The organism is [Flexibacter] sp. ATCC 35208, from assembly GCF_001975825.1.
GTDB lineage: Bacteria > Bacteroidota > Bacteroidia > Chitinophagales > Chitinophagaceae > Chitinophaga.
In genome coordinates, this window is the sequence record NZ_MTKN01000007.1 from 69,602 (window position 1) to 183,922 (window position 114,321).

The window sequence follows — 114,321 nt, forward strand, 5'->3', positions numbered from 1 at the left end:
GAATATTGCCATCATCGGGTACCTTGGATTCATCATTTGTCTCATCATGGGGGTGCGTACTGTGAACAAACGTATCCACCGCTTACAACATGCGGTGACATTAGAAAAGGAGCTGACTGAATACAAACTCAATTTCTTTACAGATATCTCACATGAGTTCAGAACACCGTTATCACTCATCGTGAGTGCGATGGAACAATTGCTTCCGGGCAAGCCATCAGGCAAGCACCTGCATATCATGCAGAGACAGGTAGCACACCTCATGCGCCTTGCAGATCAGTTACTGGATTTCAGGAAAATACAGCATAATAAATTACAGCTGCAGGTACAGGAAACAGAAGTGATCCGGTTTATACAGGACATCTGTAATGGATTTACGGACCTCGCTGCGCAAAAGCAAATTACCTTAAACTTTCAGGCCAATGTAGATGCCTGTATGGCCTGGGTGGACCAGGGTAAGCTGGATAAAATGCTGTATAACTTACTCTCCAATGCACATAAGTTCACACCTACAGGCGGGAGGATCAATCTGGACGTAACGGTCAGCAATGACCTATCCATCAAAGTGATCGACAACGGCATTGCTATTTCCGAAGAGAAACAACATCTTGTATTCCAGCGGTTCACACAATTGACCTTCTCTCCCACTGGCACCGGCTTAGGTTTGTCACTGACCAAAGAACTGGTCACCCTGCACAAAGGAGAGATTAGTTTTGAGAATAATGCAGATGCGGGTGTGACATTCAAAATAAACCTTCCCATTCACAAACAGGCGTACCAGGCAGATGAAATTGCCCTACAGGTAGTATCTAAAGAACCTGTGATTCCTTTTATGGATGATACAGACACCTCAGCAATACCACAACCCTGTTCCAGGTACAATGTATTGATCATTGAAGACAATGCCGATATTGCTGCGTACCTGGCAACGACATTAGGTCGTTATTTCCATATTGATACAGCGGCAAATGGCAGGGAAGGATTAGAACAAGCCATTGCACAATCTCCGGACCTCATTGTTTGCGATGTAATGCTCCCTGAGATGAGTGGATTAGATATCACACATAAGATAAGAAGTGAATTCCAGACCTGTCATATACCAGTAGTATTACTCACAGCATTGTCCAGTGGGGAGCACCAGTTACAGGGTATTAATGCAGGTGCGGATGCTTATATCACCAAGCCTTTCAGCACACGGTTCTTACTGACGACTATTATCAGGATTATAGAACAACGGGAAAAGATCAGGAAGCGCTTTGCGAATGATCCGGGTTTCTTTGCCGTACATATTTCAGAAAATGAAGCAGATCAGCAATTCTTAGATAAGATCAATGTGATCATTGAAAAGAACCTGGATAATGCGCAGTTCTCTGTAGATGATTTTGCACTCTCCATGAAAATGGGCAGGACCTTATTTTACAAAAAAGTAAAAGGACTGACAGGGTATTCGCCAAATGAATACATCAGGTTAGTGAGAGTGAAAAAGGCGGCAGAGTTGTTGAATACAGGAGAATATACGGTGGCGGAGGTGGCCTATAAAGTGGGGATGAATGATCCGTTTTATTTCAGTAAGTGTTTTAAGACCCAGTTTGGGGTGCCGCCAAGCGTACATTTAAAAAAAGTGAAAGCAGCGGGATAAGATGAAAGAGGCTGGTTTATGCAACCAGCCTCTTTTTATTTTACATCGATAGTTTCCGTAATATCATCACCGTTTACTCCTCTGAATGTCAGGAAGGAGGTGCCGGATTTGGTAGGTTTGAATTTGTAGCTGGCAGAACGCTCCGGAATATCCATGGTACAGAAGCAGCCTTTGTAGACAGCCTGTACGGTTACGATATGGGCACCGGCAGAGTCCTTTTCTATAAATTTGTTAAACTGCCCACAGCCGTTATTGACATTGAAATATACTTTGATGCTGTCGTTGACGTGTTCGATACGAGATATGAATACGATGGCATATTTGGTACATTCTCCTTCTTTTTCAGGAGTGATTTTCTTGCTACAGCTACTGAGCAGCGCTACGGTCAGAAGTAAGTAAATGGTTCGCATTTTATTTAAACGCATAAAGAGGCCATTTAGTTACGCAAGCGTATGAAATTTGCTTCGCAAATTTCATACGCTTGCGACGTAGGCTGCTGACACGGGGCCTTCAATTGATCTTTTGGATGAGCGGTTCAAGACTAATTACCGGATCCTGATTATTTTTGCACTGCCAATTAAGCCAGCTTTTCCATTCACTTTCAGGACCCATATACCCGCAGGCACTGTACTGATATCCAGCTGTACCGCACCACTTGTAATCAATTTCTGCAATACAGGATTACCTGATTGTACATCTAATAAGGATACTTCCAACTGCTCATTAGTAGCAATATTAATATTCAATGTTAAAGTATTACCACTAACAGGATTTGGATAAACCGTCAATGCCGTTGTAGTTACAAGTGTGTTACCGGAAGCTACTACAACAGGTTTATCAGTTGCTGAAGCAACGCCTGCCTTTGCAGACCCAGATGCAGACCCAGACCCTGACACTGACACCGCTGAAGCACTACACACTCCCACATACGTCCATGGCAAACCATCTCCTACATTCAAATCAGGCTGATTACCCTGTGTCCACCACTTCGCCTGGTATATCTTTCCTCCATACGCCACCTGATTACCGGCTACATATATACCTCCCTGTGTCCAACCCGGAATACTACCACAACTTTGTCCATTTCCACCACCATTCCCGCCATTACCAGAACATGTTCCTACCACAGCCCACGTATCATTACCACCCGGAACGTCTGCACTACCTGCCCACCACTGATTTCTATACACGATAGAATTATACAGCACGATATTTCCTGCTGTCGTATAATTCTTCGTCGCATCCCAGGCCGGCAAATATGCACAACCTGCAAATGTCTGGCTATTCCATACCGCAAATGTCGTAGTCGTCACCACAGAATCCTTGCCATTCCGCAACGCCACCGCTGTAGCGGTATAAGACTTATATGCAGAGGGTGTCCAGGATACACTCGTTCCACTCAACCGCTGACCATCTATCTTAATATATACTGCCGTCACCTCATTATTAGGATCATTCTTAGCCACTGATAATGTAACCGGAGAAAGACTGGTCACATCCAGTATACCATTTGCAGGAGCAGTAAATGTAAGCGATACGATCTGGCTGCACTCCATATTATCAATCACAAACTGGCTCATATTCGCACAACCACAATTACTGGCATTATTGCCACCATCCAGCTCCAGGCTCACGCCTTTCAAACCGGTATAGCGGGTATAATGACCAATGCGGCCTACTACCTGCGCTTTCTCCGTACCACCGCCACATTCTACACCGCCATTAATAATATTCACCGTCGCGCCAAAACCTGCCTTGATCCCTGCAGCAGTCTGCGTAGCTGTCGGTACCCACTTGCCGGGAATCATCACATCATGACAACAAGGCTTTGGATATTGTTCCGCCATCCAGAACCAGATCGCGGTTTCAAATGCAATCGCCCCATCTTCAATCACCTTCTCCGGATTGGCCAGCAATACATTCTTATCACCGAAGATAAACTCACTCGCCTGACCATAGTTATAATTATAACTCAGCTGGATCGGGCCACGACCATGATAAGACTTGCCTGCAGCAGGCGGATATTCTGTATTGGTTTCATCTCTGTAACCAATATTCGTGGTACCCTCATACCCTACTTCCTCCCTGAAATACAATCCCCAGGCATATTGACCACCCGGTGCTGTCGCCCAGCCACCAGTGGTTTCCTGCGAAATGTTCGCCAGGAACGCCATCAGCTCCCGCCTCCGCACCGTCAGGTCACCTTCATTCGCAAAGGTGCCATAATCCACTGTGGTGGTGATGATATTGTTAGTAGAGCTATTAAACCCATCTACCGTACGGATCACAATAGAAGATCCGGTAGTTTTGTCCACGCGGGTCAGGCGATACAGATTAGTAGCACAACGCCGCTCTACAATAATCTTTATATTGCTCATCCATGTCACAGCTTTGGCAAAATTAGCGTAGGAATAAAAATCCTTAGCAGCAGTCGTGGGCAATGTACCAGCGCCGGTGCGATCGTCAGGATTGAAGCGGTGAGGGAAAAACGTGTTCCACTCTGTGCTGTCAATAACGGATGATAAGGATTGAGAATGAATGGGTAGCAAATAGCAGGTGAATAGGATCACCCCTACCATGCGGGACAACAATGTTTTCATAGATACAGTATTTTGGTTATTTTGAGTCTGACGAAGATAAGTTTTTTATTATTTTGAAATCCGGTACAAGATCAAAGTATGACCTAAAACATTTTTTTTCTATCTCAGAATACTTACTTTTATTCCATACTTTTCCACTTATGAAAACTATCAGACTACTCGTCATAGTATTAGCTATTAGTATGCATGCAATTGCCCAGGATAAAGACATTATTCATATATGGCCAGGCGATGTTCCCGGAGAAACTGCTCCGAAACACCCCGCTAAAGCCACTCCCGACACATCCAACAATGTAGTCCGTCTCACCGACGTGACCGACCCTACCCTCCAGGTATTCCGCCCTGCCAAACCCAATGGTGCAGCAGTTATCGTGTGTCCCGGTGGTGGTTATAAAATACTCGCTATCAACCACGAGGGTTATGAAATCGCCAAATGGCTCAATACCCTTGGTTTCACTGCCTTCGTACTCCAATACCGTGTACCTGACAAAGAACAAGGCGCCTTACAGGATGCACAACGTGCCATCCGCCTCGTAAAAAGCAGGGCAGCGGAATATAAGATCAACGCTGACAAAGTAGGTATACTGGGCTTCTCCGCCGGCGGTAGCCTAAGTGCCCGTATCAGTACCCTTTATGATGCAGACAGTTACAAAAAAGCAGATGCGGCAGACAATCAATCTGCCAAACCGGCCTTCAGTGTCCTGATCTACCCTGCTTACCTTGACAAGGGAGAAAACCGTTCCCTTACCCCTGAGCTGAAAGTAAACGCCAACACCCCTCCTATGTTCCTCTTCGCCACTGCAGATGATCCTTATGGCAACAGTGCCCTGGTCATGGCAGGCGCTCTCCGGGATGCAAAAGTGCCGGTAGAACTGCACTTTCTCGCAAAAGGCGGTCATGGATACGGCCTTCGCAAAGGCAACGTGGCAGGCGAAACCTGGCCATCGCTGGCGGCCAAATGGCTTGCCCCCTATGGCCGATGATGATAATCACCGGAACTACTGACACTGATCATATGCATTCACCCCACCGTAGCGGAATTTTACAGCTGTTAGGCTGATCTTGTAACTATGCTCTACGGTAACAACCTGTATAAAAAGGAATACGATAAAGAACTACAGCGCTTTGAAGCCCTGTTCAATTTTGCCAGCATTGGCATACTGGTCACCAACCGGAAGGGCGAGATCGTGCTAATAAACGACTTCGCACTGGAACAATTTGGTTATCAAAGAGAAGAGCTCATTGGCGAGACCATCGAGCGCCTACTGCCTATGCGCTTCCGGTCCAAACACGAAGAATTTCGCGACGGTTTCAGTAGCCAGCCCCAAAGCCGCCCTATGGGTATCGGCATGGATCTTTTTGCACTCAAAAAAGATGGCTCTGAATTCTCCGTTGAGGTCAGCCTCAGTCAATACCAACATGCAGAAGGCTCTTTCGTCATCTCCTATATCAATAATATCACTGAAAGGAAAAAGGCGGAAGAAAAGCTTGAAAAAATGCATAACGAGCTGGAACAGAAGATCGCTGAGCGTACCCAGCAACTCACACAGGCCCTGGAACAACTGGAACTTTCCAAACAGGAAGTGATGATAGCGCTGAACAAGGAAAAAGAACTGAGTGAACTGAAAAGCCGCTTCGTTTCCATGGCCTCCCATGAGTTCAGGACGCCGCTGAGCACCATTCTTTCCTCTGCTTTCCTCGTAAACCAATATATAAATACAGAAGACCAACCTAAAAGAAGTAAACATATACAACGAATCATCTCTTCCGTGACCCTGCTCACCGAAGTATTGAATGATTTCCTGTCTGTCGGAAAAATTGAAGAAGGAGGTGTAACAGTCAGAAGCAACACCTTCGATATGCAGCTACACACCACTGCCATTATCCAGGAAATGCAGGATCTTGTGCAGGAAGGCCAGAAAATCGAATATGAACACAAAGGCCCTTCCAAAGTAAAACTGGATCCTTCGCTGATTAAACATATCCTGCTCAATTTACTGGGCAACGCGATCAAATTCTCCGGAAAATATGGGGTGATCCGCGTCAGCACACTTCAGAAAGGACATATTATCAAACTCGAAGTAAGCGATTCCGGTATAGGTATCTCCGAAGAGGACCAACAGCATTTGTTTGAGCGGTTTTTCAGGGGCACCAATGTCAGCAATATACAGGGGACGGGATTAGGGCTGCACATTGTAAGTAAATACGCAGAATTGATGAACGGAAAGATCACATGTAAGAGTGAGTTAAATAAAGGTACTACCTTTACAGTGACCTTTCTGCAATCTTAACTAAAACGCTCAAATGATGAAAACTATCTTACTCATAGAAGACAACGACGATATTCGCGAGAACACCGCCGAGATCCTTGAGCTTGCCAACTACAAAGTAATTACCGCCGAAAACGGCAAAACCGGCGTAGAACTGGCTCTGGAACACCAACCGGACCTGGTGGTATGTGATATCATGATGCCCGTATTAGACGGATATGGGGTACTGCACCTGCTGCAAAAGAACCCCGACGTACAGGATACCCCCTTTATTTTTCTTACCGCCAAAAGTGAACGTGGAGATTTCCGTAAAGGCATGGAAATGGGTGCGGACGATTATATCACAAAGCCATTCAGTGGCACCGACCTGCTGAATGCCGTGGAGAGAAGGCTCAAAAAAGCCGCTGTTAAGAAACTGGAACTTACGTCAGATATGGAAGGATTACAACAACTATTGACGAGTGCAACCGGTACGAACACACTGCAGACCCTCATGGAAGAAGGTAACACCGACCGGTTCAAAAAGAAACAACTCATTTACCAGGAAGGCAACCGCCCTACCAGCCTGTATTACATACAGAAAGGAAGAGTAAAAACCTACAAGGTGAATAATGACGGTAAAGAACTGGCAGCTAACCTTTATAGCGCTGGCGACTTCCTGGGCTATGTAGCCCTCCTGGAAGGCAGTAACTATCACGAAAATGCAGAAGCACTGGACGATTGTGAACTGACCGCCATCCCCAGAGAAGACTTTGAGACACTCATTAACAATAACAGGGAAGTAGCCCAGCAATTTATACGCCTGCTGGCCAAAAACATCACAGAAAAGGAACAACAACTGCTCCACATCGCTTACAGCTCCCTGCGTAAGAAAGTGGCCGAAGCTCTCCTTTTCCTGAAAAAGAAATACCATGTAACCAAGGATCAGCCATTCTCGATAGACATCTCCAGAGAAAATCTGGCGACTATCGCAGGTACAGCTACCGAATCCATGATCAGGACACTGGGTGACTTCAGAGATGAAAAGTTACTGGAGATTAAACAAGGGGTTATCACGATCCTGAATGAACAAAAGCTGGCGAACCTCGTAAACTAAGCATGATAAAAATCAGTTTTCCTACTGACCCGTATCCTGTTTGGCCAAACAGACGCTAAGTATCTTTGAACTGATAAGATTTTTAGCGATGGAAGACTTGCGCAATGCCCTTGACAGGTGCAAAAAACAACTGGCCGTACTGGAAAACCGGAATATCAACCTTAAAACCCAGTTAGCCAATATTTTACAGTATCACTTTGATCGTTCCCTCTTGGAAAAGCTGGAATATTTTCATACTGCTTTTCTTCAGATGGACACACGATTCGAAGCCCTGCGCAACGAGGTGGCCTTACAGCAAGCCTGGTTAACCCCACACGGAAGCGATTTTTCTAATGAGGAACATATCAGGCGTCACCAGCAGCACATGCTGGAAAAACTGGAAAATATGGAAAGAGACGCGAGAAGATTGGGAATAGGATTTGATGAATATGTGATAGAACATTTTCCGGTGAATCTGGTCACGCAGGCGCAGGAATTGAGGAAACGAGATATAAGGTGAAGATTTTAATAAGGACCGTTACTACGGTCCTTATTTTTTTACAAACAAATTAAAAATAAGCCCTATATTAGTCCCCATCTCTAGCCCTATGCCTAAAAAAAGATGGATTGAACTAATATCAGCATTGCTGGTTTTCCTGTTTGTATATACCAGTATCAGCAAATTGCTGGATTATTCCGTATTCAGCAGACAACTCAGCCAATCTCCCTTCATTACCCAATATTCGAATATGATCGCATGGGCACTGCCCCTGGGAGAACTCGTCATTGCCGGTCTGCTATTGGTCAATAAAACCCGTTTACAGGGCCTATATTGCTCCTTTTTTCTACTCTGCCTGTTCACTATTTACCTGGTCGCTATGCTCAGGTACAGCCCTTATATACCCTGTTCCTGCGGAGGCGTGCTCCAACACCTCTCCTGGCAGGCTCATATCATATTTAATTCAGCGTTCATAATCATAACTACCATCGGCATCCTATTGCATGTAAAGAAGCATCTATGAAGAACATTGTCAGGAACCGCCGAAAACCTGTAGAAAAGAGTAGGCATTTATCAACTACATTAATCTTTAAGACCATGAAAAAGACCCTTAGTATCACCCTGCTCGCCGCTGTTCTGGCGGCCGGTTCCGCGTTTGCCAACCAAAAACGTGTAATCACCTGGATACTGTGGGAGGGTACCTTAGTAACGGGCCTCGCCAGCGATATTAAAATCCAGTATTGCCTTGGCGGGAACAGGATCGTATGTGCCATGGATATCGACAATGGCTATAATGTGATCTATCGCCCATAAGCCAACATTCCTAAAATTTTCAGGGGCTGATCCTATCAGCATCAGCCCCCATTTCATATAACAAATAACCATGCGCAAAGCTATTTTAACTCTCTCTTTCCTCCTCCTCAGCGCCATCGCTATCGTCACTTTTCTGGTAATGTCTGCGCCACTGCCCAATAAAGTAAGCAATGGATTTGACAGATCCATCCGGCCAGCTCACTTCCTCACCCCACTGGGCAATATGCCTACCGGCGACAGCATCCAGCTCGTAAGCGGCGCTACCGCCACCCAACTCTTTTTCACCACCACAGACCCTACCGTCATTCTCTGTACGGACTACCATTTTCAACACCCCAAGCGGATCAGGATCACCCTCTCGCAGGGACTCCTCGATTCCCTGCAAACGTATTTCTACACTACCATCGATTCTCCCTTCGTACACATCTATGGCTATAACATGCCGGCTATCATTACCCTACCCCTCTCCGGTGGCAACGCACAGATCTTCCGACTTCCTCCCGGCGGCTTTTCAAAGGCCATTGCCATCGCTCCCGATCAGTTCATTCTCCGCAAACTGGACAGGAAAATATCCGATCAGCAATTCCTGAAAATCAATACCTCCACCAATACTATTACTACCGAAAAGAACCTCTCTATCCTGCACCAGGACGGAGGCGTGAGTACTGACGGCAGCCTTATTTACGACACCGCTACCAAACAACTCATCTATACCTATTATTACGTCAATCAGTTCTTCAGCTTCGATACCTCCCTGCAAAAATTACAGGCAGGCCATACCATCGATACCTCCAGCCACTTCCGCTACCAGCTGGCCGAAGCCACTGCCCGCAAGGAACATGTGTTCACCAGCCAGGGACCTGACCCGATGATCAACAATGCGAGTTTTGTATATAAAGGAAAGTTGTTCGTACACTCCCTCCTGAAAGGAGACCACGAAGCAGAAGGGAAATTCAGCAACAATACTGCGATTGACAAATATGACATTCATACAAATCAATACCTGGGTAGTTTCTACCTGCCACTGAAACCGGAAAAAGTACTCCGCATCAATATCTTCCATGATAAACTGGTGGTACAATGCAGAGACTACATCTATAGCTTTGCTATTGATACCCGGGATTCTGTGTTAAATTAGGATCCTTGTCCCGCTCCTGCTGCGGAATGGGGTAATATGCCGCCCAGTCTTTCCAGAAACCGGGTTTCAAAGCACCCAGCACCTGACTCATAGTACCCATGCGTTGCAAGGTGAACCAGCGGTCTCCCCATTCACAAAATAATTCTGCCCGTCGCTCCTGCGCTAAGGCTGCCATACAATGTGCACGGTCATTGACAATATCCAGCGCAGTTAATCCTGCCCCTGCCCTGATCACATCCAGGTCGGCAATCGCACCCGTGTAATTATCCTGTTGTGCCCTCGCCTCTGCCCGTATCAGGTATTGCTCTGCAAACCGCAGCACCATCAGGTATTCTTTGTCTTCTCCGGTTGTAGCCCCGCGCTTTTTATATTTATAAGGATAATAGTAAGTACCGCCGCCATATACAAAAGACCGTATCCACGATGCCCTGCGCTGATCTCCATTTTCAAACGCCGCTACCATATCCGCTGATAATGGATAGTAAGATGCATCATCATCCAGCGGGATAAACATTTGCCCGGGTAAGGTATAACCTTCACTGGTCCAGATCTGTAAAATTGCCTGTGGACTATTGTATAGAAATGCACTATCAGGTACACATAACCGATACATGCCGGCATCAATCACCTGCGATGCATAGTATTCAGCTTTGGCAGCATCTCCACCCTGCAATGCCACCCTCGCCAGCAATGCCATGGCCGCCCATTTATTGGCTCTTACATGCTCCGCTCCCGGATATTTTTCAGATAATAAGTTGATCGCACTGAGTAGATCCTGTTGCATCCATGCATAGATACTATCTGTTCGCATACGATACGCCAGCGCAGTTTGATCCACATCTGTCGTGGTTATATATGGCACATCCCCCCAGCAGTTTACGAGATAATAATAACACAATGCCCGCATAAACTTTGCCTCTCCCGTCCATTGCTGCACCCTTTCTGGAGATAGCTTTGTTGATTGCGACAATCCTTCCATTACTGAATTACAACGATAAATCGCTTTATAATAAGCTTTCCAGATCAGGTTGATCTGTGCATCATCCGAAGGAATACTATTGTTCACATAACGCTGATAGTACGCATTCAATGTTCCCCCTTCATCCCCTGTCATCCCATTGATCACAGACAGTAAGTTACCATTGTAATACATACCCATGGTATAATAAATATCTGCCACAGCGGCATCCGCACTGGCATCTTCACTAAATACGTCATCAGCACTCTGCTCACTGTCCGGCGTGGACACTGTGAGCAGTTTCCTGCACGAGACCAGGCTAAGCGCCAGTAATATGATTCTTACATACCTCATTTACTATAGTGTTAACTGCACACCACCCGTGATGATCTTCATCGGTGGCAGTGCCAGCTGTGTTTCAGGGTTTGCACCACTGTATGGTGTAATGGTGAACAGGTCCTGCCCTTCTGCATATACCCTGCACTTGCGCAGGTGCGCCCGCTTTGTCCAGGTCACAGGCAGTTCATAAGAGACACTGATATTCCGGAGCCGCAGGTAAGAAGCATCCATATAGGCAGCATTGGACAGTGTCAGGTTTGCACTCAGATCATACGCCTCATTACCCGGCGTGGCACTGGCCCGCTGCACATTGGTCTGATCGCCATAGTGCTGCCAGCGGCTAAGTGCTGCAATGGTTTCATTGCCCTGACCACCCGGCGCATTGACAAATGTTTTGCCCTGCTGCCGTACATATTGCAGAAAGCAACTGAGCGAAAATTGTCTGTAAGTAAGATCGTTTGTAATCCCGGCATAATAACGGGGATCTTTGTTAGATATCGTTACAAAATCATTGGCGCTGGAAAGCATGCCATCCTTATTCACATCTTCAAACTTAGCGACACCCGTCTCCGGATTCACCCCCTGAAAATGATAGCCCCTCGCAATGTTCAACGATTGCCCGATCACCAATGTATTTGCATAGGAAGATGCCGCTAACCCCTGGAATGACTGTAATTTATTGCCAAAGAATGTGGCATTCAGAGTACTCTTCCAGCCGAATTGCTTATTTCGTATGATGGTGGCTGTCAACTCTATCTCCCAACCTCTGTTGCGTACTATGGCCGGCAGGTTCGCCTGGTAACTGGAAAAACCGGAGATGCCCGGTAACTGATACCCTACCAGCTGATTACTACTCCAATTGTCATACCTTGCAATGGCAAAAAATAACCGGTCATGCAGAAACCCCAGTTCCAATGCTGCTTCCAGCTTTCGGTTCTCCTCCCAGCTATAATCGTCATTGGCAATGCGCAAAGGAGATAATGTACTACTGTTCTGGTAATTTCCATTCACCCCATAGTTGCTCTTATATTGGTAATCCGGTATCTGGTCATTGCCCGTGATCCCGCCACTCAAACGGAGTTTACCAAAACTCAGCCAGGTCAGGCCCTGCATCCACTGTTCTTCTGAAAAGATCCAGGCTGCACCGATAGCACCAAAGTCGCCAAACTGTCTGCCAGGTCCAAAACGGGAAGAACCATCTCTTCTATAACTCACATTCAGCAGGTACTTGTCCTGCCAGTTGTAATTCCAGCGGGTAAAGAAAGAAATGTACCTGTATTCCCCATGCGTATCCGCCTTACGGATAATGGTATCCGCACCCTTCAGTGAGCCTAGCTGATTTTCATCTGCATAGCCCCTGCCTTCGGCAAACTGCCCATTGCTCAGAGTACGCTGAAAGGTGCCGCCTATCAAAGCATGCAAACTCCCCTTGGCAATACGTAAGGTGTAATCGGCCTGTGGTTCTATAATATATCCCGCCCTTCTGTTATCCGCCACTCTTGTAAAACTGGTCACTGCATTTTCCGGATGCTGTGAAGATTGCGGGAAGGAAAAGGTCTGTTGCATATCAATACGGGCATACCCGCCACTGGCCTTCAGGTACAACCCTGGCAATAACCGATAGCGCAATACGGCATTGCTCAGTAAATTGCTTGTCTGACTATTCGCATGTTGTATTAAATACGCTGCCGGATTATCGAGATAGGAACCCCAGAAGAACTTTCCATTGCGGTCATACATAGGATAATCAGGAGGCAGGTTCACCAGCGAAAAGAGATCGTTGGAAATACTCTGGTTATTATCTGTTGTAAATAAAGTCGTACTGTTGATTTCAAAGCGCTCACTGACATCGTGGTGCTGTATACTGAAATGCCCGCCCCCCCTGGCATACGTCAATGCAGCAGGCAATACGGAACCCTGTCTATAATAGTTACCTGCCAGTCTGAAAGTAGTGCGTTCACTCCCCCCGGAATAACTCAGTTGTACATTGGTAACAGGGGCGGTGCCACCAGTCAGGTATTTCGGCCAGTTCATATTACGGGTAGTATCCCAGAGCAGTAAGTCGGGGGCTTCTGCCACAGTAGGTGTAACGCCGTCATTACGATAAGCTTCTCTGCGCAGGGACAGGTATTGGGTGGTATTCAGCATGCTGAGAGATCCTGCAGTACGGCCGGCGCCCTGGGATATATTCAGGTCAAAGAGGGGCTTTCCCGTTTTCCCTTTCTTCGTGGTCACGAGTACGACCCCATTGGCCCCACGGGAGCCATAGATGGCCGTAGCATCCGCATCTTTGAGAATGTCGACACTTTCTATATCTGCCGGATTGATGCTGTTAAACGGGCTGATATACTTAATAGCACCCTGTAGTTCATCCAGGTCATTGAGCGGGGTGATATCAAAAGGCACCCCATCTATAATAAACAAAGGGTTATTGCCTGCAGCAATGGAATTACGACCTCTTATATACACTTTGATTTCAGCACCGGGCAGTCCATTGGCATTCATGACGAGTAAACCGGGGATCTGTCCCTGCAGGGCCGTGAGTGGATTCACCACCGGCTGGGTAGCGATCTGCTGCGCGGAAACGCGGTTCACATTGCCCGTGAGCAGGCGGCGGCTACTGGCACCATAACCAATTATCACAGCGGCATCCAGGCTATTAACAGCTTCTGACAGGTGGATCACATGTGTACGAAAAGGTGTCAACACCGTATCCAGCGGTGCAAACCCCAGTGATGAAATATGTAATACCGCATTGCGGGGCAGGTGGCTCAGTTCAAATGTACCATCGTTTCCCGTAGTAATGCCACGGGAGGTACCTTTGAGTAGCACGGTTACACCGGGCACGGGTTGTTCACCTTCTGTTCTGATGTATCCCTTTACCACATACGGCAGGGAATCCTTTGCAGGAACCGGTATGGGAACAATGCTGACATCCGCCGTTTTTTGTAAAAAGATCCTGTTATTCAGCAATGTCCAGCTAACGTTTCTACTTTGTAAAACGACTTGTAATACCTGCTCCCAGGGTACTTTTCGAAAGTGTACAGTTACTTTTTCTGACTCATCCAGGATAGCATTATCATAAACAAAATAGTAACCAGTCTGCTTTGAAATACTTTTAAAAATAGCAGATAATGGAAAGTGTTTACCCACCACCGTTACTTTCACGCTGTGGTCAGCAGGTTGGGCCAGGACAGCAGACGGTAGTAAAAATAGGTATAAAACACAAAGGGTTCCAATAGCGCTACAAACATGCTTCGCCATCCTTGAGTTTTAATGTTGGCTTACTTTTGACAAGTATCGAATTGGTTGAGTTTATATCACAACGTAAATGCTTTCATACGGAGGAAGGCTTGTATTCCGGGATAAAACAGCAATACCCGCAGTGCGGAGTAACCGTTTACCGGCAATGAAAGACACCCTCTTAATTATTGCTACTAAGATATATCTTCTCTGCTGTAATTTGGTATGCTATACCAGAAGTTTTTTTCAGACCGTCGAGGAATTCGGTGATAGGATGGTCTCTCTCTATCACACCTGTGAGCATTTTAGTAGTCAGTGTAGTATCTTCAAAAACCAATGTTTTACCATACCAGTGGCGGATCACTGCATCGATGGAACTCAATGGTTGATTATAATAAGTATATTCTCCTTTGCGCCATCCCAGCGTTATATTTTCATCAAATGCACGCACAATTTGTGAGTGTCCTGAAGCATACACAGTCTCCATACCGGGCTTTAACAACACAGCAGCTTCCTGACTACGGGTTGTACTCACACTTCCCTGTACCAGGGAGGTAACGACCATACTATCTGTATAGGCATTCACATTAAATGCCGTACCCAGTACTTTGGTAGTGATTGTACCCGTATGCACTATAAAAGGATGCAGGGGATCAGGGGCGATATTGAAATAAGCTTCTCCTTCCAGGTAGACTTCCCGGGTACTGCCATTAAAAGCAAAGGGGAAGCGGAGTCGGGAAAATGCGTTGAGATGTACCTGTGAACCATCGGCAAGGACTACCCGGTAGTCTCTGCCCGTAGGAACCAGCAAGGTGTTCCGGCCATTGGCATTGCCGGTAGGCGTAAAAGTGAGCTGACCGGGTACGGGATGCAGTTTTACCTGCTGAGCAGCAATATCCGCACTGTTGTTTTCAGGCAGACCAATGGTATCCCCGTTTTCAAGAAGGAGTTTGATCATCCCCTCATTCAGGGAATTACTGGCCAATGAAGCAGGCGATCCATTTTTCTGCGCCGAAAGGAGGAAAAACAATCCTACCGGGACAAGCACAAGCAAACTGGCCGCTGCCAGCCATATTTTTGAAGGTGATTTTTTAACAATCCTGACCTGTTCTACTGGTTCTTCAGGTATGACAGCAGGTGCAGGAATTTCTGAAGAAGAAGGTGCTCCGGCCTTCAGTTCTCCATGCAAATGTTCTTCCTGCACATGTTCTCCATGCAAATGTTCTTCCTGAAAATGTCCTTCCTCCTTGTGTCTTCCCTGCTGCTGTCCATCCATCTGATCTGCATCCAGCAAGGACAACACCTTTCCCCACGCCATTTCATTGTATACATCCGTCATAAAGCCGGGGCCTGCGGCATTCAGCGCGTCTTCCATTTCATCCAGACAGCGTTGCACACTCGGATCCTCCCCGGCCACCTTATTCAGGTAGTCGAGATTTTCCTGGCTTATTTCACCGCTCAACTTTTCTAGTATCAGTTGAAAGATATGTTCTTCGTTATGAATCATTGGGCTAAAAAGGAAAATTGCCACCTACTGGGGGCGACAGGTTTTTCGTTGGCATTATTATTTATTACTTACGAAGCCTGAGTGTTCTGAGTACTTCTCTGCATAACTGTTTAGCATAAAGGACACCGTTTTCCATTATTCTTCTAAACTGCTCTACCCGGTCTTTTTCCGGGCCGGATAAACTAAGCACACTATAGGGTGTCGGTAAAGGGAACTCAATGTGGCGGACCATCAATAAGCCGGGATCAGCGGAAAAGCGGTCGTCGGAATCGCTCTTCTTTACCAGATTAACACAACTGTTATGAACCATTTTATATAAATATCCACCCATAGAGTGGTCTATTTCAAGATAAAGCTGTTCCTCCCATACCTGTACAAATACATGCTGTACCAGCTGCTCTGCCTCCTCCATCACCGTTAGCATGGTTCTGGCTTTCAGGCACAATGGCTTATAATATTTCATAAAGAAATACTGATAAGCTTTCAAATCTCCGCCTTTCAGGGCAGCCAGCATTACCGAATCATCCATGTACTGCATACAGCGTAATTTTGGGAAATCGTTAACAGTTGTTACCGTAAATATCATATTTCCCTGATCTCCACGACGTTAATACCATGTTAACAGGTATATTTTACGTTTTTTAAGCCGCCCATGGCTGATTCCGGCATGTAAATTAATGTAGATTTTACCATTAAAACGGGCATAAACCTACAATTTATTAACTGAACAAAGATCGCTTTATTGCTTAAACGATTTAGTTTTTTTTAGGAGGGGTTCAAATTATCCAGGTATAAAAAAGCCCCCTGCGAGGTCTCGCAGAGGGCTATCAAATAAAGTCATTATTGTTGCGCCAATAATTCTAAAAGTATATCCACATCGATCGGTTTACTCACATATCCATTCGCGCCTGCCGCCAGACACTTTTCTCTATCCCCGACCATCGCCTGTGCCGTTACCGCTATCACAGGAACCTCCGCCAGTTCCGGGTCATTCCTCAAAATGGACAGCGCTTCATACCCATCCATCTCCGGCATCATCATATCCATCAATACCACATTAATTCCTCCACCTTCTTTTAGGATCTGAATCCCCGCCGGGGCATCCACTGCCGTTAATACCTCAAAACCTCTTGCCTTCAATACCAGTCTCAATGCGTAAATGTTACGCGCATCGTCGTCTATGATCAGGATCTTTTTCATGTGTCTTTTAAGCGTTACGGGAATTATCGTACAACCATACTCTTAATAAGGATACCAGCTGGTCTATATCTACCGGCTTTGAAATATAATCGGAAGCTCCCGCACGGATACATTTCTCTCTGTCACCGACCATCGTCTTGGCTGTTACCGCCAGTATAGGTAAGTGGCGATACCTGGCTACCTGTCGGATCTGGCGGATCGTTTCATATCCATCCATTTCCGGCATCATCATATCCATCAGCACAATGTCTACCTCCCCGTTATTTTCCAGCTGCTGCATCGCATCTTTACCATCCAGCGCCGATACGATCTTCATTTTATGTTGTTCCAGTGCCTTGGTCAGGGAGAAAATATTACGTACATCATCATCTGCTATCAACACCGTCTTACCATTCAGTACTTCCTTCAAACTACCCAGTTGCTTACGGCTGGGTTTCTGTCCGCCTTTTTCCTCTACCAGGTGAAGGAACAGTGCTACCTCGTCCAGCATACGCTGGTAAGAATGCGCCGTCTTGATCACAATACTGTCCGCATACTGGCGAATGCGTTGCTCTTCTGCACGGGACAGGTTCTTACCTGTGAAGATGATGATGGGCAGATTCTCAAGCCCCGGGTTATTCTTCACTGTTTCCAGCGTTTCGTACGCATGCTGGTCTGGTACCCCCATATCCAGGATCACACAGTTCACATCCTGCTTTTGCAGGGCGGTGATACTGCTGCTGATATTGCCCGTGATTGCTGTACTTACACTGAAGTTTTCCAGGAAGTATGCCAGCGCCTGCGCATGTTTCGGATTCTCTTCCACTATCAGTACCTTCTTGGGGCCTTTGCTCAGGGCTTCTTCCAGTTGCTGGAAGATGCGTGGCATCTGCTCCAGTGCCAGTGGCTTATTGATAAAGTCTACCGCCCCTTTCTGTAAGCTTTCACGCTTCGCATCCATACTCGATACGATGTGTACCGGAATATGACGGGTAGCCGGATTAGATTTCAGGGCATCCATCACCTGCCAGCCACTCTGAATAGGCAAAACAATGTCCAGCAGGATCGCTACCGGTTTGTATTTCAACGCCCATTCCAACCCCTGATCACCTCTTACTGCCACGATCCCTTTATACCCACGCTTACGGGTAAAGTCGAGCAATATGCGGGCATAACTCGTATCATCTTCTACAATGAGGATGATCTTATCATTCGCGGTAATATCGTTTCTGTCATCTGGTATTTCTTCCGGAATATCAGTCGCGATAAAGTCAGCGTATTTATTAACAGGTTGCTGCGCTTCCTGCCATACTTTTTCTGCTTCTTCCTGTGTAGGTTCTGGTATCACATTCTTCTCCACTTCCTGTGGACGTATGGGGATGATCACCATGAATTCACTGCCATGTTCAGGTTCTGAATCCAGCTTCAGTTCACCATGTAGTAACTTCGTCAGTTCACGGCTGATGGAAAGACCCAATCCCGTACCACCGTACTTGCGGCGGGTAGAACCATCTGCCTGCTGGAAGGCCTCGAAGATCACCACCTGTTTATCTTTTGGAATACCGATACCGGTATCTCTCACTGCAAAACGTACATAGCCCGGCTGGTCAGGCATCAGGCCCACCTGCAGGGTCACACCTCCTTTGGCGGTAAACTTCAGCGCATTGGAAAGCAGATTTTTCAGGATCTGTTCCAGTCGCATTTTATCTGTTTCGATCAGTGCCGGGGCATCTGCCAGAATGTTTACATTGAATATGAGGTTCTTTTCTCTGGCAATCGGCGCAAACAGGGATTCCATGTCTGTACAGATCTCGTGTACCGGTACATTGGCCATTTCAAGGTCCATCTTACCAGCTTCGATCTTGGAGAGATCCAGGATCTCATCGATCAGGTTCAGCAAGCCCTTGCCGGAGCTCTGGATCACACGGGCAGATTCTATCTGATCGTCTACCAGGTTGCCTTCGTTGTTTTCAGCCATGAGACGGCTCAGGAGCAGGATGGAGTTCAGCGGGGTACGGAGCTCGTGGCTCATATTGGCAAGGAACTCTGATTTGTACTTCGTGCTCACTTCCAGTTCCTCTGCCTTTCTCTGGATTTCCAGGTTACGCTCTACGATCACCTGATTTCTATCTTCCAGCATGCGGGAGCGCTCTTCCAGTTCCTGGTTCGCCTGTTGCAGTTCCTCCTGCTGTACGCGGAGTTCTTCTTCAGAGGCTTGCAGTTTCTGGGCCTGAGCTTCCAGCTCTGTATTGATATTTTCGAGTTCGGAGTGTTGGGTTTGCAGTTCTTCTGACTGTGCCTGTGTTTCTTCCAGCAGTTCCTGCATACGACGGCGGTTTTCGGCCGTGATGATGGCGAGACCAATGTTGTGGCCTACTTCTTCCAGGAACGAGATATCATTTTTCGTATACGGAGTCAGGCTGGCCAGTTCGATCACACCTTTAATTCTGCCTTCGAAATTGATAGGCACTACGATGATGCCGGCAGGTTTTATTTCGCCGGAAGCATAGCTAATGCTGATGTTTTCAGGCGCCACATCGGAGAGTAAAATCGTTTTGGCACTGGCGGCACATTGACCTACCAGCCCCTGCCCCAATTTGATCTCTGCTCTATCTGGCGTTGGTACGAAAGCATAGCTACCGGTGAGCCACATTCTCCTGTTAGAGTCGTTTATATATAGAGCGCCTACCTGGCTATGGGTATATTCAGCGAGGAATTCGATGATGTGTGCAGTGAGCAATTCTACCGTCTTGTCTCCCACCATTTTATCATTCAGTCCTGCTACCCCCGTCTGGTGCCACTCTTTATCGTTCAGCAGGTTGAAAGATGTTTCAAGGGAAGCCGCCATTTTATTAAGCGAGAAAGACAGACTACCCAGCCCATCCTTTTCTTCATCATTCACACGGGTAGCATAGTCGCCTGCCGAAATCTTCTCAGCAATATTTTGTATGATATCGATACGACGTGTGATTTCCCTGTCTTTTGCTTCTAAAGCATGCTGTAATGCTGTACGGAGTTCGAAATCCCGTTTTACCCTTACATAAAATACGGAAGTGATCAGCAAGGCCAGAATGGCTGCGATCACAATTAGGATCGGTGTATAGCCGGATACCCGGTTCAAACGATCAGTACGTGTCTGTAAGAGGGATTTTTCCCTGGCTTCCATCACCTTCACGATATTACGTGCATCTTCCATGATCATACGACCACTTTGCAGGGTATCATAGCTGATATTCCTACCCATTTTTTTTGCCTCTACTGATCTTTGAAGGAGTGCCTGTCTCCTCATAATGAGGAGTCGTAACTGTTCTATTGAGGTTTGTTGTGGAGGATTATCCACAGTTAGTAGCCTTACCTGTTGCACACCTGCTATTGCACTGTCGTATGCTCCCCTGTAAGGATCGAGAAATTCATCATTGCCTGTAAGCAGGTAGCCTCTTTGTCCTGTTTCCCCGTCCTTCATGTAGGAGATAGTGTTTTCAAGGCCCTGGATCACCTGATTGGTGTGGTCCACCCAGGCAGCACTTTCCATCAGGTTTTTAATACTGAAAAATGATGCGACGGAGCTGATGATCAGCAGGAATAAGGATAAGCCGAATCCAATTAGCAAATTTCTCCTGAAAGTAGAACTAGTTTTCATCCATTCGTTGTTGTGCGGTGTATAAGGCCGTAAATATAGTGCCACATTATACACAAGTTGCAAAAAAAACGAGGGTATATCAAAAGTCAGATATACCCTCGTTTAATTCGGATACCTGGTGGAGCCAGATTCCATTTGATGCGTTTCTCAGGAGTTTCATTTAGTTATGATACCCCTCGTTTCTTTTGCAACTAGCGGCCGGCTTGAAATCTTTTCGATAGCGGCTTTAAATCTTTTCTAAATAAGCTGCCAGTTTGTTGATCGCACCTGCTACTATGATAATCTGTTCCTGTGCCTCTTTCCAATCTCTTTGCTCTATCGCCTCTCTCACACCCGGTACCGTTTTCACCCCATACCCGGTATAAAAACCCGGTGCATAAATAGCGTGCTTATACCAGTCTCTCCGTGGCAAACCATTCGCTACCAACAGCTGTTGCTCCGCCTGATACAATGCCTGGTTGATAGCTGCCTTATCCCCTGTTCCTGCTGCCTTTACATTTGCATGGTGCGCGGCTGTATCCAGTGCCACCAATGCATTCTGCAATGGAGAGAAATCCAGGTAAGGTACCTCCGCCTTTGTAGCCGGCGCCTTTACCTTTTCCTGCGGATCTGCTGCCAGGTCGTACTGGCGGTTCCGTATCAGTTCATTTTCGATAGCCGTATTTTCTCTCATGGTTGTCACCAGTGCATCCAGTTCCTTTACATATCCTGCAATGGTTTTTTGCAGATTGCTGAAGTTGAAAGGTAGTACTGGTGCATCGGCCAGCCGTAAGGTGGCTCTGCCCGCGGTTTGTGCCAGCGCTACGCCGTAGGCAAATTCAGGATCACCGAAACGACGATAGTGATCCCAGCTATCAAAGATAGAGTGGTAATCACCCCCTTCATCTTCCCCACCAAAACCGATATTCAGTGAAGGCACCCCAAGGTGCTGTAAGAAGGAGGAATAGTCAGAGCCGGAACCCAGTGCACTCAGGGTAAGCTGTTGCTGTTGCAGCAGGTCTTTCTTCGCTTTGGCATTACCGGCTTTTAACACATCTGCCGCTTTTTTGCGTTCATAGATACTCACTTTTGTCTGCGGATCGGCCACTGTCTGTGCTATATCCGCCACCAGTGGTTCCAGGGCATGCGAGCCACCTGCATACAAAAAGCCACGGCCGTTGCCATCACTGTTGATGTAAGCCACCGCTTTCTGTTGCAGCTCCTGCGCATGATCTTCTACCCACTCAGTAGATCCCAGCAAACCGGGTTCTTCGCCATCCCAGGCACAGTACACCAGTGTACGTGCAGGTTGATAACCATCTTTTACAAGTTGGCCGATGGCCTTCGCCTCATCCAGTTCTGCCGCCATACCACTGATTGGGTCAGACGCCCCGTTCACCCATGCATCGTGGTGGTTGCCCCTGATCACCCATTGGTCAGGGTATTTGGCGCCTTTTATTTTGGCGATCACATCATAGGCAGGTACTAATTTCCAGTCAAAAGCCAGTTCCAGGTGCACTTTGCCAACACTGGGCCCTATGTGGTAGGTAATGGGCAATGTACCTCTCCACGCCGCCGGTGCTACAGGGCCTTCCAGGCTTTTGAGCAAGGGCTGCGCATCGTGATAACTGATGGGTAATACTGGTATTTTCAGGATGGTTGGTGCCTGTGTTCTATCCAGCCTTTTTGCAGACGCCGTAGCCCCGGTACCCGGTGTGAGCGGGTCGCCGGGGTAAATTACCATGTCCATGACTGATCCCCTTTGCACCCCGTATTCATTTTTATAGGCACCCTTAGGATATACATCCCCCTGGGTATAACCGTCATCCGCCGGATCTGAATAGATGATACACCCGATCGCCCCATGTTCGTAAGCGACCTTAGGTTTGATACCTCTCCAGCTATGTCCGTATTTTGCAATGACGATCTTGCCTTTTACATCCACCCCCTGTCTTTCCAGCCACTCATAATCTTCAGGCAACCCGTAATTAACAAATACGAGTTCCCCGTTGACATTGCCGTCTGCGCTCCATGCATTGTAGGTAGGCAACTGTCCCTCCTGTGCAGAAGTGCCGTCCTCTTTCAATGCAGGTTCTTTTAGTACAGCTTTATAGGGAGTGGGACCGGTTAGTTCCAGCACTCTTGTTTTTGGCGTAGGAAACAGCACCTGGTAGGAGACGATGTTCGTTTCAAAGCCATAACTTTTAAATTTGGCAGCAATGTCTTCAGCCACGGCCTTTCCACGGGCAGAGCCTATATGATGTGGGTAAGCAGAAAGCGTCCTGATGTTATCTCCGATGGCCGCTGCGGAAAGCAGTTTGTCGAAGCGGGTCTCCAACTGTAGCTGTGCGGCAGATTCACTGCTGTTATAACCAGTGATTGGTTTTTGCTGTGCTGTCGACAGCGTGGCATAGCTCAGGAAAACAGACAATACACAAGTAATACTACGGGTTTGCATGTATGTTTTTTTTAGTTGATAAAAGGTAATAGCAAATATACTATATTAATTTAGTAGACTAATACTCTTTTTCAACATGGGCCAACGGCTACAAGGCCGGATTTGCGGCATATTCGCTCCACAACTCATCCACAGTCTTACCGGTCAGTTCCTTCCAGATTCCGTCTGTGTAGGTGTTGGTGCGCATCGCCTTGTCCAGTTTCAGGACCATGTCTTTGCGTTTGTTCTTTTCCAGCCAGATCAGGAAGCGGGCGGTGACACGATAAGCATTTTTGTAAGACTGCTTTTCGTTGTATTCCGGCAGGGTCCATTTAGCACCGGCATTGTCTACCCCCATGGTAGCGCGTACATAATCGGCAATGCCTTCCGTCAGCCAGCCTGGGTTATACTCCGGATAGGCCTGTACCACATGCATCCCTTCGTGTGTTACTACATCGATATCACCGGGGTGCTTACGGAACCATTCCGGGTTGAAAGTGATCACTGAACCACTGGTAGCGGCAACGCCGTCGTAGGCAGGGTCGATAACGAAATCTACTTTCTTTACCGTGTGCTTGTTGTACTTCTTCGCTTCGGCCGGATAGACGGTGAAGAAGGTGCTGATCAGCCGCGCTTTGACTGTGGAGTCGAGGTCAGGACTCTTATCTGTAAAGACAAGGGTGTAACCTTTACGGTTGATCGTTTCTGTTTTGTCCTGCGCCCGGGTTGATGCCGGCAGCAGGGAGGCGGATAGGCATAGCAAGCCCATAGTTCTTTTCAGACCTTTAGTTGAGTAGACCATTTTACGTGGGTGGTTTAGTAATTAAAATGCGTGCCGGTGCTTAAACACCGGCACGCCACAAAATAAATAATTTATATTCTAATTTTCGAGAGTTTCATTATCCATTCCTTCCTCACTCTCGCCTAATTGTTCCGGCAAATGTCTGACCGCCGTCTCTACCGCCTTCACCTCCGGCATAGTATTCTTCAGCGCAGGGCCTAAATTATACAGTTTCTTCGCCTGCGGTACAAACCTGCTTTCCAGGCTGGCGACTGCATTATTATAATGCCCGACTGCCGACGTCAGACTACCTCCTATTTTTGTAAAATGCTGCACCAGTACATTCGTTCTATTGTACAGCTCAATCCCCGCATTCCTGATCTCTTCGATATTCTCTGCCACATGCAACTGCTGCCATACAAATCCTACGGTACGCAGTAATGTGATCAGTGTGGTCGGTGTGGCAAATACTACCCTGTTCCGGATACCATCTTCAATCAAAGTAGGATCTGCCTGCAAAGCTGCACCAAAAGAAGATTCTATCTGCAAATACAAAATAACATAATCCGGTGAATGACTCCACTGGCTCCAATATGCTTTTGCACTTAATTTTTTCAGGTGATCCCGAACCGCCAATGCATGTTGTGCAAACAGCGCCTTCCTCTCATCTTCATTATCCGTCTCAAACGCTCTCATATAAGCACTCAATGGTACTTTTGAATCCACCACGATCGTCTTCCCCTCCGGCAAATGAATGATCATATCTGGTCTTAACTGCCCCTCATCGCTGTTTACAGACACCTGCTCATTAAAATCACAATGCTCTGTCATACCAGCGAACTCAACTACCCTACGCAAGGCAATCTCCCCATACTTACCACGTATATGAGAGGTCTTCAACGCACTCACCAGGCTATGTGTCTCCTTCTGTAACTTCTCCGTACTTTGCTGTACACCGAGTATGAACTGATTGATCTGTCCATACTGTTGCTGCCGCGAACTTTCCAGCTGGCGCATATTATCGTCAAATCGCTGCAGACTTTCACTCAGCGGTTTCACCATGCTATCAATCGCCTGTTGTCTCTTTTCAAGATCACCTTTGGCATCTGTGAGCTGTGTTTCAAGCGCCGCCTTGGCCAGTGTTACAAATGAATTGTTATTATGCTTCAATGCCTCTGTAGATAAAGCACTGAACGCATCCCTGAGTTGTAAATTAGATTGTTCAATAAAATGTTGTTGCTCCCGAAGCCGCGTTTCACGGGCCTCTGCGTCACTATGAAGACGGATATTTTCCTGTTGCAATATTTGCATACGGGCATTCAGCTCTTCTGCCAATGCCTTTTTTTCCTGTATGTCCAGTCTTAACAAATCGACCGCCTGATTACCTGAACCCATCTGACTCTCCATAACGGCAATGCGAGTCCTGTATTGATGTATTGTAAAAAGTAGCCAAACGATGATCGCCAAAGAAAGCACGACAATGATAATAATCTCCATATATATGTAAAAAGGGAATTTTGTGCAATAATAACGAAAAATTAGCGAGCGATATTTTTAGGCTATTCGGAGATTAAATTACAACTTTCATAGATAACTTTTACCCATTCATCCCATTATGTCTGATCTTTTTAAACTCAATTCGTGATAGGGTATCTAAAAATATCGACAAACTTTAATTTAATTATAATTAGGTATTATGATGAATTACGTAAGTTTGCCCGCGAATAAATTTTAGGTTATATTTTAAAGGGTGGAGCCTTTTTTCAACCCTGAAAAATTTATAAAATTGTCAAATAGCAAATATTATCTATGAAAAAAGGATTATTACTGGCAGGTGTTTTATCACTGTTTATTGGAACGGCTTCCAAAGCGCAGACATTTCATTACGGTTTAAAAGCCAGCCTGATGTTTTCCAGTATTCAAGGAGATGGCATGCAATCAGGGGTTAAGCCAGGTTTCCAGGGCGGTCTGTATGCCCAATGGGATCTGTCAAAAGACGGTAAATGGGGCTTCCAGCCTGAATTACTCTTTACTCAGGCGGCAGCAAAGAAAGCAAGTAGCTTTCCTACTTACTTCGTTTCAGACAGGAACACGTATGGCAACGATAAGTTAAGACTCAGCTATGTGACTGTACCTTTGTTACTGCGTTACAGTCCGGTTAAGAACTTCACCCTCCTCGCAGGTGGTCAGTACAGCTACCTCGTATATGCTGATGAAAACATATTCAAAGGCAACAGAGATGCACTGACCAAGAGCGATATCGGTGCGGTGGCAGGTGTACAGATAGCAGTATCTACCGTACATTTCTTTGGCCGTTATGTGTATGGCATCAACGATGTACTGAATGTACATCCGGCTGATCGTGGTGATGTACACTGGCATTCTCAGCAGATCACAGTTGGAATGGGGATCAACATTAAATAATGTCAATCCCTCATCATTCTGATCGTACCATATACCGGGCCCGTACTATTGTGCGGGCCTGCTTTCATTGTAACAGTTACCTGTTTTTTACCCTTCGTTAACTCCACCGGTATCGTATATACAATTTCGTAGAACTTACTCGCTTTGTACTGGTTCAGATCCTCTGTCGCGACCTTCACCCCATCTATCAGGATATCAAATTTGCGGTAACGGTTATCCATTCCCCAGTAATTGCATAGCAAACTATTGGTGGCTGCAGGATCTGTTTTCATAGTGAAAGCCAGGTAACCATCTTCCTCTGTCGCTCTCCATTTACGCCCATGCTCTTCACCATTCAGGGTCTTTTCGCCACCAAAGTTGTGGTCTCTTTCCGGCTGCATCTCCCCTACTCTCAGCATGTCTACCGTCTTTGCTTCTATCTGTTGCTGACGTTTCTTTTCACCCTCATATTTTTCCTGTTGCACTGCCCAGGTTTGCGGGGTAAAAGCATCCCAGTATACACTGTAATATTCTTTTGAAACGGTATTGAATGGCACCAGTGTCAGGTCTTTGGGCTGGCCGGTTTGCGTAGTGTGGAATACCAGCGGCTGATCGCTTTTCACCCAGTTATTTGGGTTGTTGTCAGCTGTAACGAGTACAGGAATACCCGTCACCGGATCGGGTTCTGTATTGCCCAATACACCTGCTAAAACAACAGGGCCGTAGAACAGGGCGATCCTGTCAGGATTGTCTGGCATACTTTCTTTGTACACGTTCATGGGCAATTGCAACGTGATCTTATCTCCGTTTTTCCAGCTACGTTTTACAATGATGTAACCATCTTTGCCCATTGTCACACCTTTATCCGTTTCTCCATTCACTGCAATCTGCCAGCCCGGTTGTACCCAGCGGGGTTTGCGGATGCGCACGGCAAAGGTGGATGGTTCTTTTGTATTGATCGTCAATTCTACCTTATCATCTGCAGGCAGTGAAGTTGATTGTTCTATAACTACATTCTTCTCTTTCCATTGCAGGCGTGAAGGGATGAAGAGGTTCACATACAGACTGCCATCGGCCCCCTGAAAGTAAATGCTCTCGCCATACTTCACATGGTTTTCCATTCCACTGCCTACACAGCAGGTAAAGGTGTTGAATGTATCACTGAATTCTTTGCGGGTACCCATCCGCAAAGGAACAAAGTAACACATCATACCATCTGCATGATTCTGTGAGGCAAGAATATGATTGTATAAAGCTCTTTCATAAAAGTCCATGAAATGTGCATCCGGTTGCAGGGAGAAGAGATGACGGGTTAGCTTCAGCATATTGTAGCTGTTGCAGGTTTCCATGGTATTGTCGGTGAGGTAGTCGTTCAGCTTATCCTCAGGGCCCAGGTATTCGTAGTTACTGTTACCACCAGGTGCATAGCTGTGATGTTGTGTCACCGTGTTCCAGAAGAAACCTGCGATCACACTGTCTTTCTTTTTACCCGTTACTTCATAGCGACGGATACAACCCAATACCTTTGGTATCTGTGTATTGGAATGCTTGCCGGGCAATACATCCAGTTGTGCTGCGAGTGAATCAAGAATGCGTACATCGTGGAACTTGTATGAAAGGTCCAGGTATTTCTTTTCTTTCGTGAGCGTGTACGTATTCACCAATACTTCATTCATACCACCATATTCGCAAAGCAGCATTTTCTGGATCAGGGAATCCGGCAGGTGATTGATTTCTTTTGAAGTCCAGTCAGCCATTTTCTTTTCTACAGTGAGTGCTGTATTGTTATTACAATACAGGTAGGCATCCAGCAGACCAGCCATGATCTTATGTACGGTGTACCAGGGAGACCAGCCACCATTCAGGTCAAAACCACGGCTTTTAATTTTGCCGGCAGCTACCTGTGCCCATACGGAGTCTTCCCCCGGTATGGCGCCCAGGTAGCCTGTTTTGCGGGCTTGTTGACATTCGTCCAGTTCCTGTACGATATAATTTACTTTGTCGAGAAAACGCTTGTCGCCAGTGGCTGCATATTCCATGGCACAGGCAGAAAGATAATGCCCTAAGGTATGTCCTGCCAGTCCGGAATTTTCCCAGCCACCATATCGTTCTCCTTTTGCTTTTAATCCTGCATGTACCCGAAAGTCGGACAACAGCCGGTCAGGCTCTATTACCAGCAGAAAGCGCTCATCTGCTTCCATGGCCTGTTTAAATGGGCCTGCGGCAATGCTCACATCTTCCAGCGGAAACGTATATGCCTGTAATTTTACAACAGGCTTTACCTTCATCTTACCGTTGTCTTTCATAGGAGAAAAAGACTGTGCGGAACAAAAAGCTACCGGTAGCAACAAGGAGAATATAGCGGGTATTTTCATGCGTCAAAGTCGTTTAATGGGTTAATAGAAGCACCAGTTTGTTGATTTTAAAATCTTGCGTCAATGCCATTTAACCGGTTAATAGAAGCGCCAGTTCGATTTAAAATCTTTAGTGATCGTTTTGTTTTCGAGGATCACCCTGATCATCTCTACTGGCAACATATTATTTTGCATAATCGCATCGTGGTATTGCTGGTAAGTCATCTTACCACTGTCTACCAGTTCTTTTTTCAGGGCCATGAATTGCAGGCCACCAATCATATACGCTACCTGGTACAGCGGACTGTAATCACCTTTGAAAGAACGGCGTACTTCGCCGGCGGCATTGGCTCTTTCATGCCCTACCCTGTCTACGAGGAAGTCGATACATTGTTGCGGCGTCCATTTACCAAGATGGTAATTGAGGGAAAATATAATCCTGGCACAGCGATGCATTCTCCAAAAGAGCATGCCTACGCGGTCTTCGGGTGACTGTGGAAATTTCAGGTCCCACAGCAGCATTTCCCAGTAGAGGGACCAGCCCTCTATCCAGAAAGGGGTTTCAAAGTGACGATACGTCTTATAACGGTTGGTCATAAATTCCTGTAAGGCATGCCCTGCAAACAGCTCATGGTGCACGGTAGCACGGGAGAAGTGTGGGTTGTTGCCACGCATACTCATGAGTTTATCTGCTTCTTCCATATCGTTCGTAGGATAGGAAATACTTAACTCCTCTCCTCCTGTAAAGAATGGATTCACCAGCTGACGCTCAGGCGTCATCATGATCATGCGCCAGGTTTCTTCTGCCAGTGGTGGAATGGTCACGAGGTGGTGGCCTTTGATGAAGTCTACAGATTCGTTGTAGAGTTTCATAATAGCTTCCGGTTGATCGCCGGCAGGTACATAAGTGTTCTTTACTTTTTCCAGTGCTTTGTGCCAGTCATCGCCAAAGCCCATTTCACGGCTGGCTTTCAGCATTTCTTTGTCACAGAAAGCGAACTCCTTGTTAGCGATATCGATCAGCTCTTCAGGAGAATAGGGGATCAGTTCAGTTTGTAACTGACGGATCAGTTCTTCTCTGCCAATAGGATGACCGGTAATGCCGCTGCCATCGTCTTTAGTACCCGGAGCTTGTTTCATTTTCGTTCTCCATGCATTGGCATAACTGGTCAATGCAGAGTCGAGTTGTGCATAGGGAGCAGGTATCCACCAGGTGAACAGGGGATCATAGGCATTGTAAAAGGTTTGAATGCTATGGATCGCTTCCTGCAGACCTTTGGTTACCTGCTCGCCTCTGCGCAGCAGGTAGATGTTGAGGTCTGTATTATTGGTTAACTGTTTTTCTTTTTCTTTGATGGCGAGGGCCATTTCTCTATAGGTGCCTGCCAATGCCTGCGCATCCTGCTTGCCACCTCTTCTTCTGATCTTTTCAGCAGCGTAAATTTTGTCAGCTATGGGAAACCAGGGTGCCAGTGTTTTTACCTGTGTACTGGCTTCGTCCAGGTGGTAAATGTTTTCTTTGAGTTTTGTGCGGAAGAGGATGTAGTCAACTTTGCCATCAGTGGTGAGTGCATCGAAGTTGACCGCTTCCAGTTGGGCCAGGTAGTCGTTGTTAAATGTTATAAAGCGGGAATTTTTTTCCGGTGATTCATCGATCTGGTAAAAGCGGTATAAGCTGCCCCTGTCTGCTTCGTAGTGAATGAGCAGATCGCTGATATCCTTCTGTTGTGCCCATACGGGCATGGTGGTCCCCAGCATCATCGAGAGAATGAGTCTTTTCATGTATAATGAGTTTGTATATGTTAGAATCGGTCTACCCTGAACGGTGTGATATCCATGGATAACTGATCGCCGTTGATAATTTCGCTCACGAGCTTACCAGTGGCGGCACCCAGGCTGATACCCAGCATGGAGTGACCGGTGGCCACTGTGACATTCGGATAGTTTTTCAATGTACCGATATGTGGCAGACCATCTGCGCTGCAAGGGCGATAGCCATACCATACTTTATCCTGCGTGGGTAATGGAATGTCGTAAGCAGGGAAATATCTTTTCACTGATTCGAGAATGCCCTGTACTCTTTCCATACGTGGAGGCGTGTTCACAGGGGTGATTTCCATGGTACCACCAAAACGGATCTTATTGCCATTCATCGGGGAAATAGCTACGCGGGCTTCGCTGAGGATCACAGATCTTCTTACTTTCCATGGTGCGTCTTCGTAGGTAACGGAGTAGCCACGACCTCCGACCATGGGTATATTCAGGTTTAAAAGCTTTGCTAATTCCCCACTCCATACACCGGCGGCGACGATGATATGGTCAGCTTCTATATTGCCTTTGCTGGTGATAACGCCGTTTTTAGTAAACCCTGTCACTTCCCTGTTACCTTCGAATATGACACCTTTACTTTTCAGGTAGGTGATCAGGCTGGACATCAGCTGGTTTGGATAGAGCTGAGCATCGCCGGGAAAATACACCGCACCGAGGGCGTTGATTTCCGTATCGGGTTCCATTTGTTGTAACGTTGCTTTGTCTATGAGTTGTGCATCGATGCCCAGTTCTTTAGCAGCTTTGATGGTGTGTTCAGCATGGTGCGCGTTGGCTTCGCGCTGGAAGAGTTCCAGCATACCGGTAGGGTCATAGCTGAATTCCAGGCCGGGTAGTTTCGTCCATTCTTCATAGAGATGTTTGCTGAGTAAAGCGATGTCTCTTAAAGGAACGGCGGATTTCTCTACATGAGATGTAGTGGCGCTTTTGTAAAACTGAAGTCCCCATTTTACAAGGCTGCTATTTAAAGACGGCTTGATGTAAAACGGGCTTTTTGAATTGAGCATCCATTTGAGGCCCTGCCATACGATACCGGGTGTAGCGAGGGGTACGAAGTGGCTGGGACAGATATAACCGGCATTGCCATAAGAGCAGCCGTTGAGCATGTCGGTACGATCTACGATAGTGATATTGTGTCCGGCGGATTGAAGATAAAGTGCACTGGATAATCCGATGATGCCGCCGCCTATGATGATGATCTTCATTTCGTTTAAATTTTTTATGTTTTTGTCGCCTTCCGGGCGACAAAAACATTCACGCTTTTAGGCATCGCCCAAAGGGCGATGCCTAAAAGCTAATTACAATACAGTAAACCCATATGCATACGGATCATCCTCCGGATCTATTGATATCGTATTATATCCATAAATCCTCGCCCATCCCTCAATACCCGGTCTGATCGCAGGCATACCACCTACCGTCGTTTCCTCTTCTATAGTACCAATAAACTTAGAACCGATGATACTCTCATGAACAAAAGCATCTCCTTTCTTCAGTTTCCCTTTTGCATACCACTGCGCCATGCGTGCCGAGGTACCGGTACCACAGGGGGAGCGGTCAATCGCCTTATCACCATAGAAAACAGCATTCCGTGCAGTAGAAGTTGGATCCAGCACACGACCCGTCCAGAGTACATGTGAGCAACCGTTGATGTGAGGATTATCAGGATGTACGAAAGTGTATTTCTCATTGATACGGGTTCTCAATTCACGCGCCCAGCTAATCAACTGAGAAGCTGTATAATGTTCCAGCCCCGGGAAGTTTTCCTGCACATCTACGATGGCATAGTAATTCCCTCCATAAGAAACATCTACTTTCAGTGGGCCCAGATCAGGGCATTCCACTACCAGATCGGTAGCCGCCAGATAAGAAGCAACATTGGTCAGTTTGACACTCTTTACTTTATTGCCTTCCTGTTTGTATTCGATGATGACCAGGCCGGCGGGCGCTTCCATGCGTACAATGCCTGGAATCTTAGGAGTAATGAGTCCTTCTTCAATCGCAATGGTGATGGTCCCGATCGTACCATGCCCGCACATAGGCAGACAACCACTGGTTTCGATAAATAAAACCGCCACGTCGTTCGACGGGTCATGTGGTGGATACAGGATACTGCCGCTCATCATGTCGTGTCCGCGCGGTTCGAACATCAGTCCTTTGCGGATCCAGTCGTATTCCTGTAAAAAATGGTTGCGCTTATCACTCATAGTGGCGCCATGGAGTACAGGTCCTCCACCGGCTACCAGTCGCACAGGATTCCCACAGGTGTGGGCATCGATACAAAAAAATGTTTTCTTCACGGGTGCTTGATTCTGGTTAATTTGTTTTCCTCATTGGTAAAAATACCGGGTGCATAGGAATGTGTACTCTCAGGTATTGATCAATGATGTGCAAAAATTAACATAAAATCAGTTAGGATGCAATAAAAAAAAGCCCTCCGGGGGCGGGGGGCGAAAGATAAAATAACTATTAGTTTTGGGAGAGGGCAATCCTGCCTATTTTGAGATCGTGATAGTCATCAGTTTTTGGAGAGGGCAATCCTACCTATTTTAAGATCTTAATAGTCATCAGTTTTTAGGGAGGGCAATCCTACCTATCCTAAGATCATAATAGTCATCAGTTTTTGGAGAGGGCAATCCTGCCTATCCTAAGATCATAATAGTCATCAGTTTTTAGGGAGGGCAATCCTGCCTATCTTAAGATCATGATAGTCATCAGAGGAATCGATCATGAATTCGATCTTTTCTATCTGATCGATATTTCCAAATACAACATCTACATACCACAGGTGGCGTAGCGCACTGTCCACATCCTGATCGTAACGAAGGGTCACACCGAGGGTATCGCTTACTTCCGTGACGATGAGCCGGAAAGACTCCATACTATCGGCATTCAGCCCGATAATGGCCTTTACGGAGAGAAGTTTCTTTTCTTCGGCGTCAGCGATGAATTCTGAGGAAATATAAGGAACGTCATTGCTGATGTGAATGATCTTTTCTGAAGTAGCAATCAGGTCAAAAGTGCTATGAATGATGACTGGTGCAGTCAGTGATTCTTCCATAAAAGGGTGATTTTTATAATGTAAGGTGTAAAAATCATGCCGGTAAAACGAGGGCTGACTAAAAAGGATACCCCTCTCGGGTAGGTGGCGGAGATGAAACTACTTTTACGCAATTCTCAGCACCTTCACGTTACTTTTTTGTCAGCCCCGCGCAATGGGTCAACTATTTCCTTATTTCTTCAGGGCGCCGGGATATACCAATCCCTCTGCCTCCTTTAAATCAATCCCTAACAACTTTGCCACCAGCGGCGCCACATCCTCTAACCCAATCTCCGGCAATACCACTCCACTCCCCAAACCAGCTCCACCTGCCACAAAACCGGTTCTGATCTCTTTAAAATCCGGGAAGTAACCATGTGCACCACCTTTCGCCGGCTTCAGCAAAGGCCCGTCTGCATTGTTATTGAAACTAATCCCCTGCTCCCCTGTCAATGCCAGTACCGCTTCCGGATCTGCCTCCATTCTATCGATCGTAGCTTTGTCGATCACCCTGAACAGTTTCTGCTGTGTAGGCGGCAAACCTGCCAGTATTGCTTTCACCTGTTCCAGTGTCTTTGTATCCTTTGGATCTTTCAGGTGTAAAAAAGCCGATCCGCCACTGGCATGGAAGGTGGCCTTCCAATTGCCACGATCAGCAGTAGTACCCTGCAGACCAGCCTGTGCCAGCCATACATTCGGCGCCAGACTGGAATGGGTATCTACAAAACCATGATCACCTGTAATGATCAGGGCCGCACTATCCTTAATACCTGCCTTTTGCAATGCCTCGATAATATCTCCAATAGCCCTGTCTGCTGCCGCAACCGCTTTGCGCACACCGGGGCCTTCACGACCTTCCATATGCTCAAATTCATCTGTATTTGGCAAATGGACGGCTATCAGGTTCGGCTTATATCTACGGATCAGGTAAGCCGTCATTCTCCCCAGGTTTTCATTCATACTCAGGTAGTGCAGGTCCATATCATTTGCTTCCAGCTGCCCGGTTGCATTTGCCTGGATCTCTTCGAACAATCCTTTTGGTGTTGCATCCTGACTCGTCGCCATTCTTCTGTCGCCCGGCGTTTTTTCTAACCAGGTTTCAGGAATATTATAATCGATATCTGCACCTACAGTTACCGGCCATGACACGGCTGCCGTCTTTAAACCTGCCTTGTGCGCCGCCTGCCAGAGGGTCTGTGCCTTGATCTGGTTCGCATACTTAAACCAGGTACCATTCAGTCCTTTCGGATCAAAAGGCGTATTGTATACAATACCATGTTTAGCAGGCATCACACCTGTGATCAATGTGGTATGCGAAGGATACGTGACGGTAGGAAAAATACCTCTCACTCCTTCTGCATACACACCGTTGTGCATCATCTGCTGCATATTAGGTGCCGGCCATGAAGCATCCATATAAAAATCAGGGCGAAAGCCATCCACACTCACCAGTACCACGTACTTTACCTGCTGCGCCATCAGCTGATGGCCGCATAGAAATATTGCAATGGATAATATAAACTTCTTCATATTAATTAATAAATGGGAAAATATAAGGAGATGTCTTGTTCTCAACCAGTACCTTGTTCATATCATACTTCATGGTCACAATGCCGGATGCAGTATCATTTGTAAAATCATCCATTCCTCTTGCCCGTGGAATGAAAGAAGGGATCTGCGCCACGATATCGGCATCACTCACATTCGTATTGTTCAGCTGCTCTGTTTGTGATACCGGGAATTTAATACCAAGGTCTGTCATACGGCGACCTTCTGCCATAAATATTTCCTGACGCATACGGTACAACAGGTACAACAGCTCATCCTGTGTAGTGGCAGCATCCAGGTCAGTAGCAATCACCTTTGTACCTGATACGGTATAAGCTGTGATATTCCCTGCCTGACGATTCAGGATATATCCACTGCGGGTATTATCAGCAGCATCAAACTTCACTAATTCAGCAGTTAGTGGATAGTCGGTCCTGTTACCACCGTTACGTGTTTCCTTATTATCGTTCAGCGATACGGTAGGACGGTTTGCGATAACAGATGAGAGCAGGTCTTTCAGCGTAGTCCGGGCAGTGCTCAGGTCATTGCCGGCAATCGCAGCTTCAGCTACAATCAGCCACGCTTCTTCTGCTTTCACGATAGTTACAGGTTTCTGATCAGCTGATGCTAAGCCCGTGTGGTAATATTTAGGATCCAGGAAATCCAGTCTTGGTGATGGTGCAAACTCATTGTAGGTAGAAGAGAATACATACGTCTGCATATCATTCGTCACACTGTTAGTACCATCATATTTCACCTGTTGCAATAAAGTAGGGATACTCATGGCTGACTTTGCAATCGCCACCGCACTGTCCGCATTGCCCAGTGAATAGAATGCACGTGCTTTCAGCAGTGTATATGCCATTTGTGCGGTACTACCAGCATCTGCCAGTGTAATCGCACTATTCAGACTCGCAATGGCCAGGTTCAGGTGTTCAGCAGGCGTCAGTACACGACCTTTCTCACTACCCGGCAAGCCTACAAACAGTTCCCCGCTCAGGATATGCGCATACCCTAAGCTATAATACATCTCCGCACTATCCGAAGCAGTAGAAGTAACGTCGCCCGGCAATACCTTGCTCAGTCCATACTCTGCCATGGTACGCAATATGGCGATCTGTGTCTGCATATTATTGACATCCGTATCATAATAGTCGATCTGCGGAATATCGAACACTTTACTACTCTGTGTGCGGTTGTTATAGTAATTGTCCGATACCAGTTCTGAGCTTACCACTACCTGATTCATCGTGAGTGCCAGCTGTCTGCTCACACCATTTACCCAGCTGCTGGCAGCACCGGCATTGTCTACATATACATCATCTGTAATATTCGGGTTCAGCACATTACAGGCACTGGCTCCGAGTAAAAGGAATATAAAGAGTTTTTTCATCGTTTCCGGAATTAGAAGTTTAACTTTAATGAACCCAGCCACTGACGTGGTGAAGAGTAAGTGGCATAAGAGATACCGCCGGTAGTGGCACCACCCTGTCCCTGTGCAGCACCACTGATGGTGGCTTCAGGATCAAAACTGGATGCACTGAAGTTCAGCGGATTCACAGCCATAAAGCCAATCACTACAGAACGTACCCTGTTGTTCAGCTTACTACCCTTCAGCGTATAGCTCATACCGATCGTCCTTACTTTGATAAAGTCCGTCTTTTCTACAAAGCGGTTTGTAAAGTTCAGCCAGTTAGTACGACCGTTCTTTGTAATCTCCGCCTGTGGAATACCTTCATTGGAAGCGCTGTAATAAAAGCGGAACTGACGGTCGAAAGAGTTGGCATAAGCCCCTTTCTGATAGTCAGCATTCGCAAATACTTCCAGGTCTTTAAAGCGGAAGTTCAGACCCATGCTACCAAACAGGTTAGGAATAGTCGTGCCCAGGTACTGCTGTGCGGTTGTAGAAGCGAGTGTACCATCGGCTGCAAATACACCTTTGTTCCCTCTCAGGTAACCAATAGCATATCCTTCCTGTACCACTGTCTGAATCGTTCTGGCACTAAAACCGTTGATGTTAAATGCAGCCACACCACCGCTGCTTTGCACCTTATTATACAGGGTATTCACAGATGCATTCAGGCGAAGGGAAGTATTCTTTGTCTCAATAGGTACTACCACAAAGTTGAATTCAAAACCACGGTTCAGGATCTTACCTACGTTGTAAAGCTGAGATTGTGTCTGTCCGCTCGAAGGCGTAGCAGGTACATAAAACAGGGCATTGTTCGTCAATGAATGATAATAACCTGCGGACAATAAGATCCGGTCATGCACAAAACCCAGGTCCAAAGCACCTTCTGTGGTCTGCGTCTTTTCAGGCTTCAGGTTATCATTACCCGGCTGACCAAAATACGCTGCCTGTTGATTTTGATAACCACTGAAAGCAATGGTACGCTGATTGGCAAAAGCAGTCGGCAGATTCCCGGCTACCCCAAAGCTTCCTCTCAGTTTCGCAGAAGAGATCACTTTGGAGACGGCGTCGAACCAGGGTTCTGCACCAGGTATATAGGACAATCCTACTTTAGGATAATATTGCACACCAATGTTTTTACCAAATGCAGGATTTCCATCACCTCTTACACCCATATCGAGAAAGAGTTTATTTTTAAAGCCCACATTCTCCTGCAGGTACATACCGTAGTTCACCACCTCTAAATAATATTCATCGCTGGTTTTGGTAGCGGCACCGGTTATGATCTGTGCACCATCACGGATATTACTACCTATATATTGGATCTGCTGATCTTCGTTGCGGAAGTACTGGCCACCGGCAGTGGTTACAAAGGAGAAGTCTCTCCACTTAGCCTGGTACTGGCCATTCAGTTCCAGGGTGATACCCATGTACTTTCTGTCCGTATTGCTCACGCTACCCTGATCTACCACATTTGCATTCGTGGTAACAGACAGGTATTGGTTTGTAGTGATCACCTGATTGCGCATCACACGATAATCAATACCACCCGTTGCTTTGAACACGAGGTTCTTAAGGGGAGAATATTTAAATACCTGTGAAGTCTGGAAACGGTTTACCTTAATACTGTTGTTCTGCAATTGTTCTGCTTCGTCTACATATGCTTTCATCTTCGCATAGGAAGCGGCAGACAATGTATCGATCACAGGACTGAACTTAGGACCGGTGATGGCGCTTGCACCACTCTCTGCAAACCATAATCCTGTATAGCCACCCTGGTTACCATTCCTGTTACGTTTGTAGTTATTATTGATATAGGTAAAGCTGCTTTCGTAAGTGACTTTCTTACCCAGTGCGGCACGGAAACCGCTGGAAAAGTCTACACGTTTGTTCCTGTTCTGGTCATAGATCTGTACACCCTGGCTATTCATATAGTTGCCGGAAAAACTGTACCCAAAGTTGTCCTTACCGCCATTGATCGCGAGGTGTTGTTTCTGATAAAAACCATTCTGGAACAGCAGATCTTTGGTACGTTTGAAGTGCAGGAAATCGGCGGTAGGTGTTTCAACCCCCATCTGTGTTTCGGCAGTCACGTCAGTTCTGTCAGAACCGCCTTTTTTTGTAAAGATCTGGATCACCCCATTTGCCGCATCAGAACCATACATTGTTGTAGCAGCACCACCGTTGATGTACTCGATCTTTTCAATATTGTCCATGGGAATGTCTGCGATAGAGCTCACAGCAGCACCGGTAGCAGACCCACCACCGAGTTTGGAAGCAGTATTCAGGTTATCCATTCTCACACCATCCACATAAATAATGGGTGTAGAGTTCACAAAGGCGGAATTTACACCTCTTGCACGGATGATGGAGGTAGCACCTGCCTGACCACCAGTAAGGCGGATCTGGGCATTTGGAAGACGTGACTGAAGGATCTGATCGATTCTACCGGAAGGTGCCTGATCCAGCTCCTTAGTACCAATAGACACGATGTTTGAGGAGAGTCTTCTCTTGGAGATATCCTGTCCCTGACCGGTCACCACGACTTCATCCAGCCCCATACGGTCGGCTTCCAGCTGGAAGTTAAGCGGGGCACCGGCTTTGTCGCGGGTCAGGTTGATTTCAATTTTCCTGTAGCCCAGGGAATAGATCACCAAAGTGATCTGCTCCTGATCCTGCGGAAAACGCAGGGAGAATTGACCATCCACACCGGTAGCGGTTCCTGAAGAAGTACCTTTTATGGCAATGCTCACGCCCGGCAGCATTTCGCCGGTGGTTTTATCACTTACTTTACCAGTGATGGTGATCTGTTGCATGAGCAGGTATTTCTCCGGGTAGGATACCTTGTTCAGCACGATATATTTCTCATTTACCTGACGGGCTACCACCGGGTAAATATTGAGGATGTCTTTGAGCACATCGCTCACTGACTTATTATTCGCGTGGTAGCTGATCCTGCTACTATCGGGAATATTGTCCTGGTTGTACCCGATCACAAAAGCAGATTGCTTTTCGATAAGGGCCAGCACTTCCTTAATAGGTCTGTTATCGACCTGGAGGCTGACTTTCACTTCGTGCATAGACTGGCCGGAGCCGGTGGCTGCAAAGGAAATGACCGAAGAAAAGAGTATCAGAAAGCTCGTTAGTCTCATTTTCAGGGTAAATAGCTTTTTAAACAGGTTGTAATAACCTGAGAAAATTTTTCGCATCTTTGATGTAGTTTTTAATGTGAGTTGAATCCGTTAAAAATGTGACGTACTGTTAGCAGTGCGTTATCCGCCGGGAGTGTTGCAACCACTTCCGGCTTTTTTCGTACTGCATACGCCTTTTTAATTTGTTTTTGGCACTTGAATGATCACCTGATCTGATTTAATTGTGTATGTAATACCGGTCAGGCCGGCGAGTACTTTCAGTACTTTAGTAAGCGGTTCCCGCGAGAAACTGATTTTGTAATGCCCACCGTTCTTACCTTCTCCATTCACGATGACAGGTATATTATATTGTCGTTGCAGCTCCTGCCCTATTTCTGCCATGCTGCTGTTATTGAAATGAAAGATGTTATTGCGCCATGCACCCGGCATACCGGCATCGGTGTCGGCAATGTCGGAGGTACCGGTTTCAATGTGATGGATGAGGGCTTTATTCGCCGTGAGACATTCGGCCATGACCTGATTGTTCACTTCATTGGAGATCCTCACCTTACCAGTACTTACACCAATAGCCCAGGTATCTTCTCCCGGCCAGGAGCGGATATTAAAGGAAGTACCCAATACAGTGGTCCGGATATGTCCGGCATGGATAATAAATGGATGTGTGGCATCGGTAGCAACGGTAAAAAACGCTTCACCGGTGAGGGTAATGGTACGGTCTTTCCTACCAAAATCACCGGGAATCACTAATGAGGTACCGGCATTCAACTGTACGACAGTACCATCGGGCAGGCGGATAGTTTTTCTGCTGCCAGCAGGTGTGCTTACCAATTGATCTGCATGAAGAAGGAGCGGTTTCTTTTTAGTGATAAAAAAAGAAAGCGTGGAACCCAGCAGAATGAATACTGCGGCAGCAGCGTACCAGTATAGTTTGCGCACACGTGCAGGTGGATTGATTTCCTGTAATACGTTGGAAATTATTTCATCCTTCAGGCGTGCTTTATCATTTGCAGATAAAGGTGTTTCATTAAAAGAGTCGTACCATGCTTCGACCTGTGCGGCTTCCGCAGGTGTAGCTTTGCCCTGCAGGTACCTGGATAAAAGGAATTTTAGCTGTTGATTGCTCATAACATACTATACATCTCTTCAGCAAAAAAGAAGTACCGGTGAAGTATGTTAAGGAATTATGAAGAGTATAATAAGGACGATACCGGCGATATCGTTTTGCTCTTTCAGGTAAGTGCGGAGGTAACGTAATGTGATGGAAATATTATTTTTCACGGTCTGTTCAGAGAGGGAAAGGCGCAGGGCAATTTCCCTGGTAGAGAGTTGCTGGTAGCGGCTCAGGCGATATGGCAGGCAAAGGCGGTCTGGCATGCGGTCCAGGGCTTCATTGACCTGTTGTTCCAGCTCTTTTGTTTCGAGTAGTTCGATGGCGGAAAAGGTGGTTTGCTGAGGGACGGTTTCTGCAAAAAATTCTTCATTATATATAGGAGTGTGCGGACGGCTGAAGTGATCAATAATGCAGTAACGGGCAGCGGTGAAGAGGTAGCTGCTAAGGCGACCGTTTTCGTCGGGGGTGATGGTGTCGCGTTTTTTCCAAATGGTGATGAAGATCTCCTGTAGGATGTCTTTTGTGTCGTCTTCCTGCTTCAGGCGGGCGTGAATATGGGCATACAGCTCTTCCCAATACCTGTTTACCAATGCAGCGAAGGCCTGCTGATCCCCAGTTTTAATGAATGCTAGTAGTTGGCTGTCCGGATACTTTTCCATATTAGGATACAAACATACTCACCGGATGTAAACTGAATATTAAGTTTAAAAAAGGCCCTCTGTAAAAACAGAGGGCCCCTTCATCTCAACATTCCATAGTATTTTTAAAAGGATTGATAGCGACTGCCTGCGATAGCGGTTCCGATTGGATTACCTGCGATAGCAGTTGTCAGTTCCGGATAGGATTACCTGCGATAGCAGCTGTCAGTTCCGATTGGATTACCTGCGATAGCAGTTGTCAGTTCCGGATAGGATTACCTGCGATAGCAGCTGTCAGTTCCGGATAGGATTACCGGCGATAGCGGTTCCGATTGGATTACCTGCGATAGCAGCTATCAGTTCCGGATAGAATTACCTGCGATAGCGGTTCCGATTGGATTACCGGCGATAGCAGCTGTCAGTTCCGGATAAGATTACCTGCGATAGCGGTTCCGATTGGATTACCGGCGATAGCAGTTGTCAGTTCCGGATAAGATTACCTGCGATAGCGGTTCCGATTGGATTACCGGCGATAGCGGTTGTCAGTTCCGGATAAGATTACCTGCGATAGCGGTTCCGATTGGATTCCCGACGAGAGTAGTCGTCAGTTACGACTACGTTTACCTGAGACAGCGGTTCGGATTGGATTACCAGCGATAGCGGTTGTCAGTTCCGGATAAGATTACCTGCGATAGCGGTTCCGATTGGATTACCTGCAGCAGGCTATTTAGTAATGACTAATTTTTTTGTATATGTCTGCACCCCACTCACCTTCAACACATACACACCGGGCGTCAATGCTTTGTTTATATTTATATTATTCTTTCCTTTCACTCCCTGGCGCAATACTTCTTTCCCCTGCGTATCATATATTGATATTATCAATGCTTCTTCACTATCAAAGTTGAGAAGACTTACATTAAACGAGGTAGCAGCAGGATTTGGATATATTATCACCTCTTTTGTAGCTATCTTTGTAGCAGCTGTGGCAGGGCATGCCACACTTCCTGTAAATGCCATCTGCGTATCTGTAAACCGGGTATAAGCACTGTTTACATCCGTATTAGAGGCATCACTGGCACCTTTGCCATCACAATCAGTACGGCCATTATTTGTATGTGGCACCTGCAAATACACACCCGCCGTACTACAACTTCCTATTTCCGCATCGCCACCAACGGTTACGCCTGTACCAAAGGTCACCCCCCATTCCATCGCATCGCCTTTTATAATCGCATTGTTGCTCACAGTACAATAACTTAACAACGCATTGTCCGTTACCTGCGCGGTACCGGAGTAAGTACCATACCATACATTTGCATTGCCATTGATCACCACACTACCAGATACTGCCGCACTTTCCACCCATGCAAAACCATCTATCCTGGCCGTACCGGAAATATTGCTGGTACCTAATACGATGGCATTAGGACCTACATAAGCCGTAGAAGCCACAGTTGCTGTATTCGCTACCCAGCCACCACCATTGGAGTGCGCATGTCCATTTGTTTTGTAAGCAGCGCGGAAGGTACTTTGATACCCTTCGGGTACTGCATTTGCAATACGCAGTTCATAAGGATAACGTTTGATCTTTGGCCATCCCGGCTCCCATACATAAGAAGTATGTGTAGTGGGTGCACCCATCACAACCAGGTACAATTTTGATTCATTGCTGTTGAGTTGAAAACTGATCTGGCTTTCATTGGCATTATTCAGGGTACCATAGCGGGAAATCGTGCCATCTGCCAATGCGGTGACAAATCCATACCGCCAGCCGGCAGTGCTGTTCACCTCAGTATGTCCTTTGAATTTTACGGTCACCAGTCCGGAACTACAGGTAGGATACAAAGGGATGATGTTATATCCATAATCCTGTGGTGCAAAAGCATCCGGTACCACATAACGACCGGTAGTGGCATTGATCTGAGTGAGAATAGTATTTAACCGCCATACATAATGCGGTTCACTGCTGATGAGTGCATCCCGCTGTGCACGGATAATACCGCCAAATCCATTCACCGTATAATCAGCCGTCGGTTCTCTTTTTACATATTCAAACATAAAGTCGTTCAGCTGTGATTGGGTCCATCCTTTTAAACGACGATAGGTGATTAAGGGATGTTCGTTGGCAACCGACTCTTTCCAGAGTCGATTGACCATGGAGATGCCATCGAGTTGCTGTATAGTAAATAATAAACGGAAGGCGTCATAGTGGTGACGGGTGGAGCTATAGTGAAACATGGCTGTTCCCATCCATCTGGGCATATCGTCTGATGCAAAGCGGGGATACATCTGGGTGCGCATAAAATTGGCATGTGTTTCCCAAAAGAACCCGGCAGGTTCATAATTGACATAACCACCACCGACGGTGTTTTCCTGGATGGAGATCATGCCCTGCAGGGAATGGGCGAGTTCATGGCTGATCACCCCTCCATCGCGGGTGGCATTGGGATGTACCCACATGGCCCCGATGGTGTTGTCGTAAGTACCGCCAAACGCCCAGCCGGTAGGACCATTGGTACCCCAGGTATCGTTCATCACGATAATGATCTTGTACTTCCCGAGGTTTTTAGTGGAGGTGTCAGTGCAGAACTTAATCTCGGAGATGTACTTCGTGTAAATCTTTTCCAGGGTGTCGCAAATGGACTGCGGGTTAAAGGCCAGGTTCGCATCGGAATAATTAGCAGGGTCAGTGCCTACTACACTACCCCAGAAGACAATGAAGTTCGTGGATTGATAAGACCGGGTGTACGACCAGGTATTCAGAGGGGCCGTTGAGAACTCGGTAGGTATAAATACCGACTTCTGGGCGGCAGCGATGCCTGTAATGAGCAGGCACCATACTAACAGTACATGTGTTTTCATGAATTGTGTTTTTTAATTGTAACTGGGTTTTAAGGAGTTATAGCATGAGGGTTTGCTATTGATAGGTTTTTCTAAAATTAGGAGAAATGAGGAGGGAGGGCGGTACGGATATTAACCCGTTCTGGTCCTATCATAACCATATCAAAGCTTCGATGCTCCTTCGATGCTCCTTCGATGCTTCTTCGATACTCCTTCGATATAACTTCGATACTAACGGTGCACTTACAGGGCACCAAAAGGGCACTTCATTATCCTCACGATATTATGGTGCCCTTATAATGTACTATTGGTAACGAAGCTGTAACGAAGCCACACTATAGCTTTAGCGGGGTTTGCCCGCTTTTCAACACACATTAAATAAAATTATATATACACATTTCCAAAAACAATCCTCCCATTTCATTATATTGTAAAAATCCAGCACCAAATTTTATCAATTACTTATGGGATTTTTGGACCAATATGACCTTCCACCCAACATTTGGGACGAGATGTACGATCACCAACAGATAAGGGAGCACTATCACAAAGTCTTTACTTCGCTGGAACAATTCGATGTCAGTGCTCTTCAGCAGAAAGACCGCCTTGCTGGTGAACTCTTTATGAATCAAGGCATTACATTCACAGTGTACAGTGACGATGCCGGTATTGAACGCATTTTCCCCTTCGATATCATTCCCCGCATCATAACCGGGAAGGAATGGGACCATATAGAATTGGGCATTCAACAGCGTTTAAAGGCCCTGAATCTCTTCTTAAAAGATATTTACAACGAACAACAGATTTTAAAAGACAAGGTCGTTCCTGCGTCTCTTATTGCCACCTGTCCACATTATACCAGAGAGGTATTTGGGATCAAAGTTCCCCATGACATCTATGTACATATTTCCGGAATAGACCTGATCAGGGGCGAGGATGGAAAGTTCTATGTACTGGAAGACAACCTCCGCACTCCTTCCGGGGTGAGCTATATGCTGGAAAACAGGGAGGTGACCAAAAGGATCTTCCCCGAAATGCTGGCATCCAGTCATGTGCGCAGGGTGAGTAACTACCCCCTCATGCTCCATGAGATCCTTTTACAAATGGGGCCGGCACAGATCTCTAACCCACGTGTGGTACTCCTCACACCCGGTATTTACAACTCTGCTTATTATGAACATGCTTTCCTGGCCCGAATGATGGGGATCACCCTCGTAGAAGGCAGGGACCTGGTCATCGATAATCATAAGGTATATATGAAAACCACGGAAGGCCTGGAACAGGTACATGTGATCTATCGCCGGATAGACGATGAATACCTGGACCCACTGGCGTTTAAGCCGGATAGTGCACTGGGAATTCCGGGGTTAATGAATGCTTACCGCATGGGCAATGTGGCGATTGTGAATGCCATCGGGAACGGTGTAGCCGATGACAAAGCAGTGTACGCCTATGTACCGGCCATGATCCGGTATTACCTGAATGAAGAACCCATTTTGCCCAATGTACCGACTTACGAATTGAGTGATCCGGAACAGCGCAAACATGTTTTTGAACATATAGGGCAAATGGTGATCAAGCGTACCAATCAGTCAGGTGGATATGGCATGGTGATGGGTAATAAAGTGACTCCTGAAGAATGGGTGAAGGCCAAAGCCACTATTGAAGCAGATCCTCGTAGCTTTATTGCACAACCGATTATCAAACTTTCTACAGTTCCTTGTTTTATTGACGGCACTTTTCAGGCCAGGCATGTAGACTTACGCCCTTATGCATTATGTGGACCCCAGGGGGTACAGATCGTACCCGGTGGACTCACAAGGGTGGCCTTACGCAAAGACTCCCTGATTGTGAACTCTTCACAGGGCGGGGGTAGTAAAGATACATGGGTTATTGATTAAAATTATTTTCATGCTAAGTAGGATTGCGGATTCACTATTCTGGCTGGCCCGTTATATGGAAAGGGCCGAAGGTTTACTAAGAGTTACCTCTACACATTATCTCCTTTCTCTCGACAAAGATGTAAATGGTGCGCTCACCTGGCAATCGGTACTTGAGACCTTCACCACCGCTACACCAGCAGAGATTGAAGCGACAAAAGATCAAACTGCGGATGCGTTGAAACTGTTGCTCACCAGCAACAGCAACTCCAATTCATTGAAAGTGATCATCAGCAAGGCAAGGGAGAATGCGAGAGGTATACAGGATTATATTACCAAAGAAGTATGGGAGGAAGTAAATTCCTTTTATCACCTCATCAATCAGCCTACGCTCGATAAACGGTTAGCCAGCTATGAAGCAGCAGATATGCTGGACATGTTCACAAGACATAGTGTCTTGTATACAGGCATTACTGATATCACCATGGCACGGGGCACGGGCTGGGCGTTTATGAATCTTGGAAAATACATTGAACGGTGTTTTGAGACGATCGTGCTGACAAATAAACACTACCAGATCAATCATTACAAGATCCATGAAAGCAAGGACATCATGCAATGGCGACAATTGCTCATGTCCCTTTCCGGATATGAACTACATTTGAAGACATACAGGTCTTCTGCGGATAATCACGATGTATTGCACCAGGTATTGTTCAACGAAGACTTCCCGCATTCGGTAGTGTATTCCTTAGGACGCATTGACCGGCATTTGCAGGATGTAACAAAGCGCAATTTCTCGGAAGAAAACGCTGCATTGATGCGTTGTTTCGGACGATTGTACAGTAAGGTAAAACATACTGACCTCGAAACACTGAACAATCATACCTTACATCCTTATATGGAAGACCTGCGGGGCGAAGTACAGCACTTTACCAGAATGCTGGGTCAACAATTTTTTTCTTACGCATAAGTGTTTGCTATATGCCTATTTTCAGAATTCATCATATTACAAGGTACGAATACGAAAGACCGGTCAAAGAAAGTGTGAACGAGATCAAGATCTTCCCTTCACAGTGTCCGGGACAGGAAGTTTTGCAGCATGATCTGTCTATTACCGGGCATCCGGATGTACAGACATTTACGGATTACTTTGGGAATAAGACCGGCGGGTTCAACATACTGGCTGCACACAAGTTGCTCAAGATAGAAAGCAAATTACTGGTAAGGACTACCGCTACTTCGCAATTGCAGTTGAATTTCCATTCAGGGTTTGAGCAATTGAAAGATGAGGTACTGGGAGATTTACAATTGCTAGAGATGGCAAGGACTGCGTCTATTGAGGCACAGGATGTGATCAACGATATCCAGAAATCGATCTTTGCCCAGGGAAAAAGTGTAGCGGCAGTAACAGAACATTGTAGTGAATATATCTTCAGACATTTCAAATACATCAAAGGGATTACAAATATCGAAACCACGGTTGATGAAATTTTGCACCACAAGGCAGGTGTGTGCCAGGATTTTGCACACCTGATGCTGCAGATATTGAGAAGTTGCCAGATCCCATGCAGGTATGTGAGCGGGTATATTTGTCCGAATAAGGATGGATTAAGAGGTGAAGGAGCTACGCATGCGTGGGTAGAGGTATATATACCCGGAACAGGATGGGCGGGGATTGATCCGACCAATAATGTATGGGTAACCAATAAGCATGTGAAATTAGCGGTGGGCAGGGATTTTAGAGATTGTACACCTGTAAAGGGAACTTTTAAAGGACCAGCTAAACAGCAGCTATCTGTATTTGTGGCTGTGGGGTATGAAGATGGGTATGTATTTGAGGAGTTGAATAATGTACATCTACAGGACCAACAGGAGCATACGCAGAAGGAAGAAAGCGAAGGCGCAGGCCAACAGTAGTTTTTCTTTGCATTACTCACGCTGCGAAATAAATTGCATTTACATTCGCCGGCCGCCAGCCAGCAATAAAAAAAATGGCGCTTGCTAAGCAAGCGCCATTTTTTTAGTTCCAAAAAGATAATACGCAGGAATCCCCAACAACACAATCAACAATCCCGGCCAGGTATTCTCCCACTTATACACCAGCAATGACAAACAAATAATCGTCGCTGCTATAATATACATCATAGGAATAAACGGATACCCAAACGCCTTATACGGCCTTTCCATTTCCGGCCTTGTACGCCTCAACCTGAATATCCCCGCTATCGTAAGAATATAAAAGATCAACACCACAAAGATCACATAATCCAGCAGCTGCCCATACCGCCCACTCAAACACAATAAGGAAGCCCATATACATTGACTCCACAACGCCTTCCCCGGCACCGCATTCTTATTCAACAACCCCATTTGCTTAAAAAACAACCCATCCTTTGCCATGGTAAAACACACCCTCGCTCCTGACAATATCAACCCATTCACACACCCAAACGTAGACACCATCAGCAACACAGCTATAATCACCGTACCATTATTTCCAAAGATGCGTACGGCCGCCGCCACCCCTACCCGATCATTCTCTGCAAATGCAATTTCGCGCAAAGGCAGTACTGCCAGGTAAATCAGGTTAGTGGCAATGTAAATCATCGTGACCAGCAATGTACCAAAGAACAAACTGCGCCCGATATTCTTCTCAGGTTTTTTAATCTCCCCAGCTATAAAGGTCACATTATTCCAGCTATCACTACTAAACAACCCGCCTACCATACTCGCCGCTATGGCTCCCAACACCGCAAATCCGGAATAAGACACCAGCTGCGCAGGCTCCAGCTTATTAAACCCAAACCCGCTCTGCCAGTTCGCATCCCACACCTGCTTATTCGCCGCAAAGCAGCCAAATACGATCAGTGCCAGCAATGCGACGATCTTTGTCAATGTAAAGATCGTTTGAATTAACTTCCCCTCTCTCACCCCCCGCGTATTCACAAAGGTGAGAAAGATGATCAGCAGAATAGACGTGACCTGTGCAGCCGAGATTTTTACAAACCCCAGATCTGCCAGTATATGCGTCTCACTCAATATGGGAAACCGAAAGGCTGTGAACCTTGCAAACGCTACACCTACTGCTGCAATCGTACCCGCCTGTATCACTGTAAAGAAACTCCATCCGAACAGGAACCCTGTCAGGTCATTGAAAGCTTCTTTCAGGTATACATACTGTCCGCCAGCATGAGGAAACATTGCACTGAGCTCACCATAACTCACAGCCGCCGTAATGGTGAGTACCGCTGTAATAACCCATATCAGTATCAGCCAGCCGGCCGAACCTACATTGCGGGTGATATCGGCACTCACGAGAAAGATCCCGGAGCCGATCATGGATCCTGCTACGATCATTGTAGCATCGAGCAGGCCAAATGAACGTTTAAATGATTTTGGTTGATCTGACATAGGTGTTTTTTATCTGGTAAATTCGTTATCGACCAGTCTCCATATTCCTAACGGGTTTGATTTTTTTAATGCATCGGGCAACATGCTATCTGAAAAGTTCTGAAAACATACAGGTCTTACCCAGCGGCGAATGGCACTGGTACCCACACTGGTAAAGCGACTATCTGTCGTAGCCGGATAAGGGCCCCCATGCACCATTGCAGCACATACTTCCACGCCGGTAGGGGCATTGTTCAATATTATCCTGCCTGCTAAAGTGGCCTGCAATGCAATCAGTGATTTGTAAATAGTCGTATCCTTATCTGTACCGACCACTGTAGTGGTGAGTTGTCCTTTCAGGCTTCTCAGTACTTTCCCCAGTTCTTCTTCATCGGCACAGGATACCAGTAATGAATACGGGCCAAAGAGTTCTTCTGCCAGGTGAGGGTTTTGTAAAAACTCAGCCCCCGTCGTGCGCGCTACGGCAGGCCAGGCTTCTGTTTCAGCAGGTTCGGCTGTTTGTCCGACCAGCGTAACCGCGTCCAGTGAGAGTACGCTGGCACGTCCTTTTACATAGGCCGCATGGATACCTGCGTGCAACATCTTTGCAGGTGAACTGGCAGCTATTGCACCGCCTAACATATGTGCGAAGTTGTCCAATGCATCGCTTTGTATACCGAGCAACAAACCGGGGTTGGTACAAAACTGTCCCATACCGAGGGTAATACTTGCAGCAAAGGTTTGTGCCAGTTGTGGTCCCTGTGTGAGCAATGCATCCTGGTAGAATACAACAGGGTTCACACTGCCCATTTCTGCAAAGACAGGGATGGGGGTTTCCCTTTGTGCAGCGTATTGTAATAACGCTTTACCTCCATTGAAAGAACCGGTGAATGCCACACCGGTGGTAGCAGGATCCATGACCAATGCCTTGCCTGTTTCATAGCCTTCGTCGGCTACATGCTGCACGGTATGCGCAGGGAGGTCTGTCTTTTCAATGGCACTGGCAATGGCCTGGTAGGCCAGTAAAGAAGTGCGTGGATGTGCAGGATGACCTTTCACAACCACGGTTGCACCGGCGGCGAGGGCACTGGCGGTATCACCACCGGCAGTAGAAAATGCAAAAGGGAAATTGCTGGCGCCGAATACGACTACAGGGCCTATAGGCAATAACATCCTGCGCAGATCGGGTCTGGCAGGGGTATTTTCTGGTCTGGCAGAATCGATGACAGCTTCTACCCAGCTACCTTCTTTGATCAGGTCAGCAAATAATTTTAACTGATTGGTGGTGCGGGTCAGTTCACCATTGAGACGGGCAGCAGGCAGATTGGTTTCTTCGCCGGCTGTCTCAACCATGATTGTTCTTTGCGCTTCCAGCTCAGTAGCGATGGTTTCCAGTAATGCAGCACGTACAGCAGGGGTCACCTGTCTGTACGTTTCAAAGGCCTGTGCGGACTGCTGCATGATCTTTTGTATCTGCATGCGATGTGATTATATTGAAATGTTAATATACGGGCAACTTCGGTTTGTTGGCCAGCGCGGTATTGATCACAGAGAGAATTTTTTCTCTTTCCGTTCCTTCCAATGGCAGGCGGGGTGCCCTGACTGTTTCGGAACCCAGACCTACCAGTTGCTCAGCCAGTTTAATATACTGCACTAATTTAGGGTGTAAATCCAATTCAAGCAAAGGCAGGAACCAGCGATAGATAGCGAGGGCTTCCTGTATCCTGCCAGCTTTGGTGAGGCGGTATATTGCCACCGTCTCTTCAGGGAAGGCACATACCAGTCCTCCTACCCAACCATCGGCACCCAGCATGATCTCTTCCATAGCTAACGTATCTACCCCACAGAGTATTTTGAAGCGATCGCCAAACCGATTGATCATACGGGTCACATTAGAGACGTCTCTGGTAGATTCTTTAACAGCCTGTACGTTCGGAAATGCGCTTAATTGTTCAAAAATATCAAGGGTTACTTCGATCTTATAATCAACGGGATTGTTATAGATCATGATCGGCAGGTCAGTGGATGCGGCTACGGTTTTGAAGTAAGTAGCGGTTTCTTTTTCATCGCTTTTATAACGCATGGGTGGCAGCAGCATCAGGCCTTTTGCACCCCATTTAGCAGCTGCTGCTGCCTGCTTTACGGCATCGGCGGTAGCGCCTTCTGCAATGTTGAGTACCACCGGGATCTTTCCCTGCACCTTTTCAACTGCATATTTTGTGAGGGTTTCTTTTTCAGCGATGCTGATGGTACTGGCCTCACCCAGTGAACCACCGAGGATCACGCCGTCAATTCCGGCTGCTACCTGTGCATCCAGATTTTTGCCAAACAGAGATAGGTCAAGTTCATCTGATGGTGTAAACTTGGTGGTAAATGCAGGAAATATTCCTTTCCATTCAATAGCCATAGACTGTTTATTTTTTTTTTCAAAAATATCTACTACAATGTAAGGGGGCCGCTCTGATAGTAATCAATTATTATTAAATTTTAACCTCTTTGACTGAGGGGTAGTTGCAATGCCTGTTATACGCACATCTCCGAATTATTGCGCGGGCGGCCGCCGGGCCTGCGGAGACGGAAACACGGTACTTTTAACGGGTGTAATTTAGGTTAATCCGGATTTTATCCATCATTGCCCGGATATTAACCTGTATAGGTTTAATATTATGAAATTTGGGTTAAAATCCGTAATATTGAGAGGACGAAATTTTAATTGTGTAATTAACACTCATTTCTACCCGATAGACGGGATCAACCAAAATATTTAGATTTTGCTACTGAAGAAGGGCCTTTTTACTTTTTACCTGTAAAACAATTTTTGCAAGTACCTGCTTGCGGTGACTTAAAATTACTTTACGATGAAAGTGTTACAGTTTACTATACCTGTTCCGCTGGACAAATCGATCATTGTTCAAAAAGACGTTTTGCCTTTTTTCTATCCACACTTACACAGACATCATGAGATCCAGATGAGCTGGATTCAACAGGGAGAAGGCACCCTGGTAGCGGATAATAATATGCATGCGTTCCGGCCGAATGATATATTCTGGCTGGGGGCAAATCAACCGCATATCTTTAAGAGTGAGGCGTCGTATTTTCAGCCTAAAAGCAGGAAGAAGATCGTGGCGCTGGCGATATTTTTTAATCCGAATGGAGATCTATCTTCGTTGTTTAATTTGCCGGAGACGAAGTTGCTGAAGAACTTTATTTCGCAGAGCCAGTCAGGGTTTAAGGTGCCAGATGCCCATAAGGCGGAGGTGAGTAGTAAGATGATGCAGATTACGAATAGTAGTGGCACGGATCAGTTGTTGCAGTTTGTAGATCTGTTAAAGCAATTATCCGGGTATGCGGATATGACGCCACTGGCTACGGCACAGAAGACGCAGCTGGTGAGTGAGCATGAGGGGATCAGGATCGGGAATATCTATAATTATATTATGCAGAATTATGATAAGCCGATCACGCTGGAAGATGCGGCGAAGCAGGCGCATATGACACCACAGGCTTTTTGCAGGTTCTTCAAGAAGCATACGCTGCATACGTTTGTTTCATTTTTGAATGAGGTGAGGATTAATGAGGCGTGTAAGAAGCTGACGGATGGAGCGTTTGATAATATTGCGACGGTGGCGTATACGTGTGGGTTCAATAGTATTACGAATTTCAACAGGGTGTTTAAGACGGTGACGACGCAGTCGCCGAGTGATTATATGACGAGTTATTTTCAGAGTGTATAAAAAACAAACCCGCCTAAAACGGCGGGTTTGTTTTTTATATTTCATTCTGCTCTCAGTTTAAAAAGAGTCATATTCCTCACACCTACATTTTTATATCCGGATTCACCCCCTGCTTCCTATGTGCCGCCCATTGCTCCAATGCCTTGTCAAAAAAAGACTGCACCGTCGCCCTACTCCCATCCACATACACCTTAATCAATTTATGATCATACGTCGTCACCAACAAGTGCGGCGTTCCTACCTGTGCCGAACGGTACAAAGTATCCATGGTCCGGATATTCTCATAGTATGCAAAAGCAATTTCATCTTTCGACTTGCTTCTATCATCTATATAGTAAGTAGCTACCCGCTTGCTGGAAACAAAATTGCCGGCTATTCGCTTTCTGTAGTTGGAGTAAAATTGGTAAATGGTCTCGTCCTCATCCAGTAAATGCAGATCCTTGAGGCGCTGTATCAACCGCTCGCTGATCATCTTGTCCCTTTGGCCGGGCTGACAGGCAAACAAACAACATAAAAAAATGCCCCAAACATAATATTTCATGGTAAAGGAAATTTACAGAAAAGCATGGAGGCCAGAACCGACCTCCATGCTTTTGCGCTACAATTTAATAAATTTCCTGTTTATCTTCTTTTCACCGTCTTTAAACTGTATGATATAAGTACCCGGCGTCAATCCGCTCACGTCGATCTTACCACCTTCAGAACGCAGGGAACTGGTTTGTCCGCTGGCTACGTTCACGATGGTAAAGAGACCGTCGCTGGTTATTCCACTGATATTAAGGTAATTATATGCTGGGTTGGGATAGATCTTAAACGACTTCTGAGGAGCAGCGTTGTAATTGGCTACCCTGGCAGCACTGTTGCCGTAGACTTCCAGTTCGAAAATTGAGTAACCATAGCCCGTAGTTCTGGCGGTACCGTAAATCTGCACGTAACGACCTGTAGCTGTCAAACCGGTGTGGTCATTTATGAGATCGTTATTGCCTGTAATGTTTTTTACGGTATGCCAGTTGCCAATGGTGTCCGCCACCTGTACGAGGTAGTCTTTGCCTTTGGCATTTTCCCAGGTGATCTTCACTTCGCTGATATTATACCTTGCTCCCAGGTCTACATAGATCGAGGAAGGATCTTCGAAGGCGCTGGACCAGCGGGTATTCAGGTCGCCATCCACTGCTGCGGAACCAGGCATGGTCACGGCGTTTTCATTGCCGGATACCACTACGTTTTTATTCAGTGCCAGGTTAGCGCTGCCACCATTGCTGACGGTGATACCCACCGGGATGGAAGTAGCCGTAAGACCCGCATTGTCAGTCGCTTTGGCGGTGAGAGAGTATGTACCGGCAGGCACACTGGTCCAGGTAAAGGTATAAGGCGCATCAGCATCCTCTCCTATTTTTGTACTACCCTGGTAGAATTCTACATTCATGACTGTGCCGGTAGAATCTGTGACTGCAGCTGCTATTTCAATGTTATCGCCTGCGGAGAAGGTGGTATTGTTTGCAGGCGCACTCAGGCTCACTACAGGACCTTCTACGCTACCTGCCAGTGCAAAGGTGAGGTAGTTCACATTGAAGTCTGTGGCATCCAGCGATACGCGCAGTACTTTCACACCTTTGGTCAGTACAGGTGTGGTGATGGATACCGTTTGCCATGCCTGAAAACCACCAGTAGCAGGTACGGTAATATTGCCGGAGATGTTCTGGCCATCCAGTTCTACGTGCATCGTCTTGGCAGCGCCGGGATTGGCTACGCGAACAGACAATGTGTATTGCGCAGCAGTCGTCACATCTATCGTATATTCCAACCACTCTCCAGCTGCCACATAGCCAATGTTATAACCACCTTCGGAGCAGTTTTCAAGATCTACATCTTCAGTTGTGCGGTATTGATTACCTGCATTGCCGGTAGAGTTGTCATGGTAAGCAATGCCTTCGCCACCGAGGTCGAAGTTTTCAATTTCGATCTTGCCGGGAATAGCCGTAGGAGTCGCGAAATAAGGATTTTGCAGATTTGCACCAAGGGCATAGTTTGCTGTAAAGGTGCTATCCTTTGCAGGCACACGGATCGTCTGAGCCGCAGCACCCCCATTGCTCCAGGATGCGAATTCATAGTACTTGCCGTTTAATACCTGTGGCGTAACCGCTTCCAGGGAGATCGGTGTATTGACGACGAGTGTCTTTGTAAATGGCGCAGTGTTCTGTGCACCGAGAATGAGTTGTAATCCTGCGATGTTAGCAGCTGCGGTGATGTTTACTTTATTTGGAATGATATCTATTGAATCTACACCGGTACGACCTTGTGAATCACTCACGGTGAGCATGATGCGTAACCATACATTCGGAGAAGTTTCCCCACCATTGTCGGCCACAAAAGTACCGGCAGTTACACCATTTGGTACGGCGGGACCCGGGTGATAGTGCTGATTGTTCGCACCATCCTGGTGATAGAAACGTACTTCCCACTGGTATTTGCTGGCAGGTATAGTGCCATCTTCTGCATCGGTGGCAGTAGCTGCAAAGTGAACGGTATCGCCTACATTCCAGGTGAGTGTAGAGAGTGGTGCAGTAATGTGTGGCACCGGGCGTGCATTGAATGGCAGTATAGTGAGTTTTGCGTTATCACTGGTATCCCTGCCTGCACTGTTGCTTACAATACAACGATAATTGGCTGAATCGGAAGCGGCTACTGCTGCAATCACAAAAGTATCTGCCGTAGCACCGGAGATGTTCACACCATTCTTTTGCCATTGATAAGTTAATGGCAATGCACCCGAAGAGGTAACGGAGAATTCAACAGGATCGCCCGTTACAATAGCCTGGCTTTGCGGCTGATTCACGATCACTGGTAATTGTGTCGTATCATATTCCAACCGGTACAATGATCCGTTCGTGCCGTAGTATACAAAATAAATATTACCATCCAGACCTACGCTCGTGCCCAATACACTTCTGAAATTGGTAGTAGAGAAGGTCGTTGCGCCGGCCCCGGGATTGGTCGCATCTACACTCCTGAACCAATCAGCACACCAGTCGGAGAAATAAAAACGATTCTTGTATTCGGCAGGGTACCTGGTGTTAGTTGGGTTGAAGAATACACCAGAGGTAATGGCACAACCCCATCCATCATGCGGATAAGCGAATACAGGTGCGATGGTAGAATCAGGTTGTTCAGGACCTGACTGGCCTTTGCCATCCCATCCATAGTTATAATGTTTGGTAGAATCCGGTGCAGTGACATCGTCAATTTCTTCATAGTTACCGCCTACATTGACAACGAATATCTTGCCGGATACCGGGTCCAGTGCCATTTTCCATGGGTTGCGCATACCGATGGCCCAGATGCTTCTTTGCTGGCGCGAAGCATTGGGTGTGTTGTAATAAGGATTGCCGGGAGCAGGCTGACCATCGGCGGTGAGACGCAGGATCTTTCCACGATAGGTATCCAGTTTGGTTGCTTCCGCAGGAGAATTACTTTCTCCGATGGCGACATACAAATAGTTGTCTTTGAACAGGATGGCGCCACCATTGTGAAAACCATTGATGATAGGATCGAATTCCATGATGCGGGTCGTGTCAGTGATCTGGTTGGCGGCGTTGATCGTCACACGGTCCAGGTAGTGCACGGTGCTGGCAGCATTGGTGTAGAAGATGTAGAACTGGCCGTTGGTGGCAAACTGCGGATGCAGTGTGATGCCTAACAGCCCCTGTTCATTGGCAGTAGTCGTCGATACAAAATGTACGATGGAGACAGTACCGTTTTGATAGACTTTTACATTACCGCCACGTTCGGCGATAAAGATACGGCCATCAGGCGCATGGGCCAAAGCAGTGGCTTCATTGATGTTGTTGCCCGAGAGCTGTTTGAGTACAAATGCCGATGGCAGTTGAGCAAAGGCAGCACTGGCATAGAGAAACACCAATATAAAAATGGTGAGTAGGTTTTTCTTCATGTATAGGATTGTTGATGAATATAGGACGATATGTTTAAGGCATGGTATGTCTTTGTTAATGGCGATTGTAAAATAATAAAGATATCGGATAGAATGCGTAAATGCCGGCAATTACCGGCATTTACGCAGAAAAATAATGTAGATATATACTATACAATGCCGGTGGCATAAGGTACCAAAGGACCCAAAGGACGCTCCTCTTCGACGGGTAGTAATTGAGGACTAAAGGTCATTGGGGGTTGTAAATTGCTGGTAGCTACAATCATTTCAAAATTACACCCGTACATGATGAAAGGGAGTAAAGATTTGCCGGGCAATGGTGATCTTAATTTGAGATATAAAGTCAGATAGAATTTTATACAGCGAATGTTAATTTCTATCAGGTGGTGTCACCCCCAATAAATTCTTAACAAAGAAATCCCGCTTTTTCAGTCTGCCATACGGCCCGCCATCACTATGGCCCATACCGGGCACCACAAGCAGATCGAAGTCTTTATTCGCTTTGATAAGGGCATCTACAACACGGTAGGTAGATTCAGGTGGTACGTTGTTGTCTGCTTCGCCAACGATGAGAAGGAGTTTGCCTTTCAGTTTGCTCGCATTAATCACATTGGATTGCGCGGCGTAGTGTGGACCCACCGGGTACCCCATCCATTGTTCATTCCACCATTGCTTATCGACACGGTTGTCGTGACAACCACAGGCTGATACGGCGGCTTTGTAAAATTCAGGATGGAAGAGCAACGCGCCGGCTGCATTCTGGCCACCAGCGCTGGTGCCGTAGAGGCCTACGCGGGTAGTATCGACGTAAGGATATTTTGCAGCGAGGGCTTTGATCCATAAAATACGATCCGGCAAACCTGCATCAGCAAGATTTTGCCAGCATACATCATGAAAAGCTTTGGAGCGGTTGGCGGTACCCATACCATCGATCTGAACGACAATAAAGCCCAATTCTGCGAGGCTTTGCATTTCGCTGAACGTCATGAAGGTCTTGGGTACAAAAGCATCCTGTGGGCCTGCGTAAATGTTTTCTATGACAGGGTACCTGCGTGTACTATCGAAGTTACGCGGACGGCAGACTACCCCCCAAATGTCGGTCTGGCCATCGCGGGCTTTGGCGGTGAATACTTCAGGCAGGCGGATGCCGGTGGCGAAGTAATCGTGCAGGTCTGCTGTTTCTACTTCCATTATTTGCCTGCCATCGGTAGTGCGATGCAGGGTGATGACAGGTGGTAGATCCGGACGGGAATAGGTGTCGAGGTAGTATGTTCTGTCAGGTGAAAAAGAAAGATTATGCTGGGCATTTTCTTTTGTGAGTGATACGAGTTGCGTACCATCGAAATTAATACGATAGTAGTGAATATTGTAAGGGTCTTCGCCGGGGTTCATGCCACTGGCTTTGAACCAGATCTCTCTTTTCTTTTCATCTACACTGTCGATGTCGCGTACCACGTATGGCCCTTTGGTGATCTCGTTTTTGATCGTGCCTTTGATGGCGTCAATTAAGTATAAGTGATACCAGCCGTCCTTTTCGGAGGACCAGATAATTTCGTTAGTTGCTTCGAGATAGTGTGTGAAGATGCGGGATTCATAGATGAAGGTCTTTGTTTTTTCATCGACCAGATCGCGGGTGTTGCCATTGGCAGCATCGACTTCTATAATGCGGAAACGCTGGTGACCACGGTCTGCTTTTTCGTACGTAAAATAGCGGGAATCATCTTTGCGCCAGCGCAGGTATGGCTTGCCAAGGAAGTCGTAGAGCGGTGTGTTGACTTTAGTCGCCTTTTTATCTGAAGGATTAAAAATGAACATTTCGAAGGAGGTGAAAGGATCCCCGGGTTGTGCATATTCTTCGGTATCCAGGCGGGCACGGGTCTGTTCCGGGAGAGAAGAAAGTAAGTGATGGATGGATCCTATTTTTTCAGGACGAATGCGGTAGCCAACGAAGTACCTGCTGTCAGGCGACCATTGCAATGCGCCGTAAGGCTGATCGATATTGCCATCGGTGGTGAGTGGTACGGAGTCAGTGGCGCCGGTGGCTTTGAGGAAAACATTGCCGTTGTGTATGGAAGTCACCCATTCTTTGTTGGGCGATGATGTATCGGAGGCAGTGTTGTCATCGTGAAAAGACCAGCGGGAGATATTACGAAAAGCTGTTTGTGCCGTGCTGACCAGCGGTGTTTTTATCTGTGTACATTGGCCATTTTTGTATTCATACCATTGCTCTTTGACAGCAAATTTCAATGAAGATTTCTCTATCAGCAGATCTGTGATCGGCAGATGTTTGCTATCGGATAGCTTTAAAGCAGCAGCTATTTTTTCGTGGTCGAATGCAGGTGATTTTGTGCCTTTGGCAGCATCCACTAATATATATTCGACAGTGCTGTCTTTTAAATAGTTTTTGTACCAGAAAGATTTATTGTTTGCCTGCCAATGAGGTTTGACAGTGGTTTTGTAAGCTTTGCCACGAATGATGGAATCGAGTTGTGATGCTTGCTGGTAAGCAGTTTTTTCTTCAGCAGCAGAAGGCTGATAAGGAGGTAAGGATTGCGCCCATGCGAATGCCGGGAATAAGATGATCAGCAGGAAAATATTTTTCATAATGATAAATTTAAGGGATGCACGGTCATATGGGTTTGCAGATTTTAGCTTTTTCTGAGCGAAAGTTGCGAAAAATTTTCTTTGCTTTTAATAAATGTTTACGGCCAGCTGAAAGGATAACCGGCTTGAGAGATTGATTAATTAGCACTATCTTGGGCATTCTAAATTTTCACGAATATGAATGCTTATGTACCTGCTGGTGACCGGTATGATTCCATGCAATATAACCGTTGCGGGAAAAGCGGCATCAAACTCCCGGCGGTTTCGCTGGGCCTGTGGCACAACTTTGGTTCCATCGATACTTTTGAAAACGGCAGAAAGATTGTACGCCGAGCCTTTGACAAAGGCATTACCCATTTTGATCTGGCGAACAACTATGGTCCTGTGCCTGGTTCTGCAGAAGAGAATTTTGGGCATATCCTGAAAAAAGATTTTACTGGTCATTTGAGGGATGAGCTGATCATTTCTTCCAAGGCGGGTTATCATATGTGGCAGGGTCCTTATGGAGAATGGGGTTCAAGAAAATATATGTTGTCCAGCCTGGATCAGAGTTTGAAAAGATTGCAGCTGGATTATGTAGATATATTTTATTCGCACCGTCCGGATCCTGATACCCCGATCGAAGAGACCATGGGTGCACTGGATACGGCAGTCAGACAAGGAAAGGCGCTGTATGTAGGATTGTCTAATTATACAGCGGAGCAGACAGCGGCGGCGCTGGCGGTGTTAAAGTCACTCGGTACGCCTTGTTTAATACATCAGCCAAGGTATTCTATGTTTGAGAGATGGGTGGAGAATGGTTTGCTGGATGTGCTGGAAAGCAATGGTGTGGGATGTATTCCGTTTTCACCACTGGCACAGGGGTTATTGACGGACAGATACCTGCATGGTATTCCGGAGGGATCAAGGGCGAGTAAGCCAAGCGGGTTCCTGAAAGCGGAGCAGATCACGCAGGAGAAGCTGGATAAGATCACAAAGCTGAATGCGATAGCGCAGCGGAGAGGTCAGTCGCTGGCACAGATGGCGCTGTCATGGCTGCTGAAGGATAGGCGGATAACGACGGTGTTGATTGGAGCGAGTTCTGTGGAGCAGTTGGATAATAATCTGGGGGCGTTGGGGAATTTGAGGTATACGGTGGAGGAATTGGAGGAGATAGAAGGGATTTTAAAATAAAAGGAAATTTGAGGTTGGAATAGAGATAGAAGGTATACTGAAATAATAGGAAATGGAGGTTGCTGAGTGAAAGCAATTTCGAAATTACATAATAAAGGCTCCCTTGGTAACCCGGGGAGCCTTTAATTATTTACAGATAAAATAAGTCTACAAATAAAAATGGAAACTATCCCCTCTCAGCCCCACTCTCATCGCTTCAAGAGAAATGACTTCACTTGATGATATATTGCCGAGATTGGCATTACAACCTACCAAACGCAGGAAATACAATTGCTGATCCTTACGTGGCGCTTCCCAAATGATTTTCTCCCCGGGGATCTTTGTGAGGATCTCCTGCACCAATCCTTCTCTCACCTCACCTGAGTCACGATACAGACCCACCGTACCCTGCTCTCTTGCTTCTGCAATTACATAAGTAGCACCGGCTTCCATCTCAGCTTTCATCAACTCAATCCATTTATAAGGAGGCGTGATGTGCTCACGGTCTTTATCTTTGGAACCTACTTCACTTAATACAGTACCCAGTTTTGCCAGTTTTTCTATATACCCGCATTTTTCAGCGTGTGGGATACTGAGTGATCCGTCGGATACTTCAAAATATTTGATACCATATTCTTTGGCTACGTTCAGGTAGTCATCGAACTGGTTGCGGATGATAAATGCTTCGAGCAGTAAGCCACCAAAATAGACGGGTACATTGAAGGAATGGAACAGGTCTATTTTCTCCTTCAGGTTTGGCGTTACGTAGGCCGTACCGAAGGCGAGCTTTACCATGTCTACATGTGGTGATGCAACGGATAAGAAATCTTTTGTGTCTTGCAGGCTCAGTCCCTTGTCGGTTACCATTGTGATGCCGTTAGAACGGGGCCGTTGCGTACGTTCGGGCATCTTATCCAGGTTGAAGTTCATTTTCCTAATTTTTTATCTTCCGGGGCAAAGGTATTTAAAAAATCAGGACATGTGAGGGAAAGTTTTGATGGATGGGTATTGACGTTGGATCGCACCTTGTGTCAGGCGTTGTCTGGCTATTTCAGGTGCTGGGTGGCACCTTGCGTCAGGCGTTGTCTGGCTGTGTCTTGCTTTTGAAAGAGCCTGCGGCTATTTTTGGGTTATAGTGATTGTAGCTGTTTCTTTAATAATTCTATCTGGCCGGTATGGTACATGTCATGGAGGGCTACGCCATTGATCAGGTATTTGATATCGTAATCCCTGCCGCCTACCGGTGTGTCCAGGTCTTCGGGACTAAGGTCATCAAGCGCGTCCAGCAGGTCTTCGTGTACGTTTTCCTGTGCTTCGAGAAGTTGTTGCCAGCCTGCGGCCGGGTCTGCTGCGAGATCAGTGACATTAAGCGAATCTTCCTGATCGACGTCGTAATTGATATTGCCCTGTAATTTTTGTATGACGAATTGTTTCCAGTGGGTCATGTGCTTTACAATAGCGGCGATTGAATTACGGTGGCCAGGGGGTTGTTGGAACGCCAGTTCGGGGGTTACACCATCAATGGCACTGCAAAAACTGACCCCTACCCAATTGTCTCCATCATAGATCTCGGCATATTGCTGATGGATGTCGAGGTTGAGTGATTTCATAATTTGAGGTTGATATTGTAAAATACGGAGTATGAAGGGATTTCCCTAATAATGGTGTAACATTTAATATAAAAAATACGCTTTGCCTGTGGCAAAGCGTATTTCAAAAAAAAGGGTGGGGCTCATTATGACCCTGCCACCACCGCAGGCGCCTCCAACGGCAAGGCATCCCCTACCATAGGTCCGTTAGCCGCCAGTTCGCTTCCTTCTTTCTTAGATTTGAATATAGGCCACAGAAACTGGGCATACCACTCTTCCTGTTTATAATGTTTAATGCCATACCCGGAAGGATATTGCCGGGTTATAATCCCCGTACCAAATATCAGATCCCAGACAAAGAACATATTCCCAAAATTCCCTTTATAATACCCGACCCCATCATCTGACGTATCTGCATGATGCGCATGGTGGGTAGCAGGCGTGGAAATCACCCTCTCCATCACCCAACCTATTGGCTTCAACCATTTGATGGTATAAAACGGTTTGTCCCATTTTATACTGGAATGCGCGCCTGTTGTAATCAGCGCTTTCACCCCTGTTACAAACAATACTGGATATCCTAATCCCAGGTACACCAGCGTTGTTGTCAAATAGATCTGTGAAAAGAAAATGGTATAGATCACATTCTGCCTGCTCGCCATGGCCATCCCCATATAAGGCGCGGAATGGTGTGTACGATGAAACCGCCATAACCAGGGCAACTGGTGATGCAACCGGTGATACCAGTACTGTGTAAGATCATCTGCTATTGCTATGATGGCAAATCCCCACCAGAAAGGTACCCATGCAAATGCATTCTTCGCATCCGGCAGAAAACGGGGGAATAATAACAGACCTAAGTAAGCCACGAAAGGTCTTACAATGATCTTAGGTATGATAAAGCAGACAATGTCCAGCACCTTTTCATTCTTCGTCCAGTGATTTTCATAGAGTCCATAAGCAAATTCGATCACTCCAATGAGCAGCATGATGACAGGTAGTCCCCAGCCATTGAGATTGCGAAAAATGGTTTCGATATGTACAAGCATGTGAATGAGTTTTTATTATTTGTGAATAGTTATCGCCGGTTTATCTTTCCATGGCCGCTGACCTGAAATCATAAAAGACAATAACATCAGCACGATCGGCAATGCATAAATGAAGACGCTGATAATGACATCTCTCAATATGCGTTGCTGCGTTACTACTGGCGTTTTCATACCTTTTGTTTTTTTAGTTAGACAATAAATACCTGACCAACCATAATAACAGACCGATCACCCCCAATGGAATGAGGAAAATGATGATCCCCACTATGATCTTCCTAATGAGTAATAGTATGTCCTGCACTACCATGACTTATCGTTTTACTTTTTTTGCATTAATTAATTTTCCTGTAAAGACATCTTCCCAGTCTATGAGTGGATAGATGTTGTATTTCTTAGCATCTTCTTCAAACTGTTTCTTCAACTCCGCCAGTTTTTCAGGATACTTTTTAGCCAGGTTATTTTGCTCGTTGAAGTCTTCATCCAGGTTATAGAGTTCCCATTCATCTTTGGCAAAATCCTTCTGTACATCATGCTTTGTATCCGCATACTCATTCAGATCAATGTAATCAGGATGATGTGCTGCTGCGGCTTTCCAGCCATCTTTGTACACGGCACGGTTACCAAAGATGTAATAGTATTGTTCTGTATGACGGGATGGGGCCTTTGCATTGTCAAAGGAGTAAGCCAGTGATGCACCCTGTAATGTGTCCTGTTTGATCCCTTTGATCGCTGTAGGAAATGGCACGCCTGTCACCTCGAGTGTAGTAGGCAGAATGTCCGTTACGTAACCGTATTGGGTACGCAGTGCTCCTTTGTCTGTGATCTTTTTTGGATAGAACACGATGAGCGGGTTGCGGGTACCACCTTCTGCAAATGCATCCTGTTTCCAGAATTTGAAAGGTGTATTGGTCGCCTGTGCCCAGCCTAAAGGATAGTTGGCGTCTGACTCAGGCGTGCCAATGAGTGCGATATTCTCTTCGTTGTATTTAGTGAGTGCTGCACGGGTGAGGTTCTTATTACCTCGCGGTGTTTGTTTGTTGGAAACGACACCTTCGTCCGTACCTTCTTTGCTGGCGCCGTTATCACCTATTACCACATAGATGAGGGTATTGTCGAGCTGATTGATACTCTTTAAATAGTTGATCACACGACCTACCTGGTAATCGGTATAGGTAAGGTATGCAGCATAGACTTCGAAGAACCGTGCATAGAGCTTTTGTTCATCGGGTCTCAGGCTGTTCCATGCCTTGATGCGTGCATTGCGGGCAGGCAGGGTGGCATTTGCAGGAATGATACCCAGCTTCTTCTGGTTGGCAAATACCTTCTGACGGTATACATCCCAGCCTTCGTCAAACTGACCTTTGTACTTATCACGCCAGTCTGCAGGTACCTGATGTGGGGCGTGTGTTGCCGCAGGTGCATAGTAAAGAAAGAAGGGTTTACCCGGCGCCGCCTTTTGCTGACGTGCGATGTAGCTGATGGCTTTATCAGTAAGCTGTTCACTGAAGTGACGGCCATCGGGTTGGATGTTCACATTGTCTTCTGCCAGTGCAGGTTTATATTGATCTGTTTGTGAGCCAAGGAAACCAAAGAAATGTTCAAACCCTTTGCCGGAAGGCCAGTAGTCGAAAGGACCGGCATTGGAAGTATCTTCATCAGGTGTGACCCCATACTTACCAACCGCAAAGGTATTGTAACCTGCATTCTTCAACACTTCGGCAATGGTACCGGAAGAGCTGGGGATACGACCATCCCAGCCGGGGAAACCTGCTGATGAAAAGTAGTGTGCAAAACCACCCATGTGTACAAAGTGCTGGTTTCTGCCCGTGAGCAATGCTGCACGGGTAGGTGCGCAAATGGCGGCTGTATGAAAATTTGTATAGCGCAAACCATTAGCCGCCAGACTATCAAAAACCGGCGTGCTGATTAAACCACCAAAAGCACTGCTGGCACCAAATCCCACATCATCTAACAATACGAGCAATACGTTGGGTGCACCTTGTGGCGGACGCACAGGTTCAGGCCACCACTCTTTGGATTCGGCGAGGGTGCGGCCGACAGTGCCCTGATAAGTTTGAGCCGTCGCAGCGAGCGAAGAGAGAATAACAGCAGCTGCTAAAAATTGTTTTTTCATTGATAGCGTTTTGTGAGTTTTACCAACCGGGATTTTGTGTCAGTTCGTTATTAATATCTATTTCTGATTGTGGGATCGGGTAAAGTGTATCTTTCAAAGCAGCGCCTGTCTTGGCAGGATACACCCTGAGTGCATCGTACAAATAGGTGCCTCCCCTTCTCGACAAGTCGAACCAGCGATTGCCTTCCTGTATGAATTCCTTTCTTCTTTCATGGAATACAGAATCACGAAAAGCTGCCTGACTCAGGCCTGCTGTGAGGTTGCTGATCTTTGCCCTTGCCCTTACCTGATTAATAGCAGCATAGGCATCGGCTCCGGGACCATTGATCTCGTTCAGTACTTCTGCCTGCATGAGCAGTACATCTGCATAGCGGATCACAGGATAGTTGATACCACTGATGGACTGATTCGTCAATGGAGAAATGGAATAGTCGATGAACTTGGCGAAGCGTGCAGCGCCGAATTGTACATACTTGCCAGTGGCAGCATTATACATTTGTGTAAAGAACGTCACGTCACGACGGGTATCAAAGCTGGCGAACAATTGATACAAAGTACTGTCTGCAGGCTGATCGCCGGGATATACAGCAGGATTGAAAGAGCTAAAGTTACTACTGCTCAGAGAGTTGGTACTGTTCTTTGCTCCAAGGTTGGTACCAAATTGTACAGAAAAGATATGTTCTTTGCCATTCTTGGTTGACTGCTGGAATACATCGAGGAAGTTATCAAATAAGGCGTAGCCATAACCACCATTGATCACTGTGTTGAGTTCTGTTGCTGCTTTTGCCCATTCTCTTCTGGTCAGGTAAACCTTAGCGAGCAATGCATGCGCCGCGCCACTGGTTACACGGCCTACATCAGCACCGGTGTATGTTTTAGGCAACAGGGTCGCCTCATTCAGATCTGAAATGATCTGTGCATAGACACTATCCTTGGGACTACGTTTTATCTTTTGTGCATTCACATCGATGCTGGTAGGATCATGCAGTACCAAAGGCGCATCGCCCCAGAAACGTACGATATTAAAATACAATAAGCCCCTGATGAATTTGGCCTCGCGCACCAGTCTTGCCCGAAGGGTGGTATCGAAATCTATATTCGGAATATTGTCTATTGCCACATTTGCACGGCTGATACCAAAATAGTGTTGCTGCCAGTTCTTTTTGATACGGTCATTGGCAGGTACATAAGTCGCAGTACCTAATGCACGTACATCTGTATTGGTATTGGATGGACTAAAGATCTGGTCATCGCTACCGTTGCCGGTTAAGAGGTTCAGGTCACGGCCATAGATCACGAAGTCGCCGGCAGCATCGGTATTGAGTGTACTGTACACCGCTGCTACGGCGGAAACGGCGTCTGACTGCGTTTTGTAGAATTGCGATGCCGTGACGATGGAGTTCGGATCTTCTTCCAGCTTGTTGCAGGCAGCAGCGAAAAGTAAAGAAAATATGATGAGCGATTTGTTCATGGTTGTTAATTTTAGAATGTCAGATTCAGACCAGCGAGAAAACCTTTTGTGCTGGGATAGGCGCCGTAGTCAATACCCTGCTTGGTATTGTCACTATCAAAGAAATTGACTTCGGGATCGAGGCCGGTGTATTTGGTCCATGTCCAGATGTTCTGGGCAGAGACATACACCCTGAGCTGACTGATATGTAACTGGCGGATCACATCGCGGGGTATGGAATAGCCTAAAGAAAGTGTTTTGAGTTTTACGTAAGATCCATCTTCTACATACCTGTCAGTCACCTGTGCTACAGGCGCGTTGGTGGCTTTCGCAACTTTGCCGTTGGGATTGGTCGCACTGTATCTATCCAGCAAAGTGGCAGAGGCATTCAGCGAGAGCGTAGGTATTTCCAGTTTTTGCTGGAGGAAGTTGAAGATCTTATTACCATAAGAACCCTGGAAGAACAAGGACAGGTCAAACCCTTTGTAAGCAAGGGTATTGGAGAAGCCAAAAGTAAATTTAGGCTGTGCACTGCCCAAGTAATGTTTATCTGCAGTGGTGATCGCACCATCACCATTTGTATCTACATATTTGGTATCGCCTACCTGTTGAGATACACCGGTAAGGTAAGGTACACCTTTCGCTACGTCTGCAGCGGTAAGCAACCCTGCGGTATTATATCCCCAGAAACTGCCGACAGGCAACCCAACTTTTACAATCACCGGCGATACATATCCTGTTGGCGCCAAAGGGTAGTAGTAATCGGTTCCCTGGCCCAGGCTAAGGATCTTGTTTTTGTTCACTGCAAATACAGCAGTGGTCTTCCAGGTGAAGGAACTGCTTTTGATATTATCAGATGAAAGACTCAGCTCTATCCCTTTGTTCTCTACGCTACCTACATTCTGCAATACACTGGAATATCCTGAATAGAGCGGGAATGGTACATTCAGCAGCAGGTCTGTCGTCTTCTTATAATAGGCATCGAAGGTAAAGGTGAGGCGGTTGTTGAAGAAGCCTGCATCCAGTCCTACGTTGTATTGGGTAGTAGTCTCCCATTTCAGATTGGGATTGGCAATCTGTGTAGGAGCAATACCTGTAACCAGCGAACCATTGAAGTAGTAATTGCTCGGTGACAATGCTGCCAGTGAACTATAAGGTGGTACTTCGGAGTTGCCGGTACGACCTACAGATGCACGTAATTTCAGGTCATTCACGACTTCGCTGGCAGGACGAAAGAAGTTTTCCTTACCTGCATTCCACGAGACGCCAAGAGAAGGGAAGTAACCCCAGCGGTTATTTTTACCCAGTTTGGAAGAACCATCTGCACGCAGGGAGATCGTTACATTGTATATATGGTTATAAGAATAACTGGCTCTTGCGAGGTATGAATTCAGTGATGACTCATGTGCATCCGAAGTAGAGAGTACCGCAGTACCTGCATAGTTCAGGTTATTGAATGTAGTCAGGTCATTGGGGAATTTCTGTGCACTGGCTACGGCAGACTGGTCTTCCTGGTGCTGGGTAGTATAACCAGCCAATACATTCAGGAAGTGCTTATTGCTGAAAGTATGATCCCAGGTGAGGGTATTTTCATTGATCCAGGTCGATGCGGCAATATTACCCACAGATGCATAGCCCTGTGCAGAATACCCGGTACTGTTGCCAGCTGGCGAACCCGCGTAACTGGGAGAGTAATAATTTTGCTTGGTATTAATGAGGTCTGTACCGCCTGTAACTTTGAGGGTGAGGTCTTTGAGGATCTTGTATTCTGCGGAGGCGTTGCCGAGAATACGACGGATGTAAGTACGGTTAATGGTGGACTTAAAATCCTGAATAGGGTTGGTAGGAATTGAGGAATAAGGGCTGGCTGTATAATAGGTGCCGTTTGCATTGTAGACAGGCACTACGGGTGATACCTGTAATAAATTTGCGAAAGCGGTGCTCTGGAAGTTGATGCTGTTATAGCTATTTCCATAGAGTTTATCCTCGATGGATTGGCTACCGAATATATTGGTGGAGACTTTCAGTTTGTCGCCAATATTTCTTTCGTAATTGATCCTGCCGGAGTACCGTTTGAAACCGGTGTTGACAACGATACCGTCCTGGTTGAAGTAGTTGCCGGAGATGAGGTACCTCGATTTATCGTCGCCACCAGATACAGAGAGCTCGTGGTTTTGAATGGGCGCTTTGCGAAGTGCGGCAGATTGCCAGTCAGTACCGGCACCGAGGGCAGCGATGGCAGAGTCGCTGTAGGTTTTGGTGCTGCCGGTGCTTGTATTCACATCATTGATGAGAGAGGCCCATTGGGAGGCATTGAGGAGGTGCAGTTTTTTACGCACCTGTTGCTGGCCAAAGTAGGTGCTGTAACTAATTTCGTCGCGGCCGCGTTTCCCTCTTTTGGTCGTGATCACCACTACCCCATTCGCGCCACGGGAGCCATAGATGGCGGTGGCAGAAGCGTCTTTGAGGATTTCGATACTTTCTATATCGCTGGGATTGATGGTAGAGAGGGCGTTCACCCCTACCCCGTTGGACGCGCTGGTGTTTACATTATCATTGTTATTATAGATGATAAAGCCATCGATCACATAGAGGGGTGCGTTGCCAAAGCTGATGGAGTTCCCACCTCTTACACGGATAGTGGCGGTGGCACCGGGTGCCCCGGAGCTCTGGGTGACATTGATACCTGGTACGGAGCCTTGCAATAAATTGTCGAAAGAGGCAGCGGGTTGTGACAGCAATCCTTTGTTCACGCTGGCTACAGCGCCGGTGAGGTCACTTTTGCGTTGGGTGCCATAACCTACTACTACGACTTCGTTGAGCTGGCTTTCGTTTTCGACCAGCGAGATGGTGAGTGGTGAGTTGGAGGCTTCGATCTCCTGTTTTTTATACCCTATATAAACCGCTTCGAGTACGTAGGGAAGTTTTTGTCCTGTTTTGAAAAAGAACTTCCCTTTATTGTCAGTGAGCACCTGGTTGGTGGTACCTTTGATCCTTACCAAAGCCCCTATGAGCGGGGTTTGGGATTTGCTGTCTACGACAATGCCGGTGAGTGTGGAGTTGATGACTGGTTCATTCACTGTTTGAGCATACGACGTTACAGGTGCTAATCCCAGGGTGAGTGAGATGAGCAAGAGAACTTTTTTCATTAAATTTGTAGTTAGCGATTAAAAAATAAGGTGCCTGCCCAGCGATGTGAATCGTTGAGTAGAGCGATAACGAGCCTTGTTAAAATCCGGCCGGTGACTGTTCCCGCAGTTACCGGCTTTCTTTTTTTAGCACACGGATGGCGTGCCTTTGTTATGTAGATGTTTGTGCATATTGCAGTTTTGAGGCATTCTTATGTCGTGTGATTGACATAGGAAAGCACGTGTCAGGATTATTATGATGGAAAGGTGATTGAATGGAAGAAATATAATTAGCGGCAACAACAGCGGTCGGCTGAGTTAGGACATCCTGGTTGATAATAAATGGTTTGTACTGTATTTGCCATTGTACAAAATAAATTACAGTGATATTGGGACAAAAATAGTAAAAAATATTAGTCCACCAAATTAGTGTACTATTATTTTTTTAAGAGATAAGCCATTTCAGGGGCAATCGCTATGCGATAGATATAAATGGGCTTTAACGCTGCGTTGGGTTAATCCTTTAAAAAATAAGAAAACCGCCCCGAAGGGCGGTTATTAATGATGTTTAAAGTATTGTATAGCCTGTTCATGTTTCTTCGCATCTTCCAACGAATCAAACGTTCCCAGGTTTTTCCGTTTTTGTGTCTTCGGATCTACTTTACGTGAGTAAATCCGATACTTCCCTGATTTCAGTTTTCGTATCATGACAGTTCGTTTTTCTCATCATAATACCTGAAAATATCATACCATATTAAAAGAAATCCGCTGTCCAGCTTCTCTCAAATACCTGTTCAGCCCCCAGTTTATTGATCCCTTCCTTTTCTGTAAGTTCACCAGTAGCATCCACATTATCCGCTACACCACACCACGGTTCGATACAAACAAAGTCAGCATCTATCGCCGCCCAGATACCCATGAATGGAAATCCATCAAATTGCAAAGTAAGACCATGTGGTTTCTTATCGCTTTTAATGGAGATCGCATTGGAAGCAAGATCTTTAAATACCAGTGCATCCTTATAAAAGAGTGATTTTTTCAGGTCTAAGCGCTGTGTATGCTCCAGGAAAGGAACAGGTGTCTTTTCCACAAATCCTCCATCAGACAGGAGATATAAACGGGTATCTTCTACTTTATTAAACGCAAGGTAGTAATCCTCGTAAGTAACTCCTTCTTCCAAAGGCACTTTGAATGCAGGATGTGCGCCCACAGAGAAATACATGTCTGCCACACCTTTATTTTCCACCTGGTAAGTAACAGTGAGCTTTGCATCTTCAATTGCATAAATGACAGCAAAACGGAAATGAAAGGGGTATACTTTCAGGGTTTCTTCATTACTATTCAGTTCGAACGTAACCTGGGTATCGCTCTGCGAAGTAACAGCAAATACATTGTCCCTTGCAAAACCATGCCTGCTGAGTGTGTAATTTTTTCCTTCAAACGTGTAAGTATTATTCTTTACAGTACCCACTATAGGAAATAGTACAGGGCTGGTTTTGGCCCAGAAAGCAGGGTCTGCATTCCAGAGATACTCCTGCTGCAGGTCTGTACGGGTTACTTTGCGGAGCTCCGCTCCTTTTTCAGCGATGACTACGTGCAACTGTCCGTTCTTCAATTCAGGCATATATTCCTATTTTTATGCCTGTAAATGTAAGGATTATTTTTTCCTGGCACCCAATACCAAAACTACGCCTACAACAGAGACAATCGCGCCCGCATAGGTAGGCCATCCAATCCATTTGTTTTCTTTCTTATTGATTTCAACGGGGCCAAGGTCAACTACTTTCTTTTGGGTGGTTACAGAGAAGCCTCTGATGACAATCATGGCAATACCAGCGATAATGAGGACGAGACCTAATGTTTTCATGCTTATCAGTTTTAGATAAGTAAAGACAATCGGCATGCCAGCAAAATGCAGCAAACCACTTCTAACAAAAATGGAAGCCAACCTGAAAGATCATCCTCCGGCAGAAGGGTATCTTCTTAGTCAGCTTCCTTGCAGGTTTATTTGTATAGTCTATGAAGAACGTCAAAGTTGGGTTTGGGGGCACACATATTCAGTCAACTGAAGTCTGTTTGCTTCACGGATTGCCTTGAGCCCACCTCTAACATCTACCAGGTGGCTGAAGCCTCTGGCTTTTAGTATGGAGATAAACATCATGGAGCGATAACCGGCTGCACAATGTATGTAGTACAATTTCTCTTTATCCAGCAGTTGCATGCTGTCATTGATATAATCCAGCGGCGCATGGATAGCGTCCATAACGTGTTCGCTTTCAAACTCACTTCTGCGGCGTACATCCACAATATGCTCCCCACCGGTGAGGGAACTGGCTTCTACCGTAATGACCCTATCTATAGGCTTGCCGGCCTCCATCCAGGAGAGCATACCACCTTTCAGAAAACCCATAGTAAAATCATATCCCACTCTGGCGAGACGGACGATCACTTCCTCTTCCCTGCCGGTAGGTGCTACGATAAGAATGGGTTGTTGTATATCCGGAATGAGGGTGCCTGCCCATGGAGCAAAGCTGCCATCAATACCGATATTAATAGCACCGGGTATAAAACCGGTGGCAAATTCTTCAGGATCGCGGGCATCGAGAATGAGTGCACCCGTTTCGTCTGCGATAGCTTCGAAATCTTCTGGCAATAACGCCTGGAGACCTCTTGACAAAACGGTACCCATTTCAGTAGCACCTTCTTTGTTCAACCGCACATTTTCAGGAAAGTAAGCAGGTGGTGTAGTCAGACCGGTAGTTACTTCAATGATAAACTCATCGCGGGTCATATTTTTGCGCAAAGCATAGTTTGTCGCAAGCTGGTTAGCCAGGGTATCGGTGGTTTCGCGGCTCATATTTTTGCCACAGGCACTACCTGCACCATGACCGGGATATACAGTGATATCACCAGGTAATGTCATGATCTTGTTGCGCAGGGAATCGAACAGCACACCGGCCAATTCTTCCCTGGTCATGTTTGCGGCCTTTTGGGCCAGATCAGGACGTCCTACATCGCCAATAAAGAGGGTATCTCCTGAGAACAGGGCCACCGGTTTATTAAACTCGTCGTATAATAGATAAGATGTAGACTCTGGTGTGTGCCCAGGTGTATGTAACACCTGAATAGTACATTTGCCTAAGAACAGAAATTCATTGTCATTTGCTACATAGGCGGGGAAACCTGGTTGTGCCGTAGGGCCATAGACGATAGTGGCGCCGGTAATATTGGACAACTCCAGGTGGCCTGAAACAAAGTCAGCGTGGAAGTGTGTTTCCAGAACATATTTTATACTGGCGTCGGCAGTGGCGGCCTTTTGGATATAGGGGGCCACTTCGCGCAGCGGATCGATGATAGCTGCTACTCCATCACTTTCGATGTAGTAGGCCCCATGTGCGAGACATCCTGTATAAATTTGTTCTATTTTCATGGTGACTAAGCTTGTATTGCAAAGATGCAATACGCCATTTTTTTAACAGATGACCAGGGTCATGCATGAGAATGATATAAATTTTACGGGTAAAATAGTGTGGATCACGGGAGCTTCTTCAGGAATTGGAGAGGCGCTGGCCGTATTGCTGGCAGGAAAAAAGGCGAGGTTGATATTGACAGCCAGACGGGCATCGGCTTTAGAGACTTTGTCAGCGCGATTGGATACTGCAGTGAAAGTATTACCAGCAGATCTGTATACCGCAGATTTTGCCGCATTGTCCGCAGCAGCATTGGCCGCCTTTGGCGGGATTGATATGGTGATACATGCAGCGGGAATCGGGCAAAGATCGCTGGCGGTGGAAACGCCGGTCAAAGTTTACAGACAGTTGATGGAGATTAATTTCTTTGCGCCAGTTGCGATCACGGGATGTTTATTGCCTGTTAGTAATGCGCATATGGTGGTGATAGGGAGTATGTCGGGGTTGATGGGATTTCCGGGCAGGACAGGGTATGCAGCGAGTAAACATGCATTGAAGGGATATTTTGAAACATTGCAGGTGGAGCAGGATGTGCCGGTGACGATTGTGAGCCCGGGTAGGGTGCAGACAAATTTATCACTGTCGGCGATTACGGCGAGTGGGGAGGCGCATGGGGTGATGGATGAAGCACAAATAAAAGGGATCCCGGTCATGGAATGCGCTGCACGAATATTAGAAGGGGTCGCAAAGCGGAAAAAACATGTGATTATTGCGCGGAAGGAGAAGTATCTATATTGGTTGCATAAGTGGTGGCCATCCATCTATTATAAGATTGCAAAAAAATACTCATTTACCACAGGCAAATGAGTATTTTTTTGAGGCTGGGCCTGCGGCCTGCAGAGAAAAAGGAACTTTTAGTTTCGGCTTCAGGCTGGTAATAATTCTGTTAATATTTCTTTGATAATATTCTTTCCAATTGGTTTAACAAGGTATCCTGCCAGAGAAGGAAACTCCTTCGCTTTCTGCAAATCACTTTCATGTGTAGAACTGGTCAGTACATACACCTTAATCTGCTTGCCTGCCGGCAGCTTTAACTTAACGTATTCCCGCAGAAACTGCCACCCATCCATATAGGGCATATTTACATCCAGCAGGATCAGGTCAGGGAGATGATCCGCCTCATTCAGATTTTGTTTAATGTAGTTCAATGCCTGCTCTCCATCTGTAAACTTATGGATCTTTTCTACCAGTTCCAGTCTTTCAAAATGCTGCCGCATGACAAATTGAAATAATTCATCATCATCAACAACGCAAACATTTTTAATCTTATTCATCTTCCTTCTTTATGAGTACCCGGTTATTAAAATAAACAAAGAAACTACTTCCTTTCCCTACTTCACTCTTTACATCCAACCTACCACCAAAAGTCTGGATTTGATTCCGGACCATAAAAAGGCCTACTCCGTTACTTTCGTAACCGCGATGAAACTTCTTCTTATACCTGAATAACTGCTCTCTGTGCTTTTGGAGGTCAATCCCTATGCCATTATCCCTTACCATCAATACGACCTGGTCCTCTTCCTGCCAGGTACTAATGGTAATTTCAGGCGGAGCTTCCGGGCGGGTATAAGTTAATGCATTGTTTATCAAATGAAATAAAATATTTTCTAGATACGGGCGCGAATATAATAATACTGGAATTTGAAAATGCATTTTTAATTGTGCATTTTTTTCCACAACCTGTAGATTGAGCGAACTCCACAACTTACTGGTTATATCTTCCAGGTCACATTGGGTAAAGGGCAGATCTGTATTGGCATGCTGGGCCAACACTTCTTTCAGGTCATTGAGGGTATTGATGATTGAATTAGCTGAATTCTTCATATGATTAAGCAGGGTGTGCTGTTCCTGCATGTTATGCAGTTCAGGCAGGAGTTCTACTGAACTGATAAGGGCGGTAGCTGGGCCCCGTAAGTTATGGGCAATGATCTGGTTGAGTTCGAAGAGTTGTTTGATTTTTTGCTGGAGGTCAATGGAGGTGGCATGGAGTATGATATTTTTCTTTCTGGCTTCCGAATCCAGGTGTTTTAGTTCCGTCACGTCGATCATCTGAACGATCAGGTAACGGACGGTTCCATCCGGGTTCAGCATCGCCGTGCAGGCCAGGCACATATAGATATAATGCCCCTCACGATGCCGGTATCGTCGTTCTGCTCTGTAGCTATTGATCTTCCGGTCACTGATCTGCTGGATCTGGGCGATGGCCGTATCCAGGTCTTCGGGATGAATGAGGTCGCAGGCACCTATACCGGAAATTTCCTCGTGGGTATACCCCAGGGTATCCAGCAGTGAAGCATTGACATCCAGCCATTGGCCATCCAGCGATAACAACGCAATGCCGGTAGGCGAATAGTCAAAGACGCTCTTGAACACCTGCTGACTATCTTCCAGCTGTTTACGGGCCTCTCTGAGTTCCTGGTTCGCCTTGTTTTCTGCTGTGACATCGTGTATGCTGAGGATAATAGTATTATTGGCAGTGCCGGGCCTGAGCAGGCGGATGCGGTACCATACCTGTTGATCTCTATCCAAAGGATCCAGCATTACCCTCACAACCTCCTTGCCGGAGATAACCACTTCATGGATCAATTGCTGTATTTCCTTTTTTAAACGATCAGGCATATAATGATAGGCAGATTTGCCCTGCATCTCCATCCAGGGCAGGGTCAGGCGGGCGCTCCGGTTCATCCATACATGCAGGATGATGCCATCAATTGTCATTTCGAGGATGATATCATCCAGGGAAGAAATGATGGTATTGAGCGAACGGTAGATTTCAAGGTAACCGGTCACATCTCTGAAAGTGAGCATATAACCAGTCTCAGTAGATGTATGCAAAGCCTTGCCGGTGACATGCAGCCAGCAGTCCTTTTTGTGAGGTACATCCTGTTGGATCTTATGACCAACGAATTCTTTCTGCTCCTGCAACAGGCGCCCTAAAGCACCGGCAGACGGGCTTTTCCACCAGCCAGGATCTTCCATCTGAGCCTCAGAGATCTGCAGGATCTCCAATGCGGAGGGATTAAAGGCCACGATCTGACCTGCCTGGTTAATAGCGATATAGCCATCCTCAAATGCGGCGGCGATTGCACCCCACCAATTATTCGCCGGGTTAATGGTTTTAGCTTGCACCATAGTTAATTTGGAACCCCCCTTTAAGATTGAGTGAATTTATTGCTGACGGTCGGATCTGGATATGATTATAACAAAATATTAACAGCAATATTAAGCGAAAACTACAAGTTTGCCGCCAAAAACGAGTAATTCATCTCTATTTTCTGTTGCAATCCAGTTATTTTCTGTTTTTTTGAAGTGTTTTAATGGACGAATTAAAGTAATGACTGTTACAGAAAATGATATAAAACCCGCCTGGTATACGAAAAAATGGGCTCAAAGTTTACTCCACGCGGTGGCCTGGGTTACCTTATTCACCCTCCCATATTTATTACGCCCTTCGCCAGACAAAAATCATGGACACAAGGAAGAAGATCCTCTATGGCATATTCACTTTATCATAAATTGTGTGTTCCTGACTTGCTGGTTTTACCTGAACTCAAATGTGCTGATACCTAAACTGGTATATAAGAAGAAATGGTGGCAATATGGTGTTATATTGCTGCTAATGCTTTTTGTGCAGGTATTAGTGAGATGGATATTTGTGAATATATTTATTTCGCCGGAGGAGTTTGATTTACGCCCTACGATATTCTTTAGCTTTTTCACCCTGCTCTTTATCCTTGCATGTAGTACTACCTGGAGGATCGTTAAAGACAAGGTAGAAGCGGATCAACTGGCCAGTGACAGGGAAAATGAGAATCTGAAAACAGAGCTGAGCCTGTTGCGCTCCCAGGTAAGTCCACACTTTATGTTCAATGTATTGAATAATATGGTGGCCCTGGCCCGGAAGCGGTCCGACCAGCTGGAACCTTCTCTCATCAAACTCTCTTCCCTGATGCGGTATATGCTGTACGAAGCGGATGAGGACAAAGTAGCCCTGGACAAGGAGGTAGATTATCTGCAAAGTTATATTGACCTGCAGCAACAGCGATTCGGGGCGAAAGTACAGGTGAATGTGAACCTGCAACTACCCGAGAATGGATATGAAATAGAGCCAATGCTGCTCATTCCTTTTGTGGAGAACGCCTTTAAGCATGGCACAGGTATGATACCGGATGCCAGGATTGATATAGAACTGAGAGCGAAGCAGGGTTTATTACAGTTCTCTGTGATGAACAAATACAATGAAGAATATGAAGAGGTAAAAGATAATTCGTCCGGGATAGGTTTAACGAATGTGAAACGCAGACTGAACCTGTTGTATAGAGATAATTACCAGTTACTGATCAATAAAAAAGAGGGATGGTTCGTTGTATCCCTGCAATTACACTTGCATTAATAAAATACGAATATGGTATTACGTTGCATAGCAGTAGATGATGAGCCACTGGCGCTGGATTTATTGGAAGACAATATCAAACAGGTACCTTATCTGGAGCTGGTAGCAAAGTGTGCAGATGCTTTTGAAGCAATTAAGGTGCTGGAAGAAAATACCGTGGACCTGATCTTCCTGGATATCCAGATGCCGGGATTGACGGGATTGCAGTTTATACAGAGTTTACAGCACAAGCCGATGATCATCCTGATCACGGCTTATGAAAAATACGCATTGCAGGGGTTTGACCTGGAGGTAACGGATTACCTGGTGAAGCCAGTCGCGCTGCCCCGCTTTATCAAAGCCTGTAACAAAGCGAAAGAACTGTTCCAGCTCAGACAACAGCCAGCTAACCCCACAACGGCGGCCCCTTCTCCGGAGTTCTTTTTTGTGAATGCGGATTATAGTCTGCTGAAGATCAATATCGGAGATATCATCTGGATTGAAGCCCTAAAGGACTATATCCGGATACATATGACAGGTACGGCCAAGCCGGTGGTGACCAGGATGCCGCTAAAACAGGTGGAAGAGCAGCTGAACCCGGCAAAGTTCATCCGGATCCACAAGAGTTATATCATTGCGGTAGCGCATATCACTGCAATCAGGAAGAACAGTGTGTTTATCGGCACCATGGAGCTGCCTGTGGGGGATAACTACAGGGAGTCTGTGGCGGCGCTGACGGGTACTAAATAAGCTTATTCAGCTATATCAGAAAAGAGGGTTTTGCCGGCTGGCAAAACCCTCTTTTTGTGTCTGGCAGGCCGAACATGAAAAGAAGCTACCTTTTGTCGCTATATTTTTTCCTATTGTCTCATTTGGCTATGCATAATTAAATTCTACAATTAGTTTTGCCTTATCAGAAAAGAATTTTATGCAAAGAATTTTTTGGCTAATCGCCCTGTTGACCTTTACAGTAGCAGCACATGCACAAATGCCTCCGGGGGGCACACCTCCTCCGGGAGCTTTTCCAGGTGGTAAACCTGTAGCAAATGGTCACCTCTACGGAAAGGTATTGGATAGTGATGGTAAACCTCTACCCTACACTTCCGTTATCGTATTTCAAAACAGATATGACACCACTACCGGCACTAAAAAAGATGTGCTTGTAAAAGGAGCCATGACACAAAATAACGGGGATTTCAGCCTGGAAGGTGTGCCTACTTTCGGCCCCCTGATCCTGAAAATCTCAGCCACCGGTTATAAACAATATGTACAGACCGTGTCTTTCAAAAAAGCAGGTAGTGGCCCCCCTTCTACTGACAAAGACCTGGGGAACCTCAAACTGACGGCCGACATCAGCCAGCTGAACGAGGTGACAGTGACCGCTGCCAAACCACTCATGAAAGTGGATATGGACAAGAAGGTATTCGATGTGACCCAGAACATTTCCAGCGTAGGTGGTACTGCACAGGATGTGATGAAGAACGTACCTTCTGTGAACGTAGATGTAGATGGTAACATGACCATGCGCAATGCCACACCACAGTTGTACCTGGATGGCCGTCCTACTACCCTGACCCTGGATCAGATTCCAGCAGATGCGATCGAAACGGTGGAAGTAATGACTGCTCCAAGTGCTAAATACGATGCATCAGGTGGTGGCGCAGGTATCGTGAACATTGTGCTGAAGAAGAACCGTAAAACGGGTTACAATGGTAACATCAGAGCGGGTATTGCCAGCCGTGGCGCCCTGAATGGCGGCCTGGACTTCAATGCACGCCAGGGTAAATTTAACCTGAGTGCAAATGCAATGTATAACCAGAACAAAGATCGTACAACAGGTTACACTGACCGTACTGATTACTCTACAGACCCTAACCTCCATACACTGCAGAACAACGTACAGACTGGTGGCGGTGGATTTATGTTTGGCAGGGTAGGTCTGGATTATTTCATGAATAACAGAACGACTTTATCCCTCACAGGTACAAAAGTGCATGGTGAAATGTCACCAAAAAGTACGCTTGACATCTTTACAGACAGCCTGTACAACAGCGGTACTACCAGCTCTTATGGTCATCGTATTACAGATGGAAAAAGAGTCTTTAACGGGAATGGCCTGGAACTGGCAATGAAACACCTGTTCCCCCACGAAGGAGATGAACTGAGTGTCACGGCAAACTATTTCGGTGGTACCAACACAAATAATTCACTGTATACCACCAATTACTATACAGCTAAAGGTGGTACTTATACTAATGATGTAATTCAGAAGATCGATGGCGATGGTAAGATGCACCACATCACCGGACAGGCGGATTATACAAAAGCACTGAGTGCAAAATCAAAACTGGAAGCAGGTGTACGCGGACAGTTCAACTACACGCTGAACAAGAACGCTACTTACTATTACAATGACGAAACCGGTGAGTACGATCTGTCATCCAGCTCTACCAGCAACTACGAGAATCATGAGAGGATCCTGGCGGCCTATGGTTCATTCAGCAGCAGCATTAAGAATTTCAGCTATAAAGTAGGTGTACGTGCAGAAAGTTCCAACTACGATGGTAAACTGCTTAACAACGGTGAGAAGTTTAGCAACAGTTACCCGGTAAGCCTTTTCCCAACTATCTTCCTTAGCCAGAAAGTGGGCCACAACCAGGAATTGCAGCTGAGTGTAACAAGAAGGATCAACCGTCCGAGCTTTTTCCAGCTGATACCATTTGCGGATAGTACAGATAAGCTGAATATCACAAAGGGTAATCCTAACCTGGTACCTGAGTTCACACAATCATTCGAATTATCTTACATGAAGACGTTCAGTAATAACAGTACCTTTATGGCATCTGGTTATTACAAACGTACTACACATACTATTACCAGCTATACTGATTCAGAAACAGACGAAGCCACTGGTACCTCTGCACTGATAAACACATATATCAATGCAAAGAACAGCTATACCACAGGTGCGGAAGTAACACTGGTCAACTACTTCACCAAATGGTGGGATATGAATACAAACATCAATGCTTACAACTCAAAGGTAAATGCGGGTACTTCAGAGGTACAGAACAATGCCTTGTGGAGTGTCTTTGCAAAGGTGAACAGTAACTTCAAACTGCCGGCCAGCTTTGAATTGCAGCTGACAGGTACCTATCAGTCTAAAACCAACATGCCGGTGAACCAGCAGAAAGGTTTTGGAGACGGTCCTCCACAGATGCAGGCACAGAGTTCTTCCCAGGGTTATATCAAAGGTTTCTATGGTGTAGACCTGGCGTTGAAGAAGAGCTTCCTGAAGAGCAAGGCGCTGACAGCGACAGTCAGCGTGAACGACATCTTCCGCAGCAGAACTACGGATCAGGTATCTTACAGCACTTATTTTACACAGGAATATACACGTTTGCGTAACCCACAGTTCGTAAGACTGAACCTGGCATATCGCTTTGGTAAGATCGATGCTTCATTGTTTAAGCGTAAAGCGAACAGTACCATGGATAGCAATTCAGGAATGCAGATGTAATTTCTCAGAATAGACTCATGTATATTTCATTAAAAAACAGCAGCCGTTGATGGCTAAAGCCAACGGCCTGCTTTAAAGATCAAAATGAGTCACTGATAATTTTTTTATACGTAGGACAGGAGAAAATTAAAAAAGCAGCGGCAGGTCCGCTGCTTTTTTAATATCGGTCCAGCAGCGACATAAAGCCGAGCAGCAGGAGGAAAAGTACAGGTGCCAGTATGAGGAGGCCGGTGGCGAAAATGAGACCATCATGTATGGCTTGCTTACTTTGATGGGCAAATTCTTTATAAGTTCTGCGAATGACTGTTTTCCGGCTGAAATAGCATCTGTTTATCGTATAGATAAAGATGGTAAACCCTGCGGCGATAGCCGTCAGAAAGCCGTAAGACACCTGATCGAAGATCATAATAAAGCTGGCTATCACGAATGGTAATAGCACCATAAAACCCACCACAGTCAGATATAAAACGGCATTCTCTCTTGCATACCGTTTTGTAAATTTTTGTGCCAATAAGTAATAATGGTAATACAAATAGCGGTATACTAATGTCATATTCAGATCATCATATATGTTTTTGACATAACGTTGTTGTGCTGTGTGTGTATTTGGTTGGTAGGCTGAAGTAAAGTATTAATCCTGTCTTTTAAGGTTAATGAGCGGTTAACGCTATATATCCTCTGCATCGTAGACAATCACCTTTTGCCAGAGGGAAGAACAGTTTTTGATGAATGCCAGGTGTGCCGGATCGGTCTGATAGATGTCCTGATCTGCTTTGTTTTTGAAGAACAGCAGCCAGGATACCTGGTAAGAGCGATCAATCACTTCGCGGTTGGTGGTAGAAGGCAATCCAATATGATGTTGGCGAATGGTTTTGGCGGTTTTCGCCAGCCTTTGTAGTCCTTCAATCAGCTTTGCTTTATCTTCCTGGCTGTCCGGATTATTGAGCCAGAAGTAGACATGGTGTACAAAAACCTTTTCAGTTGGCTTAGCCATGAGCGCAGTGCCTGACAGGGAAGCAATACCGGTGAGAGCGGCTGTTTTCCCGGCGGTGGCTAAGAATTGGCGCCTTGTTTTTTTGAACATAGGGTCATGATTTTTAGTCCTTCAAAATAGGAAATATCTATGAGCCCAAAATTTATTTTTTGCAAAATGGTTTTAGCTCAGCGGATAAGCAGGATAGTGCCTTTTCTTACGACATCGCCACAGACAGTTCTGGCGCGAATCATGTAAATATAAGTACCCATAGGTAATGGTTCTCCTTTGGATGTGCCGTCCCAGCAAGCATCTGGCGAATCTGATACATATACGATCCGGCCTGCGCGATTGAAAATATTGAATTCAAACCAGGAGGTTTCCCCCCAACGTTTTAGTCCAAAGCAATCATTTTTACCATCTCCGTTAGGTGTGAATGCCGAAGGAATAGGATAACGGGTGAAGGCGAGAGCGACATCCACATTGACGGTTATACTTTCTACATTGGTACATCCGTGACCATCCATAATGGTGACTTCGTAAGTAGTCGTTTCCAGCGGGGATACGGCCGGACTGGCAGTTTGTGTATTGGTGATGCCGGGAGCTGTTTCCCAGGTGTAATAGATGCCTCCTGTTGCTTTTAAACTGATGCTGGCGTTGGCACAATCTATGTCACCCGATTTGGCAATGGTAGTGGTGGGCGTATCGTATACGATCACGGGTACCACGAGGGTATCAGCGAGCTTGCAGGCGTAGTCTTTGATGTAGACCTTGAAAGTAGTATCGTGCAGGGGTGAAATGTTTAAAGCTGTACCTGTGGTGAGCAGGGAATCATTTGATGTGAACCATGCGTATTCATCACCACCGGCGGCTGTCATGATCACAGACTGACCGATGCAGACAGCGGGTGAGTCGGGGGTGACCTTCAATACAGGTGTCGGAGTTACATTGATATATATGTTTTTGGAAGTACGGCAGCCGTAGATAGTAGATGCAGTAATGATGTAATTGGTAGTAGTGTCAGGACTGGCGGTTGGGTTTGTGATGGTTGTATTACTTAATCCTTTGGCTGGCGACCAGGTATAACTGGCAGGAATATCTGAAACGCCTGATAACTGGATAGTGGTACCGGTACACATGGAGGTATCCTTGCTGGTGGTGATAACGGGAGAAGGATTCACGTTGATCGTCAACGATGCTTCGCCTGTGCAGCCATAAGCGTCTGTGCCTGCTACGGTGTATTTTGTGGTGGTGGTTGGACTGGCCACTGGCTGAGCGATGGTATCTGCATTCAGGTAAGTGGCGGGTGTCCATTGATAGGTGGTGGCACCTGTAGCACTGAGCTGCGTGGACTTACCTGCACAGAGAATAACATCGGGGAGCGTGGTAACTTTTACATCGCAGGGTGCAGTGAGGGCAATGAAATAGTCTTCGACTTCGCCGTTGGGCGCATAGCCGGTAGGATTGATGATAAGGGTATCGGAGATGCGGAAGCGAAAGGCGGATGGAGACACTTTGCCGGCAGGGAGTCTTGCCGGGATGTCTGACCATTTTAAAATGGCGGTATTTGCTGTTATAGTATCGATCGCTATTTCGTTTGCATCGAAGATACCATTGCGGTTGAAGTCGAACCACGCGGAGACGTATGCAGTTGTAGTGGCGTATACCGGAATCGTGATTTCGTACTCCCCTCCTCCTGTATATGGAGGAAAAGTGGTGATCGCATCTTCGTCGGCACCGTCATCAGTGGCTTTTAGCGTATCGGCATCGGGGACGATGGCACCTAAGTAGAAATTTGATTGTTGTGTGAGTGTACAGGGGGTATAAGTGAGTTCGTGGGCGGCATAGCCGTAGGAAGCAGGGAGGTCTCCCCTGTCGAATGCTGCCAGGATACCGAAGATGACGGTGGAGGCGTTTCCCATGGTGACCTCGGTCGTATCAGTACTTAACGCCATAGAAGTGCTGCAGGCGCCTGTATAAGTAGTGCTGCCGGTACTGATGGCGACCATGGTAACGGGTGAGGGGGTATTATTCCGGGTGGCGGTAAATGCCACTTTGAAATGCGCGCTGCTGTTGGTATTTAAAGAGCTTTTGATGGCGGGGTTATTGAAGTCATAGCCGGCGTAAGACATATAGTTAGGTACGGGGGTGGTACCTGTAACGTCGGAAAACGTGGCGGTAACAGTGAGGCTATCACTGGTAATGAATGTTTTAGTGGCCCCTTCGGTGATGGTAAAACCGGCCCAGTTGCACCAGTAGATGTGCTCTTTGAGGGATCCTGTTCCGGTATCGGCATATTGTGCTTTTAGCTGTAATTGAGATAAAAGCAATGCCAGAGACAGGGAATAGATTTTTGGCATCAGGTATAGGATAATGTTTTCAATGCATACAGGCGCTGGTTCTGGTTAAAAAGGGTTCAATATCACGGTAGCTGTATGTGTCGATGATGGTTTATGAGATAAGTAAATTATGATATTTTTTTATATAATAAAATATATTTTCGGGCAGGTATATTCTTTATGTGAGTATAACGGAGAGAGATAGTTGAAATTGAGAGGATTGGTTATTGTGCAATATTTGGGAGGAAAAAAAGATTTGGAAAGAGCGGAAAAAGGTTGTTACATTTGCATACCAATATTTGAAGGGGAATAATACAAATTAGGTTTTCAAAGGACCAGATAATTTATTGAGGTAGCATCTCTGCTACCTCTTTTTCGTTTTAGGAGAATTGGAGGTATTTGTTTCGATATTGTTACTTTATTTGATTCAATTTTATTGCTCTTATTTTTCAAATAAAACATTCATGAAAGAGGGAATTCTCGAATGGGGAATGAAAACCATTTTCAGAGAAAAAAAGGCCCGCATCATACGATGCGGGCCTTTTTTATTTTTCAGCATATTGCTGATAGCAATTATTTCTTAACAGCCTTCACTTTGAAGCCGATTTCGATATCCTTGCTGATCACCCAGTTTTCAGGGCTACCTTCAGTTTTGTAGTGGATACCCCAAGCGGTTCTGTCAATCACGAATTTAGCAGTAGCAGTTACGTCGCCTTCAGACACAGTAACTACAGCAGGGAAAGTGATGTTCAGGGTGCTATCTTTCAGGGTCAGGTTACCGCTGATCAGATTAGTTGCACCTGCTTCCAGGCTCTTAGCTTTAGTGCTGTCGTAAGGAGCTACGGCAGTGATAACGAATTTTGCAGCAGGGAACTTCTCAACATTGAAGAAGTCTGCGCTTTTCAGGTGGCCATCCAGATCAGTGGATTTCTTATCCTTTTCAGTAACAGATGCAGGATCAGTGGTCAGGGAATTCATGTTTACTTCGAATTCACCACTGGTAATAGTGCCGTTTTCAACGTTCAGGGTACCGGAAGACACCTTGATAACACCCCAACGAGGAGCCATACCACCTTTGTGGGTAGCTTTCCAGTCAACGGTAGTAGCAGTAGTGTCGATGGTGTAAGCAGCACCGGTGGTAGCAGCAGCTTCCTGTGCTTCGGAGGTTTTAGCCTGTTCAGGTTTAGTACCACCGCCACAAGCGGCCAGTGCAAGCATTAAAGCAATAGCAGATACAGTTTGCTTCATGGTTTTCGATTTTTTTAATTAAAAGACAATGTATTATATCACCGAAATTAAATATTTGTGTTCTAACAACAATAGCAAATCCGGAAAAAAGATGGAATGTACAACGACTTTTTACCGGGGAATGGACAATTTTCTGAAAATGATGTGCTTTTTTTAAATTTTAATGATTGTACAGTGAAATGACTAATGATTAATGTGGGATTTAATAGAGGTGGATAAAACGTGTAAATTTGTATCTCAGATAAACAGCAGTGGGTATTCGTTTAGTATAGCCATACTAGTTTGTTTATTTTACAATTTTAATGGGAAGCCCCAGCTGGATTACCGGCTGGGGCAATTTATTAAAGTTACATTATTTTTTTTGATTTAGGCGGAAGATTGTGAATTGCATCTTTCTTAGTTTCAAGCTGCGCATGCAATTGTCTGGCTATTTCTAAGCAGCACATTGCAGGTACCTACTTCTTAGCTTTCTGCGTCATGATCGTCTCATCCCCCTTTGAAATTGTCAATGTAGGCGGCAACTTCTCCTTTCCTATAACAGTGATCTCTACCTTGTAAGTATACGCCCCATTCTCAAAAGAGAAATAATGATTCCCTCCTGAGCCTTCACGTATAAACTTCCCATCCTGTATCACCATCTCCGGCTGATCGATAGTTTTCACATTCACCGGCCAGCTGGTATACCGGAAATTATTACTCCCCATATCATCGATACGCACCTTGAATTTCTCCGTCTGAAACGCTAAAACCGGTTGCTTATAATCTCTCAAAGAAGGATTGATCTGGTTCTTATCCACTTCTATCAGCGTAGCTCTCTTAGCCGCTTCTATTTTCGTCTGGTAATTGATCCCTATCAGCTTTCCATTATCATCCAGCCATACCTGACCCCGATTCAGGGAGATTCCCCTCCACCCTCCTGAAGCCCAGTCTTTTGCCGGGTCAGAATGAGCGATTACATAAATCAGTGAATCATCAAACAGTTCATTGTAACGGGCAAGGAATTCCTGCTTATTATTGACAGCTGGCAACGGATATTGTCTTCTTAAAGGATATATGACTTTATCGGCAAGCGCCTGTTTATCCTGCTGTTTTACAAGCGTGATAAAGGCGGAAACGGCTTTGGGATTAGGATTGTCCTGTCCAAAAGTACTTACGCTGGCATAGAGCAAAACGGCTAATAGTAATCTTTTCATAGTATTTGTAGCGGGCAAAGATATTGCGCCTTGAGGGATAGAAGGCTAATTATATGCCAAATTTTTTCATAAATTTATTATGAAAGTAAATATCGGACGAAGCGCAGCCCCGTAGCGCGCTTTGTTCGGAACGAAGAGGCAGCTGGTTCGAATTCAGTCATTCCGACTAAACTGGACAGGGCAGCAGAAATGCTGCCTTGTTTGTTTTTATCATCTTCGGGAATGCAGTTCAGTCGCGGGATGGTTTCAAAAACCTCATTCACTTTTCCAGTTCGAAATGCCCCTTTTTCGTGAAAATAGCTTACTCCCTCCAGGAATACCATTTTCTGTATCTTTTCCTTCTCTGGCGTAGTGCCGGAAGTCCATGCTGTATTGAGTTTGGAGGAAAAACTGACAGCCCATTCATAGCTTCCTTTTAAGTTAGAACTGTCTGTGTTCAGATTATCCAGCGTTTCTATGATTTCTTTCTTTTCCTGGGCTAATTTTTTCCTTAGCCGGTCGTACACTTCTGATGGTACTGTCTTTCCGATATAATAGTCTTCTTCTAACTCTTCTATCTTTTTATCGGTTACAGCCAGGTTTTCTTTCAGGTTCTTTCTGGTTTGGTAGGCAGCGGCAAAATGATTGTCAAAGGCATGGTTCATGTGGTAAAGCAAGGGAGCTATCAGGTGTGGCTTTATTTGGTAATCACTCAGTAACTTTTCAAAGTCTTGATTTACCTGCTCTGTTCTTTTATTACAGTTACACCCTGCGGTACGGCACTTATAATAGTAATACTGTAAAGGTTTACCTGTAGCTTTTCCCTTTTTCTTAACCACATAGCCGGTATAACCAACCCCGCACTTATGACACTTCATAAAAAGCTTTAGAGGATATTGTTCATGTTCTTTTTTATGGGATACGCCATATTTTCCACCTGCTGCTGCCCTGATATTATGGATTTTCAGGAATAGCTCCTGTGATATGAGTTTTTCGTGAGTACCTTCTACCTGTTTGCCGTTAAGCATAGTATTGGCGATGATACCGCAATAAAAAGGATTGGATAGGATCATACTCAGCTTCTGCTTGTATATCTTTACGCCTAATGCTTTCAGTCTTGACAGGATTTCGTCGTTCTTTAACCCTTGTGCTTTCCATTCAAATGCCTTTTTTAGCTTTTTACCTGTTTCATTGACTACAATCATTCTTACTTTATCTTCTTTTACCACTGAGTAACCCATTGGAGGCTTCTTGCACCAGATACCTCTCTCCAGCTTCTCTTTAATACCCGCTATGGCTCTTTGCCTTCTTAACTGGTTGTCATATTCGCTAAACAGAAACTGCATATTTTGCTGAAACACGCCGCCGGGATTACTGGTATCTATGGGCTGCGTTACAGCAATAATAGTGACACCATACTTCTCCCGTAGTTCTTTGGCTAACCGCATGGCTCCGTCTCCTGTCCGGCTAAACCTGTCAAGCAGATATACCAATATATGTGTTACCCTTTCTTTATTCTTTTTTATGAAGTCCAGCATCCGCATTAATCTTCCTCCTCCTCATCATCATCATCTTCTTCTTCGTCTTCATGGTAGTCCGATATAATATCTTCGGCTTCATGGATGGCTTCCCGCTGTTCTTTCTCGTATTCCACTTCAATAGTGATGTGGCCCTCATCTTCATCTGTGCCTGTAATACTATTGGTGATATCGTTTTCCAGTAGTACATCGGCTACCCGGATCAGCACAGCTACAGGCACCTGTAATTCACGTTTTGTAATAACTGTTTGCATAAAATAGATAGATTTTAAGGTTATGAATAATTATTCTGAAAAGTTAAGTTCACGGAACTTTACCAGCGGCACCATAGCTGCCAGCGTAAAACGACAGGCAATGAGGGATGCTTTCCGGTTAAGCGTTAAACGAAAGCGGGTATCACCTTTCGGCTTAACGTTATAAACAATGCGGTCAAGGTTATGTATGATGTCTTTTACCAGCGCGGTGTAGGGATAATCAGCAGGCAGTTGCCGGTAAGGACGTGCCGCCACCATATCAGCAAACGAATCCCGCAAAAGAACTAATGTCTCGTTGGGTATAGAAGGCATATTGCTTAAACGAAGTATGTTTTCTAACAGGCAGCGCAGGCGAAGGCTTACCCACTTTACAGGCTGCATAACATAGGTTCCCCAATATTGCTCTGGGTTTTCAAATGCAAATGTGAAGTTATTACTATCCAGGCATTCCTGTACCGCCTCCAGCAGCCGGGAATGTACCCGCTTGTAGGACTGGTCTTGTTGCCTTATAATATAATCTGATTTATCTGCATCAGTTTTTGCTTCTTCCAGCAAAACTGCTGGTTCATTACCGGTTAAAGTATTAGTCTCCGCATCTGCTAATGCCAATCCGTTTCGTTTGTAAAAGGCTAACTGCTTGCAGGTATCACTACAATATTTACGGGTGCTTCGTAAGGCTTGCATCGGTGTGCCGCAGTATTGACACGTAGTTGTCATTGATGTCAGTTTAACGATAAACGATATTGTTAATAGTCGAGAGCTTCATCCTGTGGACTGCCTTTAACGTAATAACTATAATCACCCAATATGCCAATGATGTTTTGTAAGGCTTTCTGGTGTTTAGGGCTACCCTGCTGGTAGGTGATTTGCACCAGCAGGGTGCCTTCCTGCTCATTAATGCCTTCTACCTGCCAGTGCAGGCGGTTATTGAACAGGATGCGAATGATGTCCAGTAAAACATCAATAGGAATCGTGTGTGAACTGGTTGTAGCCGGTTTGTTTGCACTTTGCATGGTGATGTGTTTTAAGTTCTTAATCCATCAGCGAGATACCGGTTGCAGTATGATGGTTATCGCTAATAGCTTTGTGATGGTGTTGTTTGTACCGCTTCTTCCACTTCTTTACCTGTTTTTTCAGCCTTGTCTTTTCAGGGTCCTGGGCTGGCGGGTGCTTTTGTGTGTATAACCAATAAGCCAGCAGGCAGAGGCCCGCTACAATGATCAGCGGATGAGCCAATAACTTATACCATTGCTGTAATCCCTCCTTTTCTGTGGGTAACACACCAGATAGGCGGTTTAGCAGGTCCTGCGGAGCTGAAGGCGTTTTTGCTGTCTTCTCCCTTGCTGCTGGATCAGGTGGTGCTTGTTTTGATTCGGGGGTTATTGTTGACATACAGTTTGGGTTTACCGGTAAACGGAAGTGCCGTTTTACGTTTACCGTTCTGTATGCAAAGATGAGAATAGCAAGAGGGCTGGTATCCCCCTATAGGGATACCTATGTTTTAAAAATATTTAGTGGGGGCTTAAGTGAGGATACCGTTTAACGGTAAGCTGTTTGTATTAACGGTAAACAGTAGCTGTTATTTCCTGATCCGTTGGGTATGCTGCCGGATATCTTCATCAATAAGGGCAACAGCACTGTCAAGGTGAAGATTCGTAAAATAAGGACGAATGTATTGGAGGTCTGCCAGCAATTGCACTCCGGCCTTGTGATCGGGTATTTTAACGTATTTCTTATAGATGTCTGAATTTTGCAGGGTGGTAAACTTTACCCCTGTCAGCAGGTGAGCCAGTCTTAATACATCGCTGATATTACCATTATCCCGGTGTTCTGTCTGGAAGCCTGCTTTTAGCAGGTAGTATAAGGTGAGCAATTGCCGGTAGCGGGTTGCTTCTTTGTCCGGTTCTTCTACAGCAGATGCCGCTGTCCTCCCGATTACAATAGGAGTTTTGGGCGATTGGGGAAGTGGTAAATCCAGCATATTACAAATAGTAAAGGAGGAATTCGATAAGGATGAGGACAAAGATTCCCTTTGCATATATTTTAATGGATGGAGCTTCGAGGGATACGATGATGCAAAAGCTGCATTGCTCAATTCAATTCTCAAAGAATTAGAAGACAACAAAAAGATTTCGGAAGAGATAAAAGATACAATTAAAAAAAAGGCAAAAAAACTATGGAAGTCTATTGATTGGATACGCGGCGCGGGTATGGTTATGAAAAATGTTGCGTTACCTGCGGTTTCTGCATATTTTGCCGGAGGTTTAAGTTTGGTTCCTTTTGCTATTCAAAAATTAGCTGAATGTGGAGACAATCCAGAAAAAATAATAGAAAAACTTCAATCGGAAGAAGGTAAGGAGTTATTTAAGTCATTTGTTAAAGAAGGGAAAGAGGAAGATAAAAAATCGATAAATGCTGTCGCTGAATTTAGAAATGATTTTTCAGACTTGTTGGCAGCGACCAAGTTTAAAAGATTAGTTGTTATAATAGACGATTTAGACAGATGTAGCCCAGAACGAATTATTGAAAATCTTGAAGCAATCAAGCTATTCCTGAATGTTCCCCAAACTGCTTTTATAATTGGAGCTGACCCTCGAATTGTAAAATATGCTATTGAACACAAGTATAAGAACAATAAAGAGATTGAGGAAGATAACAATAGGATCGTTATAGACTACCTGGAGAAATTAATCCAACTACCATATTCGCTACCCAGACTTTCCGAATCAGAGGTCGAAACTTATATATCCATGTTAATCTGTAAAAAAGAGATAGGGGATGCAAAGTTTGTAAATATAATTGAGGAATTTAAGAAGTATAGAATGGCTAATAGGTATTCTGCATTTGGATTATCGAACTTTGAAAAGATTTTAGATGCTGAAGAGTTCGGAAAGGTTAAAGACAGCGTAATTACAATTCCATCGTTAGTGCCACTAATTACCAATAGTTTGTATGGTAATCCCCGACAAATTAAGCGTTTTTTAAATACCTATACAATAAGGAAGCGACTTGCAGAAGTTGCAACCTTACATGGATTTAATGATGCCGTTCTTGCAAAGATGATGATACTTGAATATTCTGAACCCAAATTCAGGCAATGCCACATCAATTGATGATACTGCAGCAAAAGAGGCGACAAGATTATTATTAGAAGAATTAATCGGGCAAGCTGAATCGATTGATGAAGTGCAAGCTCAATTGCAAGAAACCTTTACTGCGAATACTTTGGAAGATATAATTATAAAATACTTCGGGTATTATATTAATGAACTCTTATCAAAATGGTTTTATGAAAATTTAATAAAAAACAAGAGCGAAGGCGACTGTGATAATTTTTTAATCAAATTAAAAATTTTATAGTCGAGAGGGTTAGTGATATGCATAAAAGAAACCCACTTCAAAATATTGATTGGAGTTCAGATGAAGCAGACAGGCTTGTAAAAAATATTCAGCAAGACATATTAACCGTATTTGAATAGTTATGAAAGTAGACGTAATTATTGATAATGCAGACTATGGCAAGTTTTCAAATTTTCAACTTTGCTATGTAAATAATGGGATGGACAAAAAGGTTACATTGTCTTTATTAGGTTATGAGAAAGTTTTTGACTTTACAAGAGATTTTGTTTCCGTAAAATTCGATTTACAGCTGTTTATAAAAAAACAATATAGTACAAATGATATCCTGCTCAGAAAATTGACTTTTGAGTTTATCATTTTAGCAGCCATAATAGTCTTGTAAAAAATATAATAATATAGGATACACCATGATGATTCCTATGATATACAAGAGCACTAAAATTGTTTGTTTTACTGAAGGGGCCATATATAAAGGTATTAAACGAACTCAACATTCGCATTCATACTTTCATTGTACTATAACATTTTAAACAAAGTAAATCTGACACGCTGAGCTTTAAAGTATAGCCTTCTCTATTAAAAAACAATTACTTAAATATCGTGTTTTGTTTGACAAATTCCACATTATCAATATCGGAACTCATCCGAACATCCGTAACTGCAACAAATTTCTTATTATCATAAATATTCATGATTCTTTTATCGGAATCCAATATAACGGTATTGCCAACTTTAATAGATGCAGGAACATATCCGTAAAATTCCGCGTCCGCTCCTTTTATTTTATAGGGAATGATCCCATAATTTGAACTGTCAGCGAATTCTTTTGTATTTGTATCCGTTATTTTAATCACAATAATACCATATGCATGGTTATGTGATCTGTTGTATGAAATTATTGTTCCGGAAAACCTTACATGATTTGTCAAAACCTGATCCTCTTTGGCATACTCTTTTGAGCTAATCCTAAACCAGATAAAAACAACTATACCAACAATTAAACATGTTATTATAAAGACCTTTGTTTGCATAACTATTCTTTTTATAGCCTACTTATATTATTATAACCATATTGCAAGATAGATGATTGAACTGGCGATATTGCGTTAGTTAACCTGTCCAGCCATCCTCTTTCAGAAGTTGGTTTCACATTATTCAGTAAGGTGGTCGTAGATTTTTGAAGCCCAATTGATAAGTAATTAGCCGCTCCACCAACTCCAACATTCACACCAATTGATAACCCTTTCCATCCTTCATGACGAGGATTCTTAGTAGAAGAAAATCCGGAGACTGACCCCCCCCCACCAACTATTGCCTTAATATCAGCTGACACAGAGACTGCATAGCTTTTGTCAGCAAAAGAAGCAGGATCTGTTTCTTTATGTGTATCATAAGCTACAAACAGGCTAATACCAGCATTTCCGCCAAAAGAAATCTGACCTCCTACGGATCCCCCCCTATGCCCACCAGCATACACGTAATTGTAATCAGAATACCTATTATCTGTAAAATTAACGACTGAAAGCTCCAGGCCATAGTTTACACCACCACCTACGGCATATCCAACATCAACATTTGATGTATATCCATAGGCAAAGTTATTAGGATTAACACTTTGTAATCCTAAATCCAAAGACCTGTTAGTAATGAGCGGAACAGGAACATTGATCACCTTGTCTTCCCCTGCAGTAAGTATCCGAATCTCCTTATTATCCAATCCTCTGAATACAATATCGTCCGGTTTCATTCCATCAGGATCAGAAAATCTAATGGGATTGTTGTAAGAATAACTATATGGACTCCATCTTCTCATTGAATCAGCTAATGGATCTAATCGCATCCATCGTCCTAACTGAGGATCCAGCATCCTTGCCCCATAGTTATACCAATCTAATCCACTTCCATCTCCGAACTCCTTATTCTGTAATTCCTTCCCATTATATTTCATCCTGTTCTCCGGATAATCAAGCCCTTTCAAGGCATTCGAACTTATCCCTGCCATCGTCAAACCAAACGGATAATAATGCGTTTCCTCCAACAATTGCCCTCCATTATGCACTATAGTCAGGTTATCAAAATAAACATCCTCCCCACTCTCATTACTGGTATAAATATACATAAACCCAGTCTTTTTGATCACCATCCTCGAAGTACCCAGCGTTTGTAACACATCCGGACTACCCTGCACCTGCTTCATACCACTATTATCATCTACCAGCGTAAAACCATCGTCAAATAAAACATAGTTCAGATAGGCTTTGGGCTTATCACTCAGGTTCTGGCTTGCATCCTTTTGCTTTAACTGATCATAATTGGTGCTAGTAAAATTCGTTACTATCGGTGATCCGGAACCAGTAGCGCCATGCACGCCATCTACGACCCCTGTACCACTAAATGCCTGCAATATAGCCGTCAACATAGCTGATGATGTTGAAGCCGATGTACTTGCGGCTGTAGTTTTATAAAATGCTTTTGCGCCCAGTTGAAGAGTATCCCCCGCCATCACCCTCAATACAATGGAAGGTCCTATCTTCTTGCCATTATTCGCATTTAGCAGTGCAAGGTAATCATTCGGACTAGTGGTGGCATCCGCAGGATAACCAGCAGGCTTCTGTGTCCGGGTATTATCAATATTGCTGAATAAGGCATTCTCCTTTGCAGCCGCTGCTGATTCCATTGTAGCCGCGTAGACACTGGTATCAGTTTTTGTACCTAAAACAATTCTTACGTTACCTAAATGATCCTTCTCAAAATAATCTATACCATAAGTAATTGCCTGCCCTTCTTTGTATACCGGCCGGATTCTTCCTTCTTCATGACTGCAGAACTGTAAGGTGTCATTATCATACACAAACGGACCTATATAATCGGTAAACCTGGTAATGGCCGGTGTCACTGAAATATCTGTTATTCCCTTTCTTATCCTGTTGCCTGCCGCATCATACTGATAGGTAATAGTGCCCTTATTCGTTACCTGGATCGTATCTGGAAGATTGAGATAATTATAATGAATGCTTGCTATGCTTTTATTCAGGTCCTGTGTAAGATTACCAATGGTATCATATTGATAATCCAGGCCTGCATTAGCATTCACAAAATCGCCCAGTTTTAATGTTGCAGTTACAGCCGGATCTGTTACTGCCAGCAGTTTATTACTGGTATCCCTGTATGTATAGGTTAGTTGATCAATCGGCTGGATCTTTGTTCCATTCATCCCTTTCTGCGTCATTGTTGCGATATTGCCATTTTCATCATAGGCCAGGTCACTGACTGAAAAATCTATCTTATCTTTTGACCATGCAGCACCATTGGTATTTTGCTGATTGAATTCAGCCCCTGTTAAGCGGCTTAATGGATCATATGTGTAACCATATGCACGGGCGATACCATCACCACCACTTTTCCACTTGTTGCCTGCTATATTGCCATTGTACTGACTGGCGCTGAATCCGTAATCGTAATTCAACTCCTGGCCAAACCAATTGCTGGTACTAGCTCCCGTATTTACATATACCTTATTAATACCTTGCATCCAACCCCGCAGGTGATATTCGTACTCCATATTATCCAGCTGAGTACTAGTACCCGTAACGCCTAAACGTCTTTTCTTCAAACGGCCCAACTCATCGTATGAATATTCTGCAATGGTCGTTTCCAGGCTGGCATTGTCATTCAGCCGCTTCCTGATACTGAGCAATCTTCCCCCATTGTCATACAGGTTCATGGTCAGTACCTTTGTTGCAGGCGTAGCGCCACTCCGCAGGTTGGTATGATTCAGATAAGTACTTAAGACCTTTCCTGTAAAATCATACAGGGAGGTAATGATGTCCTTTCCCCCTGCTACATTCTCTGTGATAGTTTGAATCAGCTTCCCTTTATCATCATAATAATTACTTGTTGTCAACCACTGTCCGGTTTCAATCACCTTTACTTTTGTACCCGTTAACAATCCGCCGGTATTAGTAGTTGGTGTTGATGGCAATGTTTCCGCATAGGGATTGTTCCCAGCCTGCGGTTTGCTGATATCTGCACTGACATAATCCAGTTTGCCTGCATACGTGTAATTATCATAATACATGTATTCCAATGGGGTCAATGCGCTTTGCGGTATATTAGGCAAAGGATTCACAACTGTTAATACCTCTGTACCTTTATTGGCAGTACCGGTGATTTCAGCTAAGAATTCTGTATTTGCGGTTGATTCAAATCCTGGTTGGAAAGTAATGGTATTAGAAGCCTGATAAAGGTTGCGTCCATCGTAATTGGCAACTACCAGATCGGCATCTCCTGGAAATGTATAGGTAAGCGTAGCTGTGTTTGCTGTAGCTGTATTCATCAGATCCTGCAAATCAGAACGGGAATTAGCAGCGCTGTACAATGCTTTCATAATCGCATGATTAAAACCATCATAGAACATTACCAGCCACTGACCATTGGATTTCTGATTCCCGTCTCTGGAAAACACCAATCTGTCACGTACGTCAAACACCATTTCTGTAGAATCGGCACCAGGGATCTTTTTAACAATCATTCTGTTTCGCTCGTCATAACGATAGATATAGCAAAGTTCTTTCACCACGTTGTTGGTTAAACTCCACTTACCTTTTATCGCCTCTACTCCTTTGGGAGAGATTACACAACGAAGATTTCCTATATCATCATACACATAATAGGTACATAACCACCCCACATGCGCCGTACCTGGCGTTGCCGCCAGCTGTACTTTTTTTAGTATCACCTGGCCTGCCATGTCTTTGAATTCAATGACCTTATTGCCCACCTCGTCAATTGTTAAATTTTTGGACAAGGTACCGGTAGCATACCAGCTGGTGCTTTTTACAGGTACTACGGTATTAGCTTCCATAGACCAGACACGGACGGAATCCGCCTCCGTATTTATCTGGTACTGGGTTTCAATAGGATGACTGCCTCCCTCTCTGGCCCAGCTATTACCTGCTGCATAAGATTTTAATGCTCTGTTCAAAGGAGATGCTTCATATTCTATACGGGAGTAGAAAATGCTCTCGCCTGCTGCTCCGGGATTCAATGAACTATTTTTATAAAATGTGGCCTGGCTATTGAATGGGTCCGTTTTAAATGTGCCACTGCCCTGCTGTGTATAGGGCAGGTAGCTGATCTGTTCTCTTCCATAAGCATCATATACAATCGGTGCAACCACATCATTACCTGCGGCACTACTCCCTCTGGATACTGTTTGTAGAGGTCGACCCAAACCATCAAAATATTGTGTCTTCCATTTTACTTCAGCAGTTGTACGGGCTGCAGCATTTACAACAGCAGTATCTGCCGTCGGCATATTAGGTTCCCTGGTCCTGACATAATTTATAGTCGACGTTGTATATGCCGCAGGAACTGCAGCCGGTGTTACTGTAGGACGACTGGTAGCTACTGGTGTCTGCGCCAGTGCCGGAAGGGAAATACCAGCTATGATCAGGGAAAATATCTTTCGCATGGGATGCAATTTATTTAGTGATAGGTTGCTGATATCCGTACTCAAATACCTTCAGTACATTACGATCTTTATCCCTGATGGTTTTTAATCGCATCAGGCCATCATATTCGTAATAATTGATCACGTTCCGGATATCGCATTGATTGATCAACCCTATCAGCGGGTCATAGGTAAAGGTGGTCATCTGTGCATTTACAGGGTACAGCCGCAGTTCATCGATCGTACCTGCTCCGCTCACAGTAATAGTACCACCGGATGGATTGGCAATTGTATGCTGATAATAGGTCCAGCCATTGGTAGAAGTGCCTGCTGTACCTGCGGCACCATTAACGGTAACGGACCCACTCTTCTTCCAGTAAGAAACGATATAGGTAGTAGTGGCGCTCAGACCAGTGCGGGAAATAGCTGTACCCAGTGTATAACATTTGCTGCCTGTAGGTGCAGTGGCATCTGCAACAGGGATACCTGTAAAGGTCCAGTTACCTTTGCCATCTGCTTCGAAAGAGGTGTAGGCAATGTCAGTTTGTGCACTGTTCATGACTTCTGCTACCGGGCGGGTGCCGCTGTAATCCCATATATAACTGAGCAACATATCGCCTTCTTTGCCTTGTTCTAATAGGTGACCGGTGGCATCGTACCCAGAGAAACGAATACGGCTTTTATATGCGCTGTTCTTTGTCATATTGCCAGCACCCAAAGCAGAAGGAGAAAATGCAGTAACAGGTACTGCTGTTTCGAGTGAATAAATTTGTTTGAATGTAGGTAGTGAGGTGTTAAATACATTATACTGTCCATCGAAATATTTCTTCGTGCCTGTACCAGTATATAATTCTTTATAGGATTCTACCGGTACTATTACATGTTTTGTCTGCAATAGTTTCAGACCCTGAGCGTCTGTATCTAAGTGGGTTTCTGAAGAAAGATCGCCATAGTCTCCGGGATATTTATAATATGTATTCAGGGTATCACCCTTTGATGTTGTGGTGCTTTTCTTTGTCATCTGATAATGCCCGTTTACATTATCATAGTAATAATTTTCGGTTTGTGTCAAACCGATGGTACCCGTCGCATCATAAGAGACCGTTGATTTATAATACAGCATATTGCGGGGAATATAAATCGGATACTGGTGGGCAAAAATCCTGAAATCCTGCTCACCACTATAACCCGGACTTAAGAGGTCACTCAGCCCGGATTGCGTCATCATTTGCCAAAATACACCGCCATTATCTCTCGTATACCGATATATTGAAGATGATACAGGAACAGTTACTCCATTCACTATTTTATAATAATTCTCAGCGCTTAGCTTTCCCCGGTCATCACCAGCTATCGCCGGCACTGGTGGCAAAACCGGGTTAACAAGATGTGGTCGATCCAGGGTCGAATTTGTACTTGCCATTGTTCCAACATTAATGCTACCGCCGGTAACATAGTTGTATTCACTGATGCCGTTTACATTGTTATTAGCATCAGTTTCACGAATTTCAACTTTTGAATATCCCGCATACGGTCCATACCTTGCATCTGAAAACGGGTAGATAGACTGACTGTGCAAATACCTGAACGCATTATAAATACCAATCCCCAATGGATCATAACCTTCTGCTGAAACATAGGTAGGTAAATCATCCATTGATACATCAGAATAAGTGTATGTTTTAGTATTAATATTGCCTGCTACCGGATCAGTATTTACAATTTTACTCACCCTCAGACCTGAGCCATATACAGGTGCGGTGACCTCTTCGCTCGTAGAGTAAGATTTCAGCACATACACTAAGCGCCTTATCTCGCAGGCATTAAAAAAGTCAGTAGTAGCCGCATCAAATGAGATATTATAAGTGCCCGCCTCCAATACAATCGTAGAATCGAAAACCTGGCTGGTACCAATAGATGTTGCTATTGGAATCCTTTTCAGGAATGAATTGTTTTTCTTCACTATAATATCCAGCGTATAAGGACTGAGCGGGTACGAAGATGGCCTGCTTACAATCGCCATGATCGACATTTTCTTACCTACCCAATTATTCCCTACGGTAAAGTTTCCGCTTGCATCCACAAATCCACCGGTGTTAACGGTAGAAGAGCCTCCGGATTTATACAACTCGCTACTTTCGGTATGCCAGGTGACGACGGTCTGCGTTTTCACATATTGGTTCGTCTCATAAGTAAAGTCAGTCGTACCACCTGTTGGATACTTAATCGTCTTTAGTATATTGGCCTGGGTAAAGTTCGGATTCGCGTTCCTGTTTCCTCCAGGCACTTCTATTGGATATGGATAGGTAGTAAGATACACAGTAGCCGGCGGTATAAGCGTTGTATTAGAGGCTCCGTTAAAATACCCCCAGTGATCCACTGCTAATGATAATTTGTGCGGCAGATTCTGCGATTCATTATAAGTAAATGTAAACTTCTTATTGTTACTGGTATCTTTTACGTCTACCTCTGTTATGGATTGTAATTTCAGTCGTTTATTCTGTTGATCTGTTGTAAATCCGCTTGTGTACAAGCCAGAATATGTACCTGAGTAAGCGACATCTGCATTAAAATACGCATTGTTTTCAAGCGTCATTTTCTTCACCAGCCTGTTATTGAGGTCGCGTACCTCCATTGCGTAAAGCCGGCGACTATTTATCAGGTCCAATCGCACACTATCATAAAGGAAATTTACATAACCTGTACTGAATTTAATCGTGTCAATATTTACCCTTTCATACTGTGAATAATAAGCATCTATTTTCAGTGTTTCCTGTTGTGTATGGGCGGACATATTACCCACCCGGTAAATTTCAGAAACATTCGGTAATTCGCTGATAAGCTTTTTGTTATCAAACAAGTATTTGAAATCTATCTGACCATAGGTAGGAGAAATTATCTGGGTCAACATCCAGGTATTTGTATTGGGAACAATACCTACTGTAGAAGCTGCACCTTTACTGGAATAACTCATCTGACGCTGTCTGAAATAATATTGTACGCCATTTTCATCCGTCACCTTCCAGTTGGGTGTCGTACCTTCCGGCAGCACTTCAATCTTCAACGCACCATCACCCAGTACAACCGGCTGGAAGTTATTATCAAAAACAAACTTGTAGGATTTGGTGCCCAGGTTGATCATATACAGGTCGGATGAATAATCAGGTCCATCCCCTATATAACCAAGAGTAAACCGATTATAATAATTGGTAATTACACCTTTTTTAGGCAGGGCTAAACCAGTATATATTGCATTTGCACCTAAAAATGTAATCACGTTAAATTCACTACCCCACATGTAATACCAACCATTCAAACTGTAATACGGTGATTTGGTTTTTAAAATGCTATCAGGCGGATCTGGCAAATCTGAATAGTTCAATTGAAAGCCTCCCGGGAAATCAGGTTTTCCCCTCACCATACTTACAATAGAACCTGTTGCATTTAATGCCCATCCTAATCCTACCTCACTGGCATCCTCCTTCACCTTGATACCACCAGCATGGTACTGCAAACTAATAGGAAAATCCAGGGTACCTTCCTGAATAGTGTAAAAGGGTATGGATATAGACGGAATACCTGTAAAATTGTCTACAGGCGTCAACCCAAACTTTCCTATTGCCGCCACCTCTGGTGCAGGAGGAGTCAGTACCTGCAAATCTATTCCTTGCTGCGCACAGACATAGTGTCCAAATGACAATAATAAGCTGAAACATAGTATTTTCTTCATACGTGTATAGGAATTTCGTTCCTTACCCAAAAAGACTTTACGGTAAACAATGACTATTTAATATTGTGAATTGACGAGGTACAGCGTCCAGGAATTTATAGTGTATGTATTCGGGTTAATTCTCAATATTATCATAAAAGTACTAAACGAACTCAAGATAAGCATTAACACCTTCGTTGTATAGCATACCTGATCCTCGTAATGCCTACCTGTCCGTGGTCATGCACCTGACTTTAGGCCGGCTTCGAAAGTTTTACGAACAACAGCCTCCTGTCAGGATCACTTCCGCCTGGCCGGCCACTTGAAAAATCCAGCTGCCTCACCAGCAGCAGCCTTTCCAGTTAGGTTAGAAGAGGATTTATCAAGACTAACCTTTAATTATTTGCACAAGATTGGTACGATGGAAAATAGCGCCGACTCAGTTATTGGATTATTTACTATTTCTCTATCAAAAGGGAATATTAACCAATTAAACTCAATATTTAAAACTGAATATAGTTTGCCAGGTAATAATAAGAATATATTGAAGCCACAAATTGGCAACATAGAAATATTTCCAAAATCCTTCAATATTTCCAATAGTCCATTTATACAGCTTTTGAAATTTATGGAAAATGTTATCTACCTGGATTTTATTAAAAATTAAGTGGTGAAATGTGAAAATTTATCTACATGATTTGGTATTTTACAGTAAATTTTCACTTACATCCAATTAAATGAGTTGAAAGCAATTTACCGCACAACTATTAGAATTCAGCAAGTAAGAAGCATTTTCGTCCTCCGGTCGTCCCGACTAAAATTTATGAGGGCCTTCAAGTCATTGTATTTGAAGGCCCTTTTTAGTTCGCAGTATTCTTGTTGTTTTGACTTAATTAAGGAAGCTTTTTCCTTATTCCTGTGGTTTGGTTATGATTGATTAAATGGAATAATATTATTGTCAATTAATCTTTGTCTTGATGTATCGGCATATTTGTGTGCAAATGTTTCTTTTTCAATTTGTGAGATTTTGAAATAGTGGCTATCTCTTAATTCCCAATTTTCTATTGGTTCGTCTTCAATCGTTGGGTGTTCTACCGTTTGTAAATAATGCACATAATGTCCAAATTCGTGAAGAAGTGTTCTATAGAGTTGCGTGTTTCGGACATTTTCAAGTTTGTAGTCCGCTGTAAAAAATCTTTCTGCTTTTTTTATAGGATGGCCGTCAGCTATTAATCTTTCAAGTTCTCTTTGGGAGTCAATCGAAAGTTTTTTTACCCACTTGAATTTTTTGCTGTAGTCAACAGCTTCTAAAATGATTGCTGGGAAATAATCATTTTCAAATTCGTATGAATAAACAAGTCTTCCCCACACAGGTGATAGGATTTCTTCTTTTCTTTTAGGTTGACGAAGGATGATGAGTTTTAAGTTTCCATAGTCAGAAGGTGCAATTTGCTCAATAATCTTTTCAATATCATTAATAGAGCAAGCGTGTTTGGATGATTCCCTTGTTTGCTCAATTACAAAAATAAAATCATGTCCATTAATTGTTCTTTCTAACTTTTCGTAGTTGCCAAGTCGTTCAAAAAAAGTTTTGGAAATTGCACATATCTTTGGAATTGTCAATTTATTATTCTGCCCATGTCCCTGTTTAGGAGTTCCTATATTTCTATTTCGTCTTGTAGCGTTATACATGGGTAATTATATTTTTTCATTGAGTATGCCATTAAACCGTTCTTTGCTGGTAGACGTTACTGTTACTAATTCAAAATTCTCATTGTTATGGATCTTGATTCCTGTTATCGACTCATATTCTTCAATTGCCCGGTCTTTTATCTGTATTTTGCTGCGACCAAATATGTGCCTATTGTTACCGTCTTTCTTAATTCCTGTTATCCAATAAATATCCCCGGTTTCAATATCATGGCAACCTCCATGCACATTTCCATTAAATGCATGATCATTATGTAAGTGGTTCTTCCGGATTTGGAAAACTCAACATATCCAATCCAGGCCGGACCGTCATCGTTGTAACCTGATTTAAGTTCTATATATCTTGATTCTTGTTTCATGGTTTAGGGTTAAAATCTTTAGCTTGGCAAATTAGAAAATAATACTCGTTCAATCAAGTTTTGAATTTTATTTTATGTGTTATTTGTTGAATTTCCAATAAACCTTTTATGAGGTGGTTAGACATTTGTCCATCCTTCCCGACTGAAAAAAGAGAACCCGCTCTGAGAGCGGGTTCTCTTTTTTATTTTTAATCTATGTTGTTTGTAAGTAACTCATTATCAAATATTATAAGTTCGAATCCCATTTAATTAAATTGTACGCTTATTGACTTAAAGGGTGTAAAGGCTAAATGAAGATGAGGATTTATATTGGGCGAGTGGACGACTTTGGTGTTCAGCTTATCGTAAGAAGTCTGAGGAACTTTAAGCTATTCTTTTTTTAACCAGCAGTAAAAATCACTAACAGATATAAAGACATCCCAGACCCACAAAACAACTGAACAATAATCCCTAAATTCATCAACCAGGAAGTCAATAGGCATCATAAAATCCTGGCAGAAATTTGTGGAATAAAAAAGATGCTTACTTTTCATTTGGACAGACACACCTTTGCAACTACGGTTTGTTTAAAGAAAGGTGTTCTACCCGAAGCCGTTCAAAAGCTTCTAGGGCATAAATACGAATCCCAGACAGTTAGATCTTTTCTTCGTGTGCAGTATACATTACAGAATGCGCAGCGGAAGACGCAGCGGGTTTAAATAATATTCTTATTGATAATGCCCTTTTTTAAATGATTTGACGTCATTATTTAAAATTATTCTAATTATTAAATTTAGCTTTTCTTACTTTTGTTTAGTGATTAGTTATATGTTGCCCTATAATTATAAGCCTATATCTTAATTACCCAGATAAGTTTATATAGTATTTGCAACAAGCCTGCTATGCAGCCCATTATAATTAGCAACATTGTTCAGGTGACGTTGAAATTGACATTGTAGTAAACTTTCCACAAGACGATATATATATGAGTAGAATTACCCATTTAGCTCTCGTAAAGTTAAAAATAAAGGAGCAGCAGCAACCATCCTGGATAAAAGTTTGTGCATTATACTGCCCAAATGATTTCTTATGTTAAATCGGAAATGAAATTCATTTAAGTATGCCTGCATATGATTTTCAGAAACACGATGATGAATGCCTCTTAACCAACCTTTAAAATTCATGATATGAGTATGTAAATGAGGAAAATTTTTGCCATTACCAGATTCTACTTGCTCCAATCGTGAAAATATATTCTTTAGTGGAGCATAACCAAGAGCGGGTTGACAGCGGCACAGACCTATATTGTTTCTTATTGGAGTAAAACGGGTTCAGCTACTGTTAATGGAGCAACAGCTTCTTCTTCTTTCAGCAAAAAAGGATGGAATTATTTTGAGCATAAAGTAACAGGTGTGGCATCTGTAACTGTTACTGGTAGCCTTACTATTGATGAGTTGAGGCTTTATCCTGCTGATGCGAAGATGACCACGAATACTTATGATCCACTGGTGGGGATCACAAGTCAGTGTGATCCAGCTAATCGGGTAGCTTATTATGAATATGATGGAATTGGTCGGTTGAAAGTTCTGAGAGATATGGATGGTAATGTGCTAAGAGTGCATGATTACCAGTATAAAAACTAGTTTTAAATCATCTCTAAAACAAACGTCTTCGGATTTTTTGGAGGCGTTTGTTTATAGCAATTTTATGCTAACAAATTTTCTACCGGTTTCCTCAAAGAATACTTCAACTCATAAATTTGTGAAGATATTAATTGTGATTTCAGTAACTTAAAGTTTTAATGGAAATTGTATGATAAAATATTTCGTTCTTTTAGCATTGGTTCCATATTTTCAAGTAAGTATAGTAGGAACTTATATCCAACAAAAAGGGGAAAGTGGTATGGATGGCGATAGCGAGGACTGGACGTTGACAATAACCGGGTATGGAAAATTTAAATATCATTATCACAGCTTCTCTGGTCTGGTTAATTATAACTATAATACAGATGGTCACTGGACTTTGAGAAACGATACGTTAATGCTGGCAGCATCAAAGGATGCGTTTTTTGTGAAATTTGTTACGAAAAATGATAAGTTGGTACCTATTCAAAGTATTGTTTTTCAGAATAAAAATTTGCATAATTTGGATTCACTGAGAAGGACAAAAGAATAGAGTCGTCGTACAGTATATTAGTCCGCAGCAATCCACAAACAGAGGAAATTATAAAGAGGACCCACCTAAAGAAAATACAACTTCTCATAAAAGCAACAGTAATGAATTGTATATTCTGAAAAAATGTAAGAGTATGTTTAAAGAATCAGATTTTGACAAAGGAAACCGGATGCCCTGCCTTCAATGGATATTGTATATTCTGCCCTTACAAAGCGGGAGGCACCGTTTGCACAGGATGTGTATGATCTTGCTACGTGGTATGCGATTACTCCATTGAGCGAGCAATCGGTAGCAGAAGGGGGTGTGCAGTATATTCCTGATTTTACAAGGGGCGCATGGATAAACCGGAAAGCTAATTTTGCATTGGATAGGGAATGGTGAGTTGGACGTTTAATTGTAAGGAGATTATTGGGAAACTCATTCGGATAGCGTAATCGCCAGGTGATAAAACAGAATAGGCCGTTTCATAAATAAATGGGGCGGCTTTTCATTTTCTATATTTATATCGCCCTTTTAGGTGCATGTCAGAATATCAGAATAAATACCTATTAGCTTTCCGGATAAAGATTATTTTATTGATAAAAAGGGCCAGGTACCCGTTTTTTTAGACAATTTCCTTTCTAAATTTTATAGATTAAACACAATCACCATTTTGAACAAATTCTCGGAATTAGCTTTAAATTTCTACAAATTCCGCTTCGAAAGTCGCCGTAATTACACTATAATCACCATTGAATATACTTTCTTACCAAAAGCACCTTAATTACCCTCTTCATTTCATTCCTGCCATTCCAATTATTATCTTTCCGCCATTACAGGTCTTAAAATTGAATATAAAATGAAAACGTTATTCACTTGTTTAACTGTGGGGATGTTAGGTTGCAGCACTCTTGTTGCGCAAACAGTTCAACCGAATAACCAGGTACCTGCACGACCTGCTACGTTGCCGGCCATTTATCCGGCCCCCGTATCTATCGCGCTGGGAAAGGGATCTATCATGCTGGGTAAATCAGTTACCCTGGTTGCACCTCCGGGTATTGATACGGAAACTACAGCCCTGGTACGTAGCATACTTACGCAGGCGGGCGTTGAAACCATCACAACGGCAAAACAGCTGCCACAGGCATTCGAAGGTACACACATCGTACTCGGTACCGGCGATGCGGCGATCGTGCGCACAGCACTCACGAAATGCGGTGCTGTAGCAGACAGTAATACCGAAGGCTATACAATCGCCAGTGTAGCGATAGCCAACGGTGCACTCATTACGCTTGCCGGCCACGATGCGGATGGTTTGTACCATGCAGCACAGACTTTCCGGCAACTGGCACAACGCACTGCCATTCCGGCACTCGTGATTAAGGACCATCCTTCTATGCCTATCCGCGGCACCATCGAAGGCTTTTATGGTAAACCATGGTCAATGACAGATCGGGAGAAACACCTCGAATTCCTCGCTACTGTCAAAGCAAATACCTATGTATACAGTCCAAAAGACGATCCATATGCAAGGGATCGCTGGCGCGATGCTTATCCTGCAGCGACTTTAGCTGAATTGGGTAAACTGGTAGCGGTAGCCAGCAAGAACCATGTCAACTTTGTGTATGCCATTTCTCCGGGTCCCACTGTGTGTTTCTCTGATTCAAGCGATCTACATCAGTTGGAGCGCAAGTTCAGTGCCCTTCGTTCAATTGGTGTTCACAGCTTCTATGTGGCCCTCGATGATATTGAATATACCAAATGGAATTGTGACCTGGACAAAACCACTTTTGGCCCTTCAGGACCAGAGGCGGCGGGTATTGCGCAGTCTCGTTTGCTGAACGCATTGCAGGCCAATCTTAAAAAAATCGATCCGACAGCACCTCCGCTCATTATGGTGCCAACAGAATATTATGATGCGAAAGAAAGTCCGTACAAAGCTGCATTAAGGAAAAATCTTGACTCGCAGGTGGTCGTACAATGGACTGGCACCGATGTCGTACCACCAGCCATCTCCACTGGGGATGCACGTGCAGCGACAAAGGCATTTGGACGCAAGACACTGTTATGGGACAACTACCCGGTAAATGATTACGGGGAATCTACTGGCCGGTTGTTGCTTGCTCCTTATGTACGACGCGAAGCCGGCTTATCAACAGAACTGGCGGGTATCCTCTCTAATCCAATGAATCAGGAAGCACCGAGCCGTGTTGCTGTAACCGGAGTAGCTGCTTTTGCGTGGAATGACAAAGGGTATGATGCAGAACGTATCTGGCTGGCTGCGGCACGCGAGCTGGCAGGTGGTGATGAGCAGGCCACAGCTGCGTTGCTGACCTTCTTTGATACCCAACATCTGGCGCCAACTTTTGGTAGTCAGCCATGGCAGGTACAGGCGCCCAAACTGAAGGCGATGCTCGATGGTGTACGTGACGCCATTGCAAATGGAGACATTGCCACCCGTCATCAGGCCATTGCCGACCTGGTACAGCGTGCTGCAGCGTTCGCAGGGGCGCCGGATATTATCAGGTCAGGAACTGTCGATACCTCTTTTGCGCAGGATGCACGTCCGTGGCTGGATGCGATGCAGTTATGGGGAAGAGCACTACAGCTGACTGCCGCAGGATTGGATGCTGCTGATCATGGAAGTGCCTCAGCGGGTCGTTATTTTGCCAATGCTAAGAAATTAGCAGCTGAAGCTGCTGCTTTGCAGACGATCCCTGGCGCTACCCGTTTTGGTGGTCCGATTAAGATTGCGGATGGTGTGCTGGATGTGTTTGTGGCGGATGCTCCGAAGCTGATTGCGTATTAATTTAGTTGCAGAAAATAGGTACCGGGCAAATCAATGCATGTATTGGTTTGCCCGGTTTTTATTCAGGCTGCTTGCAAGTTAGTAAACTTGTTAGCAATTATTAAGGCTTATTAGAATAGAAGGACTGCATACTGCAAAAGCGAGTTTTCTAAACGGAACCATTCTTTTATAGTTAAAAATATTATTCATTTCGCGTCATCAATTTCGCAATTTCCTCACTCTCTCCCACTCCCATTTTCTCGAGAGCTTGTTGTATTCGCTTTTCAAAATTCTCCTGCTCTAATCTGATTTTCTTTAATTCTCTTTGCAAATCTGATTTGGAAATAGTGATCAACAACGAAATCTTTTCCATACTCTCAGTGTAATCGGAAATTTCAATCACCTGAGAAGCTGGTCTGTAATAAACCCATGGATGTCCTATCCATAATTGCTTCCACTCCCCTTCAGGCGCTTCCAGCATATCTTCCCAATCTGTCAAATTCCCAATATCACCACAACAGTTAGGCTTTATGTAAAACTGATCATTCTCTATTAATGCAATTCCTCCACATAATTTTCCCACCTGATCTTCATACGTTTCCATTTCCACCTCTTCAAGATGTTTTTTTATGATTTCTATCAATTCATCATCATTAATACTTGTGATATCCACTAAATAACTGTCTTTCTGAATGGCTTGTAATCTTCCCAGGTTTCGGTTTGAGAGGCATTCAGTCCAAAACCGGATACGATCTTCGGGTACTTCCTGAATATCGGTCTCTAAAAAGTCAAAAGGGTTTATTTCAATTGTATTTATTAGTCGCACTTGTTTTTGAATGAATGAAGTTTGATTATTATTACTTTGATGTCATTCTATGTTTATTAAAATAGGTATTCCAAAAACTAATCCCCGGAAGTAACTCATTATATTCTTTAAATAGAATAACCCTAATATACACTTTTAAATAGGAAAACCCGCTCATTTAGCGGGTTTTCCATTATACTACCTGCATATCTTATGCGTACTCTTCAACCACACTCACCAAATCATTATCCAATGAATTTACATTTCTACCTTCTAATCTTTCTGTATATTACAAAAACCGTTCTATAGCTTCCTGAATACCTTCTTCTGTTTCCGGCACCAACCAGTTCAACCCACGGGTAATCCCTGCCTGCACACCTTCTACAAAAGGCCGGTAACTGTCATTGTATTTCGCAAATGCACTATTGTAATCCTCATTTGCATGCAATGCATGCGCAATAATACTAGCCCCCAACATCGCCAGACTCGTTCCCATGCCTGTTGGAAAACCCGTTGTATACGCAGCATCACCCACCAATGCCACACGACCATTTGTCCACGCTGGCATATGGATCTGACACACTTCGTCAAAATATAAATTGTCCGAATTTATCATCGCATCCAATATCTCCGGTATTTTCCAGGAACTATCTTTGAATTTATCTTTCAGGATCTGCTTATGCTGCGCATCATTCTTATAATCATACGGCAACTTTGGCGACCTGAAAACTACAAACGCATTCACTATATTCTTAAATGGATACAGCGCCGCCAATTTGCCTGGTTCACGGTATATCAACGCTCCGGTTCCAGCTTTCAAAAGAGGTGCTTCTACTATTGCAAAATAAGCACCGAAGAATTTTGAATACTTTTCCTCTTCCCCAAATACAAGTTTCCTTACAGATGAATGCGTACCATCCGCCCCAAATACAAAATCAAATTCCCTGGGCGCTCCTCTTTGAAAAGTAACTTCAATGCAATCTTTGTGCTGCGTGATTGTCTCAATTTTATTATCAAAAATCAGCTGAACATCCCCAACAGGAATATTCTCATACAATATATCCACCAGGTCATCCCTGGTAATCTCAATATCCCCACTATATTCCGCCTGTGCATTGATCGAAAAACTAACAATAGTTTCATTATCAGCATTCACAATTTCATCTGTATGCACCAGCTCTTTTGCCTTGATCTTATCCAATATACCCATCTCTTCCGCCACCCGCAATGCATCACCCCGCACATCAATAGGAGAACCGCCTCTCCTTAACCCTTTTGATATCTCAATCACCGTCACTGCATATCCAAAATGATTTAGCCAATAGGCTAATGAGAGGCCTGCTATGCTCGCTCCCGATATTAATACCTGCTTTTTCATGTCACAAAAATGGATGTATCTTTATAAATAAAATAGCACGATAACTACTAAAAATAGTCGTAAAAATTATGTCAACTCAACAAGACTTCCTTCAATTGTTTGATAAAATAGGCTATAACGTAGGTACTAATTACATCCAGAATGTAGACATTCACAACTATAAAAGCTTTGACTTTTTCCCCGACCTGGTCATGTTCTTTGCCGCTTATACAGTAAAGAAAACCTTCTCCCGCCCCACAACTGCACCAAAATTCATTAAAAACAGTATCTGCTTTTTCTTTAATAATCCATTTGACAACGATCACTCAAACAAAGATGAAAAGCCGTTCATACGCGTATTCCCATCTACCTGGACCTATACCAGCACTTTCAAAAAAGATTCCCGCGTAAAGACCGTCTCCGTGCTGATCAGTGCGGAGTATTTAAAAGGATTCCTGAACAAAGATGCAGACCAGTTCCAATATCTCTTCGACACCAGCAATGACTTCTTAATAGAAGAGATCATGACGGATGATATTGTCCGCACGATTAACGACATTGTAAAAAAAGACCCCCCTGGCATCTTATCCGACTACCACTACAAACTAAAAGCGATGGAACTGATCTTCCATCTGTTTAAAAGCCTGAGCAAACGCGAACAATCCGTTCACCAAAAATTGAGCGACAAAGACGTTAAATCCATTTACAAGGTCCGCGATAAGATTATTGCCTCTTTAGACAAACCCACTGCTATTACCGAGCTGAAACAAATTGCTGAAATGAATGAACTGAAAATGCGCAGGATCTTCACCCAGGTTTTCGGCATGGGGATTTATGATTATTATCAGCATTTCAGAATGCAGGAAGCGGCAAGACTAATCCGCGAAGAGAAACTATCCGTGTCTGAAGCCGGTTACCAGATAGGCTTTGAAAACCTCAGCCATTTTTCCAGAACATTCGAAAAGTACATCGGCCAAAAACCTAAAAAATACGCTCAAAAAATTAGTTAAACCGGTTTAGCAAAATATTTTATACCTTTCGCCCCACTTATACCACACGAAAAAATGAAAAACAAGATGCTATTGCTGCTCCTTGCAATGCAGGCAGCAGTTTTTACCACGAATGCTCAGGTCAGAAAGGCCCCCAACGGGATCATTGTGAATGCAGGCGGCCATCAGGTGGGACTATTTACCACTAACAATGCAGCCTTTTGTCTCAGCTTAAACGGAGAAATTATTAAGAGCACTTTTATCGAATCCAGTAACAGTGCATCCTCGCCGTACACCGTAGTTTCGACCCCTCCGTTATATGGGATCAAAACTGCCTATGGCCAGTTAACGATCAATACCACGACCGGTGCCTGGTCATTGTATGATGCAAAAGGTCAGCCGCTGATAGAGAACGGTACCTACCGCTTTACCGATACTTCGGTTGAGATTGATCATACTACGCAAGGCCTGCTGTATGGCGCCGGCAATATCTCTTCCAAAGACCTTACAAAAAGCCAGTCCGGTTCTGCTGTAGGCAATGGCGTAGCTGGCATTCCTTATCTTTGGAATACGACAGGCTACAGCGCATTTGGTGTTGCTGCCAATGATAATCAACCAGCTAGCTGGACCAAAGATCACCACCTCCTGGCATGGAAATTCCCATCTAAAATCGCCAACCTATACCTCTGGCCTGCCAGCACCATTTACGATGGTGCCAAAAGTTATATAAAACTTACCGGACAGCCCAAACTTCCGCCCAGATGGGCTTTTGGCTACCTGCAAAGTCAGTGGGGATGGGAAGACAGCACCTATATATCCAATGTGCTCACTAAATTCCGGGCACATCATCTACCTGTAGACGCCTTTATTTTTGACTTTGAATGGTACACCACTACACCTGACTATACTGTACCTAAAGAGGGGCAGAAAGGTTATAGTGATTTCACTTTCAATCCAAAACTGTTCCCCCATCCGGCCAAACAGATAGCAGATATGAAAGCGCAGGGCGTGAAGTTTATCGGTATCCGCAAACCAAGACTGGGCAATGATCAACGACTGGATACTGCCAGAAAAAACGGTTGGCTTATGAACCCACATACGGATAGCCGCGACCTGAACTTTAGCAATGCAGAGCTGCGGAAATGGTTTGAAGACAGAACAAAACCTATGCTACAGGCAGGTGTAGATGCATGGTGGGATGATGAAGGCGAATCTTACTATACCTGTTATTATTGGTGGAATACCGCCCAATACAACTTACTGTCAACCGTACGGCCTAACTACCGCCACTTCACGATTAACAGGGCATTTAGCCCCGGCAATCAACGCTTTGGCTATTGTACCTGGGATGGCGATATACAGTCTTCCTGGTCCTCACTGGCCGATGTACCCAAAGACCTGTTGAACTTCAGTCTTGCCGGCATGTACTACGGCGCCTGCGACATTGGTGGTTTCCACGGCACGCCGGAAAAAGAGACTTTGGTACGCTGGTTTCAGGCAGGGGTTTTCTTCCCTATCATGCGTTCTCATTCAGATATCGGTACTACTGCCCGCTTCCCGTTTTTGTGGGGGGATGATGGCGAAGCGGCCATACGCAAAGCGCTGGAACTGAGATACCAGCTGCTACCTTATACTTACAGTCTCGGGCACGAAGCATACAACAATGGCGCTCCTATTATGCGGCCACTGGTGATGGAGTTTCCGACCGATACGACTGTTGTGAATATGACGGATGAATGGTTGTTTGGTAAAAGTTTATTAGCGGCACCTGTATTAAATGCAGGTGGTAAACGGAGTGTGTATTTACCTGCTGATACGTGGTATGATTATTTTAGTGGAGAAAAAATTACAGGGCCAAAGAAAATTGCAGTGGATAAGCAACTGGATGAGATCCCCGTATATGTGCGGGCGGGCACGATATTGCCCCTGAGTCCTGTTGTGCAATATTCAGAACAGGCTACTGCTGCACCGCTTGAAATACATGTTTATCCGGGTAAAAACGGGAATTTTAATATGGTGGAGGATGATGGGACTTCTTACAATTATACCAAAGGGGCTACCAGAACAACGGCGTTTTTATGGGATGATGCGACGAAGACTCTTAGCTGGAAAGTAAGTGGGGGGTATGCAGGTAAGTATGCTTACAAAATGATAAAGGCTGTTGTAGGGAAAGAAGAGAAAAGTGGGATGATAGGGAAAGCGGGCAAATTGAGTTTTTAAATAAAGATTTTACCAATTGGGATGAAACCCATTTTGAGAAAAACATAGAGCGTGTATTCTATGTTG

General features: G+C 44.9%; 89 protein-coding genes, 1 tRNA gene and 1 pseudogene (1 of these 91 running past the window's edge). 30 read left to right on the forward strand and 61 right to left on the reverse strand.

The window, feature by feature from the left end; all coding sequences use genetic code 11:
* A protein-coding gene (locus BW716_RS06835) for a two-component regulator propeller domain-containing protein (RefSeq protein ID WP_083721783.1) crosses the window boundary here: on the forward strand, nucleotides 1-1,639 show its final stretch. Its footprint begins 2,567 nt before the window's first position; the window shows 1,639 of its 4,206 coding nt (coding positions 2,568-4,206); the start codon falls outside the window, past its left edge; the stop codon is at nucleotides 1,637-1,639.
* 35 nt (nucleotides 1,640-1,674) lie between these two features.
* On the opposite strand, the gene BW716_RS06840 is transcribed toward BW716_RS06835, so the two are convergent.
* Nucleotides 1,675-2,064 carry a hypothetical protein gene (locus BW716_RS06840; protein ID WP_143708763.1) on the reverse strand — a complete coding sequence of 130 codons (390 nt, stop codon included), beginning with the start codon at nucleotides 2,062-2,064 and terminating at the stop codon, nucleotides 1,675-1,677.
* A 120-nt stretch (nucleotides 2,065-2,184) separates the two neighbouring features.
* Nucleotides 2,185-4,239 (reverse strand): glycoside hydrolase family 19 protein, encoded by a 2,055-nt coding sequence (locus BW716_RS06845; protein ID WP_143708764.1) that lies wholly within the window; start codon nucleotides 4,237-4,239, stop codon nucleotides 2,185-2,187.
* A 140-nt stretch (nucleotides 4,240-4,379) separates the two neighbouring features.
* On the opposite strand from BW716_RS06845, the gene BW716_RS06850 reads away from it, so the two are divergent.
* The 7 genes from BW716_RS06850 to BW716_RS06880 all read left to right on the forward strand — a co-directional run bounded on the left by BW716_RS06850 (nucleotide 4,380) and on the right by BW716_RS06880 (nucleotide 10,034).
* Nucleotides 4,380-5,222 (forward strand): alpha/beta hydrolase, encoded by an 843-nt coding sequence (locus tag BW716_RS06850; protein WP_083721786.1) that lies wholly within the window; start codon nucleotides 4,380-4,382, stop codon nucleotides 5,220-5,222.
* Nucleotides 5,223-5,309: 87 nt separating this feature from the next.
* A complete protein-coding gene (locus tag BW716_RS06855) occupies nucleotides 5,310-6,530 on the forward strand; it encodes a PAS domain-containing sensor histidine kinase (protein WP_083721787.1) in 1,221 nt (406 codons plus the stop codon).
* A 13-nt stretch (nucleotides 6,531-6,543) separates the two neighbouring features.
* Nucleotides 6,544-7,605, forward strand: a complete 1,062-nt coding sequence (locus tag BW716_RS06860; protein WP_306460909.1) for a response regulator — start codon at nucleotides 6,544-6,546, stop codon at nucleotides 7,603-7,605.
* Nucleotides 7,606-7,693: 88 nt separating this feature from the next.
* Nucleotides 7,694-8,104 carry a hypothetical protein gene (locus BW716_RS06865; protein WP_083721788.1) on the forward strand — a complete coding sequence of 137 codons (411 nt, stop codon included), beginning with the start codon at nucleotides 7,694-7,696 and terminating at the stop codon, nucleotides 8,102-8,104.
* Between the two features lie 88 nt (nucleotides 8,105-8,192).
* Nucleotides 8,193-8,606 carry a MauE/DoxX family redox-associated membrane protein gene (locus BW716_RS06870; protein ID WP_083721789.1) on the forward strand — a complete coding sequence of 138 codons (414 nt, stop codon included), beginning with the start codon at nucleotides 8,193-8,195 and terminating at the stop codon, nucleotides 8,604-8,606.
* A 74-nt stretch (nucleotides 8,607-8,680) separates the two neighbouring features.
* Nucleotides 8,681-8,896, forward strand: coding sequence for a hypothetical protein (locus BW716_RS06875; RefSeq protein WP_143708765.1), 216 nt, complete (start codon nucleotides 8,681-8,683; stop codon nucleotides 8,894-8,896).
* A gap of 70 nt (nucleotides 8,897-8,966) precedes the next feature.
* A complete protein-coding gene (locus tag BW716_RS06880; RefSeq protein ID WP_083721791.1) occupies nucleotides 8,967-10,034 on the forward strand; it encodes a hypothetical protein in 1,068 nt (355 codons plus the stop codon).
* Here the strand turns inward: BW716_RS06880 and BW716_RS06885 are convergent.
* The 9 genes from BW716_RS06885 to rmuC all read right to left on the reverse strand — a co-directional run bounded on the left by BW716_RS06885 (nucleotide 10,003) and on the right by rmuC (nucleotide 25,594).
* On the reverse strand, nucleotides 10,003-11,346 hold the full coding sequence (locus BW716_RS06885; RefSeq protein ID WP_083721792.1) for a RagB/SusD family nutrient uptake outer membrane protein: 1,344 nt from the start codon (nucleotides 11,344-11,346) through the stop codon (nucleotides 10,003-10,005). The two genes, BW716_RS06880 and BW716_RS06885, sit on opposite strands and share 32 nt — an antisense overlap.
* A 3-nt stretch (nucleotides 11,347-11,349) precedes the next feature.
* A complete protein-coding gene (locus BW716_RS06890) occupies nucleotides 11,350-14,595 on the reverse strand; it encodes a SusC/RagA family TonB-linked outer membrane protein (RefSeq protein ID WP_083721793.1) in 3,246 nt (1,081 codons plus the stop codon).
* Between the two features lie 160 nt (nucleotides 14,596-14,755).
* Nucleotides 14,756-16,036 carry a FecR family protein gene (locus BW716_RS06895; RefSeq protein ID WP_220388720.1) on the reverse strand — a complete coding sequence of 427 codons (1,281 nt, stop codon included), beginning with the start codon at nucleotides 16,034-16,036 and terminating at the stop codon, nucleotides 14,756-14,758.
* A 109-nt stretch (nucleotides 16,037-16,145) separates the two neighbouring features.
* Nucleotides 16,146-16,619 (reverse strand): sigma factor, encoded by a 474-nt coding sequence (locus BW716_RS06900; RefSeq protein WP_179091020.1) that lies wholly within the window; start codon nucleotides 16,617-16,619, stop codon nucleotides 16,146-16,148.
* Between the two features lie 302 nt (nucleotides 16,620-16,921).
* Nucleotides 16,922-17,281 (reverse strand): response regulator, encoded by a 360-nt coding sequence (locus tag BW716_RS06905; RefSeq protein ID WP_083721796.1) that lies wholly within the window; start codon nucleotides 17,279-17,281, stop codon nucleotides 16,922-16,924.
* Between the two features lie 7 nt (nucleotides 17,282-17,288).
* Complete coding sequence (locus tag BW716_RS06910) at nucleotides 17,289-20,900, reverse strand: response regulator (protein ID WP_083721797.1); 3,612 nt, start codon at nucleotides 20,898-20,900, stop codon at nucleotides 17,289-17,291.
* Between the two features lie 226 nt (nucleotides 20,901-21,126).
* Nucleotides 21,127-23,337 (reverse strand): transferrin receptor-like dimerization domain-containing protein, encoded by a 2,211-nt coding sequence (locus BW716_RS06915; RefSeq protein WP_083721798.1) that lies wholly within the window; start codon nucleotides 23,335-23,337, stop codon nucleotides 21,127-21,129.
* Nucleotides 23,338-23,425: 88 nt separating this feature from the next.
* Nucleotides 23,426-24,118: a basic secretory protein-like protein gene (locus BW716_RS06920; RefSeq protein WP_083721799.1), complete on the reverse strand. Its 693-nt coding sequence runs from the start codon at nucleotides 24,116-24,118 to the stop codon at nucleotides 23,426-23,428.
* Nucleotides 24,119-24,196: 78 nt separating this feature from the next.
* On the reverse strand, nucleotides 24,197-25,594 hold the full coding sequence (rmuC, locus tag BW716_RS06925) for a DNA recombination protein RmuC (protein ID WP_083721800.1): 1,398 nt from the start codon (nucleotides 25,592-25,594) through the stop codon (nucleotides 24,197-24,199).
* 312 nt (nucleotides 25,595-25,906) lie between these two features.
* Here rmuC and BW716_RS06930 point away from each other — a divergent pair, with 312 nt between their 5' ends.
* A complete protein-coding gene (locus BW716_RS06930; RefSeq protein ID WP_083721801.1) occupies nucleotides 25,907-26,521 on the forward strand; it encodes a porin family protein in 615 nt (204 codons plus the stop codon).
* Between the two features lie 2 nt (nucleotides 26,522-26,523).
* On the opposite strand, the gene BW716_RS06935 is transcribed toward BW716_RS06930, so the two are convergent.
* From BW716_RS06935 to BW716_RS06985, 11 genes are all read right to left on the reverse strand, one after another.
* The gene (locus tag BW716_RS06935; RefSeq protein WP_083721802.1) at nucleotides 26,524-28,875 is read right to left on the reverse strand and encodes a glycoside hydrolase family 127 protein; all 2,352 of its coding nucleotides are present in this window, start codon (nucleotides 28,873-28,875) and stop codon (nucleotides 26,524-26,526) included.
* Between the two features lie 78 nt (nucleotides 28,876-28,953).
* Entirely contained in the window at nucleotides 28,954-30,636 is a 1,683-nt protein-coding gene (locus BW716_RS06940; RefSeq protein WP_083721803.1) for a DUF885 family protein, read from the reverse strand.
* A 20-nt stretch (nucleotides 30,637-30,656) separates the two neighbouring features.
* Nucleotides 30,657-31,886 carry an FAD-binding oxidoreductase gene (locus tag BW716_RS06945; RefSeq protein ID WP_083721804.1) on the reverse strand — a complete coding sequence of 410 codons (1,230 nt, stop codon included), beginning with the start codon at nucleotides 31,884-31,886 and terminating at the stop codon, nucleotides 30,657-30,659.
* 93 nt (nucleotides 31,887-31,979) lie between these two features.
* Nucleotides 31,980-32,981: a 4-hydroxyproline epimerase gene (locus tag BW716_RS06950; protein ID WP_083721805.1), complete on the reverse strand. Its 1,002-nt coding sequence runs from the start codon at nucleotides 32,979-32,981 to the stop codon at nucleotides 31,980-31,982.
* A gap of 365 nt (nucleotides 32,982-33,346) precedes the next feature.
* A complete protein-coding gene (locus BW716_RS06955; protein WP_083721806.1) occupies nucleotides 33,347-33,742 on the reverse strand; it encodes a hypothetical protein in 396 nt (131 codons plus the stop codon).
* A 171-nt stretch (nucleotides 33,743-33,913) separates the two neighbouring features.
* Nucleotides 33,914-35,251 carry an alkaline phosphatase family protein gene (locus tag BW716_RS06960; RefSeq protein ID WP_083721807.1) on the reverse strand — a complete coding sequence of 446 codons (1,338 nt, stop codon included), beginning with the start codon at nucleotides 35,249-35,251 and terminating at the stop codon, nucleotides 33,914-33,916.
* Between the two features lies 1 nt (nucleotide 35,252).
* On the reverse strand, nucleotides 35,253-36,662 hold the full coding sequence (locus BW716_RS06965; RefSeq protein WP_083721808.1) for a hypothetical protein: 1,410 nt from the start codon (nucleotides 36,660-36,662) through the stop codon (nucleotides 35,253-35,255).
* 11 nt (nucleotides 36,663-36,673) lie between these two features.
* Nucleotides 36,674-39,889 (reverse strand): TonB-dependent receptor, encoded by a 3,216-nt coding sequence (locus tag BW716_RS06970; RefSeq protein ID WP_083721809.1) that lies wholly within the window; start codon nucleotides 39,887-39,889, stop codon nucleotides 36,674-36,676.
* Nucleotides 39,890-40,009: 120 nt separating this feature from the next.
* Nucleotides 40,010-40,957: a FecR family protein gene (locus BW716_RS06975; protein ID WP_083721810.1), complete on the reverse strand. Its 948-nt coding sequence runs from the start codon at nucleotides 40,955-40,957 to the stop codon at nucleotides 40,010-40,012.
* Nucleotides 40,958-41,005: 48 nt separating this feature from the next.
* Nucleotides 41,006-41,602 (reverse strand): RNA polymerase sigma factor, encoded by a 597-nt coding sequence (locus tag BW716_RS06980; protein ID WP_083721811.1) that lies wholly within the window; start codon nucleotides 41,600-41,602, stop codon nucleotides 41,006-41,008.
* 702 nt (nucleotides 41,603-42,304) lie between these two features.
* On the reverse strand, nucleotides 42,305-44,446 hold the full coding sequence (locus tag BW716_RS06985) for a DUF6055 domain-containing protein (RefSeq protein ID WP_083721812.1): 2,142 nt from the start codon (nucleotides 44,444-44,446) through the stop codon (nucleotides 42,305-42,307).
* Between the two features lie 443 nt (nucleotides 44,447-44,889).
* Between BW716_RS06985 and BW716_RS06990 the strand changes: the two genes are divergently transcribed.
* Genes BW716_RS06990 through BW716_RS07000 form a run of 3 tightly spaced genes read left to right on the forward strand, consistent with a single transcriptional unit; the run spans nucleotide 44,890 to nucleotide 48,225 of the window.
* A complete protein-coding gene (locus tag BW716_RS06990) occupies nucleotides 44,890-46,326 on the forward strand; it encodes a circularly permuted type 2 ATP-grasp protein (protein ID WP_083721813.1) in 1,437 nt (478 codons plus the stop codon).
* A 10-nt stretch (nucleotides 46,327-46,336) separates the two neighbouring features.
* Nucleotides 46,337-47,278 carry an alpha-E domain-containing protein gene (locus BW716_RS06995; RefSeq protein ID WP_083721814.1) on the forward strand — a complete coding sequence of 314 codons (942 nt, stop codon included), beginning with the start codon at nucleotides 46,337-46,339 and terminating at the stop codon, nucleotides 47,276-47,278.
* Nucleotides 47,279-47,289: 11 nt separating this feature from the next.
* Nucleotides 47,290-48,225, forward strand: coding sequence for a transglutaminase family protein (locus BW716_RS07000; protein ID WP_083721815.1), 936 nt, complete (start codon nucleotides 47,290-47,292; stop codon nucleotides 48,223-48,225).
* 84 nt (nucleotides 48,226-48,309) lie between these two features.
* Here BW716_RS07000 and BW716_RS07005 read toward each other — a convergent pair whose 3' ends face one another.
* From BW716_RS07005 to BW716_RS07015, 3 genes are read right to left on the reverse strand one after another with little or no spacing between them, the layout of a single operon-like run.
* Complete coding sequence (locus BW716_RS07005; protein WP_083721816.1) at nucleotides 48,310-49,719, reverse strand: APC family permease; 1,410 nt, start codon at nucleotides 49,717-49,719, stop codon at nucleotides 48,310-48,312.
* Nucleotides 49,720-49,728: 9 nt separating this feature from the next.
* On the reverse strand, nucleotides 49,729-51,177 hold the full coding sequence (locus tag BW716_RS07010) for an aldehyde dehydrogenase (NADP(+)) (protein ID WP_083721817.1): 1,449 nt from the start codon (nucleotides 51,175-51,177) through the stop codon (nucleotides 49,729-49,731).
* A gap of 22 nt (nucleotides 51,178-51,199) precedes the next feature.
* Complete coding sequence (locus BW716_RS07015) at nucleotides 51,200-52,105, reverse strand: dihydrodipicolinate synthase family protein (protein WP_179091021.1); 906 nt, start codon at nucleotides 52,103-52,105, stop codon at nucleotides 51,200-51,202.
* Between the two features lie 451 nt (nucleotides 52,106-52,556).
* Here BW716_RS07015 and BW716_RS07020 point away from each other — a divergent pair, with 451 nt between their 5' ends.
* A complete protein-coding gene (locus tag BW716_RS07020) occupies nucleotides 52,557-53,432 on the forward strand; it encodes an AraC family transcriptional regulator (RefSeq protein WP_083721818.1) in 876 nt (291 codons plus the stop codon).
* Nucleotides 53,433-53,514: 82 nt separating this feature from the next.
* Here BW716_RS07020 and BW716_RS07025 read toward each other — a convergent pair whose 3' ends face one another.
* From BW716_RS07025 to BW716_RS07035, 3 genes are all read right to left on the reverse strand, one after another.
* Nucleotides 53,515-53,973 (reverse strand): hypothetical protein, encoded by a 459-nt coding sequence (locus BW716_RS07025; protein WP_143708766.1) that lies wholly within the window; start codon nucleotides 53,971-53,973, stop codon nucleotides 53,515-53,517.
* Nucleotides 53,974-54,030: 57 nt separating this feature from the next.
* Entirely contained in the window at nucleotides 54,031-57,381 is a 3,351-nt protein-coding gene (locus BW716_RS07030) for a PQQ-dependent sugar dehydrogenase (protein ID WP_083721820.1), read from the reverse strand.
* 369 nt (nucleotides 57,382-57,750) lie between these two features.
* Complete coding sequence (locus BW716_RS07035; protein WP_083721821.1) at nucleotides 57,751-59,985, reverse strand: S9 family peptidase; 2,235 nt, start codon at nucleotides 59,983-59,985, stop codon at nucleotides 57,751-57,753.
* 177 nt (nucleotides 59,986-60,162) lie between these two features.
* Here BW716_RS07035 and mgrA point away from each other — a divergent pair, with 177 nt between their 5' ends.
* A complete protein-coding gene (gene mgrA, locus BW716_RS07040) occupies nucleotides 60,163-61,158 on the forward strand; it encodes an L-glyceraldehyde 3-phosphate reductase (protein WP_083721822.1) in 996 nt (331 codons plus the stop codon).
* A 147-nt stretch (nucleotides 61,159-61,305) separates the two neighbouring features.
* Here mgrA and BW716_RS07045 read toward each other — a convergent pair whose 3' ends face one another.
* The 12 genes from BW716_RS07045 to BW716_RS07085 all read right to left on the reverse strand — a co-directional run bounded on the left by BW716_RS07045 (nucleotide 61,306) and on the right by BW716_RS07085 (nucleotide 73,917).
* Entirely contained in the window at nucleotides 61,306-62,067 is a 762-nt protein-coding gene (locus tag BW716_RS07045) for a phosphosulfolactate synthase (RefSeq protein ID WP_083721823.1), read from the reverse strand.
* Between the two features lie 200 nt (nucleotides 62,068-62,267).
* Nucleotides 62,268-62,747: a DinB family protein gene (locus BW716_RS07050; protein ID WP_083721824.1), complete on the reverse strand. Its 480-nt coding sequence runs from the start codon at nucleotides 62,745-62,747 to the stop codon at nucleotides 62,268-62,270.
* A gap of 125 nt (nucleotides 62,748-62,872) precedes the next feature.
* Nucleotides 62,873-63,775: a sterol desaturase family protein gene (locus BW716_RS07055; RefSeq protein ID WP_083721825.1), complete on the reverse strand. Its 903-nt coding sequence runs from the start codon at nucleotides 63,773-63,775 to the stop codon at nucleotides 62,873-62,875.
* Between the two features lie 15 nt (nucleotides 63,776-63,790).
* A complete protein-coding gene (locus BW716_RS36665; RefSeq protein ID WP_179091022.1) occupies nucleotides 63,791-63,946 on the reverse strand; it encodes a hypothetical protein in 156 nt (51 codons plus the stop codon).
* 13 nt (nucleotides 63,947-63,959) lie between these two features.
* Nucleotides 63,960-64,082: a hypothetical protein gene (locus BW716_RS38425; RefSeq protein ID WP_255373858.1), complete on the reverse strand. Its 123-nt coding sequence runs from the start codon at nucleotides 64,080-64,082 to the stop codon at nucleotides 63,960-63,962.
* A gap of 3 nt (nucleotides 64,083-64,085) precedes the next feature.
* The gene (locus BW716_RS07060; protein WP_083721826.1) at nucleotides 64,086-65,909 is read right to left on the reverse strand and encodes a sulfatase-like hydrolase/transferase; all 1,824 of its coding nucleotides are present in this window, start codon (nucleotides 65,907-65,909) and stop codon (nucleotides 64,086-64,088) included.
* A 19-nt stretch (nucleotides 65,910-65,928) separates the two neighbouring features.
* Entirely contained in the window at nucleotides 65,929-67,380 is a 1,452-nt protein-coding gene (locus BW716_RS07065) for a RagB/SusD family nutrient uptake outer membrane protein (RefSeq protein ID WP_083721827.1), read from the reverse strand.
* 11 nt (nucleotides 67,381-67,391) lie between these two features.
* Entirely contained in the window at nucleotides 67,392-70,508 is a 3,117-nt protein-coding gene (locus BW716_RS07070) for a TonB-dependent receptor (RefSeq protein WP_083721828.1), read from the reverse strand.
* A 537-nt stretch (nucleotides 70,509-71,045) separates the two neighbouring features.
* Nucleotides 71,046-71,195, reverse strand: coding sequence for a hypothetical protein (locus tag BW716_RS36670; RefSeq protein ID WP_179091023.1), 150 nt, complete (start codon nucleotides 71,193-71,195; stop codon nucleotides 71,046-71,048).
* Nucleotides 71,196-71,241: 46 nt separating this feature from the next.
* Complete coding sequence (locus BW716_RS07075) at nucleotides 71,242-72,111, reverse strand: aldose 1-epimerase family protein (protein ID WP_083721829.1); 870 nt, start codon at nucleotides 72,109-72,111, stop codon at nucleotides 71,242-71,244.
* 33 nt (nucleotides 72,112-72,144) lie between these two features.
* On the reverse strand, nucleotides 72,145-72,354 hold the full coding sequence (locus tag BW716_RS07080) for a hypothetical protein (RefSeq protein WP_083721869.1): 210 nt from the start codon (nucleotides 72,352-72,354) through the stop codon (nucleotides 72,145-72,147).
* Nucleotides 72,355-72,516: 162 nt separating this feature from the next.
* On the reverse strand, nucleotides 72,517-73,917 hold the full coding sequence (locus tag BW716_RS07085) for a rhodanese-like domain-containing protein (RefSeq protein WP_083721830.1): 1,401 nt from the start codon (nucleotides 73,915-73,917) through the stop codon (nucleotides 72,517-72,519).
* A gap of 61 nt (nucleotides 73,918-73,978) precedes the next feature.
* Between BW716_RS07085 and BW716_RS07090 the strand changes: the two genes are divergently transcribed.
* Nucleotides 73,979-74,764 (forward strand): SDR family NAD(P)-dependent oxidoreductase, encoded by a 786-nt coding sequence (locus BW716_RS07090; protein ID WP_083721870.1) that lies wholly within the window; start codon nucleotides 73,979-73,981, stop codon nucleotides 74,762-74,764.
* 59 nt (nucleotides 74,765-74,823) lie between these two features.
* Here the strand turns inward: BW716_RS07090 and BW716_RS07095 are convergent, their stop codons facing one another.
* Nucleotides 74,824-75,231 (reverse strand): response regulator, encoded by a 408-nt coding sequence (locus BW716_RS07095; protein WP_083721831.1) that lies wholly within the window; start codon nucleotides 75,229-75,231, stop codon nucleotides 74,824-74,826.
* Nucleotides 75,224-77,089, reverse strand: coding sequence for a PAS domain-containing sensor histidine kinase (locus BW716_RS07100; RefSeq protein ID WP_083721832.1), 1,866 nt, complete (start codon nucleotides 77,087-77,089; stop codon nucleotides 75,224-75,226). The genes BW716_RS07095 and BW716_RS07100 overlap by 8 nt, the downstream gene beginning before the upstream one ends.
* 388 nt (nucleotides 77,090-77,477) lie before the next feature.
* On the opposite strand from BW716_RS07100, the gene BW716_RS07105 reads away from it, so the two are divergent.
* The 3 genes from BW716_RS07105 to BW716_RS07115 all read left to right on the forward strand — a co-directional run bounded on the left by BW716_RS07105 (nucleotide 77,478) and on the right by BW716_RS07115 (nucleotide 81,849).
* Complete coding sequence (locus tag BW716_RS07105; protein ID WP_235643526.1) at nucleotides 77,478-78,350, forward strand: sensor histidine kinase; 873 nt, start codon at nucleotides 77,478-77,480, stop codon at nucleotides 78,348-78,350.
* Nucleotides 78,351-78,362: 12 nt separating this feature from the next.
* Nucleotides 78,363-79,079: a LytTR family DNA-binding domain-containing protein gene (locus tag BW716_RS07110; RefSeq protein WP_083721834.1), complete on the forward strand. Its 717-nt coding sequence runs from the start codon at nucleotides 78,363-78,365 to the stop codon at nucleotides 79,077-79,079.
* Nucleotides 79,080-79,257: 178 nt separating this feature from the next.
* Nucleotides 79,258-81,849, forward strand: a complete 2,592-nt coding sequence (locus BW716_RS07115) for an outer membrane beta-barrel family protein (RefSeq protein WP_083721835.1) — start codon at nucleotides 79,258-79,260, stop codon at nucleotides 81,847-81,849.
* A 157-nt stretch (nucleotides 81,850-82,006) separates the two neighbouring features.
* Here BW716_RS07115 and BW716_RS07120 read toward each other — a convergent pair whose 3' ends face one another.
* The 5 genes from BW716_RS07120 to BW716_RS07140 all read right to left on the reverse strand — a co-directional run bounded on the left by BW716_RS07120 (nucleotide 82,007) and on the right by BW716_RS07140 (nucleotide 87,602).
* On the reverse strand, nucleotides 82,007-82,402 hold the full coding sequence (locus BW716_RS07120; RefSeq protein ID WP_083721836.1) for a hypothetical protein: 396 nt from the start codon (nucleotides 82,400-82,402) through the stop codon (nucleotides 82,007-82,009).
* A gap of 114 nt (nucleotides 82,403-82,516) precedes the next feature.
* Nucleotides 82,517-82,933, reverse strand: coding sequence for a Dabb family protein (locus BW716_RS07125; RefSeq protein WP_083721837.1), 417 nt, complete (start codon nucleotides 82,931-82,933; stop codon nucleotides 82,517-82,519).
* 77 nt (nucleotides 82,934-83,010) lie between these two features.
* A complete protein-coding gene (locus BW716_RS07130) occupies nucleotides 83,011-85,182 on the reverse strand; it encodes a gliding motility-associated C-terminal domain-containing protein (RefSeq protein WP_083721838.1) in 2,172 nt (723 codons plus the stop codon).
* A 552-nt stretch (nucleotides 85,183-85,734) separates the two neighbouring features.
* Nucleotides 85,735-86,409, reverse strand: coding sequence for a YceI family protein (locus BW716_RS07135; RefSeq protein ID WP_083721839.1), 675 nt, complete (start codon nucleotides 86,407-86,409; stop codon nucleotides 85,735-85,737).
* A gap of 455 nt (nucleotides 86,410-86,864) precedes the next feature.
* A complete protein-coding gene (locus tag BW716_RS07140) occupies nucleotides 86,865-87,602 on the reverse strand; it encodes a hypothetical protein (protein ID WP_083721840.1) in 738 nt (245 codons plus the stop codon).
* Nucleotides 87,603-87,694: 92 nt separating this feature from the next.
* Here BW716_RS07140 and BW716_RS36675 point away from each other — a divergent pair.
* Nucleotides 87,695-87,769 (forward strand) — tRNA-Pro (locus tag BW716_RS36675).
* A gap of 771 nt (nucleotides 87,770-88,540) precedes the next feature.
* Here the strand turns inward: BW716_RS36675 and BW716_RS38940 are convergent.
* The 6 genes and pseudogenes from BW716_RS38940 to BW716_RS07170 form a co-directional block, all read right to left on the reverse strand.
* Nucleotides 88,541-89,125 (reverse strand): annotated as a pseudogene (locus BW716_RS38940) (recombinase family protein); the annotation flags it as partial.
* On the reverse strand, nucleotides 89,125-89,373 hold the full coding sequence (locus tag BW716_RS07150) for a hypothetical protein (RefSeq protein ID WP_083721842.1): 249 nt from the start codon (nucleotides 89,371-89,373) through the stop codon (nucleotides 89,125-89,127). The gene BW716_RS07150 and the pseudogene BW716_RS38940, both read right to left, overlap by 1 nt.
* A gap of 30 nt (nucleotides 89,374-89,403) precedes the next feature.
* Nucleotides 89,404-90,090, reverse strand: a complete 687-nt coding sequence (locus BW716_RS07155) for a hypothetical protein (RefSeq protein WP_143708767.1) — start codon at nucleotides 90,088-90,090, stop codon at nucleotides 89,404-89,406.
* A gap of 29 nt (nucleotides 90,091-90,119) precedes the next feature.
* The gene (locus BW716_RS07160; protein WP_083721844.1) at nucleotides 90,120-90,386 is read right to left on the reverse strand and encodes a hypothetical protein; all 267 of its coding nucleotides are present in this window, start codon (nucleotides 90,384-90,386) and stop codon (nucleotides 90,120-90,122) included.
* A 19-nt stretch (nucleotides 90,387-90,405) separates the two neighbouring features.
* Nucleotides 90,406-90,765, reverse strand: a complete 360-nt coding sequence (locus tag BW716_RS07165) for a hypothetical protein (protein WP_083721845.1) — start codon at nucleotides 90,763-90,765, stop codon at nucleotides 90,406-90,408.
* 187 nt (nucleotides 90,766-90,952) lie between these two features.
* The gene (locus BW716_RS07170) at nucleotides 90,953-91,354 is read right to left on the reverse strand and encodes a hypothetical protein (protein WP_179091024.1); all 402 of its coding nucleotides are present in this window, start codon (nucleotides 91,352-91,354) and stop codon (nucleotides 90,953-90,955) included.
* Here BW716_RS07170 and BW716_RS07175 point away from each other — a divergent pair.
* The 3 genes from BW716_RS07175 (at nucleotide 91,323) to BW716_RS07185 (ending at nucleotide 93,115) form a co-directional block, all read left to right on the forward strand.
* A complete protein-coding gene (locus BW716_RS07175) occupies nucleotides 91,323-92,486 on the forward strand; it encodes a P-loop NTPase fold protein (protein WP_179091025.1) in 1,164 nt (387 codons plus the stop codon). The genes BW716_RS07170 and BW716_RS07175 overlap by 32 nt on opposite strands.
* On the forward strand, nucleotides 92,443-92,733 hold the full coding sequence (locus BW716_RS07180; protein WP_083721848.1) for a hypothetical protein: 291 nt from the start codon (nucleotides 92,443-92,445) through the stop codon (nucleotides 92,731-92,733). The genes BW716_RS07175 and BW716_RS07180 overlap by 44 nt, the downstream gene beginning before the upstream one ends.
* Nucleotides 92,734-92,854: 121 nt before the next feature.
* The gene (locus BW716_RS07185; RefSeq protein ID WP_083721849.1) at nucleotides 92,855-93,115 is read left to right on the forward strand and encodes a hypothetical protein; all 261 of its coding nucleotides are present in this window, start codon (nucleotides 92,855-92,857) and stop codon (nucleotides 93,113-93,115) included.
* 205 nt (nucleotides 93,116-93,320) lie between these two features.
* Here the strand turns inward: BW716_RS07185 and BW716_RS07190 are convergent, their stop codons facing one another.
* Genes BW716_RS07190 through BW716_RS07200 form a run of 3 tightly spaced genes read right to left on the reverse strand, consistent with a single transcriptional unit; the run spans nucleotide 93,321 to nucleotide 101,915 of the window.
* Nucleotides 93,321-93,764, reverse strand: coding sequence for a hypothetical protein (locus BW716_RS07190; protein ID WP_083721850.1), 444 nt, complete (start codon nucleotides 93,762-93,764; stop codon nucleotides 93,321-93,323).
* 11 nt (nucleotides 93,765-93,775) lie between these two features.
* Nucleotides 93,776-98,206 (reverse strand): DUF6443 domain-containing protein, encoded by a 4,431-nt coding sequence (locus BW716_RS07195; protein WP_083721851.1) that lies wholly within the window; start codon nucleotides 98,204-98,206, stop codon nucleotides 93,776-93,778.
* A 10-nt stretch (nucleotides 98,207-98,216) separates the two neighbouring features.
* Nucleotides 98,217-101,915: a hypothetical protein gene (locus tag BW716_RS07200; protein WP_083721852.1), complete on the reverse strand. Its 3,699-nt coding sequence runs from the start codon at nucleotides 101,913-101,915 to the stop codon at nucleotides 98,217-98,219.
* Between the two features lie 301 nt (nucleotides 101,916-102,216).
* On the opposite strand from BW716_RS07200, the gene BW716_RS07205 reads away from it, so the two are divergent.
* A complete protein-coding gene (locus BW716_RS07205) occupies nucleotides 102,217-102,561 on the forward strand; it encodes a hypothetical protein (protein WP_143708768.1) in 345 nt (114 codons plus the stop codon).
* 260 nt (nucleotides 102,562-102,821) lie between these two features.
* Here the strand turns inward: BW716_RS07205 and BW716_RS07210 are convergent, their stop codons facing one another.
* Nucleotides 102,822-103,586: a hypothetical protein gene (locus tag BW716_RS07210; protein WP_083721854.1), complete on the reverse strand. Its 765-nt coding sequence runs from the start codon at nucleotides 103,584-103,586 to the stop codon at nucleotides 102,822-102,824.
* 197 nt (nucleotides 103,587-103,783) lie between these two features.
* Entirely contained in the window at nucleotides 103,784-103,963 is a 180-nt protein-coding gene (locus BW716_RS37600; RefSeq protein ID WP_220388721.1) for a hypothetical protein, read from the reverse strand.
* Between the two features lie 458 nt (nucleotides 103,964-104,421).
* Between BW716_RS37600 and BW716_RS38945 the strand changes: the two genes are divergently transcribed.
* A complete protein-coding gene (locus BW716_RS38945) occupies nucleotides 104,422-104,661 on the forward strand; it encodes a tyrosine-type recombinase/integrase (protein ID WP_368677458.1) in 240 nt (79 codons plus the stop codon).
* A gap of 276 nt (nucleotides 104,662-104,937) precedes the next feature.
* On the opposite strand, the gene BW716_RS07225 is transcribed toward BW716_RS38945, so the two are convergent.
* The gene (locus BW716_RS07225) at nucleotides 104,938-105,183 is read right to left on the reverse strand and encodes a transposase (RefSeq protein WP_143708769.1); all 246 of its coding nucleotides are present in this window, start codon (nucleotides 105,181-105,183) and stop codon (nucleotides 104,938-104,940) included.
* A 42-nt stretch (nucleotides 105,184-105,225) separates the two neighbouring features.
* Here BW716_RS07225 and BW716_RS07230 point away from each other — a divergent pair, with 42 nt between their 5' ends.
* From BW716_RS07230 to BW716_RS07245, 4 genes are all read left to right on the forward strand, one after another.
* On the forward strand, nucleotides 105,226-105,585 hold the full coding sequence (locus BW716_RS07230) for a hypothetical protein (protein WP_083721857.1): 360 nt from the start codon (nucleotides 105,226-105,228) through the stop codon (nucleotides 105,583-105,585).
* A gap of 169 nt (nucleotides 105,586-105,754) precedes the next feature.
* The gene (locus BW716_RS07235; RefSeq protein WP_083721858.1) at nucleotides 105,755-106,117 is read left to right on the forward strand and encodes a lipocalin family protein; all 363 of its coding nucleotides are present in this window, start codon (nucleotides 105,755-105,757) and stop codon (nucleotides 106,115-106,117) included.
* Between the two features lie 183 nt (nucleotides 106,118-106,300).
* Nucleotides 106,301-106,498: a hypothetical protein gene (locus BW716_RS07240; protein ID WP_083721859.1), complete on the forward strand. Its 198-nt coding sequence runs from the start codon at nucleotides 106,301-106,303 to the stop codon at nucleotides 106,496-106,498.
* 457 nt (nucleotides 106,499-106,955) lie between these two features.
* Nucleotides 106,956-108,905 carry a beta-N-acetylglucosaminidase domain-containing protein gene (locus BW716_RS07245; RefSeq protein ID WP_083721860.1) on the forward strand — a complete coding sequence of 650 codons (1,950 nt, stop codon included), beginning with the start codon at nucleotides 106,956-106,958 and terminating at the stop codon, nucleotides 108,903-108,905.
* A gap of 181 nt (nucleotides 108,906-109,086) precedes the next feature.
* On the opposite strand, the gene BW716_RS07250 is transcribed toward BW716_RS07245, so the two are convergent.
* The gene (locus BW716_RS07250; protein ID WP_220388722.1) at nucleotides 109,087-109,710 is read right to left on the reverse strand and encodes a hypothetical protein; all 624 of its coding nucleotides are present in this window, start codon (nucleotides 109,708-109,710) and stop codon (nucleotides 109,087-109,089) included.
* Between the two features lie 268 nt (nucleotides 109,711-109,978).
* Nucleotides 109,979-111,067 (reverse strand): FAD-dependent monooxygenase, encoded by a 1,089-nt coding sequence (locus BW716_RS07255; protein WP_083721861.1) that lies wholly within the window; start codon nucleotides 111,065-111,067, stop codon nucleotides 109,979-109,981.
* Between the two features lie 68 nt (nucleotides 111,068-111,135).
* On the opposite strand from BW716_RS07255, the gene BW716_RS07260 reads away from it, so the two are divergent.
* Both BW716_RS07260 and BW716_RS07265 read left to right on the forward strand, forming a co-directional pair.
* Complete coding sequence (locus BW716_RS07260; RefSeq protein WP_083721862.1) at nucleotides 111,136-112,056, forward strand: AraC family transcriptional regulator; 921 nt, start codon at nucleotides 111,136-111,138, stop codon at nucleotides 112,054-112,056.
* A gap of 54 nt (nucleotides 112,057-112,110) precedes the next feature.
* Entirely contained in the window at nucleotides 112,111-114,255 is a 2,145-nt protein-coding gene (locus BW716_RS07265; protein WP_083721863.1) for a TIM-barrel domain-containing protein, read from the forward strand.
* Nucleotides 114,256-114,321: the final 66 nt, after the last annotated feature.

What these genes read in the sequence shown, in the direction of transcription:
- BW716_RS06890 (WP_083721793.1), bottom strand. Translation starts at nt 14,595, where the DNA reads ATGGCGAAGCATGTTTGTAGCGCTATTGGAACCCTTTGTGTTTTATAC.
- BW716_RS07135 (WP_083721839.1), bottom strand. Translation starts at nt 86,409, where the DNA reads ATGAAGCAAACTGTATCTGCTATTGCTTTAATGCTTGCACTGGCCGCT.
- BW716_RS07190 (WP_083721850.1), bottom strand. Translation starts at nt 93,764, where the DNA reads ATGCAAACAAAGGTCTTTATAATAACATGTTTAATTGTTGGTATAGTT.
- BW716_RS06880 (WP_083721791.1), top strand. Translation starts at nt 8,967, where the DNA reads ATGCGCAAAGCTATTTTAACTCTCTCTTTCCTCCTCCTCAGCGCCATC.
- BW716_RS06975 (WP_083721810.1), bottom strand. Translation starts at nt 40,957, where the DNA reads ATGAGCAATCAACAGCTAAAATTCCTTTTATCCAGGTACCTGCAGGGC.
- BW716_RS06980 (WP_083721811.1), bottom strand. Translation starts at nt 41,602, where the DNA reads ATGGAAAAGTATCCGGACAGCCAACTACTAGCATTCATTAAAACTGGG.
- BW716_RS07130 (WP_083721838.1), bottom strand. Translation starts at nt 85,182, where the DNA reads ATGCCAAAAATCTATTCCCTGTCTCTGGCATTGCTTTTATCTCAATTA.
- BW716_RS06945 (WP_083721804.1), bottom strand. Translation starts at nt 31,886, where the DNA reads ATGAAGATCATCATCATAGGCGGCGGCATCATCGGATTATCCAGTGCA.
- BW716_RS07085 (WP_083721830.1), bottom strand. Translation starts at nt 73,917, where the DNA reads ATGAAAATAGAACAAATTTATACAGGATGTCTCGCACATGGGGCCTAC.
- BW716_RS06915 (WP_083721798.1), bottom strand. Translation starts at nt 23,337, where the DNA reads ATGCAAACCCGTAGTATTACTTGTGTATTGTCTGTTTTCCTGAGCTAT.
- BW716_RS07030 (WP_083721820.1), bottom strand. Translation starts at nt 57,381, where the DNA reads ATGAAGAAAAACCTACTCACCATTTTTATATTGGTGTTTCTCTATGCC.
- BW716_RS06960 (WP_083721807.1), bottom strand. Translation starts at nt 35,251, where the DNA reads ATGAAGAAGTTTATATTATCCATTGCAATATTTCTATGCGGCCATCAG.
- BW716_RS36670 (WP_179091023.1), bottom strand. Translation starts at nt 71,195, where the DNA reads ATGATACGAAAACTGAAATCAGGGAAGTATCGGATTTACTCACGTAAA.
- rmuC (WP_083721800.1), bottom strand. Translation starts at nt 25,594, where the DNA reads ATGGAGATTATTATCATTGTCGTGCTTTCTTTGGCGATCATCGTTTGG.
- BW716_RS07125 (WP_083721837.1), bottom strand. Translation starts at nt 82,933, where the DNA reads ATGTTCAAAAAAACAAGGCGCCAATTCTTAGCCACCGCCGGGAAAACA.
- BW716_RS07090 (WP_083721870.1), top strand. Translation starts at nt 73,979, where the DNA reads ATGCATGAGAATGATATAAATTTTACGGGTAAAATAGTGTGGATCACG.
- BW716_RS07165 (WP_083721845.1), bottom strand. Translation starts at nt 90,765, where the DNA reads ATGTCAACAATAACCCCCGAATCAAAACAAGCACCACCTGATCCAGCA.
- BW716_RS06845 (WP_143708764.1), bottom strand. Translation starts at nt 4,239, where the DNA reads ATGAAAACATTGTTGTCCCGCATGGTAGGGGTGATCCTATTCACCTGC.
- BW716_RS06990 (WP_083721813.1), top strand. Translation starts at nt 44,890, where the DNA reads ATGGGATTTTTGGACCAATATGACCTTCCACCCAACATTTGGGACGAG.
- BW716_RS07140 (WP_083721840.1), bottom strand. Translation starts at nt 87,602, where the DNA reads ATGAAAAGATTACTATTAGCCGTTTTGCTCTATGCCAGCGTAAGTACT.
- BW716_RS06955 (WP_083721806.1), bottom strand. Translation starts at nt 33,742, where the DNA reads ATGGAAGAATCACTGACTGCACCAGTCATCATTCATAGCACTTTTGAC.
- BW716_RS07075 (WP_083721829.1), bottom strand. Translation starts at nt 72,111, where the DNA reads ATGCCTGAATTGAAGAACGGACAGTTGCACGTAGTCATCGCTGAAAAA.
- BW716_RS07245 (WP_083721860.1), top strand. Translation starts at nt 106,956, where the DNA reads ATGAAAACGTTATTCACTTGTTTAACTGTGGGGATGTTAGGTTGCAGC.
- BW716_RS07200 (WP_083721852.1), bottom strand. Translation starts at nt 101,915, where the DNA reads ATGAAGAAAATACTATGTTTCAGCTTATTATTGTCATTTGGACACTAT.
- BW716_RS07255 (WP_083721861.1), bottom strand. Translation starts at nt 111,067, where the DNA reads ATGAAAAAGCAGGTATTAATATCGGGAGCGAGCATAGCAGGCCTCTCA.
- BW716_RS38425 (WP_255373858.1), bottom strand. Translation starts at nt 64,082, where the DNA reads ATGGTAGTGCAGGACATACTATTACTCATTAGGAAGATCATAGTGGGG.
- BW716_RS07045 (WP_083721823.1), bottom strand. Translation starts at nt 62,067, where the DNA reads ATGAACTTCAACCTGGATAAGATGCCCGAACGTACGCAACGGCCCCGT.
- BW716_RS36665 (WP_179091022.1), bottom strand. Translation starts at nt 63,946, where the DNA reads ATGAAAACGCCAGTAGTAACGCAGCAACGCATATTGAGAGATGTCATT.
- BW716_RS07095 (WP_083721831.1), bottom strand. Translation starts at nt 75,231, where the DNA reads ATGAATAAGATTAAAAATGTTTGCGTTGTTGATGATGATGAATTATTT.
- BW716_RS06920 (WP_083721799.1), bottom strand. Translation starts at nt 24,118, where the DNA reads ATGGTCTACTCAACTAAAGGTCTGAAAAGAACTATGGGCTTGCTATGC.
- BW716_RS07265 (WP_083721863.1), top strand. Translation starts at nt 112,111, where the DNA reads ATGAAAAACAAGATGCTATTGCTGCTCCTTGCAATGCAGGCAGCAGTT.
- BW716_RS06875 (WP_143708765.1), top strand. Translation starts at nt 8,681, where the DNA reads ATGAAAAAGACCCTTAGTATCACCCTGCTCGCCGCTGTTCTGGCGGCC.
- BW716_RS07050 (WP_083721824.1), bottom strand. Translation starts at nt 62,747, where the DNA reads ATGAAATCACTCAACCTCGACATCCATCAGCAATATGCCGAGATCTAT.
- BW716_RS07005 (WP_083721816.1), bottom strand. Translation starts at nt 49,719, where the DNA reads ATGTCAGATCAACCAAAATCATTTAAACGTTCATTTGGCCTGCTCGAT.
- BW716_RS07195 (WP_083721851.1), bottom strand. Translation starts at nt 98,206, where the DNA reads ATGCGAAAGATATTTTCCCTGATCATAGCTGGTATTTCCCTTCCGGCA.
- BW716_RS06855 (WP_083721787.1), top strand. Translation starts at nt 5,310, where the DNA reads ATGCTCTACGGTAACAACCTGTATAAAAAGGAATACGATAAAGAACTA.
- BW716_RS07015 (WP_179091021.1), bottom strand. Translation starts at nt 52,105, where the DNA reads ATGGCTATTGAATGGAAAGGAATATTTCCTGCATTTACCACCAAGTTT.
- BW716_RS06910 (WP_083721797.1), bottom strand. Translation starts at nt 20,900, where the DNA reads ATGAAAACTAGTTCTACTTTCAGGAGAAATTTGCTAATTGGATTCGGC.
- BW716_RS37600 (WP_220388721.1), bottom strand. Translation starts at nt 103,963, where the DNA reads ATGAAACAAGAATCAAGATATATAGAACTTAAATCAGGTTACAACGAT.
- BW716_RS07100 (WP_083721832.1), bottom strand. Translation starts at nt 77,089, where the DNA reads ATGGTGCAAGCTAAAACCATTAACCCGGCGAATAATTGGTGGGGTGCA.
- BW716_RS07035 (WP_083721821.1), bottom strand. Translation starts at nt 59,985, where the DNA reads ATGAAAAATATTTTCCTGCTGATCATCTTATTCCCGGCATTCGCATGG.
- mgrA (WP_083721822.1), top strand. Translation starts at nt 60,163, where the DNA reads ATGAATGCTTATGTACCTGCTGGTGACCGGTATGATTCCATGCAATAT.
- BW716_RS07210 (WP_083721854.1), bottom strand. Translation starts at nt 103,586, where the DNA reads ATGTATAACGCTACAAGACGAAATAGAAATATAGGAACTCCTAAACAG.
- BW716_RS06885 (WP_083721792.1), bottom strand. Translation starts at nt 11,346, where the DNA reads ATGAGGTATGTAAGAATCATATTACTGGCGCTTAGCCTGGTCTCGTGC.
- BW716_RS06865 (WP_083721788.1), top strand. Translation starts at nt 7,694, where the DNA reads ATGGAAGACTTGCGCAATGCCCTTGACAGGTGCAAAAAACAACTGGCC.
- BW716_RS07120 (WP_083721836.1), bottom strand. Translation starts at nt 82,402, where the DNA reads ATGACATTAGTATACCGCTATTTGTATTACCATTATTACTTATTGGCA.
- BW716_RS06930 (WP_083721801.1), top strand. Translation starts at nt 25,907, where the DNA reads ATGAAAAAAGGATTATTACTGGCAGGTGTTTTATCACTGTTTATTGGA.
- BW716_RS06995 (WP_083721814.1), top strand. Translation starts at nt 46,337, where the DNA reads ATGCTAAGTAGGATTGCGGATTCACTATTCTGGCTGGCCCGTTATATG.
- BW716_RS07110 (WP_083721834.1), top strand. Translation starts at nt 78,363, where the DNA reads ATGGTATTACGTTGCATAGCAGTAGATGATGAGCCACTGGCGCTGGAT.
- BW716_RS06860 (WP_306460909.1), top strand. Translation starts at nt 6,544, where the DNA reads ATGATGAAAACTATCTTACTCATAGAAGACAACGACGATATTCGCGAG.
- BW716_RS06970 (WP_083721809.1), bottom strand. Translation starts at nt 39,889, where the DNA reads ATGCGAAAAATTTTCTCAGGTTATTACAACCTGTTTAAAAAGCTATTT.
- BW716_RS06900 (WP_179091020.1), bottom strand. Translation starts at nt 16,619, where the DNA reads ATGCAGTACATGGATGATTCGGTAATGCTGGCTGCCCTGAAAGGCGGA.
- BW716_RS06905 (WP_083721796.1), bottom strand. Translation starts at nt 17,281, where the DNA reads ATGAAAAAGATCCTGATCATAGACGACGATGCGCGTAACATTTACGCA.
- BW716_RS06840 (WP_143708763.1), bottom strand. Translation starts at nt 2,064, where the DNA reads ATGCGTTTAAATAAAATGCGAACCATTTACTTACTTCTGACCGTAGCG.
- BW716_RS06985 (WP_083721812.1), bottom strand. Translation starts at nt 44,446, where the DNA reads ATGAAAACACATGTACTGTTAGTATGGTGCCTGCTCATTACAGGCATC.
- BW716_RS07240 (WP_083721859.1), top strand. Translation starts at nt 106,301, where the DNA reads ATGGATATTGTATATTCTGCCCTTACAAAGCGGGAGGCACCGTTTGCA.
- BW716_RS07000 (WP_083721815.1), top strand. Translation starts at nt 47,290, where the DNA reads ATGCCTATTTTCAGAATTCATCATATTACAAGGTACGAATACGAAAGA.
- BW716_RS07115 (WP_083721835.1), top strand. Translation starts at nt 79,258, where the DNA reads ATGCAAAGAATTTTTTGGCTAATCGCCCTGTTGACCTTTACAGTAGCA.
- BW716_RS07070 (WP_083721828.1), bottom strand. Translation starts at nt 70,508, where the DNA reads ATGAAAAAAGTTCTCTTGCTCATCTCACTCACCCTGGGATTAGCACCT.
- BW716_RS06850 (WP_083721786.1), top strand. Translation starts at nt 4,380, where the DNA reads ATGAAAACTATCAGACTACTCGTCATAGTATTAGCTATTAGTATGCAT.
- BW716_RS07060 (WP_083721826.1), bottom strand. Translation starts at nt 65,909, where the DNA reads ATGAAAAAACAATTTTTAGCAGCTGCTGTTATTCTCTCTTCGCTCGCT.
- BW716_RS07235 (WP_083721858.1), top strand. Translation starts at nt 105,755, where the DNA reads ATGATAAAATATTTCGTTCTTTTAGCATTGGTTCCATATTTTCAAGTA.
- BW716_RS07150 (WP_083721842.1), bottom strand. Translation starts at nt 89,373, where the DNA reads ATGCAAACAGTTATTACAAAACGTGAATTACAGGTGCCTGTAGCTGTG.
- BW716_RS07055 (WP_083721825.1), bottom strand. Translation starts at nt 63,775, where the DNA reads ATGCTTGTACATATCGAAACCATTTTTCGCAATCTCAATGGCTGGGGA.
- BW716_RS07025 (WP_143708766.1), bottom strand. Translation starts at nt 53,973, where the DNA reads ATGAAATATTATGTTTGGGGCATTTTTTTATGTTGTTTGTTTGCCTGT.
- BW716_RS06940 (WP_083721803.1), bottom strand. Translation starts at nt 30,636, where the DNA reads ATGAAAAGACTCATTCTCTCGATGATGCTGGGGACCACCATGCCCGTA.
- BW716_RS06935 (WP_083721802.1), bottom strand. Translation starts at nt 28,875, where the DNA reads ATGAAAATACCCGCTATATTCTCCTTGTTGCTACCGGTAGCTTTTTGT.
- BW716_RS07155 (WP_143708767.1), bottom strand. Translation starts at nt 90,090, where the DNA reads ATGACAACTACGTGTCAATACTGCGGCACACCGATGCAAGCCTTACGA.
- BW716_RS07260 (WP_083721862.1), top strand. Translation starts at nt 111,136, where the DNA reads ATGTCAACTCAACAAGACTTCCTTCAATTGTTTGATAAAATAGGCTAT.
- BW716_RS06965 (WP_083721808.1), bottom strand. Translation starts at nt 36,662, where the DNA reads ATGAAAAAACTCTTTATATTCCTTTTACTCGGAGCCAGTGCCTGTAAT.
- BW716_RS06870 (WP_083721789.1), top strand. Translation starts at nt 8,193, where the DNA reads ATGCCTAAAAAAAGATGGATTGAACTAATATCAGCATTGCTGGTTTTC.
- BW716_RS07080 (WP_083721869.1), bottom strand. Translation starts at nt 72,354, where the DNA reads ATGAAAACATTAGGTCTCGTCCTCATTATCGCTGGTATTGCCATGATT.
- BW716_RS07010 (WP_083721817.1), bottom strand. Translation starts at nt 51,177, where the DNA reads ATGCAGATACAAAAGATCATGCAGCAGTCCGCACAGGCCTTTGAAACG.
- BW716_RS07020 (WP_083721818.1), top strand. Translation starts at nt 52,557, where the DNA reads ATGAAAGTGTTACAGTTTACTATACCTGTTCCGCTGGACAAATCGATC.
- BW716_RS07170 (WP_179091024.1), bottom strand. Translation starts at nt 91,354, where the DNA reads ATGCTGGATTTACCACTTCCCCAATCGCCCAAAACTCCTATTGTAATC.
- BW716_RS07185 (WP_083721849.1), top strand. Translation starts at nt 92,855, where the DNA reads ATGAAAGTAGACGTAATTATTGATAATGCAGACTATGGCAAGTTTTCA.
- BW716_RS07065 (WP_083721827.1), bottom strand. Translation starts at nt 67,380, where the DNA reads ATGAACAAATCGCTCATCATATTTTCTTTACTTTTCGCTGCTGCCTGC.
- BW716_RS07160 (WP_083721844.1), bottom strand. Translation starts at nt 90,386, where the DNA reads ATGCAAAGTGCAAACAAACCGGCTACAACCAGTTCACACACGATTCCT.